This window comes from Embleya sp. NPDC055664 (genome assembly GCF_053618075.1).
The window spans coordinates 223,298-337,513 of the sequence record NZ_JBSHGZ010000005.1; the positions used below are offsets into that span (position 1 = coordinate 223,298).

General features: G+C 70.4%; 106 protein-coding genes and 1 pseudogene (2 of these 107 only partly in view). 70 read left to right on the forward strand and 37 right to left on the reverse strand.

From position 1 onward, the window contains the following. Positions 1-473, reverse strand: partial view of a DNA repair protein RadA gene (gene radA / locus ACWGR4_RS11190; RefSeq protein ID WP_452133241.1) — the beginning only. 919 nt of this gene lie to the left of the window's left edge; 473 of the gene's 1,392 nt are visible here — the first part of the coding sequence; the start codon lies at positions 471-473; the stop codon falls past the left edge of the window. 133 nt (positions 474-606) lie between these two features. On the opposite strand from radA, the gene ACWGR4_RS11195 reads away from it, so the two are divergent. Next, positions 607-2,121, forward strand: a complete 1,515-nt coding sequence (locus tag ACWGR4_RS11195) for a BACON domain-containing protein (protein ID WP_452133242.1) — start codon at positions 607-609, stop codon at positions 2,119-2,121. A 97-nt stretch (positions 2,122-2,218) separates the two neighbouring features. Continuing rightward, positions 2,219-3,844, forward strand: coding sequence for a BACON domain-containing protein (locus ACWGR4_RS11200; RefSeq protein WP_452133243.1), 1,626 nt, complete (start codon positions 2,219-2,221; stop codon positions 3,842-3,844). A gap of 27 nt (positions 3,845-3,871) precedes the next feature. Here the strand turns inward: ACWGR4_RS11200 and ACWGR4_RS11205 are convergent, their stop codons facing one another. Beyond that, complete coding sequence (locus tag ACWGR4_RS11205) at positions 3,872-4,615, reverse strand: hypothetical protein (RefSeq protein WP_379999106.1); 744 nt, start codon at positions 4,613-4,615, stop codon at positions 3,872-3,874. 106 nt (positions 4,616-4,721) lie between these two features. Between ACWGR4_RS11205 and ACWGR4_RS11210 the strand changes: the two genes are divergently transcribed. From ACWGR4_RS11210 to ACWGR4_RS11280, 15 genes are all read left to right on the forward strand, one after another. Further along, positions 4,722-5,648, forward strand: a complete 927-nt coding sequence (locus ACWGR4_RS11210) for a Ppx/GppA phosphatase family protein (protein WP_379999108.1) — start codon at positions 4,722-4,724, stop codon at positions 5,646-5,648. A gap of 230 nt (positions 5,649-5,878) precedes the next feature. After that, positions 5,879-6,694 (forward strand): sugar phosphate isomerase/epimerase family protein, encoded by an 816-nt coding sequence (locus ACWGR4_RS11215; RefSeq protein ID WP_452133249.1) that lies wholly within the window; start codon positions 5,879-5,881, stop codon positions 6,692-6,694. Then, positions 6,687-7,319 carry a TetR/AcrR family transcriptional regulator gene (locus ACWGR4_RS11220; RefSeq protein ID WP_452133244.1) on the forward strand — a complete coding sequence of 211 codons (633 nt, stop codon included), beginning with the start codon at positions 6,687-6,689 and terminating at the stop codon, positions 7,317-7,319. The genes ACWGR4_RS11215 and ACWGR4_RS11220 overlap by 8 nt, the downstream gene beginning before the upstream one ends. 171 nt (positions 7,320-7,490) lie before the next feature. Continuing rightward, entirely contained in the window at positions 7,491-9,344 is a 1,854-nt protein-coding gene (gene ilvD, locus ACWGR4_RS11225; protein WP_379999112.1) for a dihydroxy-acid dehydratase, read from the forward strand. 163 nt (positions 9,345-9,507) lie between these two features. Further along, a complete protein-coding gene (locus tag ACWGR4_RS11230) occupies positions 9,508-10,287 on the forward strand; it encodes an ABC transporter ATP-binding protein (RefSeq protein WP_452133245.1) in 780 nt (259 codons plus the stop codon). After that, positions 10,284-11,021: an ABC transporter permease gene (locus tag ACWGR4_RS11235; RefSeq protein WP_379999116.1), complete on the forward strand. Its 738-nt coding sequence runs from the start codon at positions 10,284-10,286 to the stop codon at positions 11,019-11,021. The genes ACWGR4_RS11230 and ACWGR4_RS11235 overlap by 4 nt, the downstream gene beginning before the upstream one ends. Before the next feature lie 116 nt (positions 11,022-11,137). Further along, a complete protein-coding gene (gene proC, locus ACWGR4_RS11240; protein ID WP_379999118.1) occupies positions 11,138-11,947 on the forward strand; it encodes a pyrroline-5-carboxylate reductase in 810 nt (269 codons plus the stop codon). Next, a complete protein-coding gene (locus tag ACWGR4_RS11245) occupies positions 11,944-12,591 on the forward strand; it encodes an HAD family hydrolase (RefSeq protein ID WP_452133246.1) in 648 nt (215 codons plus the stop codon). The genes proC and ACWGR4_RS11245 overlap by 4 nt, the downstream gene beginning before the upstream one ends. A gap of 102 nt (positions 12,592-12,693) precedes the next feature. Then, entirely contained in the window at positions 12,694-13,899 is a 1,206-nt protein-coding gene (locus tag ACWGR4_RS11250; protein ID WP_452133247.1) for an MFS transporter, read from the forward strand. Positions 13,900-13,931: 32 nt separating this feature from the next. Continuing rightward, a complete protein-coding gene (locus tag ACWGR4_RS11255; protein ID WP_452133248.1) occupies positions 13,932-15,134 on the forward strand; it encodes an acetoin utilization protein AcuC in 1,203 nt (400 codons plus the stop codon). A gap of 54 nt (positions 15,135-15,188) precedes the next feature. Further along, entirely contained in the window at positions 15,189-16,007 is an 819-nt protein-coding gene (locus ACWGR4_RS11260) for a phosphatase (protein WP_379999127.1), read from the forward strand. Between the two features lie 146 nt (positions 16,008-16,153). Beyond that, positions 16,154-16,357 (forward strand): helix-turn-helix domain-containing protein, encoded by a 204-nt coding sequence (locus ACWGR4_RS11265; RefSeq protein WP_020549639.1) that lies wholly within the window; start codon positions 16,154-16,156, stop codon positions 16,355-16,357. Between the two features lie 119 nt (positions 16,358-16,476). Beyond that, on the forward strand, positions 16,477-16,575 hold the full coding sequence (locus tag ACWGR4_RS11270) for a 30S ribosomal protein bS22 (protein WP_012854759.1): 99 nt from the start codon (positions 16,477-16,479) through the stop codon (positions 16,573-16,575). Between the two features lie 1,176 nt (positions 16,576-17,751). Next, positions 17,752-18,786: an NAD-dependent epimerase/dehydratase family protein gene (locus ACWGR4_RS11275; RefSeq protein WP_379999129.1), complete on the forward strand. Its 1,035-nt coding sequence runs from the start codon at positions 17,752-17,754 to the stop codon at positions 18,784-18,786. Then, positions 18,779-19,969, forward strand: coding sequence for a 1-acyl-sn-glycerol-3-phosphate acyltransferase (locus ACWGR4_RS11280; protein ID WP_452132022.1), 1,191 nt, complete (start codon positions 18,779-18,781; stop codon positions 19,967-19,969). The genes ACWGR4_RS11275 and ACWGR4_RS11280 overlap by 8 nt, the downstream gene beginning before the upstream one ends. A 93-nt stretch (positions 19,970-20,062) precedes the next feature. On the opposite strand, the gene ACWGR4_RS11285 is transcribed toward ACWGR4_RS11280, so the two are convergent. The 3 genes from ACWGR4_RS11285 to ACWGR4_RS11295 all read right to left on the reverse strand — a co-directional run bounded on the left by ACWGR4_RS11285 (position 20,063) and on the right by ACWGR4_RS11295 (position 23,442). Beyond that, complete coding sequence (locus tag ACWGR4_RS11285) at positions 20,063-21,295, reverse strand: DUF5667 domain-containing protein (RefSeq protein WP_379999133.1); 1,233 nt, start codon at positions 21,293-21,295, stop codon at positions 20,063-20,065. Between the two features lie 145 nt (positions 21,296-21,440). Further along, the gene (locus ACWGR4_RS11290) at positions 21,441-22,226 is read right to left on the reverse strand and encodes an ECF subfamily RNA polymerase sigma factor, BldN family (protein ID WP_380035185.1); all 786 of its coding nucleotides are present in this window, start codon (positions 22,224-22,226) and stop codon (positions 21,441-21,443) included. Between the two features lie 310 nt (positions 22,227-22,536). Continuing rightward, positions 22,537-23,442: an HAD family hydrolase gene (locus ACWGR4_RS11295; RefSeq protein WP_379999137.1), complete on the reverse strand. Its 906-nt coding sequence runs from the start codon at positions 23,440-23,442 to the stop codon at positions 22,537-22,539. Positions 23,443-23,583: 141 nt separating this feature from the next. Between ACWGR4_RS11295 and ACWGR4_RS11300 the strand changes: the two genes are divergently transcribed. The 7 genes from ACWGR4_RS11300 (at position 23,584) to ACWGR4_RS11330 (ending at position 30,632) form a co-directional block, all read left to right on the forward strand. Beyond that, positions 23,584-23,853 carry a glutaredoxin family protein gene (locus tag ACWGR4_RS11300; protein WP_379999139.1) on the forward strand — a complete coding sequence of 90 codons (270 nt, stop codon included), beginning with the start codon at positions 23,584-23,586 and terminating at the stop codon, positions 23,851-23,853. A gap of 301 nt (positions 23,854-24,154) precedes the next feature. Then, positions 24,155-24,898, forward strand: coding sequence for a redox-sensing transcriptional repressor Rex (locus tag ACWGR4_RS11305; protein ID WP_078976624.1), 744 nt, complete (start codon positions 24,155-24,157; stop codon positions 24,896-24,898). 58 nt (positions 24,899-24,956) lie between these two features. Continuing rightward, positions 24,957-26,285 carry a glutamyl-tRNA reductase gene (locus ACWGR4_RS11310; RefSeq protein ID WP_452132023.1) on the forward strand — a complete coding sequence of 443 codons (1,329 nt, stop codon included), beginning with the start codon at positions 24,957-24,959 and terminating at the stop codon, positions 26,283-26,285. Beyond that, entirely contained in the window at positions 26,282-27,214 is a 933-nt protein-coding gene (hemC, locus tag ACWGR4_RS11315; protein WP_379999143.1) for a hydroxymethylbilane synthase, read from the forward strand. The genes ACWGR4_RS11310 and hemC overlap by 4 nt, the downstream gene beginning before the upstream one ends. Next, on the forward strand, positions 27,211-28,818 hold the full coding sequence (locus ACWGR4_RS11320) for a bifunctional uroporphyrinogen-III C-methyltransferase/uroporphyrinogen-III synthase (RefSeq protein ID WP_379999145.1): 1,608 nt from the start codon (positions 27,211-27,213) through the stop codon (positions 28,816-28,818). The genes hemC and ACWGR4_RS11320 overlap by 4 nt, the downstream gene beginning before the upstream one ends. A 70-nt stretch (positions 28,819-28,888) precedes the next feature. After that, positions 28,889-29,887, forward strand: a complete 999-nt coding sequence (gene hemB, locus ACWGR4_RS11325) for a porphobilinogen synthase (protein WP_452132024.1) — start codon at positions 28,889-28,891, stop codon at positions 29,885-29,887. 94 nt (positions 29,888-29,981) lie between these two features. Further along, positions 29,982-30,632, forward strand: a complete 651-nt coding sequence (locus ACWGR4_RS11330; RefSeq protein WP_452132025.1) for a Uma2 family endonuclease — start codon at positions 29,982-29,984, stop codon at positions 30,630-30,632. Positions 30,633-30,639: 7 nt separating this feature from the next. On the opposite strand, the gene ACWGR4_RS11335 is transcribed toward ACWGR4_RS11330, so the two are convergent. Then, positions 30,640-31,098 (reverse strand): MarR family transcriptional regulator, encoded by a 459-nt coding sequence (locus ACWGR4_RS11335; protein WP_452132026.1) that lies wholly within the window; start codon positions 31,096-31,098, stop codon positions 30,640-30,642. A 179-nt stretch (positions 31,099-31,277) separates the two neighbouring features. Between ACWGR4_RS11335 and ACWGR4_RS11340 the strand changes: the two genes are divergently transcribed. From ACWGR4_RS11340 to ACWGR4_RS11350, 3 genes are all read left to right on the forward strand, one after another. Further along, entirely contained in the window at positions 31,278-32,087 is an 810-nt protein-coding gene (locus tag ACWGR4_RS11340; RefSeq protein ID WP_452132027.1) for an alpha/beta fold hydrolase, read from the forward strand. Positions 32,088-33,032: 945 nt separating this feature from the next. Further along, the gene (locus ACWGR4_RS11345; protein ID WP_452132028.1) at positions 33,033-33,464 is read left to right on the forward strand and encodes a DUF4260 family protein; all 432 of its coding nucleotides are present in this window, start codon (positions 33,033-33,035) and stop codon (positions 33,462-33,464) included. Continuing rightward, positions 33,457-34,026 (forward strand): TetR/AcrR family transcriptional regulator, encoded by a 570-nt coding sequence (locus tag ACWGR4_RS11350; protein WP_452132029.1) that lies wholly within the window; start codon positions 33,457-33,459, stop codon positions 34,024-34,026. The genes ACWGR4_RS11345 and ACWGR4_RS11350 overlap by 8 nt, the downstream gene beginning before the upstream one ends. A gap of 292 nt (positions 34,027-34,318) precedes the next feature. On the opposite strand, the gene ACWGR4_RS11355 is transcribed toward ACWGR4_RS11350, so the two are convergent. After that, positions 34,319-34,693 (reverse strand): Rieske (2Fe-2S) protein, encoded by a 375-nt coding sequence (locus tag ACWGR4_RS11355; protein ID WP_379999155.1) that lies wholly within the window; start codon positions 34,691-34,693, stop codon positions 34,319-34,321. Positions 34,694-34,914: 221 nt separating this feature from the next. Here ACWGR4_RS11355 and ACWGR4_RS11360 point away from each other — a divergent pair, with 221 nt between their 5' ends. Beyond that, positions 34,915-36,477, forward strand: a complete 1,563-nt coding sequence (locus ACWGR4_RS11360; protein ID WP_452132030.1) for a class I adenylate-forming enzyme family protein — start codon at positions 34,915-34,917, stop codon at positions 36,475-36,477. A 77-nt stretch (positions 36,478-36,554) separates the two neighbouring features. On the opposite strand, the gene ACWGR4_RS11365 is transcribed toward ACWGR4_RS11360, so the two are convergent. Beyond that, positions 36,555-37,169, reverse strand: coding sequence for an isochorismatase family protein (locus tag ACWGR4_RS11365; protein WP_452132031.1), 615 nt, complete (start codon positions 37,167-37,169; stop codon positions 36,555-36,557). Between the two features lie 98 nt (positions 37,170-37,267). Between ACWGR4_RS11365 and ACWGR4_RS11370 the strand changes: the two genes are divergently transcribed. The 4 genes from ACWGR4_RS11370 (at position 37,268) to ACWGR4_RS11385 (ending at position 42,090) form a co-directional block, all read left to right on the forward strand. Continuing rightward, positions 37,268-38,539 carry an amidohydrolase family protein gene (locus tag ACWGR4_RS11370; protein WP_379999161.1) on the forward strand — a complete coding sequence of 424 codons (1,272 nt, stop codon included), beginning with the start codon at positions 37,268-37,270 and terminating at the stop codon, positions 38,537-38,539. Between the two features lie 282 nt (positions 38,540-38,821). Further along, entirely contained in the window at positions 38,822-39,730 is a 909-nt protein-coding gene (locus ACWGR4_RS11375; RefSeq protein WP_379999163.1) for an SDR family oxidoreductase, read from the forward strand. Positions 39,731-39,866: 136 nt separating this feature from the next. After that, positions 39,867-41,054 (forward strand): acyl-CoA dehydrogenase, encoded by a 1,188-nt coding sequence (locus ACWGR4_RS11380; RefSeq protein ID WP_452132032.1) that lies wholly within the window; start codon positions 39,867-39,869, stop codon positions 41,052-41,054. Positions 41,055-41,103: 49 nt separating this feature from the next. Next, complete coding sequence (locus ACWGR4_RS11385) at positions 41,104-42,090, forward strand: acyl-CoA dehydrogenase family protein (RefSeq protein WP_452132033.1); 987 nt, start codon at positions 41,104-41,106, stop codon at positions 42,088-42,090. 447 nt (positions 42,091-42,537) lie between these two features. On the opposite strand, the gene ACWGR4_RS11390 is transcribed toward ACWGR4_RS11385, so the two are convergent. The 3 genes from ACWGR4_RS11390 to ACWGR4_RS11400 all read right to left on the reverse strand — a co-directional run bounded on the left by ACWGR4_RS11390 (position 42,538) and on the right by ACWGR4_RS11400 (position 45,184). Beyond that, on the reverse strand, positions 42,538-43,359 hold the full coding sequence (locus ACWGR4_RS11390; protein WP_452132034.1) for a class I SAM-dependent methyltransferase: 822 nt from the start codon (positions 43,357-43,359) through the stop codon (positions 42,538-42,540). Positions 43,360-43,431: 72 nt separating this feature from the next. Continuing rightward, complete coding sequence (locus ACWGR4_RS11395) at positions 43,432-44,352, reverse strand: MMPL family transporter (RefSeq protein ID WP_452132035.1); 921 nt, start codon at positions 44,350-44,352, stop codon at positions 43,432-43,434. 61 nt (positions 44,353-44,413) lie between these two features. After that, complete coding sequence (locus ACWGR4_RS11400) at positions 44,414-45,184, reverse strand: hypothetical protein (RefSeq protein ID WP_452132036.1); 771 nt, start codon at positions 45,182-45,184, stop codon at positions 44,414-44,416. A 157-nt stretch (positions 45,185-45,341) separates the two neighbouring features. On the opposite strand from ACWGR4_RS11400, the gene ACWGR4_RS11405 reads away from it, so the two are divergent. After that, positions 45,342-46,121 carry an SDR family NAD(P)-dependent oxidoreductase gene (locus ACWGR4_RS11405; protein ID WP_452132037.1) on the forward strand — a complete coding sequence of 260 codons (780 nt, stop codon included), beginning with the start codon at positions 45,342-45,344 and terminating at the stop codon, positions 46,119-46,121. A 43-nt stretch (positions 46,122-46,164) separates the two neighbouring features. Here ACWGR4_RS11405 and ACWGR4_RS11410 read toward each other — a convergent pair whose 3' ends face one another. Then, positions 46,165-46,950, reverse strand: a complete 786-nt coding sequence (locus tag ACWGR4_RS11410; RefSeq protein ID WP_452132038.1) for a TetR/AcrR family transcriptional regulator — start codon at positions 46,948-46,950, stop codon at positions 46,165-46,167. A gap of 140 nt (positions 46,951-47,090) precedes the next feature. On the opposite strand from ACWGR4_RS11410, the gene ACWGR4_RS11415 reads away from it, so the two are divergent. Further along, the gene (locus tag ACWGR4_RS11415; RefSeq protein WP_452132039.1) at positions 47,091-47,792 is read left to right on the forward strand and encodes an NAD(P)-dependent oxidoreductase; all 702 of its coding nucleotides are present in this window, start codon (positions 47,091-47,093) and stop codon (positions 47,790-47,792) included. Between the two features lie 203 nt (positions 47,793-47,995). On the opposite strand, the gene ACWGR4_RS11420 is transcribed toward ACWGR4_RS11415, so the two are convergent. Further along, a complete protein-coding gene (locus ACWGR4_RS11420) occupies positions 47,996-48,898 on the reverse strand; it encodes an AraC family transcriptional regulator (protein ID WP_452130993.1) in 903 nt (300 codons plus the stop codon). A gap of 220 nt (positions 48,899-49,118) precedes the next feature. Here ACWGR4_RS11420 and ACWGR4_RS11425 point away from each other — a divergent pair, with 220 nt between their 5' ends. The 3 genes from ACWGR4_RS11425 to ACWGR4_RS11435 all read left to right on the forward strand — a co-directional run bounded on the left by ACWGR4_RS11425 (position 49,119) and on the right by ACWGR4_RS11435 (position 51,085). After that, positions 49,119-49,679, forward strand: a complete 561-nt coding sequence (locus ACWGR4_RS11425) for a dihydrofolate reductase family protein (RefSeq protein WP_452130992.1) — start codon at positions 49,119-49,121, stop codon at positions 49,677-49,679. Between the two features lie 171 nt (positions 49,680-49,850). After that, the gene (locus ACWGR4_RS11430; protein ID WP_452130991.1) at positions 49,851-50,420 is read left to right on the forward strand and encodes a GNAT family N-acetyltransferase; all 570 of its coding nucleotides are present in this window, start codon (positions 49,851-49,853) and stop codon (positions 50,418-50,420) included. 119 nt (positions 50,421-50,539) lie between these two features. Further along, positions 50,540-51,085, forward strand: a complete 546-nt coding sequence (locus ACWGR4_RS11435) for an AAA family ATPase (protein WP_379999189.1) — start codon at positions 50,540-50,542, stop codon at positions 51,083-51,085. Between the two features lie 76 nt (positions 51,086-51,161). On the opposite strand, the gene ACWGR4_RS11440 is transcribed toward ACWGR4_RS11435, so the two are convergent. From ACWGR4_RS11440 to ACWGR4_RS11450, 3 genes are all read right to left on the reverse strand, one after another. Continuing rightward, positions 51,162-51,881, reverse strand: a complete 720-nt coding sequence (locus ACWGR4_RS11440) for a radical SAM protein (RefSeq protein ID WP_452130990.1) — start codon at positions 51,879-51,881, stop codon at positions 51,162-51,164. Next, positions 51,878-52,351 (reverse strand): hypothetical protein, encoded by a 474-nt coding sequence (locus ACWGR4_RS11445; RefSeq protein ID WP_452130989.1) that lies wholly within the window; start codon positions 52,349-52,351, stop codon positions 51,878-51,880. Before ACWGR4_RS11445 ends, ACWGR4_RS11440 begins: the two co-directional genes overlap by 4 nt. A 174-nt stretch (positions 52,352-52,525) precedes the next feature. Continuing rightward, on the reverse strand, positions 52,526-52,921 hold the full coding sequence (locus tag ACWGR4_RS11450) for an ATP-binding protein (RefSeq protein WP_452130988.1): 396 nt from the start codon (positions 52,919-52,921) through the stop codon (positions 52,526-52,528). A 320-nt stretch (positions 52,922-53,241) separates the two neighbouring features. Here ACWGR4_RS11450 and ACWGR4_RS11455 point away from each other — a divergent pair, with 320 nt between their 5' ends. The 3 genes from ACWGR4_RS11455 (at position 53,242) to ACWGR4_RS11465 (ending at position 57,341) form a co-directional block, all read left to right on the forward strand. Then, positions 53,242-54,132, forward strand: a complete 891-nt coding sequence (locus ACWGR4_RS11455; RefSeq protein ID WP_452130987.1) for a helix-turn-helix domain-containing protein — start codon at positions 53,242-53,244, stop codon at positions 54,130-54,132. A gap of 192 nt (positions 54,133-54,324) precedes the next feature. After that, positions 54,325-54,510, forward strand: a complete 186-nt coding sequence (locus tag ACWGR4_RS11460; RefSeq protein ID WP_452130986.1) for a DUF397 domain-containing protein — start codon at positions 54,325-54,327, stop codon at positions 54,508-54,510. A 2,141-nt stretch (positions 54,511-56,651) separates the two neighbouring features. After that, on the forward strand, positions 56,652-57,341 hold the full coding sequence (locus tag ACWGR4_RS11465) for a hypothetical protein (protein ID WP_452130985.1): 690 nt from the start codon (positions 56,652-56,654) through the stop codon (positions 57,339-57,341). A 149-nt stretch (positions 57,342-57,490) separates the two neighbouring features. On the opposite strand, the gene ACWGR4_RS11470 is transcribed toward ACWGR4_RS11465, so the two are convergent. Genes ACWGR4_RS11470 through ACWGR4_RS11490 form a run of 5 tightly spaced genes read right to left on the reverse strand, consistent with a single transcriptional unit; the run spans position 57,491 to position 61,997 of the window. After that, complete coding sequence (locus tag ACWGR4_RS11470) at positions 57,491-58,630, reverse strand: acyl-CoA dehydrogenase family protein (RefSeq protein WP_452130984.1); 1,140 nt, start codon at positions 58,628-58,630, stop codon at positions 57,491-57,493. A gap of 12 nt (positions 58,631-58,642) precedes the next feature. Next, on the reverse strand, positions 58,643-59,116 hold the full coding sequence (locus ACWGR4_RS11475) for a hotdog family protein (protein WP_379999205.1): 474 nt from the start codon (positions 59,114-59,116) through the stop codon (positions 58,643-58,645). Then, entirely contained in the window at positions 59,113-59,640 is a 528-nt protein-coding gene (locus ACWGR4_RS11480; RefSeq protein WP_126639322.1) for an FAS1-like dehydratase domain-containing protein, read from the reverse strand. Before ACWGR4_RS11480 ends, ACWGR4_RS11475 begins: the two co-directional genes overlap by 4 nt. Next, positions 59,637-60,803 carry a CaiB/BaiF CoA transferase family protein gene (locus ACWGR4_RS11485; protein WP_379999207.1) on the reverse strand — a complete coding sequence of 389 codons (1,167 nt, stop codon included), beginning with the start codon at positions 60,801-60,803 and terminating at the stop codon, positions 59,637-59,639. The genes ACWGR4_RS11480 and ACWGR4_RS11485 overlap by 4 nt, the downstream gene beginning before the upstream one ends. Positions 60,804-60,815: 12 nt before the next feature. Continuing rightward, the gene (locus ACWGR4_RS11490) at positions 60,816-61,997 is read right to left on the reverse strand and encodes an acyl-CoA dehydrogenase family protein (RefSeq protein WP_379999209.1); all 1,182 of its coding nucleotides are present in this window, start codon (positions 61,995-61,997) and stop codon (positions 60,816-60,818) included. Between the two features lie 394 nt (positions 61,998-62,391). On the opposite strand from ACWGR4_RS11490, the gene ACWGR4_RS11495 reads away from it, so the two are divergent. After that, positions 62,392-62,655, forward strand: a complete 264-nt coding sequence (locus ACWGR4_RS11495; RefSeq protein WP_452130983.1) for a hypothetical protein — start codon at positions 62,392-62,394, stop codon at positions 62,653-62,655. 106 nt (positions 62,656-62,761) lie between these two features. Here the strand turns inward: ACWGR4_RS11495 and ACWGR4_RS11500 are convergent, their stop codons facing one another. The 3 genes from ACWGR4_RS11500 to ACWGR4_RS11510 all read right to left on the reverse strand — a co-directional run bounded on the left by ACWGR4_RS11500 (position 62,762) and on the right by ACWGR4_RS11510 (position 65,764). Continuing rightward, the gene (locus ACWGR4_RS11500; RefSeq protein WP_452130982.1) at positions 62,762-63,547 is read right to left on the reverse strand and encodes an SDR family oxidoreductase; all 786 of its coding nucleotides are present in this window, start codon (positions 63,545-63,547) and stop codon (positions 62,762-62,764) included. Beyond that, a complete protein-coding gene (locus ACWGR4_RS11505; protein WP_452130981.1) occupies positions 63,544-64,728 on the reverse strand; it encodes an acyl-CoA dehydrogenase family protein in 1,185 nt (394 codons plus the stop codon). Before ACWGR4_RS11505 ends, ACWGR4_RS11500 begins: the two co-directional genes overlap by 4 nt. 115 nt (positions 64,729-64,843) lie before the next feature. After that, positions 64,844-65,764 (reverse strand): SDR family oxidoreductase, encoded by a 921-nt coding sequence (locus ACWGR4_RS11510; protein WP_452130980.1) that lies wholly within the window; start codon positions 65,762-65,764, stop codon positions 64,844-64,846. 336 nt (positions 65,765-66,100) lie between these two features. On the opposite strand from ACWGR4_RS11510, the gene ACWGR4_RS11515 reads away from it, so the two are divergent. From ACWGR4_RS11515 to ACWGR4_RS11560, 10 genes and pseudogenes are all read left to right on the forward strand, one after another. Beyond that, positions 66,101-67,027, forward strand: a complete 927-nt coding sequence (locus ACWGR4_RS11515; RefSeq protein WP_379999219.1) for a cyclase family protein — start codon at positions 66,101-66,103, stop codon at positions 67,025-67,027. Positions 67,028-67,983: 956 nt separating this feature from the next. Further along, positions 67,984-69,051, forward strand: coding sequence for a Zn-dependent alcohol dehydrogenase (locus tag ACWGR4_RS11520; RefSeq protein ID WP_452130979.1), 1,068 nt, complete (start codon positions 67,984-67,986; stop codon positions 69,049-69,051). A gap of 184 nt (positions 69,052-69,235) precedes the next feature. Beyond that, entirely contained in the window at positions 69,236-69,619 is a 384-nt protein-coding gene (locus tag ACWGR4_RS11525; protein WP_452130978.1) for a hypothetical protein, read from the forward strand. Beyond that, complete coding sequence (locus ACWGR4_RS11530) at positions 69,616-70,860, forward strand: hypothetical protein (protein WP_452130977.1); 1,245 nt, start codon at positions 69,616-69,618, stop codon at positions 70,858-70,860. Before ACWGR4_RS11525 ends, ACWGR4_RS11530 begins: the two co-directional genes overlap by 4 nt. Positions 70,861-70,871: 11 nt before the next feature. Next, the gene (locus ACWGR4_RS11535) at positions 70,872-71,384 is read left to right on the forward strand and encodes a hypothetical protein (RefSeq protein WP_452130976.1); all 513 of its coding nucleotides are present in this window, start codon (positions 70,872-70,874) and stop codon (positions 71,382-71,384) included. A 148-nt stretch (positions 71,385-71,532) separates the two neighbouring features. Then, positions 71,533-71,994 (forward strand): hypothetical protein, encoded by a 462-nt coding sequence (locus tag ACWGR4_RS11540; protein ID WP_452130975.1) that lies wholly within the window; start codon positions 71,533-71,535, stop codon positions 71,992-71,994. Continuing rightward, entirely contained in the window at positions 71,991-73,244 is a 1,254-nt protein-coding gene (locus tag ACWGR4_RS11545) for a DUF349 domain-containing protein (protein WP_452130974.1), read from the forward strand. The genes ACWGR4_RS11540 and ACWGR4_RS11545 overlap by 4 nt, the downstream gene beginning before the upstream one ends. Positions 73,245-73,266: 22 nt before the next feature. Beyond that, positions 73,267-73,776, forward strand: coding sequence for a hypothetical protein (locus tag ACWGR4_RS11550; protein WP_452130973.1), 510 nt, complete (start codon positions 73,267-73,269; stop codon positions 73,774-73,776). A gap of 420 nt (positions 73,777-74,196) precedes the next feature. After that, on the forward strand, positions 74,197-74,664 hold the full coding sequence (locus tag ACWGR4_RS11555) for a MarR family transcriptional regulator (protein ID WP_452130972.1): 468 nt from the start codon (positions 74,197-74,199) through the stop codon (positions 74,662-74,664). 310 nt (positions 74,665-74,974) lie between these two features. Next, positions 74,975-75,175: pseudogene (locus tag ACWGR4_RS11560) on the forward strand (IS5/IS1182 family transposase); the annotation flags it as partial. Positions 75,176-75,248: 73 nt separating this feature from the next. On the opposite strand, the gene ACWGR4_RS11565 reads toward ACWGR4_RS11560, so the two are convergent. Beyond that, positions 75,249-75,440, reverse strand: coding sequence for a hypothetical protein (locus ACWGR4_RS11565; RefSeq protein WP_452130971.1), 192 nt, complete (start codon positions 75,438-75,440; stop codon positions 75,249-75,251). 8 nt (positions 75,441-75,448) lie between these two features. Continuing rightward, on the reverse strand, positions 75,449-76,300 hold the full coding sequence (locus tag ACWGR4_RS11570) for a helix-turn-helix domain-containing protein (protein WP_452130970.1): 852 nt from the start codon (positions 76,298-76,300) through the stop codon (positions 75,449-75,451). Between the two features lie 270 nt (positions 76,301-76,570). Between ACWGR4_RS11570 and ACWGR4_RS11575 the strand changes: the two genes are divergently transcribed. The 3 genes from ACWGR4_RS11575 (at position 76,571) to ACWGR4_RS11585 (ending at position 79,502) form a co-directional block, all read left to right on the forward strand. After that, positions 76,571-76,996, forward strand: coding sequence for an ATP-binding protein (locus ACWGR4_RS11575; protein WP_452134200.1), 426 nt, complete (start codon positions 76,571-76,573; stop codon positions 76,994-76,996). A gap of 365 nt (positions 76,997-77,361) precedes the next feature. After that, entirely contained in the window at positions 77,362-77,787 is a 426-nt protein-coding gene (locus ACWGR4_RS11580) for a DUF485 domain-containing protein (RefSeq protein WP_452130968.1), read from the forward strand. Positions 77,788-77,840: 53 nt separating this feature from the next. Next, a complete protein-coding gene (locus tag ACWGR4_RS11585; RefSeq protein ID WP_380000000.1) occupies positions 77,841-79,502 on the forward strand; it encodes a solute symporter family protein in 1,662 nt (553 codons plus the stop codon). Positions 79,503-79,565: 63 nt separating this feature from the next. Here ACWGR4_RS11585 and ACWGR4_RS11590 read toward each other — a convergent pair whose 3' ends face one another. From ACWGR4_RS11590 to ACWGR4_RS11605, 4 genes are all read right to left on the reverse strand, one after another. Then, positions 79,566-80,120: a flavin reductase family protein gene (locus tag ACWGR4_RS11590; RefSeq protein ID WP_379999252.1), complete on the reverse strand. Its 555-nt coding sequence runs from the start codon at positions 80,118-80,120 to the stop codon at positions 79,566-79,568. 189 nt (positions 80,121-80,309) lie between these two features. Next, positions 80,310-81,221, reverse strand: a complete 912-nt coding sequence (locus tag ACWGR4_RS11595) for an enoyl-CoA hydratase/isomerase family protein (protein ID WP_379999254.1) — start codon at positions 81,219-81,221, stop codon at positions 80,310-80,312. 418 nt (positions 81,222-81,639) lie between these two features. After that, a complete protein-coding gene (locus ACWGR4_RS11600; protein ID WP_380000002.1) occupies positions 81,640-83,835 on the reverse strand; it encodes an acetate--CoA ligase family protein in 2,196 nt (731 codons plus the stop codon). 221 nt (positions 83,836-84,056) lie between these two features. Next, the gene (locus ACWGR4_RS11605; RefSeq protein WP_452130967.1) at positions 84,057-85,574 is read right to left on the reverse strand and encodes a class I adenylate-forming enzyme family protein; all 1,518 of its coding nucleotides are present in this window, start codon (positions 85,572-85,574) and stop codon (positions 84,057-84,059) included. Positions 85,575-85,792: 218 nt separating this feature from the next. On the opposite strand from ACWGR4_RS11605, the gene ACWGR4_RS11610 reads away from it, so the two are divergent. After that, positions 85,793-87,004, forward strand: coding sequence for an acyl-CoA dehydrogenase family protein (locus ACWGR4_RS11610; RefSeq protein ID WP_452130966.1), 1,212 nt, complete (start codon positions 85,793-85,795; stop codon positions 87,002-87,004). Positions 87,005-87,524: 520 nt separating this feature from the next. Here the strand turns inward: ACWGR4_RS11610 and ACWGR4_RS11615 are convergent. Together ACWGR4_RS11615 and ACWGR4_RS11620 are read right to left on the reverse strand one after the other, a co-directional pair. Beyond that, on the reverse strand, positions 87,525-88,175 hold the full coding sequence (locus ACWGR4_RS11615) for a TetR/AcrR family transcriptional regulator (protein WP_078976670.1): 651 nt from the start codon (positions 88,173-88,175) through the stop codon (positions 87,525-87,527). Between the two features lie 4 nt (positions 88,176-88,179). Continuing rightward, a complete protein-coding gene (locus ACWGR4_RS11620; RefSeq protein ID WP_380035033.1) occupies positions 88,180-88,983 on the reverse strand; it encodes an SDR family oxidoreductase in 804 nt (267 codons plus the stop codon). 214 nt (positions 88,984-89,197) lie between these two features. Here ACWGR4_RS11620 and ACWGR4_RS11625 point away from each other — a divergent pair, with 214 nt between their 5' ends. The 5 genes from ACWGR4_RS11625 (at position 89,198) to ACWGR4_RS11645 (ending at position 95,175) form a co-directional block, all read left to right on the forward strand. Next, the gene (locus ACWGR4_RS11625) at positions 89,198-89,956 is read left to right on the forward strand and encodes an enoyl-CoA hydratase family protein (RefSeq protein WP_379999262.1); all 759 of its coding nucleotides are present in this window, start codon (positions 89,198-89,200) and stop codon (positions 89,954-89,956) included. A gap of 35 nt (positions 89,957-89,991) precedes the next feature. Continuing rightward, the gene (locus tag ACWGR4_RS11630; protein ID WP_395794001.1) at positions 89,992-90,861 is read left to right on the forward strand and encodes a CoA-transferase; all 870 of its coding nucleotides are present in this window, start codon (positions 89,992-89,994) and stop codon (positions 90,859-90,861) included. Then, positions 90,858-91,631, forward strand: a complete 774-nt coding sequence (locus tag ACWGR4_RS11635) for a CoA-transferase subunit beta (protein ID WP_452130965.1) — start codon at positions 90,858-90,860, stop codon at positions 91,629-91,631. The genes ACWGR4_RS11630 and ACWGR4_RS11635 overlap by 4 nt, the downstream gene beginning before the upstream one ends. Beyond that, positions 91,628-92,740, forward strand: a complete 1,113-nt coding sequence (locus tag ACWGR4_RS11640) for an NAD(P)H-dependent flavin oxidoreductase (RefSeq protein WP_379999268.1) — start codon at positions 91,628-91,630, stop codon at positions 92,738-92,740. The genes ACWGR4_RS11635 and ACWGR4_RS11640 overlap by 4 nt, the downstream gene beginning before the upstream one ends. A gap of 239 nt (positions 92,741-92,979) precedes the next feature. Continuing rightward, positions 92,980-95,175, forward strand: coding sequence for an MMPL family transporter (locus ACWGR4_RS11645; protein WP_452131276.1), 2,196 nt, complete (start codon positions 92,980-92,982; stop codon positions 95,173-95,175). 85 nt (positions 95,176-95,260) lie between these two features. Here the strand turns inward: ACWGR4_RS11645 and ACWGR4_RS11650 are convergent, their stop codons facing one another. Then, on the reverse strand, positions 95,261-96,427 hold the full coding sequence (locus ACWGR4_RS11650; protein WP_452131277.1) for an acetyl-CoA C-acetyltransferase: 1,167 nt from the start codon (positions 96,425-96,427) through the stop codon (positions 95,261-95,263). A 191-nt stretch (positions 96,428-96,618) separates the two neighbouring features. On the opposite strand from ACWGR4_RS11650, the gene ACWGR4_RS11655 reads away from it, so the two are divergent. Both ACWGR4_RS11655 and ACWGR4_RS11660 read left to right on the forward strand, forming a co-directional pair. After that, positions 96,619-97,761, forward strand: a complete 1,143-nt coding sequence (locus ACWGR4_RS11655; RefSeq protein ID WP_452131278.1) for an acyl-CoA dehydrogenase family protein — start codon at positions 96,619-96,621, stop codon at positions 97,759-97,761. Between the two features lie 13 nt (positions 97,762-97,774). Beyond that, entirely contained in the window at positions 97,775-98,803 is a 1,029-nt protein-coding gene (locus tag ACWGR4_RS11660; RefSeq protein WP_452131279.1) for an acyl-CoA dehydrogenase family protein, read from the forward strand. 140 nt (positions 98,804-98,943) lie between these two features. Here the strand turns inward: ACWGR4_RS11660 and ACWGR4_RS11665 are convergent, their stop codons facing one another. Next, the gene (locus tag ACWGR4_RS11665) at positions 98,944-99,720 is read right to left on the reverse strand and encodes an enoyl-CoA hydratase/isomerase family protein (protein ID WP_452131280.1); all 777 of its coding nucleotides are present in this window, start codon (positions 99,718-99,720) and stop codon (positions 98,944-98,946) included. Between the two features lie 135 nt (positions 99,721-99,855). Between ACWGR4_RS11665 and ACWGR4_RS11670 the strand changes: the two genes are divergently transcribed. Next, positions 99,856-101,487, forward strand: coding sequence for a FadD3 family acyl-CoA ligase (locus tag ACWGR4_RS11670; RefSeq protein ID WP_452131281.1), 1,632 nt, complete (start codon positions 99,856-99,858; stop codon positions 101,485-101,487). A gap of 339 nt (positions 101,488-101,826) precedes the next feature. Here ACWGR4_RS11670 and ACWGR4_RS11675 read toward each other — a convergent pair whose 3' ends face one another. Further along, positions 101,827-102,666, reverse strand: coding sequence for an enoyl-CoA hydratase/isomerase family protein (locus ACWGR4_RS11675; RefSeq protein WP_379999282.1), 840 nt, complete (start codon positions 102,664-102,666; stop codon positions 101,827-101,829). Between the two features lie 171 nt (positions 102,667-102,837). On the opposite strand from ACWGR4_RS11675, the gene ACWGR4_RS11680 reads away from it, so the two are divergent. The 6 genes from ACWGR4_RS11680 (at position 102,838) to ACWGR4_RS11705 (ending at position 111,490) form a co-directional block, all read left to right on the forward strand. After that, a complete protein-coding gene (locus ACWGR4_RS11680) occupies positions 102,838-103,785 on the forward strand; it encodes a TIGR03619 family F420-dependent LLM class oxidoreductase (RefSeq protein ID WP_379999284.1) in 948 nt (315 codons plus the stop codon). A gap of 32 nt (positions 103,786-103,817) precedes the next feature. After that, positions 103,818-104,606, forward strand: coding sequence for a glucose 1-dehydrogenase (locus tag ACWGR4_RS11685; protein WP_452131282.1), 789 nt, complete (start codon positions 103,818-103,820; stop codon positions 104,604-104,606). A gap of 154 nt (positions 104,607-104,760) precedes the next feature. Beyond that, positions 104,761-106,536: an N-acyl-D-amino-acid deacylase family protein gene (locus ACWGR4_RS11690; protein ID WP_452131283.1), complete on the forward strand. Its 1,776-nt coding sequence runs from the start codon at positions 104,761-104,763 to the stop codon at positions 106,534-106,536. A gap of 260 nt (positions 106,537-106,796) precedes the next feature. Further along, positions 106,797-107,351 (forward strand): Uma2 family endonuclease, encoded by a 555-nt coding sequence (locus ACWGR4_RS11695; protein ID WP_452131284.1) that lies wholly within the window; start codon positions 106,797-106,799, stop codon positions 107,349-107,351. 285 nt (positions 107,352-107,636) lie between these two features. Continuing rightward, positions 107,637-110,234, forward strand: coding sequence for a bifunctional FO biosynthesis protein CofGH (locus tag ACWGR4_RS11700; RefSeq protein ID WP_379999292.1), 2,598 nt, complete (start codon positions 107,637-107,639; stop codon positions 110,232-110,234). Between the two features lie 152 nt (positions 110,235-110,386). Beyond that, entirely contained in the window at positions 110,387-111,490 is a 1,104-nt protein-coding gene (locus ACWGR4_RS11705) for an ADP-ribosylglycohydrolase family protein (RefSeq protein ID WP_379999294.1), read from the forward strand. Positions 111,491-111,536: 46 nt separating this feature from the next. Here ACWGR4_RS11705 and nagA read toward each other — a convergent pair whose 3' ends face one another. Both nagA and ACWGR4_RS11715 read right to left on the reverse strand, forming a co-directional pair. After that, entirely contained in the window at positions 111,537-112,679 is a 1,143-nt protein-coding gene (nagA, locus tag ACWGR4_RS11710) for an N-acetylglucosamine-6-phosphate deacetylase (protein WP_452131285.1), read from the reverse strand. Further along, positions 112,676-113,632 carry an ROK family protein gene (locus tag ACWGR4_RS11715; RefSeq protein WP_452131286.1) on the reverse strand — a complete coding sequence of 319 codons (957 nt, stop codon included), beginning with the start codon at positions 113,630-113,632 and terminating at the stop codon, positions 112,676-112,678. The genes nagA and ACWGR4_RS11715 overlap by 4 nt, the downstream gene beginning before the upstream one ends. 244 nt (positions 113,633-113,876) lie before the next feature. On the opposite strand from ACWGR4_RS11715, the gene ACWGR4_RS11720 reads away from it, so the two are divergent. Further along, positions 113,877-114,216: the 5' end (the start) of a DeoR/GlpR family DNA-binding transcription regulator gene (locus tag ACWGR4_RS11720; protein ID WP_379999300.1), read on the forward strand. Its footprint extends 452 nt past the window's final position; 340 of the gene's 792 nt are visible here — the first part of the coding sequence; the start codon lies at positions 113,877-113,879; its stop codon lies beyond the right edge, outside the window.

Sequence of the window (114,216 nt, forward strand, 5' to 3'; positions counted from 1 at the left end):
ATCAGCGCGGCGAGGTCGGTCTCGGCGGCGAGGTAGAGCTCCTCGTTGAGCGCGCCGATCCGGCCCGCGCGCAGGCGGACCTGGGCGGCCGACTCCTCGCCGGTGATGTAGAGGGTGCGGGCGGCCGGCGACGCGGACTTGCTGGCCACGTCGAGCAGCAGGGTGGACTTGCCGACGCCGGGCTCGCCAGCGAGCAGTACGACCGCCCCCGGGACCAGGCCGCCGCCGAGCACGCGGTCCAACTCGTCGACGCCGGTCGGGCGAAACCGGGCCTGCTGTACGTCGATCCGGCCGATCGGCAGCGCCGCGGTGGTGACCGGCCCGGCGGCGATCGAGCGGGCCTTGGGGGCGCCGAACTCCTCGACCGTGCCCCACGCGTGGCACTCGTTGCAGCGGCCCAGCCATTTCGGCCCGGTCCAGCCGCACTCGGTGCAGCGATACGACGGGCGATCCTTCGTGGTGATCCTGGCCATGCCAGGAACCGTAACGGCCCGCGCCGACAATGGAGACGGGGCCGGGATCGATCACGGGCGGAATGTCTTGATCCTGTCACCGGGTGGGCAAAGCGATGGTGGCGGTCGGGCGTTGTGCCTACCGTGTGGCGGCATGGTGGGGGACGGTGCGGTGCGGGAATCCGGAACGGCGGACGAAACGGGCGCGGTGCCCGACGCGGTGGCGTTGTACGACACCCACGGTGATGCGTTGTTCGGCTTCTGCGTGGCGCTCGGGTACCGGCCCCGGGTCGCCGAGCGGGTGGTGCGCGAGGCGCTGACGCTCGCGCCGGAGCGGATCCGCGCGTTGCGCGACCCGCGCCGGAGCCGGGCGCTGTTGTACGCGCTGGTGCGGGTCGTGGCCGAGCGGGCGGCGGTGGAGCGGCCCGGTCCCGGGGTGGTCGAGCAGGTCTTGGCCGCGGGTGGCGCGGGGTGGTCGGTGCCCGATCGACGCCGACTGGCGCCGCTGGTGCCGTACGCGCTGTGGGCGGTCGACGAGGACGAGCGGATCGCCCTGGACCTGTCGGCGCGGCACCGCCTGAGTGACGCCGAAGTGGCGGATGTGCTGGGCGTGTCCGAGCGGCGGACGGCGCGGCTGCTCGCGCATGGACCGGTGCAGTTCGAGCAGGCGCTCGCGGTGTACGCGGTGGCCACGCACGCGCGGCGGGACTGCCCCGAACTCGCGCTGCTGCTGCCGGAGGCGGGGGCCGCGGTCGAGGCGGGGCTGCGGCAACCGCTGCACCTGCACGTCGACTCCTGCCCGGACTGCGTGGCGCTGCGCCCGGGACCGGTGGAGGCGCGGGCGCTGCTCGCGGGCGGCGCGGCGGCCAACGCGCCGTACGCGATCCGGATGGCGCTGCGCGCGGACGGCGCGGCCGAACCGGTGGATCCGGTCGAGCGGGGCGGCTTTCCGAAGGGCACGGGTCGGCCGAGGTCGCGGGTGCCGGTGGTGGCCGCGTGTGCGACGGCCGTCGCGCTGGTGCTCGGCACGGCGGTGCTGTTGCGGCCCGGGGCCGAGCACGACACGCCGATCGCGCTGAGTTCGGCGCCGCTCCCGGAGCAGCCGCCGGCGCTGCATCCGGCCGAGCCGCCGGCCGCGTCGGCGAGTGTGGTCCCGACTACCGCGTCCGCGCCGTCGACGACGCGGGCGGTGCCGACCTCGGCGCCGAGCACCCGGGCCGCCGCCGCGAAGCCGACCGCGCGGACGAGCCGAAGCGCCAAACCCTCGACGAACGCCGCCGCCCCGCTCGCCGGCGGGCCGGCGACCCTTCCCCGGTCGGGCGGCACCGACGCGGGCAATCCGGCGGCGCCGGGCACGCTGTCCTGGTCCCGCTCGACGGTGGACCTCGGCGCGGGCGGCGCCGCGCAGACCGTCCGGCTCACCGCGACCGGCGGGCCGGTCACCTGGTCGCTGGCGGTGTCGGAAAACGACTGGCTCACGGTGGGTTCGCATGCCGGCACACTGGCCAACGGCCAGTCGATATCGATCACGATCTCGGCGAATCCGGACAGGGCACCGGCCACCACGTGGGCAGTTACCGTTTCGGCGAATCCGACCGGTGTTTCGCTGACGGTCACCGGAGGACCGGCGTCGCGCGGAGGTCCGACGAACGAATTCCGGCAAAGGTGACGGATATTCACTCGAAAGTATGATTGTCGATCTCGAAAGGCGTATGAAAGTGCAAATCGCCTGAGTCGACGGCTCTCCGACACCTACGTTCACGAACGTGACGGATTCGGTAACCGGCCGGGCATCGGCCCCCGGCGCGGTGCTTTCGTGGGGACGCGCCGCCTACGACGCCTACGCCGAAGGGCTCTACACCTACTGCCTGTCGGTGCTGCGCGACCATCGGGCGGCCGCGGAATCCCTCCGCAGCACGTTCGTGCTCGCCGACCGTCACATCGGCCGACTGCCGGACCTGGATCTGCTCAAACCGTGGTTGTACGCGCTCGCCCGCTACGAGTGCCTGGTCCGCCTCGACGCCCACGTGCGAGTCGGCACCGGGCCCGCCCGGCCCGAGGACGTACGGGTGGTGTGGGCGCACGAGCGCAGCCTGCCGCCGCTGGCGGGCGACGCCGACGAGCCGACCGACCTGTTCCCCGGCACCGAGGCCGGGCGCGTGCCCGCTCGGTGCGGCGACCTGGACGAACTTGCCTGGCCCGACGCGGTGGGACTGGCGCCGGAGCGGCGCGAGGTGCTGGAGTTGTCGGTCCGGCACGGGCTCGATCCGCGTGGCCTGGCCGCCGTGCTCGGCTGTGACGAGCAGCACGCCCGCAGCCTGCTCCTGTGCGCCGGGCGCGAGGTGGACCGGACCCGGGCGGCGGTCGCGGGCGCCGAGGCCTCGCACGGCTGCCCCGAGGGCCAGGAGTTGGCCACCGGGCGGCTCACCTCGGCGCTGCGCGAACGATTGATCGCGCACGTCGAGACGTGTCGGCGGTGCGGGCCGCACGTGCGCCGCGCGGCGACCCTGCTCGCGCCGACCACGGGCGCCGCGGCGGCGCCGGTCGCCCTCGCGCTGGTCGCCCCGCCCGCGGCGCTGCGGATCGAGGTGCTGGGCGAGGTGGGCAAGGGCCGCTCCGCCCAGCGGCCGCCGGAGCTCGCCCGCCGGGTCGCCGAGTTCGACCGGGCCGGCTTCCCGGTCTTTCGGGCCCGGGTGGTCGAGCGCGGCAATCGCCGCCGGGCCACGGTGATCGCGGCGGTCGTGGTGGCCGCCGTGGTGGCCGCGCCCGCGCTGGCCCTGTGGCAGGCCTCCGGCGGGTCGGCCGCCGGGCCGACCGCCAGGGTGGTCACCATCGCGTCGGCGCACGTGGACACCGCCGACGGGACCGTGCCGAACGTGCCCGCGGCGCCGCCGGCCTCCCCGGCCGCGACCGCCGTGCGGCCCGGTGTCGGCGGCCCGTCGCACGGACGCGGCTCGGCGCCGGCCGCCGTCGCGCCGCCCGTGACGCCGCCGGACCCGATCGCGCCGGGCGTCGTGTTCGTGCCGCCGCCCGCCGACCCCACCCCCGTGCCGCCGCTGGTCACGGCCACACACACCGGCGATCGCACCATGATCACGCTGCGCAACGTCGGCGCGGTCCCGGTCGACTGGCAGGCTCGGACCGGGGCGGCCTGGCTGCGCCTGAGCCGAGCGCACGGCACGCTCGCGCCGGGGCAGGAGGACACCGTCACGATCTCGGTCGTCACCGCGAAGGCGCCCCGGGGGTCGTGGTCGGCCAAGGTGGTGATCGAGCCGGGTGGCACGGTGGTCACCATCGAGGGCCGCACCGGCGACCCGGCCACGTCGGGCCCGCCGCCGACCGGCGCGCCCGCGAGCACGCCGCCGCCGAGCCGCCCGGCCGCCGGCCGCTGAGCCGGCCCGGTCCGGGCCGGGCCCCGGTCAGTCGACCGGATCCGCCGGGTGCGGCGCGATCGGCCGACCGCCGGCCAGCCGGGCCCGGCACGCCTCGACCAGGACCGCGTAGGCCGCCTCGCCCATCAGCTCGCGCAGCTCCGGCCCGTAGGACTCGTACACCGGCTCGCCCGCGCCGTGCGCCTCGGTGCTCCCGGTGCACCACCAGTGCAGGTCGTGGCCGCCCGGGCCCCAGCCCCGGCGGTCGTACTCGCCGATCGTCACCATCAGCACGCGCGTCTCGTCCGGGCGGTCGATCCAGTCGTAGGTCCGCCGCACCGGCAGTTGCCAGCACACGTCCGGCTTGGTCTCCAACGGATGCACACCCTCACGCAGCGCGAGCGCGTGCAGCGAGCACCCGGCGCCGCCGGCGAAGCCGGGCCGGTTCAGGAACACACACGCGCCGTCGACCAGCCGGGTGCGCTTGTCGCCGTCCTCGAACTCGCTGACCCCCTTCCGGGCGGCCAGGTCGTGGAACTGCCAGGTCTGCGGGGTCAGCCGTTCGGCCCAGGCCAGCACCCGTTTCTCGTCGTCCTCGTCCGACCAGTGCGCGCCCAGCGAACAACACCCGTCGGGCGCCCGCCCGGCCACCACGCCATGGCAGCCGGCACCGAAGATGCACTGCCAACGCGAGGTCAACCAGGTCAGATCGCAGCGGAACAGCTGATCGGCGTCGTCGGGGTCGGGAAACTCGAACCAAGCACGCGGAAAATCCAGGTCTACCTCAGGCACACCACCAGCGTAGAGCGCCGGGCGGGATGTCCGGTTCGGCAAAGGCGTGGCAAGCGAGGGAACGCCCCCGCTCGCCCGCCCGGGTCGACGGATTACCTTCGTCACCATGCGACTCGGTGTTCTCGACGTGGGCTCGAATACGGTCCACCTGCTCGTGGTCGACGCCCATCAGGGTGCTCGGCCCCTTCCCGCGTACTCGCACAAGCGCGAGCTGCGCCTGGCCGAGCTGCTGGAGCCGGACGGGAGCATCGCCCCGCACGGGATAGATCTGCTGGTCCGCACGATGGCGGCGGCGCTCGAGGTGGCCGAGGACAAGGGCGTCGAGGACCTGCTGCCGTTCGCCACCTCGGCGGTGCGCGAGGCGGCCAACTCCGAGGCGGTGCTCGACCGGGTGCGGAGCGAGACCGGGGTGGACCTGCAGGTGCTCACCGGCGCGGACGAGGCCCGGCTGACCTTCCTGGCGGTGCGCCGCTGGTTCGGCTGGTCCTCCGGTCGGCTGCTCGTCCTGGACATCGGCGGCGGCTCGCTGGAGATCGCGGCGGGCGTGGACGAGGAGCCGGACGCGGCCGCCTCGCTGCCGCTGGGCGCGGGCCGGCTGACCCGGAACTGGCTGCACACCGACCCGCCCACGGCGGACGAGGTACGGGTGCTGCGCAAGCACGTGCGGGCCGAGATCGCCCGCACGGTCGCCGAGTTCAGCCGACTCGGCCGGCCCGACCACGTGGTGGCCACGTCCAAGACGTTCAAGCAGCTCGCCCGGATCGCTGGCGCGCCGTCCTCGGGGGAGGGCCCCTACGTCAAACGTTCGCTGAGCCGGACCGGGCTGGCCGACTGGCTGCCCCGGCTGGCGACGATGACCGCGACCGAGCGGGCCGCGCTGCCGGGGGTGTCGGTGGGACGCGCGCCGCAGCTGGTGGCCGGCGCCATAGTGGCCGACGCCGCGTTGGACCTGTTCGACGTGAACACGTTGGAGATCTGTCCGTGGGCGCTGCGGGAGGGGATCATCCTGCGCCGGCTGGACTGGATGGACTGAGGCCCGCCGGCGGCGACGCGTCGGGTCGGGACGAATCCGGCCGATCGGGGCCGATGAGGTCGAGCCGGACGGGGCGTCGGGTGGCGATTCGGTTCGGATCGGACGCGCCGATGCGGCGGGACGAGGTCGATCCGGCGGTCGATGGTTCTACTCTGGGCGACGTGGCCGACCACGACATACTCACGGGTACGGGGTCCGACCCCGCCGCGGCACGCGTGCCGGACGCGGTGTTGCGGGTGCCCGACGCAAAGATCGCCCTGTCCACCGCCTCCGTGTACCCCGAGTCCACCGCGGACGGTTTCGAGATCGCGGCCCGGCTCGGCTACGACGGTGTCGAGGTGATGGTCTCGACCGATCCGGTCAGCCAGGACATCGAGGCGCTGCGCCGGTTGTCCGACCACCACGCGATGCCGATCCTGTCCGTGCACGCGCCCTGTCTGCTGATCACCCAGCGGGTGTGGGGCACCGACCCGTGGGCCAAGCTGGTGCGCGCGCGGGACGCGGCGATGCGGCTGGGCGCGCGCACGGTCGTGGTGCATCCGCCGTTTCGCTGGCAGCGCAGCTACGCCCGCGACTTCGTGCGCGGGATCGAGCGCATGGCCGGCGAGACCGACGTGCTGTTCGCGGTGGAGAACATGTTCCCGCTGCGCTACCGGGACAAGGAGGTCGCGGCGTACGCGCCGGACTGGGACCCCGCCGACGAGGACTACCGGCACTTCACCCTCGACCTGTCGCACACCGCGACCTCGCGCTCGGACGCGCTGGACATGCTGGCCCGCATGGGCGACCGGCTCGGGCACGTACACCTGGCCGACGGCAGCGGCTCGCTCAAGGACGAGCACCTGGTGCCCGGACGCGGCACCCAGCCGTGCGCGGAAGTCCTGGAGCACCTGGCCCGCACCTCGTTCACCGGCGCGGTCGTGCTCGAGGTGAACACCCGCCGGTGCGGCAGTCGCGCCGAGCGCGAGGCCGACCTCGCCGAGGCGCTGGCGTACACCCGGCTGCACCTGGCGGCCGAGGCCGGGGCGGAGCGCCGGCATGGCTGACCCGAAGACCGCCGCCGACGCGCCCGACGTCCGGCGGCGCGGTCCGGGCAGGCCGCCCGGTCGGCGCGGGGATGCCTCCCGGACCCGGACCGGGATCCTGGAGGCGGCCCGCACCGAGTTCGCCGCGCGCGGCTACGCGGGCGCGTCGGTCCGGGCGATCGCCCGCGGCGCCGGGGTGGATCCCGCCCTCGTGCACCACTACTTCGGCTCCAAGGACCGGGTGTTCATCGCGGCCATGGACCTGCCGCTGGACCCCGCGACACTGGTCGGCACGGTGTTCGCGCACGGTGTCGAGCACGCGGGCGAGCGGCTGGCCGAGTCGTTCGTGGCGCTGTGGGAACACCCGGACACCGGCACCCGGCTGTTGGCCATCCTGCGCACCGTGGTGCTGGACGGGGGCGGCAACCCGGCCTTTCGCGAGTTCGTCGGCGCGGAGTTGACCACGCGCCTGGCCGAGGGCATCGGCGGCCCGGACGCGGCACTGCGCGCGAATTTGTGCGTGAGCCAGCTGCTCGGGGTCGCGCTGACCCGCTACGTGGTGTGCCTGGAGCCGATCGCCTCGACGCCGCCGGCCGAACTCGTTCGCCGGCTCGCACCGATCCTCCAGCGTCACCTGAACGGCTGACCGACCGCCGCGCGCCCACCCGCACGACGCCCCGGCCGGCCCGGCGCCGGCGCATGTCCTCCAACCCCCGCCGACGGTCGCATCGTGGACGGCCGCGCCGTCGTTCCCGGCCGCGGACGTAAGCTCGAAAGCACCCGGATCCACCGGTGAATTGCTGAGAGGGTGTGTGCAGTGCCGCAACTCAGGTCTCGGACGGTCACCCACGGTCGCGAAATGGCGGGCGCTCGCGCGCTCCTCATGGCCGCAGGCGTCAAGCGTGCGGACTTCGGCAAGCCGATCATCGCGGTCGCCAACAGCTTCACCGAGTTCGTACCGGGGCACACCCACCTCCAGCCCGTCGGCCGCATCGTCTCCGAGGCGATCTCCGCCGCCGGCGGCATCCCGCGCGAGTTCAACACGATCGCCGTCGACGACGGCATCGCGATGGGCCACTCGGGCATGCTCTATTCGCTGCCCTCGCGCGAGCTGATCGCCGACGCGGTCGAATACATGGTCAACGCGCACCAGGCCGACGCGATCGTGTGCGTGTCCAACTGCGACAAGATCACCCCCGGCATGCTGATGGCCGCGCTGCGGCTGAACATCCCCGCCGTGTTCGTCTCCGGCGGTCCGATGGAGGCCGGCACCGCGGTGATGGTGGACGGTCGGGTGCGTCCGCACCTGGACCTGATCACCGCGATCGCCGACTCCGCGTCGGACAAGGTCTCCGACGAGGACCTGGAGCGGATCGAGGACGCCGCGTGTCCGACCTGCGGGTCGTGCGCGGGCATGTTCACCGCCAACTCGATGAACTTCCTGGTCGAGGCGATGGGCCTGGCGCTGCCGGGCAACGGCTCGGTGCTGGCCACGCACACCGCGCGCAAGGCGCTGTACGAGGGCGCGGGCCGCACGATCGTGGAGATCACCAAGCGCTACTACGAGCAGGACGACGAGAGCGTGCTCCCGCGCAACGTGGCCACCCGCCAGGCGTTCGAGAACGCGATGGCGATGGACATCGCGATGGGCGGCTCGACCAACACGATCCTGCACCTGCTCGCCGCCGCGCAGGAGGCCGAGCTGGACTTCACCATGGCCGACATCGACGCGCTCTCGCGTCGGGTGCCGTGCCTGGCGAAGGTCGCGCCGAACAACGCGCCGTACCACGTGGAGGACGTGCACCGGGCGGGCGGCGTGCCGGCGCTGCTCGGCGAGCTGTACCGGGCCGGGCTGCTGCACGAGGACGTCACCTCGGTGCACGCCGACTCGCTCGCCGAATGGCTCAAGACCTGGGACGTGCGCGGCGGTTCGCCCTCGGCCGAGGCGGTCGAGCTGTTCCACGCGGCGCCGGGCTGTGTGCGCTCGGCCACCGCGTTCAGCCAGTCGGAGCGCTGGGACTCGCTCGACCTGGACGTGGCCTCGGGCTGCATCCGCGACGTGGCGCACGCGTACAGCCGCGACGGTGGCCTGGGCATCCTGTACGGCAACCTCGCCGAGGCGGGTTGCGTGGTCAAGACCGCCGGCGTGGACGAGTCGATCTGGACCTTCTCCGGCCCGGCCGTGGTGGTCGAGTCGCAGGAGGAGGCGGTCGACGCCATCCTGACCAAGCGGGTCAAGGAGGGCGACGTGGTGGTGGTCCGCTACGAGGGCCCCAAGGGCGGTCCGGGCATGCAGGAGATGTTGTACCCGACGTCGTTCCTCAAGGGTCGCGGGCTCGGCGCGAAGTGCGCGTTGATCACCGACGGGCGTTTTTCCGGCGGCACCTCGGGGCTGTCCATCGGGCACGTCTCGCCCGAGGCGGCGGCCGGCGGCGCGATCGCGCTGGTGCGCGACGGCGACATCATCACCATCGACATCCCCAATCGCCGGATCGAGCTGGAGGTCTCCTTCGAGGAGCTGGCCGAGCGGCGCGAGCACCTGCTGCACGACCTGGGCAAGTACCGCCCGGCGAAGCGCGAGCGGGTGGTCAGCACGGCGCTGAAGGCGTACGCGGCGATGGCCACCAGCGCGGACAAGGGCGCGGTGCGGGACGTGTCGTTGTTCGACTGACGCGTCGCGCGTAGCACGTTTTCGAAGGGGCGTCCCGGCTGCGGCCGGGGCGCCCTTTTTCGGCTCACGGGGTCGACCGGCCCCCATGGTCGCCCCTTTGTCGACTGGGGGAAATCGTAGGGAATCGCTTGACGGCGTCAGGGGGGAAGCGCATATTCAACACATGATGAATTATGGCGAGGACGCGATCCGCGCCGAAGGGCTGCGGGTCGTGCGCGGCGGGCGCGTGGTGCTCGACGACGTCTCGTTCGCCGTGCCGCGCGGGAGTGTCACCGGGCTGCTCGGGCCGAGCGGGTGCGGCAAGAGCACGCTGATGCGGGCGATCGTCGGCGTGCAGGCGCGGGTGAGCGGGCGGCTGGACGTGCTCGGGCTGCCCGCCGGGCATCGGCGGCTGCGCAGCGCGATCGGCTATGTGACGCAGGCGCCGTCGGTGTACGCGGATCTGACCGTGCGGGAGAACCTGCGCTACTTCGGCCGGCTCCTCGGCGCCGCGGCCGACGACCTCGACCGGGTGCTGCGCGAGGTGGACCTGACCGATCGGCAGGACGCCGCGGTGGCCCGGCTGTCCGGCGGGCAGCGGGCCCGGGTGTCGCTGGCCGCCGCGCTGCTCGGGACACCGGAGCTGTTGGTCCTGGACGAGCCGACGGTCGGCCTGGATCCGGTGTTGCGTCGCGACCTGTGGGGCCTGTTCCACCGGCTCGCGGCCGGCGGCGTCACGCTGCTCGTGTCCAGCCACGTGATGGACGAGGCCGAGCGCTGCGAGCGGCTGTTGCTGCTGCGCGACGGCGCGCTGCTGGCCGACGACACGCCCGGGGCGCTGCTCACCCGTACCGGGACCCGGGACGCGGAGGCGGCCTTCCTGGCGCTGGTCGACGCCGCCGCCGAGCCGGGACCGGCCGCATCGACCGCCGCGACCGCATCCGCCCCGAGGAGCACGTCATGACCGGCACCGCCACCACCGCCACCGCCCGCCGGGTGCTCGGCCAGTTGCGGCACGACCCGCGCACCGTCGCGCTGATGCTCCTGGTGCCGTGTGTGCTGCTCACGCTGCTGTACTGGCTCTACGACGACCGGCCGGAGCAGTTCGACCACATCGGCGGGCCCTTGCTGGGGATCTTCCCGTTCGTGGTGATGTTCCTGGTCGCCTCGGTGGCCACGCTGCGCGAGCGCTCGACCGGGACGCTGGAGCGGCTGCTCACCATGCCGATCGGCAAGATGCAGCTGATCGGCGGCTACGCGCTCGCGTTCGGGATCGTCGCGGTGCTCCAGGCGACGGTGGCCACCGGGCTCGCGATCGGGCTGCTCGATCTGGACGTGGTCGGGCCGACCTGGCTGATCCTGTGCGTCGCGGTCCTGAACGCGCTGCTCGGGATGGCCCTGGGCCTGCTGGTGAGCGCGTTCGCCGACACCGAGTTCCAGGCGGTGCAGTTCCTGCCCGCGGTGATCCTGCCGCAGTTCCTGCTGTGCGGGCTGTTCGTGCCGCGCGATCGTATGCAGCCGGTGCTCGAAGCGGTCTCCGACGTGCTTCCGCTGTCCTACGCGGTGGACGCGATGACCCGGCTCTCCACCGAGCACGAGGTCTCCGGCCTGCTGCTGCGCGATGTCGCGGTGATCGCCGGCTGTGTGCTCGCCGCGCTCGGGCTCGGGGCGCTGACCCTGCGCCGGCGCACCCCCTGAGCGGCCCGGGACCCGCGTCGGGGCCCACCCTCGGACACGTGTACGTACCGTACGGTGGCCATCGTGGGCACCGGGCGTGCCCCTGACGGACCAGGAACGCGAGAAAGTGTGGGGCCATGGCTCAGCGGGTCGCCGTCGTCGGCACCGGGAAAATCGGTGAAGCGCTGTTGTCCGGGATGATCCGGGCGGGCAAGAGCCCCGACGACCTCCTCGTCACCACCCGTCGCGCCGAACGGGCCGAGGACCTGCGCCGCCGCTACGGCGTCGAGGCGGTGAGCAACGCCGAGGCCGCCAAGGCCGCCGACATCCTGATCCTGACCGTCAAGCCGCAGGACATGGGCGCGCTGATGGACGAACTGGCCCCGCACGTTCCCGCCGACCGGCTCGTGGTCAGCGGTGCGGCGGGCATCACCACCAAGTTCCTGGAGGCCCGTCTGGCCGCGGGCACCCCCGTGGTGCGCGTCATGTCCAACACCCCCGTGCTCGTGGACGAGGGGATGAGCGCGATCTCCGGCGGCGCGCACGCCACGGAGTCGCACCTGGAGCGGGTCGAGGAGATCTTCGGATCGGTCGGCAAGACCATCCGGGTCCCGGAGAAGCAGCAGGACGCGGTCACCGCGCTGTCCGGCTCGGGGCCGGCCTACTTCTACTTCCTGGTCGAGGCGATGACCGACGCCGGCATTTTGCTCGGCCTGCCGCGCGCCGCCGCGCACGACCTGATCGTGCAGGCCGCGATCGGCGCGTCGGTGATGCTGCGCGACTCGGGCGAGCACCCCACGCTGCTGCGCGAGGCGGTGACCTCGCCGGCCGGCACCACGATCGCGGCGATCCGCGAGTTGGAGAACCACGGCGTGCGTGCCGCGCTGCTCGCCGCCCTGGAAGCCGCGAGCAACCGTTCGCAGGAGATCGCCGAGGGCCTTTCGTGAGGCCGGAGCTGGTCCTGTTCGACAACGACGGCGTGCTGGTGGACAGCGAGCCGATCGCCAACCGGGTGCTCGCCGCGTTGCTCACCGAACTCGGCGTGCCCACCGCCTACGAGGACTCGCTGCGCGACTACCTCGGCGGCACCATGGCCCGGGTGCACACGATCGTTCGCGAGCGGGACGGCGTCACGCTGCCCGAGGACTTCGATCACGTCTACCACGAGCGGGTGTTCGCCGGATTCCGGGCCGAGCTCGAAGCGGTGCCGGGGGTCGTCGACGTGCTGGCCGCGCTGGACGCCGCGGGCGTGCCGTACTGCCTGGCCTCCTCCGGCACGCATGAGCGGATCCGGCTCGCGCTGACCCGTACCGGGCTGATCGGGCGTTTCCCCGAATCGGTCATCTTCAGCAGCCAGGACGTCGCCCGGGGCAAACCCGCGCCGGACCTGTTCCTGCACGCGGCGGCGACCATGGGCGTCGATCCCGCGCGCTGCGTGGTGGTCGAGGACAGCCCGCTGGGGGTCGAGGCCGCGCGGGCGGCCGGGATGACCGTGTACGGTCACGCCGCGATGACGCCGGCGGAACGGCTCGCGGACGCCGACGCGCTGTTCAAGGACATGGTCGAGCTGCCGGGACTATTGGGCATTTGACGGATTTCGCCGGGTTTTGTCCGGTCGGCGAATCTGACGGTTCATCAAAAGATCTCCTCGGCCCCTGTCCGTGGAAGTGACCCGTCGGTAGCGTGCTCGCCCATGCGGGTGAGAGAACCGGCCGCCGGGTCGGCCAAGGACGAGACGCTGCGCCGTGCGCGGTTCAGCCTGCTCGCGTGCTTTTTGATCCAGGGCGTGTCCTTCGCGCTGCTCGTCACCCGGATCCCGGCGATCCAGCGCCGCTACGACATGGGCGACGGCACGCTCACCGCGGTGCTCTCCGTGGTGCCGATCGTCGCGGGCGTGGGCAGCGTGATCGCGGGCGCCCTGGCCCGGCGATTCGGCAGTCGTACCGTGCTGCGGATGTCCCAGCCGATCGTCTGCGCCACCCTGATCGGGGTCGGCGCCGGGGACGGGCTGTGGCAGTTGGCGATCGTGCTCTTCGTGTTCGGGCTGTCCCTGGGCGCGGTGGACGCCACGATGAACATGCAGGGCGTGGCGATCCAGGCCCGCGCGGGGCGCAGCATCATGCTCGGCTTCCACGCCTCGTACAGCCTCGGCGGCCTGGCCGGGGCGGGCACGGCCGGGCTGTGCGCGTGGGGCGGGGTGCCGCTGGTCGCGATGTACGCGGGCGCCGCCGCGCTGACCGTGCCGGCCCTGCTCGTGGTCGGCCCCGGCTACCTGCACGCGGACGACGCGCCGCAGGTCGTGGCCGCCGATCCGGAGCGGCCCCGCCGCACCCTGCCCTGGCGTCCGCTGATCCCGCTGTGCCTGGTCATGACGTTCGCCTACATCGGCGACTCGACGGTGGCCAACTGGAGCGCGGTCTACCTGGAGAAGGTGCTGGACAGCTCCGAGGCGTTCGCGGTGGTCCCCTACATCGCATACATGGTCACCACCCTCGTCGGCCGCAGCGTCGGCGACCTCGCGGTGCGGCGCTGGGGCATGGTCGAGGTGGTCCGCGGCGGTGCGGTGGTCGCGGCGGCCGGATTCGCGGTCGTACTCGCCGCCCCGCACGCCGCGGTGGGCCTGCTCGGCTTCGTGATCCTGGGCGTGGGGTTGTGCGTACTGGTCCCGCAGACCTTCGCCGCGGGCGGTCGGCAGTCGCCGGAGGACGCCGACGAGGCGGTCGCCCGACTCAACATCTTCAACTACGTCGGCTTCCTGATCGGCACCCCGCTCGTGGGCGGGATCGCCGACCTGGCCTCGTTCCGCCTGGCGATGCTCGTGCCGCTGTTCCTGGTGCTCGCCGTACTGCCGCTCGCCCGCGCCTTCGCCCCGCACGGTGAACCCGCTCACGACCGATGATCGGGAGCCGACCCGGGCGGTAGCGTGACCGCATGAGTCGAGCGGTGCACGTGCTGTGGGACGACGGGATGACCGGGTACGACTTCGGATCGTGGCACCCGATGAACCCGGTCCGGCTGCGCCTGACCATCGACCTGATCCGCGCGTTCGGGCTGCATACCCTCCCCGAACTGCGGGTGCGCAGCCCGAAGTCGGCAACCGACGCGGACCTGGCCATGGTGCACACCGACGAGTACACCGCCGCCGTGCGCGCCGCCTCGCTCGACCCCCGGATCGCCGACGGCACGTTCGGGTTCGGCACCGAGGACACCCCCGCCTTCGCCGGGATGCACGAGGCGTCAGCGTTGATCGCCGGCGCCTCGATCGCCGCGGCCGAGGCGGTGTGGCGCGGGCCGGAAGACCCCGACGGCGCGGACCACGCGATCAACTTCGCGGGCGGGCTGCACCACGCGATGCCCGACGCCGCGGGCGGGTTCTGCATCTACAACGACCCGGCGCTCGCGATCGCGCGCCTGCTCGAACTCGGCGCCGAGCGGGTCGCGTACGTGGACATCGACGTACACCACGGCGACGGTGTGCAGCGGGCGTTCTGGGACGACCCGCGGGTGCTCACGATCAGCCTGCACGAGAGCCCGCGCTTCCTGTTCCCGGGCACCGGTTTCGCGAGCGAGATCGGCGGGCCGGACGCCGAGGGCTTCGCGGTCAACGTTGCGCTGCCGCCCGGCATCGCCGACGCCGCGTGGTTGCGCGCGTTCGACGCCGTGGTGCCGCCGCTGCTTGCGGACTTCCGCCCCGACGTGCTGGTCACCCAGCACGGTACGGACACCCACGTGGACGATCCGCTGGCCCACCTCGCACTGAGCCTCGACGCGCAGCGCACGGCACACGCCGCGCTGCACGCGCTGGCCCACGAACACGCCGGCGGGCGCTGGATAGCCACCGGCGGCGGGGGCTACGCGACCGTCGACGTGGTGCCGCGCTCGTGGACGCACCTGGTGGCGGAGGCGGCCGGTCATGCCATCGAGCCCACCCGCGAGGTGCCGCTCGACTGGCGCGAGGAGGTCCGGATGCTCACCCGCCAGGCCGGTCCGCACCGGATGACCGACGGCGGGACCGGCGATTTTCGGCCGTTCTCCACCGGATACGACCCGGCGGACCGCACCGACCAATCGATTCTGGCCACCCGGCGGGCGGTCTTCCCGGTGCACGGCCTCGACCCGATGTTCGACCTGTGACCCGGTGGTCCCGACGCCTGCGGTGACCCCGACCCGTGACCCAAGGAGCTGTGCGTGACCGTTGCGGTTCCCACCCCCTCGGAGCTTCGCTCCCATCTCGTGCGCGGCCGGATCGCCGGCGACGTGGCGACCACGAGGGAGAACAACCTCCGGCACTACCGACTGATGAGCGAGCGGCATCCCGGCCATCTGTTCGGCCTGGAGCCGGACGGTCGGTGGACCGCGGACGACGTACTCGCGCTGATGGCGCGCCGTTGCGGAGTGGTGGCCGACCCGGCCCACCGCAGCGGGCAGGACACCATCGACCCGGACCTGACCGTGGCCGCGCTGGACGCGTACGCGGACCGGATCGCGCTCGCCGCCGAGCGTCGTGAGCGGGTGATCGTGGCCACGGGCCACCCGAACGGGCTAGGCGATTGGTACCGCACGCTGGCGCGCGTGTTGCGCGAGGCGGGGTGTACGCTCCTGCGCCCCGCCGCCGGGTGGAGCTATCGCACGCCCACGGCCGAGGGTGGGCACAGTCGCGCGATCCGGTATCGGGGCGACGTGGCGATGGTGGTGGACGACGCGGGAGATTTCCGACACACCCACTCCGCGCGCGGGATCCGGGCGATGCTGGCCGAGCTGGCGGCCGGGTCCGAGCCGCTGCCGGATCTGCTGATCGGCGACCACGGCTGGGCCGGAGGCGCAGGTCAGGCGGGGGTTGCGGCGATCGGCCTCGCGGATTGCAACGACCCCGCGCTGTTCGTGGCGGCCGAGGAGGGGCGGGTCGAGGTGGTCGTCCCGCTTGACGACAACGTGGCGCCACACCTGTACGAACCGGTCATGGCGTACGTGCTCGATCGGTCCGGACTGTCCGGAATCGATCGGTAAAGCAGCCTGATGGGCGATTCAGGTGGGATAACTACTCCTCTTCCCCACTGGTACCACACGCCACTACTCTGGAGGGACGCACGTGCGTGTGGCAGTCGCCGGAGGGGAAGCCGGCGCCCGACGCGTGCTGAATGGTTCGGTGCGTCATGGCTTCTGGAGAGAGGCCTCTCAACGAGGTCAACTTCTTGACTGTGGCCGAGGTGGCCGCGGTGATGCGGGTGTCCAAGATGACGGTGTATCGCCTGGTCCACAGTGGCGAGATGCCGGCCATCAGGGTTGGTCGGTCCTTCCGAGTTCCGGAGCAGGCCGTCCACGACTACCTGCGAGACTCCTACGTGGAAACAGCGTAGGGGGGCATTACGGACCGCCTCGTTTAGAGGTGGGCCGGGGCGGCGAGTAGGCTGACCCCCAGTTGTGCGGGCTGATCCGGCTCCGCGCGGTAGAAACGTCACGTGAGCGAGGGTTGTCGGTGGGCTCTGTCATCAAGAAGCGTCGCAAGCGCATGGCGAAGAAGAAGCACCGCAAGCTTCTCAAGAAGACGCGTGTGCAGCGTCGCAACAAGAAGTAGGCATCCCACCGGCTTGCGCCGCTGAAGCCTTGGGCGACCGCCCGCCGCGCTCCCGAAACGGGGGCGCGACGGGCGGTCGCCGTGCGTTCGGGCGCGGGTGCGCGCGGCGGGATGGACGCGCCAGGTTCGCGCCCCGGCCGCCGCGTCCCGGGGCCGGGCCCGGCGCCTTGGCCCTGGCGCCTCGGGTCCGGTGCTCCGGGACGCGAGGCTCGGCTCCGACGCTTCGCGCTCGGGCCCCGGGTTCGAAGGCTTGGGTTCGAAGGCTCGGGTTCCACTCTCCGAGTTCGCTCTGAGTCCGCCGCCCCGGGGCCCAGCGTCCCGAGTTCGTGCCCTCGGGTTCGGCGCCCTGGGTTCGCGCCCGAACCCGCGCTCCGAACCTGTGCCCTGGGTTCGCGTCCCGGGCCGGCGCTCCGGCCCCACGCTCCGAGCTCCGGCCCCGCGCCCTGGGCCTACCCTCCGAGCCCGTGCTCCGGCCGTCCCGCGCCCCGAGCCCGCGTCCCGGCCCCGCGCCCCCGGCCCGCACTCTGGGCCCGTGCTCCGGCCGTCCCGCGCTCCGGCCCCGAGCCCCGGGCTGGCGCCCCGAGCCCGCGCTCCGGCCCCGCGTCCGGCCCCGCGCCCCGGGCCGGCGCTTCGAGCCCCCTTCGGCCCCGCGCCCCGAGCCTGCGTCCCGGTCTCGAGCCTGCGTCCCGGCCCCGGCCCCGGCCCGCGCCTTGGGCTTGCGCTCCGAGCCCGCGCTCCGGCTCCGCGCCCCGGGCCGGCGCTTCGAGCCCGCTCCGGCCCCGAGCCCCGAGCCTGCGTCCCGGCCCCGCGCCCCGGGCCGGCGCTTCGAGCCTGCGCTCCGGCTCGCGCCCTGGGCCCGTGCTCCGGCCGTCCCGCGCTTCGGGCCGGTGCTTTGCGCTCGGGCTCGCGCTCTGAGCTCGGGTTTCGGGTCCGGGTTTCGGGTTTGGGGTTTGGGTTTGGGCTTTGGGGTGGGGGTTGGAGGTGCGGGGTTTGGGGTTTGGGGCCGGGTTGTGGGGGTGGGGTTTGTGAATGGCTTGTTAATGGGTGGCCCGGTGGGGGTTTGTGGGGCGTGCGTACGGTTACGTTGGGAGCTGGTGGCTCGGGGTGCGCCTACCGTAGGGGTCCGAGTGTGTCGTGGATTTGGTGCGGGCCGGGTTGGGTTGGGGAGGGCGCAGGATGGGGCGTGTCGTCCTGGTTACCGGGGTTGCCGGTGATCCTGGGGCCGGGTTTGTGCGGATGATCCGTGACGAACCCGATGTCGACCGGGTGATCGGGGTCGACATGGTGGCGCCCGTTTCGGAGCCGGCCGGTGTGGACTTCGTACTCGCCGATATTCGCAACCCGATGATCGCCAAGGTGGTCGCCTCGGCCGCCGTGGACACCGTGGTGCACCTGAGCCCCAGTGAGCTGCCGCCGATTCGGGGCGGAGCGGTCTCGATCAAGGAGACCAACGTCATCGGCACCATGCAGCTGCTCGCCGCGTGCCAGAAGGCGCCGTCGATCCGCCGTCTGGTGGTGCGCTCGACCACCGCCGTCTACGGCGGTTCGCCGCGCGACCCCGCGCTGTTCGCGGAGGACACCGAACCGCGCGTGCAGCCCTCGGCCGGCTGGGCCAAGGACGCCGTCGAGATAGAGGGCTACGTGCGCGGCTTCGCCCGGCGTCGGCCGGATGTCGCCGTCACCGTGTTGCGGTTCGCGCCGCTGCTGGGGCCGCGTACCGACTCGCCGATGGGCGCCTACTTCGCGCTGCCGGTGTTGCCCACGCTGCTCGGCTACGACCCGCGCCTGCAGTTCGTGCACGAGGACGACCTGCGCGAGGCGCTGCGGATCGCGATGCTCGCCGATCGGCCGGGCACGTACAACATCGCCGCCGAGGGTGTGCTGTTCCTGTCCCAGGCCGCGCGCCGATTGGGCCGACCGGTGGTGCCGTTCCCGGCGGCGGCGGTGGGTCTGGTCAACCAGGGTTTGCGGCGCGCGGGTTCGGTGCACCTGTCCGCCGAGCAGGTACGCCTGCTCACCCACGGGCGCGTGGTGGACCCCGCGCGGGCCCGGGAGAAATTGGGCTTCGTCGCGGCCAGGAGCACGGCCGAGACGTTCGCCGACTACGCCGAGGGTCGTCGTTCGACCGGCCTGCTCGACCCGAGGCGCCTGGCCCAGGTGCCCGATCGACTCGCCGACCTGCTGCTCACCAGGAGGAACCCCGATGGGTGAGGCCCGCATCATTCCCTTCGACGGCGCCACTTCCGGAGCGCGCCCGCCCGCGCCCCGGTCGGGGCGTCGGCCCACCCGGACCGCGCGTGCGGTCCGGGTACCCGAGCCGGTCGAGGGGGAGGTGCCGGTGCGATCGATCGAGGCGCGACCGGGTCGAAAGCGGGCGGAATCCGCGCAGCCGGCCGAGCCGGGGCCGGCGGAGACGGGATCGGCGGACCCGGACGCATCCGAGGTGGGGCCCCGGCGCGCGCCGGGATCCGGGCGCTCGTTGTTCGGGTCGCTCGCGGGCGCGATCGGCGGGGTGGTGGGTGGCGCCGCCGCCGGACTCCTCGACGGCGTGGCCGGACCTGGCTGGGAGGATCGCGCCGCCGACGGACTGGCCTTCCTGCGCCGCCGGATCACCGGTGAGTACGAGGTGGACGAGTTCGGCTTCGATCCCGAACTCAACGACAAGCTGATGGCCGCGCTGCGGGTGGTCTACGAGCAGTACTTCCGGATCGAGGTCAGCGGCCTGGAGCACATTCCGGCCGAGGGTGGTGCGCTGATCGTGGCCAACCACTCCGGCACGCTGCCGGTGGACGCGCTGATGACGCAGGTGGCGGTGCACGACCACCACCCCGCTCGGCGCAATCTGCGGCTGCTCGCCGCCGACCTGGTCTTCCAACTGCCGCTGGTGGGCTCGGTGGCGCGCAAGAGCGGACACACCCTCGCCTGCCACGCCGATGCCGAACGGCTGCTCGACAAGGGCGAGTTGGTCGGCGTGTGGCCCGAGGGCTACAAGGGCCTGGGTAAGCCGTTCGCGGAGCGGTACAAGCTTCAGCGCTTCGGGCGCGGCGGCTTCGTGTCGGCGGCGCTGCGCACCGGTGTGCCGATCGTGCCGTGCTCGATCGTGGGCGCCGAGGAGATCTACCCGATGGTCGGCAACGCGCGTACCCTCGCGCGCCTGCTCAACCTGCCCTACTTCCCGATCACCCCGACCTTCCCGCTGCTCGGCCCGCTCGGCCTGGTGCCGCTGCCGACGCGGTGGCGGATCGAGTTCGGCGCGCCGATCCACACCGACGCGTATCCGGAGGAGGCGGCGGACGACCCGATGGTCGTGTTCAACCTGACCGACGAGGTGCGCGAGACCATCCAGCACACGATCTACCGGCTGCTGATGCAGCGGCGGTCGGTCTTCTTCTAGATCGGGTCCGGCTCGGGTTCCGGAACCCGGAACACGAAGGCGGCGCGTGGACGGTGGTCCGCGCGCCGCCTTCGGTGTTGCCCACCGGCGCCGTCAGCTGTGTGGCTCCTCCTCGGCGGGGCCGAGCAGGTTGAGCCCGATGCCCGGCAGGCCGGGCAGCAGGGGCGGGAGGATCTGACCCTTGGGCGTCTTCGCCGGGGCCGGGGTGCCCCCGGAGCCGTCGGACCGGTCGGAGGGGTTTGCCGCCGGAGGGCCGCCGAGCAGCGGGATGTTCAGCCCCGGGAGCAGGCCGCCGTCCTGCTGCGGCTGCTGTCGCGGTGCGGCACCGCCCGTCGTGGTCGAGCCGCCCTGCGACGGTGCGCCATTGGTCGCGCCGCCACCCAGGCCCGGGAGCCTGGGGACGAGCGGCACGCCGCCGGTGCCCGGTGCGCCGCCCGGGGCGGTACCGGGCGCGGCCGGTGCGCCGTCGGTGTGCCCACCGGTGCCGGGCTTCGCCGAACTCCGGCCGGGAGTGCCCGCGATCGGGGCGACCTGCTCGTTGATCGCGGTGAGCAGCGTGCGGACCCGGTCCCGCTCGGAGTGCAGCTCCGGCGGGAGTCGGTCGCCGATCCGCTCCATGCGCTCGTTGCCGGAGCGGGCGAAGTCGGCCAGGTTGCGCATCGACCCGTCGCTGCCGCTCTTGCGGAAGTGGTCGGTGAGCAGCGCACGGCCCTTGTCGGCCTCGTCGCGCCAGTCGTCGAGCACCTGCCGCAGATGCCGCACGGTGTCCTTGTCGGGGCTTCGCCCGGCCCGCCTGAGCAGCCGTTCGGCCTCGCCCATCCGGGTGTCGGCCTGTTGCAGGTAACGCTCGCCGCGTTCGTGGTCGTTGTCGGCGAGCGAGATCTTGAAGTCTTCGACCGTGCGCTTGACGCCGTAGGTCAGGTCGCCGGGCAGCGCGTCGGAGCTGGCGTAGGCCACCCCGCCGAGACCGCCGCCGGTGACCACCACGAACGCGCCGGCGATCGCCGCCCGCCGCCGCCAGCGCACGGTGCGCGGCGGGGCCTGCGACTCCCGGCGGCGATGTGCGCCGCGCGGTGCCGGCACGGTGGCCGCACCCTCGGTCGCGGGCAGCGCCGCGGCCTCGTCCAGCAACCGTTGCCGGAGCGCGGTGCGAAAGTCCGCGCTCGGTACGGGTGCCGCCGAGGACCGCTCGCGCAGCATCTCGGCGGTCCGCAGCAGCGGTACCAGCGCGGGCAGAGGCTCCGCCGATCGGTTGTCGCGGTCGTTCTCGTCGAGGGCTCGCGCGAAGGCGCTCGCGGGTCGCCGATCCAGGGCCGCAATGCTCACAGGCCGCACCTCCTCTCCCCGGATGTCCGTCCAGGGAAGTCTCCGGGTCGGGGGCCACAGGGCGGCTCCCCGCCGCAACGATCCCCGAAGGGGGTCGCTATCGGGGAGAACGAGCCGCGGACCCCGAAGGTTACGGAAGTGTGATTCACCGCACGTCCTCGGGCAGGAGACGGGCGAGCGTCCGTACGGCGCGGTACTGCAACGTCTTGATCGCCCCCTCGTTCTTACCCATGATCTGTGCGGTCTCCGCGACCGATAGACCCTGCAGGAAGCGCAGGGTCACGCATTCCTGTTGCTGGGGGTTGAGCTTGTGCACGGCGTCGAGCAGGGCCGCGTTGGACAACGATTCCAGGACGCAGTCCTCGGGGCTGGACTCGACCTCGTTGGCGTCGAGCATCTCCCCGGTGGTGACCTCCAGGCGGAACCGGCTGGACTTGAAGTGGTCGGCGACCAGGTTGCGCGCGATGGTCACCAGCCAGGCGCCGAAGTCGCGACCCTGCCAGGTGAAGGTGCCGATCCGGCGCAGCGCGCGCAGGAAGGTCTCGCTGGTCAGGTCCTCGGCGACGGCGCGACCGCCGACCCGGTAGTAGATGTACCGGTAGACGGTGTCGAAGTAGTTGTCGTAGAGCTGGGCGAACGCGTCGCCGTCGCCGTCCTGGGCGAGTTCGACGAGGGCCATGATGCGGCGGGCCTCGCCGTCCGGACCCGGGCCCCGGGTGTAGCCGGAGCCTCGGGTGGGACGGGTCGGTTCGGTGGTGCCGGCGCGCGCCGCGAGGGCGAGGCCCACCGGCCCGGCCGAAGTCGCGCGACAGACACCGGCGCCGTAACCGGCTGTGGCGGCGAAACCGACGGACGGGGGGGCAAAGCTCGCGCACACCGCCGCACGCAGTGTCGCCAGCCCGGACACGTCAACCCGGACGATTCGGTGCACGGGACTCCCTGTTGCTTCAGCGGTAATTACGTTCGGTGCGGAATCGATCACCCATAGTAGGGAACTTGGATACCGCTGTGCGCCGATCGAGAATAACGCTTAGTAAAGGAAGGGATACCAAGTGTGCCCATCGGCGTTGTGAAGCTACCGGGATCGACCGCTGATGTGTGCTCTTTGCGTGTTTGTCGGGTTGTCGCGTGTCAGGTGTGCTATATGCGGACAACTCGCCGCTGGTCGGGCGGCGCCGGGCAGCCCGAACGGACCCCCTCGCCGCAGGTCGCGGGGGGTGTGTGGAGCCGGGGTCGGGTGCTCAGATCCGGGTCGGCACCCGCCGCCGAACGGCGGTTCCGGCGGCCACCGCGCCCGCGACGGCGCCGATCCCGGCGGCGGCCGGCAGGCCGATCCGGGCGGCCTTGCGACCGGTGCGGTAGTCCTTCACGCGCCACCCGTGCGCCCGGGCGTGGCGGCGCAGTCGGGCGTCCGGATTGACCGCGCAGGGATCGCCCACCAGGGTCAACATCGGTATGTCGTTGGCCGAGTCGCTGTAGGCCGAGCAGTCGCCCAGGTTCAGCCCCTCGCGGGCGGCGAGCGCGCGGACCGCCTCCGCCTTGGCCTCGCCGTGCAGCAGTTCGCCGACCAGGCGGCCCGTGTACACGCCGGCGCGGGTCTCGGGCACGGTGCCGAGCGCACCGGTCAGGCCCAGTCGGCCGGCGATGGTGTCGGCGATCTCGATCGGCGCGGCGGTGACCAGCCAGACCTGGCGGCCCGCGTCCAGGTGCATCTGGGCCAGCGCCCGGGTGCCCGGCCAGATCTTGTCCGCCATGCACTCGTCGAAGATCTCCTCGCCGATCGCCCGGATCTCCTCGACCGTGTGCCCCTTGGCGAACGACAGCGCGCTCTCCTGCGCGTCGCCCACGTGCCCCATGTGCTCCCCGCCGAGTCGGAACCTGGCCTGCTGCCAGCCGAACCGGGCGATGTCGCGGGTGGTCAGGAACCGGCGTGCGTACAGGCCCCGGGCCAGATGGAAGATCGACGCTCCCTGCATGACGGTGTTGTCCAGGTCGAAGAACGCGGCGCCGATCCGGGCGGGCGCATCGGCCTCGCCCGGGGCGCGTGCCGGGGCGCTCGCCTGTGCCGCGGCCGCCGCCGCCTCGCCCGCCCGCACGGCGTTGTCGTGGTTGTTCTCGGTCCTCGATCGCCGGCGCAAGAAAACCATGGTGTCGAGCCTAGTAGGCCCGTATTGCGCTCGTGTGGCGCCGGTCTTGCGGGTGCGCGCCCCATCGGTGAAGCGCCGCCCACACCCTGGGGTCGGGAGGTGGTCTCCCGGTCGGCCCGCGGTGGGGAGACAATCGAGGACGTGAATCCTTTCCGTCGCCGCCCCGACGCCGCGACCCGCTCCGTGACGCTGTTGAGCAAGCCCGGCTGTCACCTGTGTGACGACGCCCGGGTCGTGATCGAACGGGTGACCGCGGAGCTGGGGGTGACCTGGACCGAAGTCGACATCACGCAGGACGCGGACCTCCGGCACAAGTACTGGGAGCAGATCCCGGTGACCCTGGTGGATGGCGAACAGCACGATTTCTGGCGGGTCGACGAGCGGCGGCTGCGCAAGGCGCTCGGCGGCTGAGTCGGTCCGAGGCGGGTCCGCGTCGATCCGATGCGGTCACGGTCGGTCGTCCGCCGGTGGAGGGGGCCGACCGGGGGACGAATCGCCGACACGTACGGTGGGGAGGTGGATGCGATCGGTCACCACGACTACGCACGGGCCATGCTCGAGTCACCTCATGTGATCGAGTTCACGCCCGACTTCGGAACCAAGGCGTGACGAGCATCACGACAGGCGCGCAAATCGGACACCTACTTTGTGCGTACGTTCACAAAAGCCTAACCTGGCAATCGAAATCCCAGGTCCCACCCACAGGAGCAGCGTGGCTACAGGGCGTACCGAGCGACCGGCGCAGCGGGGACGTGGCATCCCCGAGGCGACGGTGGCGCGGCTTCCGCTGTACCTCCGGGCGCTCAGTGCGCTGTCGGAGCGGGGTGTTCCCACGGTCTCGTCCGAGGAACTCGCCGCTGCCGCCGGGGTGAATTCGGCGAAGTTGCGCAAGGACCTGTCGTATCTCGGCTCCTACGGCACCCGCGGGGTCGGTTACGACGTCGAGTATCTCGTGTACCAAATCTCGCGTGAACTCGGGCTCACCCAAGACTGGCCGGTCGCCATCATCGGCATAGGAAATCTGGGTCACGCCCTCGCCAACTACGGCGGGTTCGCCTCGCGCGGCTTCCGGGTCGCGGCCCTGCTGGACGCCGATCGGGCGGTCACCGGGCAGCGGATCGCGGGCATGGCGGTGCGGCACATGGACGACCTCGAGCAGATCGTGCGCGAGGACCACGTGTCGATCGGCGTGATCACCACGCCGGCACCGGCCGCGCAGGAGGTGGCCGATCGACTGGTCGCCGCCGGCATCACGAGCATTCTGAACTTCGCGCCCACCGTGCTCTCGGTGCCCGAAGGGGTGGACGTGCGCAAGGTGGATCTGTCCATCGAGTTGCAGATCCTGGCCTTCCACGAACAGCGCAAGTCCGGTCTCGACCCCGTCGCGGGGCCGGTCCCGGCGCGACCCTCGAAGCCCGGGGAACGCGGCGACCTCCCCGAGGTGATGCCCGCGTGACCGGCTGTCGCACGGGTATCGCGCCCGCGAACACGGCGATCAACGGTAGGAAGACACCATGAGTGTCCTGGCGGTCGGCCTCAGCCACCGAACGGCCGAGGTCGGTCTCCTGGAGCGGGTCTCGGTGACCGGGACGGCCCAGGAGGCGCTTCTGCACGACCTGGTGGCGGCCGAGCCGGTCGGCGAGGCGGTGCTGCTGTCGACCTGCAACCGGGTCGAGGTCTACGCGGACGTGGACCGCTTCCACGGTGGCGTCACCGAACTGGGCAACCTGCTGTCGCGGCACACCGGGGTGCCGGTGTCCGAGCTGACCCCGTGCCTGTACGTGCACTACGAGGACCGCGCGGTCCAGCACCTGTTCTCGGTCGCCTGCGGGCTCGACTCGATGGTGGTCGGCGAGGGGCAGATCCTCGGCCAGATAAAGGCCGCGCTCGCGCTCGCGCAGACCCACGGCACCGCCGGGCGGGTCCTGAACGAGTTGACCCAGCAGGCGCTGCGGGTCGGCAAGCGGGCCCACGCCGAGACCGGGATCGACCAGGCCGGTCGGTCGCTGATGACCGTCGGGCTGGCCCAGGCCGAGTTGTCGATGGGCCCGATCGGCGGAAGCCGGGCGCTGGTGGTGGGCGCGGGCTCGATGAGCGCGCTGGCCGCCAAGACGCTGCACCGCGAGGGCGTGGGCCACATCGTGGTCGCGAACCGCACCTACGCGCGTGCCGAACACCTGGCCGAGGCGGTCTCGGGCCGCGCGGTGCCGATGTCGGCGCTGCCCGAGGCGCTGGGCTCGGTGGACCTGGTGGTCTCCTGCACCGGCGCGGCCGGCCTGGTGATCGGTCGGGACGAGATCGAGGCCGTGCTCGCCGCGCGGCGCGAGCGTGGGGTCGAGCAGCCGTTGGTGCTGATCGACCTGGCGCTGCCGCGCGACATCGACCCCGGCGTGCGCGAGCTCGACGGTGTGGTGCTGATCGACCTGGAACTGCTCGCCGAGGTCTCCGCCGGTACGGCCGGCGAGGCCGACGTGGAACTGGTGCGCAAGATCGTCTGCGAGGAGGTCGCGGCGTTCGCGACCGCGCGGCAGGCGCAGCAGGTCGCGCCGACCGTGGTCGCGCTGCGCAGCATGGGCTCGGACGTGGTCCGGGCCGAACTGGAGCGGCTGGTCGGCCGGGTGCCGGAGATGGACGAGCGGGTGCGCGCCGAGGTCGAGCAGACCGTACGGCGCGTGGTGGACAAGCTGCTGCACGCGCCGACCGTGCGGGTCAAGCAGTTGGCCGGCGAGCCCGCCGGTTCGTCGTACGCCGACGCGCTGCGGATGTTGTTCGATCTCGACCCGGGCACCCCCGAGGTGGTCCGCCGGGCCGACACCCCCGACAGCGTGGAAGGTGTGGCGTGAGCGAGGCACCGTTGCGACTGGGCACCAGGCGAAGCGCCCTGGCGATGGCCCAGTCGGGTCATGTCGCCCAGGCCGTCACGCGCCTGACCGGCCGCGCCGTCGAACTGGTGGAGATCACCACCCAGGGCGACGTCTCGCGCGAGCACCTGACCCGGATCGGCGGCACGGGCGTGTTCGTCAACGCGCTGCGCGACGCGCTGCGCGCCGGCGAGGTCGACTTCGTCGTGCACTCGCTCAAGGACCTGCCCACCGGCGAGCCCGAGGGCATCACCCTCGCGGCCGTCCCGCAGCGGCACGATCCGCGCGATGTGCTGGTGGCCCGGGACGGGCTCGCGTTGGCCGAATTGCCGGCCGGATCCCGGATCGGGACCGGCTCGCCGCGCCGTGCCGCGCAGTTGCGACTGCTCGGCCTCGGCCACGAGATCCTGCCGATCCGCGGCAACGTCGACACCCGGGTCGGCTACGTACGCTCGGGCAAGCTCGACGGCGTCGTCCTGGCCAGGGCCGGTCTCGGCCGCCTGGGCCGTGCGGAGGAGGTCACCGAGACCTTCGATCCGCTCCACATGCTGCCTGCCCCCGGTCAAGGGGCATTGGCCGTCGAGTGCGCGGCACACGATGCCGCCCTCGTCGAACTGCTCGCCGGTTTGGACGACTCGGACACCCGAGCCGCCGTACTGGCCGAGCGCACGCTGCTCGCCGTCCTCGAAGCCGGATGTTCGGCTCCGGTCGGCGCCCTCTGCGAGGTCGCCGAAGGCGAGCAGGTCACCGAGCTGTACCTGCGGGCCGTAGTCGCGAATGTCGACGGCACCGACAGCGTACGGTTGTCCGCCACCGGAACCCTCGACGAGGCGGAGAAGATCGGGCGCGAACTCGCGGCCGAACTCCTCGCCCGAGGGGCCTCCGGTTTGATGGGGGAGCGCGTCCCTTGAGCCCCAGAGCGAAGAAGAAGCCCAGCGGCATCGTGACCTTCGTGGGTGCCGGTCCCGGCGACCCGCGACTGCTCACACTGCGGGCCATCGAGGTGCTGGCAGAGGCCGACGTGGTGGTCGCCGACGAGGCGACGCTGCGCCAGGTCCTGTTCCACTGCAAGAGCGGGGTCGAGGTCCTGGACCCGGTGACCGGCGACGACGGGGAACTCCTGTCCGCCGTGGCCCGGGCCAAGGTCGTGGTGGCCGCCGCGCGATCGGGCAGGCAGGTGGTCCGGGCCGTGGCCGGCGACCCGTGCGTGGACCAGTCGGTCATCGACGAGGTCACCGCGGTCGCGAAGGCGAAGATCGTCTTCGAGGTCGTGCCGGGTGTGCCGGTCAGCACGGCCGTGCCCACCTACGCGGGTATCCCGCTGCACCCGACCAAGGGCAGCGGCGGTGTGCGCGTGCTGGACATGGCCGAGGGCACGATCGACTGGGCCACGGTCGGCTCCGTCGAGGGAACCCTGGTGCTGCGCGGCGCGCTGGACTCGATCGCCGAGATCGCCCAGGAGCTGGTCGCGGGCGGGCGCAAGCCGGCCACGCCGGTCGCGGTCACGATCAACGGCACCACCACCGAGCAGCGCACCCTGGTGAGCACGCTCGCCCAGGTCGCCTCGGACGTGCGGGCCGCGAAGATCACGCTGCCGGCCGTCGTGGTCGTCGGCGAGGTGGTCGCACAACGCGACACTCTGTCGTGGTTCGAGACCAAACCGCTGTTCGGGTGGAGGGTGCTGGTCCCGCGGACCAAGGAGCAGGCGGTCACGCTCTCCGAGCAGCTGCGCTCGTACGGCGCGGTGCCGCACGAGGTGCCGACCATCGCGGTCGAGCCCCCGCGCACGCCGCAGCAGATGGAGCGGGCGATCAAGGGCCTGGTGACCGGCCGCTACGAGTGGATCGCGTTCACGTCGGTCAACGCCGTGCGCGCGGTGCGCGAGCGGTTCGAGGACTACGGCCTGGACGCGCGTGCCTTCGCGGGCATCAAGGTGGCGGCCGTGGGCGAGGCGACCGCGCGGGCGCTGGTCGAGTTCGGCGTCAAGCCGGACCTGGTGCCCTCGGGTGAGCAGTCGGCCGCGGGGTTGCTGGAGGACTGGCCGCCGTACGACCCCGTCTTCGACCCGATCGACCGGGTGTTCCTGCCGCGCGCCGACATCGCCACCGAGACCTTGGTGGCCGGTCTGGTCGAGCTGGGCTGGGAGGTCGACGACGTCACGGCGTACCGCACGGTGCGCGCGGCGCCGCCGCCGGCGGACACCCGCGAGGCGATCAAGGGCGGCGGCTTCGACGCGGTCCTGTTCACGTCGTCCTCGACAGTGCGCAACCTGGTCGGCATCGCGGGCAAGCCGCACGCGGTGACGGTGATCGCGTGTATCGGCTCGGCCACGGCGAAGACCGCCGAGGAGCACGGGCTGCGCGTGGACGTGCTGGCGCCCGAGCCGTCGGTGGCCGCCCTGGCCGAGGCGTTGGCGGAGTTCGGTACGGCGCGACGGGCCGCGATGATCGAGGCGGGCGACCCGGTCACCCGGCCGAGTGAGCGGCGGCCGGGGTCGCGGCGCAAGGCGAAGTAATCGCAGTACTCGTGGTGAATCCGCCGGCTGTGGTGGTTTCGGCGGATCGGTGAGAAAGGCCGATTGGCTCATGTCGTACCAGGCTGACGCATCGTCAGGGTTTCCCGCGCACCGTCCTCGGCGGTTGCGCACGTCCCCGGCGATGCGCCGGCTGGTCGCGGAGACCCGGCTGCATCCCGCCGACCTGATCCTGCCGCTGTTCGTGCGCGAGGGCGCGAGCGAGCCGGTGCCGATCTCGTCGATGCCGGGCGTGGTCCAGCACACCCGCGACTCGCTGCGCAAGGCCGCGCACGACGCGGTCGCGGCGGGCGTCGGCGGGCTGATGTTGTTCGGCATCCCGTCGGTCAAGGACGCGGTCGGCTCGGCCGGGTTCGACCCCGAGGGGGTGCTCCAGGTCGCGATCCGCGACGTGGTGGCCGAGGTGGGCGCGGACACCGTGGTGATGTCCGACCTGTGCCTGGACGAGTTCACCGACCACGGCCACTGCGGCGTGTTGGCTGCCGACGGCTCGGTGGACAACGACGCGACCCTTGAGGCGTACGCGCGGATGGCCGTGGTGCAGGCCGACGCGGGTGTGCACATGGTCGGACCGAGCGGGATGATGGACGGTCAGGTCGGGGCGATCCGGCGGGCGTTGGACGACGCCGGGTACCTGGACGTGGCGATCCTGGCCTACAGCGCGAAGTACGCGTCGGGGTTCTTCGGTCCGTTCCGCGAGGCGGTCGAGTCGACGCTGCAGGGCGACCGGATGACGTACCAGCAGGACGCGGCCAACTCCGACGAGTCGGTGCGCGAGGTGCTGCTGGATGTGGCCGAGGGCGCGGACCTGGTGATGGTCAAGCCGGCGATGTCGTACCTGGACGTGGTGCGGCGGATCGCGGACGAGGTGCACGTGCCGGTGGCGGCGTACCAGGTCAGCGGCGAGTACGCGATGGTCGAGGCGGCGGCGGCGAACGGCTGGATCGATCGGGACCGGGTGATCCTGGAGACGCTGACGTCGATCAAGCGCGCGGGGGCGGCGTCGATTTTGACGTATTGGGCTACCGAGGTGGCGCGGCGGGTGCGGTAGGGGATCACTCGTTCGGGTGGTGGGCGGCCGGGGAGCGTTAGCGCGACTCGGGTGACTCGTAGGGTTGGCGAGAACCTGTCCGCCACCGGCGACCGTGACCCACACTGGGGTGAGGAGGTGTTTCCCGATGGCGATTGCGACGCATGAGCCGATGGTGACTACTTCACCGTCCGGTGACCTCGATGAGCTTCTGTGGCGGGCCTGGAAGGCGTTGACTCTGCCCAAGGGACTCCGCGCCGAGATCATCGAAGGAGCCATCGAGGTGTCTCCCACGGGCTCCCGCCGGCACGCCATGATCGCCAACCGGCTACGGCGCGCCTTGGATCGGCACCTCGAAACCGATGTGCTGTCCGCCTTCCAGGACGGCAATGTCCTGGACGGCCGCAAGGTCTACATCCCGGATCTTTTCGTCGCGCCCGACGACTTGGACGAGGCGCCCGACGCCGACGGTCTGGGCGTGGATGTTTCCGGAGTGGTGATGGTCGCGGAGGTCGTGTCTCCGGGGAGCGAGGCCAGTGATCGCGATCGTCGGCGCAAACGCCGTGCATATGCGCGTGCCGGAATCGAGATCTACGTCATCATCGACGACTTCGACGGCTCCGGGACGGTGACCGTGCTCGCGGATCCCGACTTCCGGAAGGGCGACTACGGATCCACCCTTCACGTCGAACAGGGGACGCCGGTCGCCATTCCCAGCGGCGCGTTGAAGGGCTTCACGATCGGTCCGGAGATCACGGCGCGCTGAGTCGGGGTCAGGGGCGCAGGCGGGTCAGGGCCGCCGGGGGTAGGTGGCGGGCCAGGACGGCCAGGGCTGCGGTGACCTGGGCGAGGACCTGTTCGTCGGTGGTGGCGAGGGCACGGGTGAGGGCGTCCTCGATGCCGGCGGCGCGGACTTCGGCGACCCTGGCGGACGGGGTCGCGGCCGTGCGGACCAGGAGGCGGCGGCGGTCGGTGGGGTCCTGGGTCGTTTCGATCGAACCGGTTTCCTTGAGGCGGGCCACGGCGGTGGAGACCTGGCTTTGCGGGAGGCCGGTGCGGCGGGCGATCTCGCCGATGGCGCTGTCGGGGTGGGCGGCGATGTCGCTCAGGGCGATCAGGATCGGGCGCACGCTGCCGGCGTGAGGGGCGGTGCCGACCTTGGGGGCGGGGAGGGCGTCTTCGCCGATCTTCATGAGGGTGCGGCCGAGGAGGAAGAGGTCGACGGGGGTCATGGGAGATATTGAGGTGGGGGACGTCATGGGCAGATAGTACATCGGGAAAGATGTATCGATGTTGATGTATCTAATTTGATGGATTAGGTTGTGGTCATGGGTGGGTGGCGGATCGGTGCCGCCCGCGACGACTTTCCGGGGGAATTCTCGTGGCCGCGACTGCTGGTGCTGTTTTGTCCGTGCCGGGTACGGAGCTGTACTACGAAGTGCGGGGATCCGGGCCGCTGTTGCTGATCGGACAGAGCGGCGAGGGGGACGCCGGGCGCAGTGTGGACATGGTCGATCGGCTGGTGGCCGACCACACCGTGGTGACGTATGACCGGCGTGGGCTTTCCCGGAGTACGTTGGCCGATCCGGCGGCGCCGGTGAGCATCGGGGACCACGCCGACGACGTGGCGCGGTTGTTGGTCGAGGTCGCCGATGGGCCGGCGACGATGCTGGGGCTCAGCATGGGCGGGTTGATCGGGCTGCGGGTGGCGGCGACCCGGCCGGAGTTGCTGCACACGTTGATCGCCCACGAGCCGGTCGCGCCGTGGTTGCTCTCCGATGCGGAACGCGACGCGCATCGGGGTGAGTTGAGCGCGATCCGGGAGGTGCATGCGCGGGCCGGGATGGGCGGTGCGTTTCCTGCGATCACGGCTCACCTGGGCATCGAGCCGGGTGTGGAGGAGCGTGAACCGGATCTGACCGCGCAGCCGATGAGCGCGCGGCGGATGGCGAACTTCGATTTCTTCATCGGGCGGGAGTTTCCGGCGGTGGTGGAGGACGTGCTGTCGCCGGATCTGGTGCGCTCGTCGGCGACGCGCATCATCCCCGGGGTGGGGGCGACCACGCGGCCGCGGGTGTTCACGCGGCGGTGTGCGGTGGCGCTGGAGGGGGTCGTCGGGGTTGCGGCGGCGGTGTTTCCGGGTGGGCACAACGGCAATCTGACGCATCCGCGGGCGTTTGCGGCGGCGGTGCGGGGGGTGTTGGGGGGCGTGGCCGGCTGAGGTGGGTGGGTGAGGTGGCCGGCCGATGTGGGTGGGTCGGATCGGTGGGGCTGGGCTGGGGGAGGACCGCTGGGGCTGGTCTGGTGGGGCGGGCCGGTTGGGTTGGACTGGTGGGGCGGGCCGTTGGGTTGGGCCGGTGGGTCACTCGTATGTGGGATTTTCGGGGGTTCGTTCGGGGTGGGTCGGTGGGGCGGGTCAACCTTGCGCCATGGCCGACTCTCGGGTTGTGGCGCGATTCCTGGTGATGGCGTGTGTGTGCTTGCCGGTCGTCGGGGGCTGCGGTTCGGCGGGGGCCGAGGGGTGTGGGCGGCGGGCGGGCGTCGTGGTCGCGGCCGGTGGGGGTTCGGGCGGGGCGTGGTGTGGGGTGCGGGTCGGGTGGACGGGCGTCGGGTACGCGCCGGCGGGTGCGGGCGGTGGTCGGGGTCGGGATGACGGAGGGGTGGGGGTACGCGTCGAGGGCGTGGGTAAGCCGCCGACGAAACCGGCGCATCCGCGACCGCCGCGGCCGCCGGCGACCAAGCCCCCGAAGCCGCCTGCGCCGAAGCCGCCGGTGTTGGGGGTGGTGGGGGTGCGGCCGGTGATGACGACGCCGGCGGGGGCGAGGCCGTTGGAGTCGGGGCCGCTGGGGGCGGGGCCGCCGGGGGTGCGGCCGACTGCGTTGCAGGTGGGGTGGCGGGGGTGGGGGAGAGGTCGGTTGGCCGGTTGAGCGTGGGGGCTCGGTGGTGGGCGGGTTGCGGGTGGGTGGGGCGGTGGGGTGGTCGGTTTTCGGGGTTGTGGTCGGGTTCGTGTTCGCTTTGGGGATTGGGCTCGGGGTCCGAGGGCGGGATTTGGTGGGCCGGTGCTCTTGATGGATGTGGATGCCGTCCGGACTTGACGGCTAATGGTGTTAGCCGGATGATGGACGCAGGCGGCTAACATCGTTAGCCACAGGCGGGTGGAGGCGGCATGAGCACCATCGTGGGCACGGGAATCCGCGATTCGGCGGCGCTTCGGTGGACGCGGCGCGGCGCGTGGGGTGTACTGGCGCTGTTTTTGGCGGCGTTCGCGGTGTTCGAGAGCGTGAAGTATGGCTTCGCCACTTCTGCGGCGGCGTTGGTGTTCTTCGTACTGCCCGACCTGACCATGTTCGTCGGAGCCGGGGACGCGGTGCGGGACGGCACGCACGAGCGGGGTCGGCTGCAGGCGCGTGCGGTGCCGTTCTACAACGCGTTGCACCGGGCCTGGGTCCCGCTGATCGTGCTGGTCGGCTACTCCGTCGGGCCGATCGAGTGGCCGCCGCTGTTCACCGCCGGTCTCGGCTGGCTCACCCACATCGCGATGGACCGTGCCGCCGGGTACGGACTGCGCACTCCCGAAGGGTTCCGTAAGCATGTCTGACGTTTCGTACGTTTCCGCTCCTCCGGTCGGTGGTCGGGCGCGGGAGATCGTGGCCGCCGCGCGGGAACTCCTGGAGGGGGAGGGGCCGGAGGCGGTGTCGATGCGGCGGATCGCGGAGCGGATCGGGATCAAGGCGCCGTCGTTGTACAAGCACTTCGCGGACAAGTCCGCGGTGGAGAGCGCGTTGATCGCGCAGGCGATGGCGGAATTGGCGGAGACGCTGGAGGCCGCGGAGGCGGCGTCGGACGGGTCGGCGGCGGGGGGTTCGCGGCTGGAACGGATCACGGCGTTGACGGGGGCGTATCGGGCCTACGCGCTTGCGCATCCGGATTTGTATCGGTTGATGAGCGGGCAGCCGTTGGATCGCGCCGCGTTGCCGTCGGGGCTGGAGGAGCGGGCGGCGGCGCCGTTGATGCGGGCGGTGGGGGGCGATCACGACGCTGCGCGGGCCGTGTGGGGGTTTGCGCACGGGATGGTTTCGCTGGAGTTGGCGGGCCGGTTTCCGCCGGGGGCGGACCTCTCGGGGGCGTGGGCCAGAGGCTGCGGGGCCTTTGCGGGGTGAACCCGGGCCCGGCGGCTCCCACGCGCGAGGCGGGCGGGCCCTCCTTGGCCGCAAGCGCCGGCCGGGCTGACGGGGGTCTTGGCCGCTTGTGTGTTGCTTGGCTGGGGTGGCCTCAAACGCCGGCCGGGCTGAATGGGGTCGGCCGTTGTGGTGCATCGGCTTCAAGTGGCGGCCGGGCCGATGGGGCTCGTGGCCGGTTGTGCGTTGTTGGCTTGGGTGGCCTTGGGTTGGGGGCTTTCGACAGGGGGCTGGGTGGGGGGACCTTGGTGGATGTTGGGGGCCGGGGTTGTTGTCAGGGTTGGTTGGGGCAGGGGGAGGAGTTGGATTTTTTGGTGGGGCGGGGGGATGGGGAGTGGTAGACGAGGTTGTTTTCGGTCCAGGACTTGTATGTGCGTAGTGGGCGGCACTGGACCGGGCCCAGGGAGCGGCCCGTGGCTATTTCGAAGGTGGCCTTGTGGGCCGGGCAGGTGAGGTGTTCGTTGGTCAGGGTGCCTCTGGAGAGGATGGCGCCGGCGTGGGGGCAGCGGTCCTCGAAGACGTGGACCGTGTCGCCGTGGCGCAGGATCGCGACCGGGGGGCTGGTGCCGACTCGGGTCGGGACGCCTTCGGGGAGGCTCGCGAGCGGGCCCAGGCACACCGGTGGGCGCTCCCGGCGGAAGGGTGACATCGTGCCCCCGGGGTTGGCGGTATCGCCCCAGGTTAGGCAGTACGGCCTTGCTTCGCCAGTATGCGATCAAGGTCGCCGAGATCCGGTTGTGATCCGCGTGACCACGCGAAGTCTTTCTTCCCGCAAAGCTTCTGACGTACCGTCAGGTCAATGCCCCGGGGCTTCGGCTTCGCCATGCCCCGGCGACGTACCCCGGCCCCGGCTTCCCGCGCGGAGGACACGTGTCTGACCCGATCTACGACGCCACCACTCTCTGGGAGCTGGTGGAGCGCCGCGCGGCGGCGTCTCCCGATGTACCCATGCTGCTCGACCCGGAGGACCGCAGGGTCACCTTCGGTGGGTTCAAGGCGTGGGCCGAGCGCGTGGCCGCGGGCTTCCACGCGCTCGGCGTCACCGCCGGGACCCGTGTGACCTGGCAGTTGACCACGCGGATCGAGTCCATCGTGGTCTCGTTCGCGCTCGCCCGGCTCGGCGCGGTGCAGAACCCGATCATCCCGTTCTACCGGGAGAAGGAGGTCGGGTTCTGTCTGCGACAGACCGGGGCCGAGTTCTTCCTGTGTCCGCGCGAGTGGAAGGGCTTCGACTTCGTGGGCATGGGCGAGGCGCTGGCCAAGGAGCTGAGCCCGGCGCCGCGCGTCATGGTCGCCTACGACGAGCTGCCGGAGGGCGACCCGGCCGACCTGCCGCCCGCGCCGACCGACGGCGACGAGGTGCGCTGGCTCTACTACACCTCCGGGACCACGTCCGACCCGAAGGGCGTCCAGCACAGCGACTCGACCCTGCTCGCGGGCGGCAAGGGGCTGGCCGTCGCGCTGGACATGTCGCCGAGCGACATCGGCTCGATCGCGTTCCCGTACGCGCACATCGCGGGCCCGGACTACATCGTCACCGTGCTCGCCTCGGGCTTCCCGGCGGTGATCGTGGAGAACTTCGACCCGGCGGGCGTGGTGCCGGTGTACAAGCGGCTCGGCGTCACCATGGTCGGCGGCTCGACCGCGTTCTACGTCGCGTTCCTGAACGAGCAGCGCAAGCAGCCCGGCGAGAAGATCATCCCGACCCTGCGGATCGTCTCCGGCGGCGGTGCGCCCAAGCCGCCGGAGCTGGTCGGCGAGGTGCGCGACGAGATGCAGGCGATTCTGTGCCACGGGTACGGGATGACCGAGTCGCCGATGATCGCCCAGGGCGGACCGTACGACTCCGAGGACCAGCGCTCGTACACCGAGGGCAAGCCGGTCAGCGGCATCGAGGTGCGCATCGCGCGGGCGGACGGCTCCGTCGCGGACACCGGTGAGGAGGGTGAGGTCCGGCTGCGCGGGCCGATGGTGTTCAAGGGGTACACCGACCCCGCGCTGACCGCCGACGCGTTCGACGAGGACGGCTTTTTCCGCACCGGCGACCTGGGCCGACTGCGCGCCGACGGGCACCTCTCGCTCACCGGTCGACTCAAGGACGTGATCATCCGCAAGGGGGAGAACATCTCCGCGCGCGAGATCGAGGACCTGCTGTTCGCCCACCCGAAGGTCGCCGACGCGGCGGTGATCGGCCTGGTCGACCGCGAGCGCGGAGAGCGGGTCTGCGCCGTGGTGGAGCGCCAACCGGGTGAATCCGACCTGGAATTCGCCGAGATGGTCGGCTACCTGCGCGAGGCCGGGCTGATGACGCAGAAGATCCCGGAGCAATTGGAACTGGTCGACGCGCTGCCGCGGAACGAGACGCTGCGCAAGGTGTTGAAGTTCAAGTTGCGCGAGGAGTACGACAAGAAGCCGTGGACGCCCCGGCGCTGACCGCCGATTCGACCTTTCGGGCCACCCCGAACCGCTGCTGATGCCCCGTCACCGGATTGGTGACGGGGCATCAGGGGTCAGACCCAGGCGGCCAGTACGGCGTCGACCGTGGTGATCGTCGCGATCGCGTTGAAGGTGTTGGCGAGTACGGCCTCGGCGTATTCGGGGGGGAATCCGGCCACCGCCTCGCGCGGTACGACGAATTGGAATCCCGCGTTCACCGCGTCCATCGCGAAGTTGAGCATGCCGACGTTGAGCGAGACGCCGACGCCCACGACGGTACGCACGCCCAGGTTCCGCAGCACGGCGGCCAGTCCGGTGTCGGCCATCGGGCCGAGCCCGTGGTAGCGGGAAAGCACCAGGTCGGAGGGGTGGACGGTGATCCCGTCGGCCACCGCGGCGGCGTCCGAGCCGGGGGCCAGGAGTACCGGCGCCTTGGCCGCGGCGCCGAACATCCGGGCGTTGGTGTTGGCGCCCCGGCCGTCCGGGCGGCGCACCGCCAGGCAGTGCACGACCGGGACTCGGGCCCGGCGGGCGGCCTTGGCGAGCCGATCGACGGCCGGAATCAGCCCCCCGGTGTGCGCGGTCAGCGCGGGGAACACCGCCTGCGTGCCGATCACTCCGTTCTGGCATTCCTGGGTGATCAACGCGGTGTGTCCGGGGTCGATCAGTTCTTCGAGACGCAGGGCCATCCGTGATTCTCCTGACGTTGAGTCAGCTTGTGGTTCCCTCCGCCCAGAGATTACGCTAAATCTGACGGTCCATCAGATTTAGTGAGCGGGAGGGGCCGATGAGCACCAACCAGCCCGGGCAGGCTGCCACGCAGTCCGGAAACTCCTTCGGTGAACTGCCGAAGATCATCAGCGTCGATGACCATGTCATCGAGCCGGCACACCTGTTCGAGCGCTGGTTGCCGAAGAAGTACCACGAGCGCGGCCCGAAGCCGGTCACCACGGGCATCGGTCAGCTGGAGTACACCGGGGCGAGTTACAAGATCACCACCGATCCCAACGGCCCACCGGCCGACTGGTGGTTCTACGAGGATCTGCGCTTCCCGTACAAGCGCAACATCGCCGCCGTCGGCTTCAGCCGGGACGAGATGACCCTCGAAGGCATCACGCGCGGCGAGATGCGCCCCGGACTGTACGACCCGGCCGAGCGGCTGAAGGACATGGACGTCAACCATGTCGAGGCCTCGCTGTGCTTCCCGACCTTCCCGCGCTTCTGCGGCCAGACCTTCTCGGAGGCCGCGGACAAGGAGGTCGCGCTCGCGTGCGTACGCGCCTACAACGACTGGATGGTCGAGGAGTGGTGCGGCGACTCCGGCGGGCGGCTCATCCCGCTGATCATCATCCCGCTGTGGGACGTGCAGCTCGCCGTCGAGGAGATCAAGCGCAATCGGGCGCGCGGGGTCACCGCCGTGTGCTTCTCGGAGATCCCGGCCTTCCTCGGCCTGCCGAGCATCCACACCGGCTACTGGGACCCGTTCTTCGAGACCTGCGCCGACCTGGGCGTGACGATCAACATGCACATCGGCTCGTCCTCGACGATGCCGGCCGCCTCGCCGGACGCGCCCGCGGCGGTCCAGGCGTCGCTGAGCTTCAACAACGCGATGGCCTCGATGGCCGACTTCATCTTCGCCGGCATCCCGGCCCGGTTCCCGAAGATCAAGCTGGCCTACTCCGAGGGGCAGATGGGCTGGATCCCGTACGCCCTGGAGCGCATGGACGACGTGTGGCTGGAGCACCGGGCCTGGGCGGTCACCGGTGAGGTGCTGCCCGAGGCGCCGTCGTACTACTTCCGGCGGAACATGTTCGCCTGCTTCTTCCGGGACCGGCACGGGGTCAACTCGCTCGATGTGATCGGCGAGGACAACGTCACGTTCGAGACCGACTACCCGCACGTCGACTCCACGTGGCCGCACACGAAGAAGATCGCCGAGGAGCATCTGGCGGGGCTGGGGGCGGAGACCGTTTACAAGATCATCCGAGGTAATGCGATTCGGATGCTCGATCTCGATTTCGATCGGGATCGGGGTCGGGTGGGTGCGGCGGGGGCTTGAGGCACCTGATTGCCGCGGGGTGCTGCGGGTCGCTGCGGGCTGTTGCGCGCTGCTGCGGGTCGCTGCGGTCGCTTCGGGTCGGTGTGGTTCGACTCGACTCGATTCGGGTCGGGTCGGGTCGGGTCGGTTCTTCGGTACGGACGTGCCGCGTGGTCATGGCAGTGGCTCGCGGTGCGGTGGCAGGGGGCGGCTCGTCGACTTTCTCGGCGGGCCGCTTCCGAGGTATTCGACGTGGGTCGGTCCTCGGTACGGCGTCGGTCTTCTACACCAGAGGGGCCTGGAATGAGTGGGATCTGCGAGGGGCGCGTCGTCATCGTCACCGGTGCCGGCGGCGGCATCGGGCGCGAGCACGCGCTGGCATTCGCCCGCGAGGGTGCGCACGTGGTGGTCAACGACATCGGTGCCTCGCGCCAGGGCGACGGGCGTTCGCTCGGCCCGGCCCAGCAGGTCGTGGCCGACATCGAGGCGTTGGGCGGCAAGGCGGTGGTCAACGCGGACGACGTCGCCGACTGGGCGGGCGCGGAGCGCCTGGTGCAGACCGCCATCGACACGTTCGGCCGGCTGGACGTGGTGGTCAACAACGCGGGCTTCCTGCGTGACCGCATGCTCGTCTCGCTGGGCGAGGACGAGTTCGACGCGGTGATCCGGGTACACCTCAAGGGGCACTTCGCGGTGATGCGGCACGCCGGCGCGTACTGGCGGGCCCAGGCGAAGGCGGGCGTCGAGGTCGACGCGCGGCTGATCAACACCACGTCGGGTGCGGGGCTGATGGGCTCGGTCGGACAGGGCAACTACGCGGCGGCCAAGGCCGGGATCACCTGCCTGACCCAGATCGCCGCGGTGGAGATGGGCCGCTACGGGGTGACCGCCAACGCGATCGCGCCGGCCGCGCGCACCCGGATGACCGAGGAGGCCATGCCGGACCTGGTGCGCAAGCCCGAGGACGGCGGCTTCGACTTCTACGACCCGGCGAACGTGTCGCCGCTGGTGGTCTGGCTCGGCTCGACCCAGTCGCGGGAGGTGACGGGGCGGGTCTTCGAGGTCGAGGGGGACAAGGTCTCCGTCGCGACCGGATGGCAGCACGGTCCCGAGGCCACGGCGGGCCGGCGCTGGGAGCCGGCCGAGCTGGGGCCGGTGGTGGCGAAGCTGCTCGACGAGGCGCCGACGCCGACTCCGGTGTACGGGGCCTGAGTTCGGCGGGGCCGCTGCGGCGGGTTGCTTCCGGCGGGTTGCTTCGGTCGGGTCGCTGCGGTCGGACGCCTCGGTTCGGCCGTCTTCGTTCGCTTTTTCGTTTGCCCGTTCCCAGTTCGACAGGGAGTCGACGACCATGGACCTGCGGTACACCGAGGCCGAGGAGGGCTTTCGCGCGGAACTGCGCGCGTGGCTCGATCAGGCCATTCCGTTGCTGCCACCCAAGCCCGATCGCAACGACTGGCCCGGGCGGCGCGCCTACGACACGGCGTGGCAGCGGTTGTTGTTCGACGCCGGATACGCGGGCCTGCACTGGTCGGTGGAGGCCGGCGGCAAGGGCGCCACGCCCACCGAGCATCTGATCTTCCTGGAGGAGACCGAGCGGGCCGGCGCGCCCTACGTGGGGGCGAACTTCGTCGGCCTGCTGCACGCGGGGCCGACGATCGACGCGGCCGGCACCGACGAGCAGCGGCGGCGGTATCTGCCGGGGATCCTGCGCGGCGACGACGTGTGGTGCCAGGGCTTCTCCGAGCCGGGAGCGGGCAGCGACCTCGCCTCGCTGCGCACCCGGGCGGTGCGGGACGGCGACGACTACGTGGTCAACGGTTCGAAGATCTGGACGTCGCACGCCGAAGTGGCGGACTACTGCGAGATGTTGGTGCGCACCGACCCGGACGCGCCCAAGCACAAGGGCATTACCTGGCTGATCGTGCCGATGGACACGCCGGGGATCACCATCCGGCCGCTGGAAACGGTGATGGGGACCTCGGAGTTCGCCGAGGTGTTCTTCGACGACGTACGGGTGCCGGTGGCCAACCGGGTGGGTGAGGAGAACGACGGCTGGCGGGTCACCATGGTCACCCTGTCGTTCGAGCGCGGCACCGCGTTCGTCAGCGAAGTGGTGGCGTGTCAGCGGCTGTTGCACGAACTGGCGGCGCTGGCGAAGAAGGTGACGCGGCGTCAGGCCACCGCCTGGGACGACGTCGCGTTGCGTCGCGAACTGGGCCATCTGACCGCCGAGTTCGAGGCACTGTGGGCGCTGACCAAGTGGAACGTGTCCGAGGCGCAGCGGTCCGGGGTGCCCGGGGTCGGCGGCTCGGTGTTCAAGCTGCGGTTCTCCGAGACGAAGCAGAAGGTGTACGAACTCGCGCACCGGTTGCTCGGGCGGGCCGCCCTGGCCGTGGACGACGTCGCGGGGCTGCCGGGCGCGACGCTGATGGACGAGCGGCTGTCGTCGCTGTCGTACACGATCGCGGCGGGTACGTCGCAGATCCAGCGCAACATCGTGGGCGAGCGCATCCTCGGTCTGCCGAAGGAACGGTGAGCGGGGTCGTGGGATTTCGGCCGAGGCTGAGCGAGGAGGTGGTCGGGACATGGATTTCCAGCTGAGCGAGGACCAGCGCGATCTGCGGTCCGGGGTACGGGAGTTCTGCGAGGGCCGGTTCGATCGGGAGCGGATGCGGGCGCTGGTGGACACCGCGCCGGTGCCCGGCATGGTGGATCGTGCGCTGTGGCGGGAACTGGCCGAGACCGGGTTCTTTTCGCTGCGGATCGCCGAGGAGGCGGGCGGGGTCGGACTCGGGGTGGCCGAGGCGGCGCTGGTGTACGAGGAGGCCGGGCGGGCGTTGTTGCCCGGGCCGCTGGTGGCCACGCATCTGGCCGCGTCACTGCCGGGGCGGTTGGGTGAGGAGGCCGCTGCGGGTGACGTGGTGGTCGGGCTGATCGAGGGCGACTCGTGGCCGCTGCTGGTGGAGCATCTGGACGCGCTGGATTGTTTGTTGGTGCTGACGGACGAGGGCATCCGGCGGGTGGATCCGGCGTCGGTGCGGGGGGCGCCGGTCGCGCATCCGGTGGATCCGTTCACGCCGGTGACGGCGGTGGACGAGCTGCCGGCCGGCGAGGTGGTGGCCGATGCGCGGGTCGCGCAGGAGTGGCGGCGGGTCGGAGCGGTGCTCACGGCTGCGCTGCAGTTGGGCATTGCGGGGCGGCTCACCGAGTTGGCTACGCAGTATGCCAAGGAGCGTGAGCAGTTCGGTCGGGTGATCGGGGGGTTCCAGGCGGTCAAGCACCTGTGTGCGGACATGCTGGTGCGGACCGAGATCGCTCGGGCGGCGGTGTACGCGGCGGCGGTGACGTTGGATGACCCGGCGGTGGGGGATGTCGAGGTCGCGGTGTTGACGGCGAAGGTGATGGGGGACGACGCGGCTACGCGGAATGGAAAGGACGCCACGCAGGTGTATGGGGGGATGGGGTTCACCTGGGAGGTGGACGTGCATCTGTATGTGAAGCGGTCGTGGGTGCATGCGACGCAGTTCGGGGCGGCGGAGGAGAACGAAGCGGCATTGGCTGCGACTCTTTAGCGGTGGGGCCGGCGTTGGGTTTGGGTTGGGTTGGGTGGCCTCAAACGCCGGCCGGGCTGTGGGGGTTGGTGGGTGCGGGTGGCCGCGGGCTGTTAGGGCGGTTGGGTTGGGGTGTTTGGCCGGCGTTGGGCTTTGGTTGGGTTGGGTGGCCTCAAACGCCGGCCGGGCTGAATAGGGCTCGAGTGCCGGTCGGGCCGGGCCGCGGGGGCGTGTGTTTTGGCTGGGCTGGTTGGGCTCGAACGCCGGGCCGGTCGGTTGGGGGTTGTGCGGCGACTGGACCCGGTGGGATTTGAGGGTGTCGGCGGTGTGGTGGCCTGGTGGGTTGGTTGGGTTGGGTGGCCTCTAACGCCGGCCGGGCTGAATAGGCTCAAGTTCTGGTCGGGCTGATGGGGTTCATGTGCCGGCTGGGCTGGTGGGGTTTTGTGCGCCGGTCGGGGGATTGGGGTGTCATGGGGTTTTGGGGCGTTTGATTCGGACGATGTCGTGGTCGTGGTGGATGGTGTAGCCGGTGCCGGTTGGGTCGGTGAAGTGGGTACGGACGTAGTTTTCGAGGTCTCCGTGGGTGGGGCGGGTGGGTCGTTCGGCCAGGTCCGGGACGTTGGCCATGAACTCGGCTACCGCGAGGGTGTCCGGCAGGTTGTCGGCGTGGAAGCGGACCGGGAGGGTTTCCAGGGTGCAGGACTCGACCAGGTCCTCGTGGCCGGTTCCGAGTGCCTTTGCCGTCGGTGACAAGTCGAAGCGGATGTCGTAGAAGTGCCGTACCAGGCGCATGCATTCGTTGTCGGGGTTCTGTAGGACGAGGACCAGTTCGCCGCCCGGGCGGACCCAGTCGAGCAGCCGGCGCACCGTGGGCAGGTACTGCGACTCCGGCAGGAAATAGAACATGTGCGAGCACAGCGCGAAGTCGGCGAGGGCGGGCGGCGCGGCCGTCTCGACGGGGTCGCTCAGCACCTCCGCCTCCGGGTAGGTGAGGCGGAGGGCGTCGCGCATGTACTTGCTGGGTTCGATGGCGATGGTGCGCTCGAAGTGGCTGCCCAGGTACCGCGTGGTCGCCCCGGAGCCCGCCCCGATGTCGAGGAACACCGAGCGTTGGGGCAGCTGTTCGACCAGGGCGAGCAGGTGGGCGTGGGTGACGGCCTTTTCGTCCGATCCGGCGAGGAAGAGTTCGAAGGCTCGGCGGTAGTCGTCGGTGGTCACGTCGAGGACGCGGATCGGGTCGTCGGGCGAGTGGGCTTCGGACGAATGGGCTTCGGACGGTGGCAACGCCATCGGTTTGGCCTCCCGGTGTGGAACACCCGCTGATCGCTGTGTCGTTGCCGGTCGCTGTGTGTCCGGCGCGGACTACGCTACGGGATCTTCGCGCGGGTCCGCGGTCTTCGGGCGGCGACGGGTCGGCCACCAAAAGGCGCGGCCGGTGTCCAGGGCCAGTGCCGGGACCAGGATCGAGCGGACCAGGAAGGTGTCGATCAGTACGCCGAGGGCGACCAGGGCGCCGATCTGGATGAAGGCGACCTGGGGCGCGCCGGTGAGTGCGGCGAAGGTGGCGGCCAGGACCGCGCCGGCGCCGGTGATCACGCCGCCGGTGGCGGTCAGGCCGCTCAACACGGCCGATTCGTGGGCGTGGGTTCGGGCCTCCTCGCGGATGCGATGGATCAGGAAGATGTTGTAGTCGGCGCCCAGTGCGACCAGGAACAGGAAGCCGACCAGCATGATCTGTACGTCCATCGCCGGGAAGTCCAGGACGTGGCGAAAGAGTTGCCAACTCAGGCCGAGGGCGGCGAGGTAGGACAGCAGTACGGTCGCCATCAGGAGCAGCGGCGCGACCAGGGCGCGCAGGAGCAGAACCAGGATCAGGAATACGACGCCGACCACCAACGGGATGACCGTGCGCCGGTCGTGCGCCTGGGCCGCCGCCTTGTCCACGCCGGTTGCGGTGGGGCCGCCGACGAGGGCGTGGGCGTTCGGGACGGCGTGTACGGCGGCCTTGATCGCGGACAGCCGGTCGACGGCGGCGTCGCTGTCCGGGGGTACGTCCAGGACGGCTCGGATCTCGACCAGCGTGCCGTCGGTGGAGCGGAGCGGTGCGCCGGGTGTGCCGATGCCGGGGACCGCACGCAGGGTGTGGGTGACGGCGTCCGCCGACGCGGCGTCGGCGACGATGCGGACCGGGCGGCTCCGGCCCGCCGGGAAGTGCGCGGCCAGCAGCTCCTGCCCGGCGACGGAGTCGGGTTCGCCGACCACGGTGTGCGCGTTGTTTTGCAAAGAAGTTTTGCATGCCTGTGTGCTGGATGCGGGGTCGGGCGGAGGCGGAGCGGCCCGGGGGTCAGCCGGCTTTGTTCGGACCGGCGACAACCTGCTCGACCTGCTTCCGGACCAGTGCTTCGTCCGGGTGTTGTGGCGTGGTGCCGGTGAGGTTGACGCGCGTGATGCGGATCAGGGTGGTGCCCACACGTACCAGGACGATCGAGTGCACCCAGGCCTGCCCCGTGTCGGTGCGTGAGGTGGCCTCGAAGGCCAGGGTCTCGTCACCGAGGTGGGGAAAGTCGAAGGCCCGGTAGGTGAGAAGGCCGGACAAGCCGTCCTTCGTCACGTGCCGGTTCACGCATCGTGGAAGCAGGTCGCGGGCGGAGGGGATGACCTTTTTCGCCTCGTCGGCCGACAGGGAGGTCAGGCCGGAGCCGAGAATCGCGTATGCCTTGCCGCCGGGGGCAGGATCGTGGGTGATGATCGATGCCTTCGCGAGGACCTGATAGATCCCGGACGTCGGATTGCTCTGTGCGGCCAGCCGATCGCAGTCGTCCGACATGGCCGGCGGTTTGTCGTCGTCGCGGTCGGAGTCGACGTCGAGCTGCCAACCCTCCGGCATGTCCGTCTTCTTCAGCAGCACCCGCTTGAGCTCCGCCTTCGACAAGGCGCCGCCGGTGCCGGCGTCGGCCTCGGCCTCGGGTGCGCTCGGGCTCGGAACGGTCACGGTGCGCGGCTTCACGGAGGAGGCGTCGGCCAGCTCCTCGGCGGGACTCGCGCACGCCGTCACGGCGGCCAGGAGGGTGATCACGAGCGGGCCGACCATCCGGTGCGGGCGAACACGTACCAATGCACGAACCTTTGCGGGAGGTGGTGGGTGGGGTGCGGCCGGCTCAGTATGGCAGTCGTCGTTTGTGCTGATCAGGGCGGCGGTCCGTTGACAGTTCGCGGGGCCGGGGATATTCCTGACTGGTCGTCAGATCAGCTCGGCAGCTAGGGAGCCAGTCATGGAGCGCGACTTCGGGAGCCGGGCGGGGGCGGTCGTGGTCGTCGGGGCCGGGGGTGGGATCGGGGCCGCGATCTGCCGCATGTTCGCCGAGCGGGGGGCGGATCTGGCGGTCACCTATCGCAACGGCGCGGCGGCGACCGAGGCCGTCGCCGAGCAGGCCCGGGTCGAATACAAGCGGCGGGCTCGTGCGTGGCGGGTGGACCTGACCGACGCGGACGCGGTGGCGATGTTCGTGGCGGAGGCGGCGGCGGAGTTCGGCGGGGTACACACGGTGGTGTACGCGGCCGGGCCGCACGTACCGATGTTGCACCTGAGTCGGGTCACCCCGGCGCAGTACCGCGAGCAACTGGACGGCGACGCCGCGGCGTTCTTCAACCTGGTACACCCGTCGCTGCCGCACCTGCGCGCGGCGGGCAACGGCAGCCTGGTCGCGGTCACCACGGCGGCCACCAGCCGATTCCCGGTGCGGGACGGCCTGTCGTCCTGTACGAAGAGCGCGGTCGAGGCCATCGTGCGCGGCATCGCGGCCGAGGAGGGCCGCTTCGGGGTGCGTGCCAACTGCGTCGGACCCGGCATGCTCACGGACGGCATGGCCGCGCGGCTGATCGACAGCGGCGACCTCGACGACCGCGCACTCGACGTGGCCAGCCGCAACATCCCACTGCGACGCTTCGGGAGCGCGACGGACATCGCCGAGGCGGTCTGCTTCCTGGCCTCCGACCGCGCGGGCTTCATCAGCGGCCAGAAGCTGGACGTGGACGGCGGCTACGGCGTTTGACGACCGCGACCGGGCCGATGCGTGCGCGGAAGGGGCACGGTGGTCATCCCCGGCGCCGAGGAGCGCCGACGTGCGCGGATGTCGAGGCGCTGTCGGGGGGCGAGGCGTTGTCGGAGGGCGCGGCGCCGAGATTCAACGATGCGATCAACTGGGTGAGTTCGGCGCGGAAGAGCTTGTCCGGCGAATGTGTCTGCGCGCGCAGGTGGCCGTAGACCTCCAGGGCGACCAAGCCGTGCAGGTGTCCCCAGATCCGCAGCGCCAGGGCCACCCCGGCCGGCGGTAGCGCGGGGAACGCCGGGCGGACCTTGTCGAGCAGGCCGGGGTCGAAGTCGTCCCAGCCGAAGTCGCTGTCGCCATAGGCTCGTTCGGCGCCGTCCCAGGCTGTGTCCGCCAGCGCGGCGATGCCGACGCAGACCCGCCGGGCCGCGTCCGGCGCGGCGCCGCCGTCGGGGGCCCGATAGCCGGGGACGGGGTCGCCGTAGATCAGCCGGAAGCCCTCGGGGTTGGCCAGCGCCCAGTCGCGGAAGGCGTGCGCCCAGGCGCGGATCCGCTCCGCGGGGGCGTCCTGCGCGGAGGCGGCCCACGCGGCGTCGACGGCGTCGGCGAGCGCGGTGTAGACGTCCGCGATGAGCGCCGTGACCAGGTCGTCGCGGGTGGCGAAGTAGCCGTAGATGGCGTTGGCGGTCATGCCCATCTCGCGGGCGATCGCCCGCAGGGTGATTGCGTCGGGACCGCCCGAGCCCATCAACTCCAGCGCCGTGCGCTTGATTTCGGCGGTCGTCTCGACGCGCAGTCGCTCGCGTCGTCCGGTGCTTCGGGTGCCTGCCACGTGTTCACTGTACAGCGTCACTGCGCTGATTGCCGTGCATAAACTACACGGCGTATAGTTCTTGCACGGCGTGAGACGCGAGTCCGTCCGGCTTTGCGTCGTGCACCCGGCATGAACACGTGTTGAAACCAGGGGGAACCATGCATATCGGCGTTATCGGAGCCACCGGCACGATCGGCAGTCGGGTCGTCACCGAGGCTCTTCAGCGCGGACACCGCGTCACGGCGTTCAGCCGGGATGCCTCCGCGATCACCGACCCGCGGGAAAACCTCGACTGGGCGAGCGTCGACGTACTGGACGCCACGAGCATCGCCGCCGTCCTGCCGGGCCTGGACGTCCTGGTCAGCGGCTTCCAGCCCGGAAACGCGGCAAAGGACTTCGCGGACACCGTCGAGCGCTCGATCGCGGACCCGACCGTCTATGCGACCGCCGCCCGGGCCCTGCTCAAGGCCCTGGAGAGTTACACCCGCGTTCGACTGATCGTGATCGGTGGCGCCGGCAGCCTGGAGATCGAGCCGGGCGTCGTCCGCGCCGACCATGATGAGCTGATCCACGCATCGCTCGACGAACTCGGCCTGCCTCGCGGGTACGCCGCCGCCGTACGCGGCCACCGGGAGGCGCTGAACGTCCTGCGCGCCTCGAACCGGCGCTGGACCTACTTCAGCCCCGCCGAGCAGATCGGCCCCGGCGAGCGCACCGGCCGCTTCCGCATCGGCGGTGACCAGCCGGTGCTGGACGCCGACGGCCGGAGCCGGATCTCGGCGGAGGACGCGGCGGTCGCGCTGGTGGACGAGGCGGAGATGCCTCGTTTTGTCCAGCGGCGGTTCACTGTCGGCTACTGAGGCGATTGCCGAGTCGGTTCCTGCCGCAGGGTTCGTCCATCGGCGCCCGAGGCCACGGACTCCGAATTCCGGAGGTCCCTCGGCACCGTGGCCCACCAACGACGCGCCCCGCCACGCCGACTGTGTGGTCGGCGTGGCGGGGCGGCGGGCCGTTCGGGACGTGGTCGGTCGTTGACTTGCCCTGCGGTACTGCCGAACTCGGGTCAGGGCGCGGTGGGTTCCACCGGGATCCACAAGGCCGCGTCGGCTCGGGTGCCGTCTGCGGTGGGGCGGACGCGGAGGATTTCCGGGCCCGGGCGGCTGCGGTACGGGTTGGACGGGAACCACTGGGTGAAGATGTCGCGCCACAGGTATTGGAGGGCCTGCGGGTACGGGCCGGAGTTCTCGAAGACGGCCCAGGTGCCGGCCGGGACGGTGAGGGTGTCGAGGGTGTCGAGGGCGTCGGGGCCGTTGGCGTCGCCGGCGCTGTCGGGAACCTGATTGCTCGTCACGACGCCGTGGTAGTAGTCGAGTTCGGTTCCCTCGGCGCGGCTGGGGTCGAGGTTGTCGGTGACCGCGACGATCCCGTCCGGGTCCTGGTCGGAGAGGGCCTTGATGCGGGTGGTCGTCTCCCGGTCGATTGCCCCGACGAACTCGGCGATCGCCTGGTTCACGCCCTCGTGGACGAGCGGGACCCTGGCCCTCTTGCCGACCACGCGGAACGCGTCCTTGTGCACGATCCGATATTGCATGGTGCTGCTCCCATCGATGACGAGTCGGAAGGACATCCGCGGCTGTGCGCTGAGCACCGCACCGGTACGCCGGGCCTCGGCCGGACCCACGCCGTGCATGGCGCGGAACGCGCGGGCGAAGGCCTCGCCCGAGGAGTAGCCGTAGCGGACCGCGACCTCCAGCAGGGTGGGCTCGCCGGCCAGGACCTCGGCGGCTGCCAGGGTGAGCCGTCGGCGTCGGATGTACTCCGACAGCGGCATCCCGGCCAGCGCGGAGAACAGGCGGCGGAGGTGGTACTCCGACGTCATGGCGATCCGCGCCAACTCGGCTACGTCGAGATCCTGGTCGAGGTGCGACTCGATGTGGTCCAGGGCCTGGTTCAGCTGCTCCAGCACTGCGGGTTCCTTCTTCCCTTCTGTTCTGCCTTCTTCCTTGCATCGACAACGCTAGGGAGGGGGCGATGGGGCGGACCCGACATCCTGTGCCCGCCTCGGTCGGGTGGATGAGTGGTCGGGTGGGTGGGTGGCCCGGTGATGTCGTCGGCGCCTGGGAGGGTGGCCGTGCCGCGTGCGGTGCGGTGTGGTTCGGTCCGCGACGAGTTCGATGAGGTGTGCGATGCGGAAGATCGTGTACTGGCAGTCGGTGACCCTCGACGGGTTCATGGAGGGGCCGAATCGGGAGATCGATTGGAGTGCGGTCGACGACGAGTTGCACGAACACTTCAACGAGCGACTGCGGAAGATGAGCGCCTTTCTGCAGGGGCGGGTCGTGCACGAGTTGATGGCCGACTTCTGGCCGACGGCGGACGCCGGTCCGGAGAGCGTTGGGCCGATGCTGGAGTTCGCCGGGATCTGGCGGGACATGCCGAAGATCGTCTTCTCCCGGACCCGCGAGTGGACCGACTGGAACACCACGACCAAACGGGACGTGGTTCCCGAAGAGATCATGGCGCTCAAGGCGGAGCCGGGCGGCGACATGGTGGTGGGTGGTGCGGACCTGGCGGCCACGTTCCAGCGGTTGGGCCTGATCGACGAGTACACGGTGTACGTACACCCGGTGCTGATCGGCCGCGGGAAGCCGATGTTCCGGCCCACGGACGAGAAGACCGACCTGCGGCTGGTGGAGAGCCGGGTCTTCGGGAGCGGGGTTGCGCTGCTGCGCCATCAGGTCCGGTGAGGTGACGGGCGGCTCCGCCGGGGTCGAGCGGGCTACGTCGCCTTCCGCGACCGCGGGTCGTCCGGACGTCGAACCGTGAGCGGCGGCCGTCCGCCGCTGCGGATGTACGTCCATGCGGTGGCCGGAGGACGCTCGTTGCGGAGCGGCGTTGGGCAAACGATCATGGCGTTCATGGCGCAACCGAGGCAGATCATCGAATGTGGAGACTTCGTCCTGCGACGTTGGCGGGCGCAGGAGGACTTCGCCGCGGCGTTCACGTTGATCGATGAATCCGTGGACCACCTTCGCCCCTGGGAGCCGTGGGTGGCTCAGCACAGCGAGGAGTACACCCGCAAGCTGCTCGAACGGTTCGAGAAGGGCTGGGCGAACGGTGACGTGTACAACTACGCGATCACCCGGGACGGCACTCCCGTGGGCATGTGCCAGACCTACCGTGCGCCCGAACCGCAGGGCCGACGTATGGGTTACTGGCTGCACCCCGCCGCCACCGGCAAGGGCCTTGCCACGAGGGCGACCGCTGCGCTGGTCGAAGAGACGTTCACCCTGCCGGAGTTGGAGTACGTGGAGATCACGCACGATGTGGCCAACGCCGCGAGTGAGGCGATACCGCGGCGGCTGGGCTTCACCGAGATCCGGCGGGAACCGGGGACGCCGCCGGTGGCTCCGTCGGGGACCGGGATCGACGTGGTTTGGCGGTTGAACCGCCCGGTGGCGGGCGGCGAGGGCGCTGCGGGCGGCTGAACCGGCGAACTCTCGGTGGGTCGGCGGGGGTTGCGGTGTCATTGTCGGTGTCGCTTGCGGTTCGGGTTCGGCCGGGCTTTCGGGAGGTTCGGACGAAGGCTCACTACGGGGGGTTTGCGGTGCGGGAGCTGGATTCGGCGATTGTGCTCGTCACGGGTGTCATGGCGGCCGGGAAGTCCACGGTTGCCCAGCTGTTGGCCGAGCGGCTGCCGCGTTCCGTACATCTGCGCGGCGACACCTTCCGGCGGATGATCGTGTCCGGCCGGGAGGAGGTGACGCCGCGGCCGACCGCCGAGGCGACGGAGCAACTGCGGCTGCGGCACGGGGCTTCCGCGGCGGTCGCGGACATGTACGCCCGGGCCGGGTGGACCGTGGTCGTCCAGGACGTGGTGCTCGGCGAACACCTCACCGCGTTCGTGGACGCCGTGGCCACGCGGCCCCTGTACGTCGTCGTCCTCGCCCCGAGCCCGGAAGCGGTGACGGGGCGGGAGGCCGGCCGTGACAAGACCGGCTACGGCGGGCCCTGGACGGTGGACGCCCTCGACAGGGCCCTGCGCCGGGATACCCCACGGCTGGGGTTGTGGTTGGACACCTCCGATCTGACCCCCGACAGGACGGTCGACGGCATCCTCGCGGACTTGGCGACTGCTCGCGTCGCGGGTTGATCGGTGGCGTGACGGCGCGATGGCGTGACGGTGGCTGTCGTGGGCGACGGTGTGTTTCCGTGCAGGTGATGGGTGGTCAGGTTTCCGGGACGGATGTCGCGGGTGCGGCGAGGATTTCGCCGAGTGGGTGGCGTAGGGCGTTGCCGGTGATCAGGCGGTGGGGGATCGGGCCGGTGGCGACATCGCCGTTGGCGAGGATCGTCGGGTAAGTCGCGGGCAGGCGCGGCGGGTTGGGTCGGCCGATGCCGGATCGCCGGCGGTCGACGGCGATGTGGTCCGGGCGGACGCCGAGGAGGAGGAGTTCGGCTCGGGCGGCGCCGATGCGCTGGTCGGGGACGGTCTCCACGATGTCGACGCGCAGGGGGATGTGCAGGCCGAGCGCGGTGACGATGTTGGTGCGGGTACGGATGTGGCTGCCGGGCCGGTGGGTGATGGCCTCGTGTTGGACGGGGTCGTCGGAGTACCAGCGGGTGGCGAGGCGGACTCGTTCGTGGGTGAACAGGGTCCAGCGGCAGCGGGTTACGTGGATGAGATCGGTGACGACCTCGATGTCCGGGCGGGCCCGGATCGTATGGCACAGGACCTCGGTGAACGCGGGGTGGGCGGTGGGCTCGCCGCCGGCGAATCGCACCGAGTCGGCGCCGAGTTCGACCGCCTCGGTGATGATCCGACACCAGGTCTCCGGCGGCGTGAGGGCGTGGTCGACGGGGCATGGCGGTCGGCATGGGTTGGTGAGTTCGAGGGTGATGTGCGTGACGGTTCGTGTGGGGTCTCGTCGGGCGGGGGTGATGATCACGACGGGGGCTCCGGAGGGGATGGGTTTGCCGGGTCGGCGCGGAATCCGAGGCTCTGGGCTGCGGTTCGGATCGCGCTGCGGACTTCGGGCAGCGTGCAGGGGGCCTGTTCTTGGTCGAGGGGTGGGACGAGCCAGACGAGGGCGTCGGTGGGTTGGGAGTTCGGGCGGGGGATGGTGATCCAGCAGCCTCGACCGTGATGGCGGGGGCCGCACCCGCGCTCGCGTGGCGGCAGGGCGTCGGGGAGCGCGGGTGGGATGAGGAAGCCGAGGCGGCGGTATCGCCGGTCGAGGATGATCGGGCCCGGGGCGATGTGGCGGGCACGCAGGACGTCGAGGGCAGCCCGGCCGAGGGTTTCGCTCACCTCGATGACGTCGAAGGTCACGCCGGCGGCGACGAGGTAGGGGGCGTAGGGATTGCGGGCACGGGCTTCGTCGGCTTCCACCCATGGGGGCTTCAGCAGGTATTGCATGGCGAACCGCCTTTGGTGGTCCGGGGGTTGGGGCGCATTGGCATGGCCGTGGCATGCCGGGACGTGCCGGGACTGCCCTTCTCCCGCCAGGGGGAGTGAGCCCGATCCCGTGGGCGCGTTGTGCGTGAGTGGCCGGCGCCGGCCGGCTTGGTGCGCGGTCGCCGGCGGTTGTTGTCAGAAGAGGTGAACCTGCGTCGGATCCGGGCGGCGGGTCGTTGTTTCGCCTACGTGGATCCAGGCGGAGACGAGCTTGCCGACGGGTGTGCGGGTCCAGGTGAACCCGGCGGCGTCCGCACACACCATGGCCAACCCCCGGCCGCACTGGGCCTCCGCCGGGACGTCCGCGAGGTTCGAGAGGGATGGGCACGGCGAGGGGTAGTAGTCCCACACCGCGATGTCGAGCTTCCCGCCGTCGAGGGTCACTATCAGCGTGAACTCGGCCCGGGAGGCCCGCCCTTGAGCATGCCGAACCGCATTGGTGGCCAACTCACTGGCAATGAGCCGAGCCGCGTCGATGGCGTGTGCCGGGCATCCGATGGCAGTGCAGAAGCTCCGCACACGATGGCGCACGGCTCCTACGGATGGTTCGACGAGGGGGAAATCCTGTTTCAGGGCGTTGCGTTGCACGGCGGCTCCCGAGATCACGCCGGAGTGCGCAGGCGGTGGGCGTCGGAAGCAGTGGAACAACGAATCCGGGTGGGATGTGTCCCTTGCCCTGCCTTGGCACAGATCTTGATCACCACTCGGTCGTCTGTTGAACGCCTAGAGTGACCATGAATACTGTCGTCCGTTTCGTGAAACGCATCAACTTATTCGCGAAACACGATCGGGTGAATCGGTCGTGGATCGCTGCACGACGTAGGAGACTGTCCCGAGATCGAAGGAGGACGATGGGCTACGCAACAGACGATCAACTTGATCTCGCGTCGCTCCTCAGGGAGTTGCGCGTCGACTCCGGCTTGTCGTTGCGGGTCGCCGCACCCCGCGCCGACCTCTCGGCGCCGGTGCTGAGCCGGATCGAGAATGGTCAGCGACCGCCCGGGTCGATCGAGGAGATCGAGAAGCTGCTTGATGGCTACGGCACATCGGGCGAGCAGCGAGCCCGAGCGCTACAGCTGACACAGAACGTGCTGGCCGAACAGGAGCGCACCGAGCACTGGTCGGATGCGTACGTCGACCTGCTCCCCGCTGGTTACGTGGAATACATCAAGCTCGAAGACGAAGCCGAATCCGTCACGGAAGTTCAGATCAGCGGTCTGCCGGGCCTGCTCCAGACCGAGCGCTATGCCCGCTCGATTACGCAGCGCACGTATGCCGGGACAGCTGACCAGGTGGAAGATCTGGTCGCCGTGCGCCTCAAGCGCCAAGCACGTCTACGGGGTCGATCGCCATTGCTGCTGAATGCGATCTTTACGGAGGCGGCCCTTCGAACGCAGGCCGGCAGCCCACAGTTGATGCACCAGCAGATGCAGCATCTTGCGGCGGCTGCTCAATGGCCGACGATCAACGTGATCGTGATTCCGTTCGCCACTGCTGTTGACGCGGCTTTGGCGAGCACATTTACCTTGTTCGAGGGCGTTGGTGAGTCTCGTCCTGACCGTCCGGTACGAGCCGCGCTGTCGGAGGTGGGCGCCGTGGTCACACGTACGATCACCACGGACGACCTTTTCGTCGAACGGGCGCGGCGGGTGGTTCGACGCTTGCGACACGCAGGGTTGGACCCGGATCAATCGCGCAAGATGATTGACGATTATGTCGAGTATTGGGGAACGCGTGATTGACGAAGAGCAGTTGCTCACGTGGCCCAAGTCCACATACAGCAAGAACAATGGGGCCCGTGTCCATCCAGGTCGCGTCGGCGGCATCGGATTTTGCAACCCGAGGCTCCAAAGTCGTTGAGGGCCCGTGGTTGACTTCGCTGGAAGTCAGTGGACTGCTTTTCTGACCCATCTCAAGTAGGCCTGGAGGACAGAATGCCGGATGTGCGGTCACCTGCCTTGTTCTGGCGGAAGTCGTTGCGGAGCCAGCAGGATCACGCGTGTGTCGAGGCAGCGGCGGATGGCTCGGCGGCCTTCGCACGGGACTCGAAGCTTGCCGAAGGTCCGGAGTTGAGCTTCGGGCACGCCTCCTGGAGGTCTTTCCTCGATGCTATGAATTAGCGAGCAGCGGCTGGCAACAGCCGGGACGGCGTGCGCTCGGGTCGAGTCCGTCGGGGAGCCTTCCCGAGTGGGACAGGTGCTTCCGGCATGCGTTACGCCTTGGGTTGCGGGTCGCTGGTGCGGGGCTGGTCTGAGTCGGTGGTGGGCCGCCGGCGTGCGGGGCTGCGAGACCTGGGGTTTTCGGCGAGGCGGGTGTGTTGGTCAGCGGAAAAGCACCCGGCGGCGGCGGACAGGGAGGGCGGTCGGGTTGGGTTCGCCGGGCGTGCGTTCCCGAGTGGGCCGGGTTCTTCCGGCGTGCGTTGCGCTTGTGGTCGCGGGTGGCTGGTGCGGGGCCTGGTCAGAGTCGATGGTGGGCCGCCGCCGGCGTGCGGGGCTCTGAGACTTGGAGCTCCCGACGAGACGGGCGCGTTGGTCGGCGGAACACCGGCTGGCAGCGGCGGGCAGGGAGGGTGCTCGAGTTGAATCCGCCGGCGAGCCTTCCCGAGCGTGCCGGGTGTTATCGGCGTGCGTTGCGCTTGTGGTTGCGGGTGGCTGGTCCGGGGCGGGTCAGGGTCGATGGTGAGCCGCCGCCGGCGTGCGGGGCTCCGAGACCCGGGCTCCCGAGAAGACGGGCGCGTTGGTCGGCGAAAACGGGCTGGCAGCAGTGGGGAGGTAGACGGGTCGGGTCGAGTCCGCCAGGCCGCCTTCCCGAGTGGGCCGGGTGTTCTCGGCGCGCGTTGCGTCTTTGGGTGCGTGGGCTGGTGCGGGGCTGGTCAGAGTCGGTGGTGGGCCGCTGCCGGCGTGCGGGGCTCCGAGACTTCGAGGTCGCGACGAGACAGGTGTGTTGGTCGGCGAAAAAGCACCCGACGGCGGCGGGCAGGGGGGTGCTCGGGTTGGGTTCGCCGGGCGTGCGTTCCTGGGTGGGCCGGGTTCTTCCGGCGCGCGTCACGCCTTGGGCCGCCGATGGCCGGTGCGGGGCCGGCCAGAGCCAGTGATGGGCCACCGCCGGCGTGCGGGGCTCTGAGACCCGGGCTCCCGGCGAAGCGGGTATGTTGCTCGGCGGAAAACCGGCCGGCAGCGGCGGGGAGGGAGGGCGCTCGGGTCGAGTCCTCCGGAGAGCCTTCCCGAGTGGGCCGGGCAGGGATATTTCGAGGTGCGGTGTTTGTGGGGGCGGGAGTTCACCAAACCGGACGGCGTGGGGTGCCGTGGCCTCGACGTGAGGGAAAACCGCAGGTCAGTGCGAAGGAGGGGCGTTTGAGGCGCTTCGGGATCCGGTTTGGGCGCCCACTGGGCACTTTCGGTCTCCTCAACGGCCTCTGCGTGGTCGCAGCGCTCGAAGTCGGCGGCGACTGGGCGCTTTTGGTCTCTACAGCGGCGTTGAGGGTGTCGGAGAGCACGAAACCGGCACTCGACGCCCGACTTTCCGCCCCGACTCCGCAAAACCGCAAGTCACCGAAGCTCGAAGCCCACAACCACCCATCGCGATCCGGTTTCGAATCCCAATTCCCCTCTAAACGCGCCCGGAGCACCCGACCCACCCGGGAACGCATGCCCGGCGAACCCGACCCGAGCGCCCTCCCTGCCCGCCGCAGCAGGCCGCTTTTCCGCCGAGCAACACGCCCGCCTCGTCGGGAACCCCACGTCTCGGAGCCCGCACGCCGGCGGCGGCCCACCATCGACCCGGACCAGCCCCGCACCAGCCACCCGCAACCCAAGGCGCAATGCGCGCCGGAAGCACCCGGCCCACTCGGGAACGCACGCCCGGCGAACCCAACCCGAGCACCCACGCCGCCCGCCGCCGCCGGGTGCTTTTACGCCGATCAACACACCCGCCTCGTCAAAAGCCCCCAGTCTCGGAGCCCGCACGCCGGCGGCGGCCCACCATCGACCCGGACCAACCCCGCACCAGCCGCCCGCAGCCAAAGGCGCAACGCCCGCCGGGAACGCCCGACCCCCTCGGGAAGGCTCGCCAGAGGGCTCGACTCGACTACCACCACCACCCTGCCCGCGCTGCCCACCGGGTTGAGCCCGTCTCGATGCGGGCGGGCGGACGGGCCCGGCGGGTGATGCGTGCTGGGGCGACCTCCGTGTGCCGGTGCCGCAAGCGGTAGAACGCGCAGGTCGTAGGCTCAACGCGCGCGTAGTCGACGCGCGTTGCCTTCGTGGAGGAATCGTTGCGCCTGTTCATGGTGCCCGTCGTGGGTGCCGTTGCGTTGGTCGTTGCCGGGTGTGCCGCCGAGAAGGCCCCGTCGGTTCGGGGCACGGCGGCTCCGAGTGTGGCCGCCGAGGTCGTCCCCGCCGCGGGGCAGACCGCGTCGTCCGTCGACGTGACTCGGATCGTGCGTACCGGGATCGAGCGGGTGCGCTCGGCCTCGTCGCTGCACATGGTCAAGTCCGCCGAGAGCGACCAGGGTTCGCCGACCGTGATGGACCTGCGGATGGTCACGGGCAAGGGCAATCGCACCAGCCTCCGGGAGGGCGACTTCGCGATCGAGGAGATCGTGATCGGTACGGACCTGTTCAGCCGTAGGGGCTACGGTCCGTGGGAGCGCTACGCCGTGGATCCCGAGCACCCGTCTATGTCGAGTGGGGAGGTCGCCGCGATACCGACCTTTGCCCAGTCGCTCTACGAACAGGCCGCCCACCCGGAGGTATTGACGATCGTGGAGCCCGTCAAGATCGATGGTGTGCGCTGCTTCGGCGTGCAAAGCGGCACGCTGATCGCCTATTTCACACCGGGTGACGGCGGATACCTCCGCCGCTGGACGCAGCGCACCCCGATCACCCACCTGACCACCGACATCACCGAGCTCGACAAGCCGATCGACCTGAAGCCCCCGACCGTCCGATAGGCGTATGCGGCATGGGCGTTCGCGCGGCGCGACGGACAAGCCCCGCGCGATGGTTCACGCGGGGCTGGAAAACCGAACGAGGGCGACCCCCGCACCTGCGGGAGTCGCCCTCGGCCCGGTCGTCCTCGGGCCGGTCGTCGTCGGTGTGCTCAGCCCTTGTCGAGCACGTCCGCCGCGATCAGGTTCTCCAGGTAGCGGTCGTCCCACCAGTTGAGTTGCAGGGACTTGGCGCGGCGGAAGTACAGCTGCACGTCGCATTCCAGGGTGAAGCCCATCCCGCCGTGGACGTGTACCGCCAGGTCCGTGACCTCGCGGTAGGTGCGGGCGGCGAAGAGCTTGGCCATCGGGGCCAGGCGGGCGGTGTCGCGGCCCTTGTCGCGGGACCAGGCGGCCTCCCAGACCAGGGTCTCGGCGCCGTCGACGGCGGTCGAGGCGTCGGCCAGGTTGTGCGCGATCGCCTGGAAGGCGCCGAGCGGCTTGTCGAACTGCTTGCGGTGCTTGGCGTATTCGACGGTGATCTCCAGCGCGCGCTTCGCGCCGCCGACCGCTTGGGCCGCGAGCAGGATCAGGCCGTCGTGCAGGACGTCCGACCAGACCGGCCAGCCGGCTCCGGCCGTGCCGACCAACTCGCCTCGCACGTCTGCGAGTTCGACCCGGTACTGGGTGTCCGAGGCGATTGTCTGCTGCTGGGTCGTGGTGACCCCGGCAGCCTTCGGGTCGACCAGGAACAGCGACACGCCCTGGTTCGGGTCGCCCGGGGTGCCCGCGGTGCCGGTGCGGGCGAGCACGAGCAGGACGTCGGCCGCCGCCGCGTAGGCGACGTGCCGCTTCGTGCCGGACAGCAGGTAGCCGTCGCCGTCCGCGCGGGCCGCCAGCGCGACGCCCTTGCCGCCGAAGCCGCGGTCCGGCTCCAGCCACGCCACGCTCGCGATGGTGGTGCCCGCCGCGATGCCCGGCAGGTACTTCTCGCGCTGCTCGTCGGACCCGGCCGCGGCCAGTACGCCGCCGACAAGGACCGAGCTGACGAAGTGCGGAGTCGGCGCAAGGGAGCGGCCGAACTCCTCGTAGACCACAGTCGCGTCGAGCGTGGTCATCTCCGACCCGCCCCACTTCTCGGGCAGCGTCAGACCGGTCAGGCCGGACTCGCCGAGCTTCTTCCAGAAGTCCTCGGGGTAGCCGACCGGGTCGTTCTCCAACTCGCGAACGACGGTGAGGTCGGCGTGCCGGGCCGTCAGGCCGCGCACGGTCTCCCGGAGGATGTCCTGTTCCTGGGTGAAATCGAGGTCCATCGCGCGTCTCCTCTAGGGCTTCCAGCGCTCGCCGCGCCGGTCCCACGGGTTGTCGTCGGGGGTGGTGGGCAACGCGATTCGCGCGGTGGCCGTGGTGCGGACCGCGCCGTCGACGGTCAGCGAGATCTCGGCCCGGACCCAGCCGCAGCCGGTCTCGTCCACGGAGACGTCGTCCACCGTGCCGGTGAGCAGCATGTGATCGCCCGGGAAGACCGGCTTGGTCATCCGGAACACCATCCGGCCGATCCGGCCCTTCGGGCCGGTCCAGTCGTTGAGGTAGCGCTCGAACCAGGCGGCCTGGTTCGGGGTGTTCAGGAAGATGTCCTGCACCCCTTGGCGCTCGACCGCGAACTTGTAGTCGTGATGCATCGGCCGCCAGTCGCGGCTGGCCAACGCGCCCAGGATGACCGTGGTCGCGGTGACGTCCACGCCGAAGGTCGGCAGCGCGTCGCCCTTGGCCAACCGGTCCAGGGTCAGGTCGCTCATGCGGTGGCCTCCCGCCGGTAGCCGTAGCCGGTGTAGGACTCGGTGCCGAGCAGGGCGCCGTCCTGGTTGTGGTACTCGACGTCGATCACCCAGAAACGGCCGATCCCGAGCTTGGTGCGCTTTTCCGGGCTGACCGACCGCAGCACCTGACGCGACGTCACGATGTCGCCCAAGCGCACCGGTTCGTAGAACACGTTGGTGTTGTCGGTCATGATCGCCTCGGGCAGTTCGAAGCGGATCTTGAGATCGAAGTGCACCTGGAGGGACAGTTGCTCACCCTCCGCGCCGGGTGCCCAGTAGTGCGGGCGGGCCCACGCGGACAGCAGGCTGAGCGGGGCGATATGACCGCCCGTCAGCTCCGCCGCGACCGCGTCGTCCCAGAACAGCGGATTGCCGTTCTGCACCGACGCGCACGAGGTCCAGATGTAGCCGCGCTCGGCGGGGAAGTCACCCCGCTTCTCGTACTGGACCTTGCCGATCAGCGCCGCCACGTCCTCGGGCAGCGTGGTGTCCTGTGCCGTCATGCGACCACTCCTGAAGCACGAAGCTCGGCCACCCGGTCGGGGGTGTACCCGGCGGAGGTGAGCAGCTCGTCGGTGTCGGTGATCCCGGATTCGCGGACCGGGTACGGTTCGGTCGGCGCCTGCTGACCGGCCAGTACCGGGCCCACCTGGCGGAACTCGCCCTGGTCGGGGTGGGTTGCGGTGGTGAATGCGCCGCGGGCCAGATACTGCGGGTCGGCCAGCAGTTCCGGTACGGACGACACCGCCGACACGCAGGTGTCGGCGGGGGCCAGCTCGGCCACCCAGTCGTCCCGGTCGCGGCCGGCGAACACCGTCGAAAGGTCCGCCCGGATCGCGTCCTGCGCGTCGTCGTCGAGCTGGCGCGACGCCCACTTGTCCAGCCCGGTCAACCGGCACAGGTTGGCCCAGAAGCGGCCCTCGATCGCGGCCACCGCCAGCCACTTGCCGTCCCGTGCGCGGTAGGTGTCGTAGCACGCGTAGCGGCCCGTCAAAATGCCGTGCCGGGGCTCCGGTTCGACGCCGGTGGCCAGGTACTCGTCCACGCCCAGCGCCATCAGCGCGAGCATCCCGTCGGCCACCGAGACGTCCAGGCGCGCGCCGTCGCCGGTGCGCTGCCGGCGGAACAGCGCGCCCATGATCGCGATCACCGCATGCATCCCGCCGCCCGCGCTGTCCGCGACGGTCGCGCCCGGAATGGGCGGGCCGCCGTCCGCGCCCGGCCCGGACACGTGCAGGAAGCCGCCCACGCCCAGGTAGTTGAGGTCGTGCCCGGCCTGCTGGGCGTACGGGCCGTCCTGACCGAAGCCGGACGTGGAGCAGTAGACGATCGAGGGGTTGCGCGCCGAGGCCGCGTCCGGGCCGATGCCCAGGCGGTCCACCACACCCGGGCGGAAGCTCTCGATCACCACGTCGGCGCCCTCGACCAGGGTGAGGAACGCCTCGCGGCCCTCGGGTGCCTTCATGTCGAGCAGCACGCGCCGCATCCGCCGGTGCGCGCTGTACGAGTAGTAGGGCGGCGCGATCTGCACACCGCTGCGGGCCGGGACCGGGCCGACCTTGATCACGTCGGCGCCGTAGTCCGCCAGCCAGCGCGAGGCGCGGGCGGCGGGGCCCACGCTCGCCAGGTCCAATACGGTGACGCCTTGCAGGAACTCTCCGGACATGACGCGGCCCCGTCAGAAGTTCTTGGGAAGGCCGAGACCGCGCCGGGCGATGATGTTCTTCTGCACCTCGGACGTGCCGCCGCCGATGGTGTCCAGCACGGTGTAGCGGTAGGTCGAGTCGGCGCGACCGGCCATCGGCGCGTCCTCGGTGCCCACCCGCAGCTGGGTGCCCGGCGAGGCGATGTCCATCGAGGCGTTCGCGAGCCGCTTGGACAGCTCGGTGGCGTAGAGCTTGTAGCCCGACGCCTCGACCGTGGGCGGTTTTCCGCCACCGGCCGCGGCGGCCACCACGCGCAGCCCGAGCAGGCGCGCCACGGCGGCCTCGGTGACCAGCGTGGCCAGCTGCTTGCGCACGATCGGGTCCTCGCGCAGCGGCTCGTCGTCGCGCGTGGCCTCCTTGACGTACTCGGTCAGTACGTTCAGCCGCTGCTGGATCGGGGCGAACGAGAACATCGTGAAGCGTTCGAGGTCGAGCGCCTGGGAGATGTACTGGAAGCCCTTGTTCAGCTCGCCGACCACGTACTCGTCGGAGACCCAGACGTCGTCGAAGAAGACGTCGTTGGTGCGCTCGTCGCCCATCGTCCAGATCGCCCGGACGGTGATGCCCGGGTGGTCCATCGGCACCAGGAACAGCGTGATGCCGTGGTGCTTGGGCGCGTCGGGGTCGGTGCGCGCGCCGACCCAGTACCACTCGGCGAAGTGCGCGGAAGTAGTCCAGGTCTTCTGGCCGTTGAGCCGCCAGCCCTCGCCGTCGCGGACCGCGCGAAGCTTCATCGAGGCGGCGTCGGAGCCGGCCTCGGGCTCGCTGTAGCCGACCGCGAACTCGACCTCGTTGTTCAGGATCTTGGGCAGGAACTCGGCCTTGAGCTTGTCGCTGCCGTGCGCGAGCAGGGTCTTGCCGATGATGCCGACGCCCTTGCCGATCTGCGGTCCACCGCGCCCGGCGAGGGCTTCGTTGAGCAGGTATTCGTAGACCCCGTCGCCGTCCTGGCCGCCCCACTCCTCGGGCCAGGTGATGCCGAGCCAGCCTTGGTCGGCCATCTTGCGCATGTAGGCGCGGCGTGCGGGGGTGTCGACGACCTGGGCCATGTTCTCCCGGGTGACATCGAACACTTCAGGGTCGGGATTGGCGTCGAGAAACCGCTCGACCGTCTCGCTGAACGCGGTCTGGTCGGGGGAGAAGTCGAAGTCCACGGGTCGCCTTTCGGGGCGCGCCCATGCCGGCAGCCTCACCTGTGTACGTGCAGGTGAGGCAGCCGGCACAGAACCTGACGGATAGTCAGATCAAGGTAACACCGGCCTGGGTTCATTTCGAGTGGCGGTCGGCAAATGATGTGTGGGCCCCGTCTCGTCGGGATCGGGGCGGGTCGTTTGCGTGACGACTTCGGTTCGGCTCCGGTTCGGCTCCGGCGCGTTTCCGTCGCAGTTCGTGTTTCGTCGGCGCGTGCTCGGTTCGGTGCCCGCGTGCGCGCCGGGGCGTGCGGGGGATCCGGGAAGGGCATGATCACGCCAGGGCCGACGAAACGGTTCTGGACAAGTCCGGAAAAGTTACGGCGCGTCCGCGATCGACCACCTATCGTGGGTGGACATGAGCGGAAATGCTTGCCCGCAATGCGGTCGGGAGCACCCGTGGTGCGAGGTCGAGTGGTCGGCGTTCGAGGCCGACGACGCGACCGGTCCCGATTCGGACGAGACCGACGCCGACGGCCCGCCCTACCGGGTCTGCGAACTCCTGCCGGACATCCTCGATTTCCTCGCCCGCGGCAGCCGCGGGCCCGACTGGGCGGGCGCGGGCCGACGCCCGGCCAGGTCGCTGCGCGGGCTGATACCCGGTCCCAGGACCGGGTGTTGACGGAGCGTCAGCGGCACCGTGCCGGATCTCGCGGCGGCGGGTGGTGGGGCTGACGCTGCGTCAAGAATGGGCGGCGCGCGGTGAGTCCGCGCGCCGTCGCGATGGCCTACGCGCGCTGTGAGCTGACCGAGACGACCTCGCCGGTCATGTACGACGAGTAGTCCGAGGCGAGGAAGACCATCACGTTCGCCACCTCCCACGGCTCGGCGGCGCGGCCGAACGCCTCGCGCGAGGACAGCTCGTCGAGCAGTTCCTCCGACGACGCCTTCGCCAGGAACGCGTGCATCGCGATGCTCGGCGCGACCGCGTTGACCCGTACCCCGAACTCCGCCGCCTCCACCGCCGAGCAGCGGGTCAGCGCCATCACGCCGGCCTTGGCCGCCGCGTAGTGCGCCTGGCCCTTCTGCGCCCGCCAACCCAGCACCGAGGCGTTGTTGACGATCACGCCCTTCCCGCGCGGCTGCATGTGCCGCAGCGCCGCCCGGGTGCAGCGGAACGTGCCGTTGAGGGTCACGTTCATCACCAGGTCCCACTGCGCGTCGGTCATGTCGACGAGGTTGGCCTCGCCGCCGAGCCCGGCGTTGTTGATCAGCACGTCGATGCCGCCGAGTTCGCGCGCGGCCGTGTCGATCAGGTTCTGCACGTCGTCCTCGACGGTGACGTCGCACGGCACGGCCAACGGCCGCGACCCGATCAGCTTGGCGAGTTCGTCGGCGGCCTCGCCCAGGCGGCGTTCGTGCTTGTCGCTGATCGCGATCACGGCGCCCTCCTCGGCGGCGCGCTTGGCGGCGGCGAAGCCGATCCCGGTGCCCGCCGCGGCGGTGATCAGGACCGTCTTGCCGGTCAGCAGGCTGTGGCCCTCGACGTAGGTGGGGGCGGCGGTGGGGCTCACTTGGCGTCTCCTCGCGGTTCACGGGGCATGCCGAGGACGCGCTCGGCGATGATGTTGCGCTGCACCTCGTTCGACCCGCCGTAGATGGTGTCGGACTTGGTGAACAGGAACAGGCGCTGCGCTTCGGACAGTTCGTACGGGGCCGCGGCGGCCAGGGTGGATTCGACGCCGGCCACGTCCATCGCGAGCGTGCCGAGGCGTTGGTGCCAGCCCGCCCACACCAGCTTGGCCACCGAGGCCGCGCCGGGGTCGGGCGAGCCGAGCGTGCGCAGCGCGTTGCAGCGCAGCACCTTCAGGTCGATCCAGCTCTGCAGCAGCCGGTCGCGCAGGACGGGATCCTCGATCGCGCCGTTGGCCTTCGCCTCGGTGACCACCTTGTCCAACTCGATTTCGAAGCCGATCTGCTGGGCCAGCGTGGATACCCCGCGCTCGAACGCGAGCAGGCCCATCGCCACGCCCCAGCCCGCGCCCACCTCGCCCACCACGTGCTCCGCGCGCGCGTGAGCCTTGTCGAAGAAGACCTCGTTGAACTCGCTGGTGCCGGTGAGCTGCACGATCGGGCGGATCTCGATGCCCGGCTGGTCCATCGGCGCGAGCAGGAACGAGATGCCCTTGTGCCGCTGCGAGCCGGGATCGGTGCGGGCGAGTACGAAGCACCAGTTCGCCTCGTGGGCGAGCGAGGTCCACACCTTCTGGCCGGTGATCAGCCAGTCGCCGGACTCGGGGTCGATCGCGGCGGAGGTGCGCAGGTTGGACAGGTCGGAGCCGGCGCCCGGCTCGGAGTAGCCCTGGCACCACAGCTCCTCGCCGCGCGCGATGGCGGGCAGGAAGCGGGCCTTCTGCTCGTCGGTGCCGAACGCGAGCACGGTCGGGCCGAGCAGGTTCTCGCCCATGTGGTTGACCCGGCCGGGTGCCTGGGCGCGGGCGTACTCCTCGCCGAAGATCACCTGCTGCATCAGCGACGCCTCGCGGCCCCCGTACTCCCGCGGCCAGGCCAGGCCGATCCAGCCGCCCTCGCCCAGGCGCAGTTCCCACGCCCGGCGGATCTCGAAGTGCTCGTGTTCGCTGCCGGGACCGCCGGTACCGACCGCCGCGGCGAACTCACCGGAAAGGTTCTCCCGGAGCCACGCGCGGACCTCGGCCCGGAACTCCTCGTCTTCGGCGCTGTACCGGAAATCCACAGCCAGTCCAATCTCGTCGCCTCGCCGTGCGGGCGGGACGACGGCCGCGCGCGCGGGGTCGGTGGACCGGGTCGGTGCACACCGACCCCGCGCGCGTCGCCTGTCGGGGGTCGCGTCAGTTGCCGGCGGCGGCCTCGGCGGCCTTCTTCTTCGCTGCGGCGGCCGCGTACTCCTTGAGCTGGGCGAGCACCGGCATCGGGTCCTGGCCGATCTGGGTCGGCAGCTTCTCGGCGATCTCCTCGGCCGTCCAGCGGTCGGCCGCGTACATCGTCTTGATCTCGTGCGGCTGGTCCCACAGCGCGATCTTGGGTCCGGCGGTCGTGTACACCTGGCCGGTGATGTTCTTGGCGTGGTCGGAGAGCAGGAAGACCACCAGCTCGGCGACGTCCTCGGGGTCGCCGATCTCCTTGAGCGTCTGCGGGACACCCTCGGACATCCGGGTGCGGGCCACCGGCGCGACGCAGTTCGCGTTGACGCCGTACTTGTTCAGGCCCAGCGCGGCGGAGCGCACGAAGGAGACGATGCCGCCCTTGGCCGCGGCGTAGTTCGCCTGGGCGACCGAGCCGAGCGCGTACACCCCGGAGGTGAAGCCGACGATCGAGCCGAAGCCCTGGGTCTTCATCACCTTGGAGGCGGCCTGTACGACGGTGAAGGTGCCCTTGAGGTGGGTGGCGATGACGCTGTCCCACTCGTCCTCGGTCATGTTGAAGAGCATGCGCTCGCGCAGGTTGCCCGCGACGGTGACAACACCGTCGATGCGGCCCCACTTCTCGACACCGGCCTCCACGATGCGGGCGCCGCCCTCCATCGTGGCCACGGAGTCGGCGACCGCGACGGCCTCGCCGCCCAGCGCCTCGATCTCCTTCACCACGGCGTCGGCGACCTCGCTGGTCGGCGCGCTGCCGTCCATGGCGACGCCGTAGTCGTTCACGACGACCTTGGCGCCGTGCGCGGCGGCGGCGAGCGCCACGGCCCGGCCGATGCCGCGGCCGGCGCCGGTGACCGCGATTACCTTGCCCGTGAGGAAGTCACCCATGTGTTGTCCGCTCCTTGTCGGTGGCCTCGCCAGTAGGCCCCGGGAATCGAGGGCCGAGGCCCAGGTCGGGTCGGTCGTGGTGCGTCCGGGTCGGTCGGTGCGGCCGGGGCCGCCGGTCCCGCCGGGCGCGGGCGTACGACAGCCTCGCGGCCTTGCGTACGCAAGGTGCGCGGCCTGTGAGAACGCCCTCTCGACATTATCTGACGATCCGTTAGTTTTCCTGGGTAGAGTGCCGCAGCACACAGCACGGCGCACGCTTCCCGGATCCGTTCGAGAATGTGCCCGTGGGTATTCGTGCCCGTCGGCACGTGTCACCACCGCCTGGAGGAGGCCCCCATGTCGCTGCCCCCCGAGTTCCACGAACTGGCCGCACGCGTGAACAACTGGGGCCGCTGGGGCCGGGAGGACGAGATCGGGACGATCAACCTGATCACGGACGACGTGGTCCGGGCGGCGGCCGGCTGTGTGCGCACCGGCAAGCGCTTCTCGCTGGCCGTCGAGCTGCGCGAGGACGGCATCCAGAACGGGATGATCCCGGGCCGGGACAACCCCAAGCGCACCACGTTCCTGGTCAACCACGAGGTCTTCGGCCCCGGGACCGTGGCCACCAGCGACGACGCGGTGACGATGGGCATCCAGGCGGGCACGCACTGGGACGGGCTGACCCACGCGACGTACGACGACCGGCTGTACAACGGCCACTCGGCGAAGGAGACGGTCACCGCCGAGGAGGGCGCGCGCAAGCTGGGCATCCACAACGTGAAGACGCTGGTCTCGCGCGGGGTGCTCCTCGACGTGGCGCGGGCCAAGGGCGTGGACATGCTGGCGCCGGAGTACGCGGTGACGCCGGCGGACCTGGAGGCGGCCGAGGAGTTCGGCGACGTGAAGGTGCGCGCGGGCGACATCGTGCTGGTGCGCACGGGGCAGATCCGGCAGTACTTCGCGGGCGAGAAGGACATGTACTTCTACGGCCCGGGTCTGTCGGTGCGCACGCCCGAGTGGTTCCACGCGCGCGATGTGGCGGCGGTGGCCAACGACACGGTGACGTTCGAGGTCTTCCCGCCGGAGATCGAGGACTGCTTCATGGCGGTGCACGCACTGCACCTGGTGGAGATGGGCATGCTCCAGGGGCAGAACTGGAACCTGGAGGAGCTGTCGGAGGACTGCGCGGCGGACGGCGTGTACGAGTTCTTCCTGGAGGCTTCGCCGGAGCCCTTCGTGGGGGGCGTGGGGACGCCGGTGAACCCGGTGGCGATCAAGTAGGGGCCCGGCGGCCCGTTGCGGGCCGGCCGCCTCCCGAACACGCGTAGAACGCACGGCGCGCGGGCCCCGGACAGGATCGACCTGTCCCGGGGCCCGCGTGCGTTCCGGGCACCGCGACGAGGCCCGGAACGGCGGCGGTCCCACTTCGTCGAGGAAACCCGGAGCACGACCCGGGCGCCTCGTCGTCCCCTCGCGAACGACCGCCACACTCAGGGTGATCAGTGTCGGACGGCCCGTCAACACCCTCGGGGCGCCGATTTCGCGCGACAGATCACGATTCGTCTGCGCCGCGATTCGGGCGACACAGCAGCAACTTCCGCAACTCCCGCACCACCGTGCCCTCGCGGCGCGGTGTCACGGGTGCGGTGCGGCACCACATGAAGTTTTCGGCAGTTGGCAAGTGCTGGGCAGGCGTTACCCGGTGACGCTCGCCGGCAAGCTTTTTGGTCTCCGCGAACGCCTCGGCCCAACGCCGCACCCGCAGAGGTCACTTCGCGGTTGTCCCGGGGTCGCGTACCGGTGGCAGCGAGTCGGCGATTTCGTATCGGCCGCCGGCGCGTGCCGATGCCGAGCGGACCATGCGGGGCGAAGCGCCGGCGCACGATCGGTATTACGCCGCCGGGAATCGGCATCTGCCGGCCGATCCGGTGCTTCCGGGCGGGGTGATGCGGCGGATTCTTGATGTCGCCGGGGTGGTGTGTGTGGGGTGAAGTCGCTGCTGTGGCACCGGTGGTGAACCGTGAGTGGAGGTGACACGTGTGTGATTACGGGCTGATCAGAGGTGGTCTCGGGGTGATACGAGAGGACTGTCACAACCGGCTGACTGCTCATCAGTTCCGGGCTAGAGTGCCGCGCGGGTACGCGTGCGCGCTCGGAATTCGGTTCCGGAGACGGTCGGGTCGGTCAGCCGTCGAGCGCCCCGGCTCGTCAGCCCATTTCCGATGGAGGAGGAACCGGTGAAGGGCGTTCTTTTCGACGGCAAGGAAGCCTCGATCGTCGACGACCTGGAGGTGCGCGCACCCGGGGCCAACGAAGTCTTGGTGAAGATCGGCGCGGCCGGTCTGTGCCACAGCGACATCTCGGTGATCAACGGCACCATCCCCTTCCCGCCCCCGGTCGTGCTCGGGCACGAGGGCGCGGGAGTCGTGGAGGCCGTGGGCGAGTTGGTGTCCCACGTCAAGGCCGGCGACCACGTCGCGCTGTCCACGCTGGCCTCGTGCGGCGCGTGCCGTGAGTGCGACCGGGGTCGGCCGACGATGTGCGCCAAGAGCTTCGGTCAGCTCAACCAGCCGTTCACGCGCGGCGGCAAGCCGGTCTACAACTTCGCCGGCCTGTCGGTGTTCGCCGAGCAGATCGTGGTCAAGGGCGTCCAGGCGGTGAAGATCCCCAAGGACATCCCCCTGGCCTCCGCGGCGCTGATCGGCTGCGGGGTACTGACGGGCGTCGGCGCGGTGCTCAACCGGGCGAAGGTCCGGCCCGGCGACACGGTCGCGGTGATCGGCACCGGCGGCATCGGGCTGAACGTGATCCAGGGCGCGAAGCTCGCGGGCGCGGTCCGGATCGTGGCCGTCGATGCGAACCCGGCGAAGGAGGCGGTGGCGCGTGAGTTCGGCGCGACCGACTTCGTCGACGCGCGCGCGGTGGAGGACTCGGTCAAGGCGGTACAGGCACTCGTCCCGGGCGGCGTGGACCACGCGTTCGAGTGCGTCGGGCACGTCGCGGTGATCCGCAACGCGATCGACATGCTCGGCCGGGCCGGCCAGGCGATCATCCTGGGCGTCGCGCCGTCGGACGCCGAGGCGTCGTTCCACGTGTCCTCGATGTTCCTGGACAAGTCGATCATGGGCTGCCGCTACGGCTCCTCGCGCCCGCAGTACGACATCGCCCGCTACGCCGACCTGTACCGGACCGGCGCCCTCAAGCTCGACGAACTGGTCACCCAGACCTATGCGTTGGACGACTTCCACCAGGCGGTGGAGGACGCCGAGGCGGGCAAGGTCGCCCGAGGCGTCTTCGTCTTCTGACATCGGCCTTCTCGACCGGCGTTCCGGTGGCTTCCATCGGCGAGCGCTGTGGTGTCGAAGCGCGTCCCTCGTGGTGGAGGGACGCGCTTCTTCTTTTTGATCATGAGTGATTCCCGAGTTTTTCATTGCCCTCTACAACAGACGGGATATAATTTCTGCCACGCTGCGAACCGGGGGGATTGCGATGGCGGAAAAGTTCTCTGTCGACTTTGCGTGGCTGGATGCACTGATATCCGGGTTCGACGGCTCGGCCCAGGCTGCGAAATGGGCGCTCGACGCACTCCACGAGACCGGCCCGATTCGTACCGGGCACAAGGATCTCGACACCGCCTGTGATCACTTCAAGGACAAGTGGTCGAAGCGGGTCAAGGATTTCCAGGACCGGATCGGGGAATTCCGCAAGGCCGTCGACGACTCCAAGCGGGCCTACGCCGTGACCGATGAGCACACGGCCACGTCCATGAGCACGCTGCGATCCGCGCTCGCTCCGAACGGTTCGTCCGCGCCGACCGGGGTTACCGCCACGGCTGCGGGTACGCCGAGCCGGATCGGGGAGGCGTTCGCGTGAGTTCGGCCGAGAAGGAGTTTCCGGGGCTGCGGTTCGATCCGGCGCCCGGGCTGTTGCCGGCGCTTGCGCTGCTGGCCGAGAAGGTGCGCCAGGCATCGGGGCAGGTCGGCAATGTACGCACCGAGATGGAGAAGACGCTGCGGGATCCCGGGGCCTGGAGCGGACTGGCCGGCGGCAGTTGCCACGACGCCGTGCAGCACATCTATCCCGAGGTGTGGATCATGCACGACGCCCTGTCCGGCGTCGAACGCACCATCGGCGAATGGTCGTTCCTGCTCGCCGAGTATCAGCGCTCGCGTACGGAGCTGGAGGCCCAGGCGGTGGCGGCCCGGGCCCGGGTGAAGCAGATGGAGGGGAATCCGGACGTCGATCTGCGGTTCTTCGAGGTGATGACCACGTCCGGCAAGGAGCAGGAGGCCCTGCTCACACGGCACGCGGAGGCGAAGAAGGCGCTGGAACAGGCCGAAGACGACCTGGACGCGATTCTCGATTCCGCCAAGGACCTGAAAAGGCAGCACGACGAATCGGCCCGGGGCATCGCCAAGCGCATCCGGGAAATCGCGGACCACCCGCCGGATCGCAACACGACGAGCTTCGGGGGCTCCAACCTCATCCCGCCCTACTTCACGAAGCCGCCGGTCGTCCCGGAGGACACCGGCCCCAAGCGCGAATTCAACGTCACCGATCCCACGGCCAGGGATCGCGCGACCGAACTGGCGGCAATGGCCATGGTCGCGGCGCAGGACGGGTATTTCGGCAACGATCGTGCGGCCTCCTACATGAAGTACTGGCTCGAAGGCGACGGGCGGGACGTCCAGTTCGACGCGCAGGAGTTCCTGAAGGCGGATCCCGGGTTTCAGAAGATCCTCAACGACACCATGCGGGCGAATGCGCCGAGTGGTAATTTCGACACCGGGTGGAAGGGCGGCAGCGTGGCCCGGGACATGGAGAACGGACCGGTCACGCCCGAGTTGCAGGATTTCTATTACACGATGAACGGCTATCAGTATCGGATCGTCGGCACCGACTTCAAGATGGTCGACGGCCATCCGGAGGGCACGATCCGGGTCGACATCTACAAGCGCTACAACTGGGGCAATCCCGAGGGCGGCGCACACCGAAACGACATCGAGGGTGTCCCGCAGAACGACCTGGCCAGACTCAACGAGACGGGTTTGGCCCACGACTTCGACATCGTGGGCAGCACGACGTGGTACATGGCTCCGGGGCTGGTCGGGTGACGTCGGCGGGCGTGGCGAGGAGGGGTGCCCGGCGCGCCCTGCTCCTGGCCGGTGCCTTCTGCGTGGGCTTGCTGGTGCTCGGGCTGCTGGGCTATGGGGCGCTGCGTTTGTTCCTGTGGCATCCCTGGTCGGACGACGGTCGCGACTCGCGTGCCGACCCGGGGAGCGGCGACGTATCGCTGAGCAAGTCGCTGCGGCTGACCGGACTTACGCTGCCGCCGGAGGCCACGAATGTGCGCTATTACGTGCGAGCGAATATGCGCGGGACGCTCGTACAGCTCACGTACCGGATTCCGTGCGGCACGGTCCCGGGGGTGTTGGCGGACGCCAAACTGACCACCCCGGTCGCGATGGACACCATCGGCACGCAGAACGTCCGCCGCTTCGCCGAACGCCATGGCTGGCGGCCCGAGGTGGGCACGACCTCGGCGCTCACCGACACGAGGACGTGGCCCACGACGGCCCTGGTGAACACGCCGCCGGCGGCGGGGGATTGCTCGGTGTACCTGGACGCCTTCAACTGACCTGACGTCGGCAGCTGCTCGCCACGACCGATCACGGCGCGTCTCTCCCACGGGGAGGGGCGCGCGCTTTGTCGTTGTTCGGCTCCGTCGTGGCGGTCGGCAACCGAATGGATACAATCGGCTCTTCACACTTACTGGGGGGTGTGTGATGCCGGACCGATTCTCGGTCGACTTCGCGTGGCTGGACACCTTGATGGCCGCGTTCGACGGTTCGACCGTCGCGACGGACGCGGCGCTCGAAGCTCTGCACGAGACCGGGCCGATCCGGACCGGGCACAAGGATCTCGACACGGCGTGCGACCACTTCAAGGGGAAGTGGGAGGACCGGGCGGAGGAGTTCCGGAAGGACATCGGCAAGTTTCGGGCGTCGGTGGACCGGTCCAAGGCCGCGTATGGCGCGACCGAGGAGCAGGTGTCCGCGTCGATGACCCGGCTCACGACCGGTGTGCCGGCGGCGACTCGCCCCGTGCCGCCCGCGGTCGTCGCCGTGCCGTCGTCCGCTGCGGAGAGTCCGCTTCGGTCCATCCTGGATCCCGATGGTTCGTCCGCGTCCCCGAGCGCACCGCTCCCGACATCGGAGCCGAGTCGGATCGGGGAGGTCTTTCGGTGAGTTCGGCGGCCAAGGAGTTCCCCGGATTACGCTTCGACCCGGCGCCCGGGGTGGTGCCGGCGCTGGGCCTGTTGGCCGAGAAGGTGCGTCAGGCGTCCGGGCAACTGGGCAGGGTGCGGGACGAGATGGAGACCGCGCTACGTGATCCCGGGGCCTGGACCGGGATGGCGGGCGGCGCGAGCCACGACGCGGTCCAGGGCATCTATCCGAAGATCTGGACCATGCACGATGCGCTGTCCGGCGTCGAGCACACGCTGGGCGAGTGGTCGTATCTGCTGACGGATTATCAGCGCTCTCGGGCCGCGCTGGAGGCCCAGGCGGTGGCGGCGCGGGCGCGAGTGAAGCAGGCGGAGGCCGATCCCGACGTGGATGTCGGATTCGCCGACATCGTGGGCCGATCGGGAGCGGATCGGGACGCCTTCTTCAAGCGCCACGCCGCCGCCAAGCAGGCCCTGGACCAGGCGGAGAACGAACTCGACCGCATCATCGAGGCCGCGAAGTCCCTGAAGCGGCAACACGACGACTCCGCGAAGACGTTCGCCAAACAAATCCGCAACCTCGCCGACCACCTGCCGGACGCCGACACGATGACCCCGGCGGGGTCGGGCATCATCCCGCCGTACTACACGAAGCCGCCGGTAGAGGCCGAAGACATGGGCCTCAAACGTGAGTTCAACGTGACCGAGCCCACGGCAAAGGATCACGCGACCCGCGCGGCGGCGATGGCGATGGTGGCCGGTCAGGACGCGTATTTGGGGAATGAGCGCGCGGCGTCGTACATGAAGCACTGGCTGGAAGGAGATGGGAGCGAGGTTCAATTCAAAGCCGGCGAATTCGTCGATGCGAATCCCGCGTTCCGGAAGCTTCTGACGGATACCATCCTCGCCGGCGGACCGAATGGGAACTTCGACACCGGATGGCAGTCGGGGGCCGTGCACGAGGATATGAAGGCCCCCGAGTCGGCTGGGAAATCGAAGCAGTTACTCGACTGGTATTATACAATGAACGGCTATCGATATAGAATCGTGGGCACCGATTTCAAAATGGTCAACGGGGAGCCGGTGGGGCAGGTGCGAGTCGATATTTATAAACGATACAATTGGGGGAACCCTGAAGGTGGCAAGCATCGCGGAAATATCGAAGGGGTCCCGCAGAACGACTTGGCTCGACTGAACGAGACCGGACTGGCGCACGACTTCGATATCACCGGAAGTATGACTTTCTACGTCACCCCGCCCCCGCGCTCGTGAGCACCGAAGGCCGGTACGTCGGGTGAAAGCTGTGGTCGGACGTGCCCTGTTTCTGGGTGCCGCCTTTCTCGTCGGGATGCTGGTGCTGAGCCTCGTGACGTTCGGTGCGTTCGAGATCTATCACCGACATCCGTGGGCACCCAATGTGCACGACTCGCGCGCCGATGCCGGGAGCGATCCCGAATTTTCGCTGAAGAAATCTTTGCGATTGACGGGCACCACCCTGCCTGCCGGAGCCTTCGATGTACACTTCCGGGCCGGTGGAAACATGATGGGGACGAGCTTGGATCTTATGTATCGGATCCCGTGTGGCGCGGTTCCCGGAATTCTTGCAGAGGCAGAATTCACGACTCCGGGCACCGTGAACGATATTGGGAACACTTATGTTCGCGATTTTGCGAAGAGGCACGGTTGGCGCGCTGATTCGGGGTTCACTCGGGCCTATTCCGGCAAGGGCAAGTGGCCGACGGCGGTGCTGGTGCAGACGCCGGAGACGGGGGACTGCTCGGTTTATCTGACTGCCTTCAACTGAGTTGAAGGGCGCCCCCTACCAGCTTTGAGGTCTTGGCCGAGGGTGCGCGTGGCGTTCATGGCGTTGCCGAGGTGGGTACCGGAGGGCTGGTTGGTGGGAGGGGCGATCCGGGGCGACGGGCCGGTGGGTAAACGGAGTTGGGACGTCGGGCGGACACGTGGCCCTGATTTTTCGGATGTGGGGGCCGTGTGGGTGGTTGGGTGCGAGACTCCGTGGGGACGTGACGACCCGGGCGACAAGGTTGCCGAGCGTACGGCCGAGTTTCGCCGGGTCGGGGCGTGCGGATGCGGGTTCGCCTGTGGGTTGGTCATCCCGTGGGATTGATCGACCGCTTGACTTCAAGTGGACTTGAAGTCCTACGGTCGCCGCATGACCTGCACGAAGTGCAGGATTCGCGCCGCAGTGCCAGGAGGACGTCCCATGACCACCCAGCAGATCTCCGATGCCGAACTCGCCGGACAGCCCGCCGCGTACTGGACTGGTGTTGCCTACGAGGCGCTCATTGCCTACACCCGGGCCCGGCAGGCCGAGAAGGGCTACACCCAGCCGCAGTTCTGGCTGCTGCGCAATCTTTCGGTGAACGACATCTCGCCCGACGGCGCGGGGATGACCGTGCCGGAACTGCGGGTGGCGATGGCCTCCTACCTCCGCCCCGAGGACGACTTGGCGGCGGAGTCCGAGGCGCTCGTGGAGCGCGGCTGGTTGACCCGCGATGACGAGGGCCGCCTGTTCCTCACCGAGGCGGGCGAACAGGCCCGCGTCGACCTCGCCCGCAACGCCCCGGCGATCCGCGCGACCCTCCACGAGGGCATCGCCGACGCGGACTACGTCACGACGCTCAAGGTCCTCCAACGCCTGATCCACAACGCGGGCGGCCCGGCCACGTGACGGACGGTGCCTGGGCCGGATACCCGGGCCCGGTGACTCGGTCCTGGTGTCGGCCCGTCGGTACACAATGGCCGTGGGCAAGTCGGTGGCCGAGTGCCTGCGGGTGGTGCTGAACGAGGACTGGGCACACCACGGGTTCTGCGTCCGTGACCTCGACATGCAGGAACGCTGAGCCGGCTCCTTGGGCCGTGTCGCGCTTGAACTGGACTTCTCCTCGGGCGGTGTCCGCTGCGAGAGCCGGGGTGGTGACCTCCGGATCCGAGCTGTGGACAGCCCCGCAGGCCCCTTGGCGCCGATGCCGTGATCTGCCGTGGCCGGTGTGATCACGGCGTCGGAGCCTTCCTGGACAGCCCCGTTCACCGGGCTGAGCCGGCGCGACTTCGGCAAGCCGATCACGATGCCTCGTTGCGACGGTAGACCGGGTCCTGTTGGTCGCCGCGTACCGGCGCGCCAACCCGACGCGATGGCAGCCGGCGCCGCCCTCCGGGTGTCGAAGTCGGCATCCTCCAGGCCGCATAGCCGGGCAGCCGAGCACGCACAGGCGCCTGTCCTGATCCGCTCAAAGATCAATTACGGGACGGCCATCAGAGCAGGTGGTCGGCCTTGCCCGCCTTGATGTCGCGGATGAGGGTGCGGAGGGCGTCGACGGTGTCGGTGAGGTAGGCGTCCTCGTGCCCGGCGACGGCGATGTAGGCGTTCCCGTCGGCGTCGGTGCCGAGGCGGAAGCAGTTCCCGGAGTCCTGGCAGAAGGGCTCATCCCAGGTGATGTCAGACATGCATTCTCCTACAGCTGGTGAGCGATCGAGCGGATCAGGTCGTGCGTTGCGGATTCCGATAGCGCGATCCGTTCCATCTGGTCGAGTTGGAGACTGAACTTGCGGAGTTGGGCACCGACATGCAGGAATTCGGCGACGTTTGTGCGGTCCAACTGCACCGTGTCCAGGCTCGGTGCCTCGGCGTGGGCGTAGAGGAAGGCTTGTCCGGAGCCGGGGAATGCTCCAGCCGAGAACGGGATGGCTCGTACGGCGATGTTGTCGTGACCTGCCAACTTGAGTATGTGGTCGAGCTGTTCGCGGAGCACACGGCGACCGCCGACCTCGATGCGAAGTGCGGCCTCGTGGATTATGGCCGTGTACGTGGGCGCGCCCGGGCGGTCAAGCGCCTTTCGACGTTGCGTGCGGTGGGAGACCCGGGCCTCGAACTCGTCGTCGGGGAGCGATGGAATCGCTGCTTGGAAGAGGGCGCGGGCGTATGGCTCGGTTTGGAAGGGCCCGGGGATGTGCGCCATCGTGCTCATCCGCAGGTCCCGGGCGAACCACTCCAATTCGGCGATGTCCAGGAACGTCGGCGGTAGGACGTCTCGGAAGTCTTCCCACCAGCCCTTGGTCCGGTCGGCACCCATCCCGGCCAGGGCATCGACCAACTCTTGGTCCGTGCAGTCGTAGTTGTAGGCCATGCGCCTCACCCGCTCGGGACTGATCCCATGGCGGCCCGCTTCCGTGCTGGTGATGACGGTTCGGTTCGTCGCCAGGAGCGAGGCCGCCTGCTCCGTGGACAGGCCGGCGGCCTCACGCAGCTTGCGAAGTTCGGCGCCCAGGCGTTGCTGGCGAGCGGTTGGGTTACTCCTCGGCGCCACACGCGCTCCCTGCGTACATGCTGCTCAGTCTGCCCCGCTTCCAAGCCTCGGGCCAACGCCCTTTGGCAAGCAGGTGGCACATGTGCTCCCAAAGCCCTACGGTGAGTACCGCGTCAGGTACGCACAGCGATGCCGGAAGTGCGCCGCGTTGGCATGCTCGCCTGTTCCGGGGTGGGTGTGTCGCGCTCGGGAGGTAGGCCACCGGGGTCGTCAGGGGCGCGTGTTCGGCGTGTGCCGTTTCCATCACGGCTGTTTGTCGAGGAGTTGGCCATGTCCGAGACCCTCTGTTCCGACGATCGATGTTCGCCTCCGATTCCTGTTGTTCCGTCGCACTGGAGTCTTCCCGCCGAGCCTGCCTCGGTGCGTTGTGCTCGGCGGGCTGTCGTGGGGGCTTTTCCGCGTGATTGTTCTGCCGAGATGGCGGATGAACTGGTGTTGCTGGTCTCCGAGTTGGTGACGAACGCGGTGCGCTATGGGGCGCGGCGGCCGGTCCGGATGGTGCTCTGGTTCGTGGACGGCTACGTCTGGCTCGCCGTCTCCGACCACGGGTCCGGGCGGCCCCGGGTCGGCTCGCCGGGGCGGCGGGACTGCGGTGGGCGCTGGTTGTTGCTCGTGGATCGGGTTGCCGATGTGTGGGCGGTGGTGGCGCGGCCCGGGTGCGGCAAGTCGGTCGTGGTGGGGATGCGTCGGCGGTGACCGGCGGTGCGCCGGCTCGACGGGTTGGGTGGGGAAGATCCGGATCGGAGGATGGTGATCGAGGGCTTTCGGGTGTGACTCCAATTGGCAAAGACGGTCCGGGGTGGGCGACTTGGGTGGTGGTTCGGTCGAAGTTCGGGGAATCGGTGTCAAGTTCGGTCGATTCTGTTGGCCTTGGGAATTTATGGGTTATCCGCGTAACCCGTCAGTCCCGCTTTCAGTTGATCGGATAGGTTCCGCGCGTCCCGGCGGCGCCTCTAAACTCGCTCCGCTGCGGCCCCAGGTCCCACGGACCGCGGTTTGGTACCCGATCGGCGCCTCGGGCCACGCGCGGGGTGTCCGCTGGAGAGGAGCCCTACCGCCCCATGCCGACTCCGCACGAAGATCCGCACGATCGTCCCCCCGAGCCCGCTTCCGAACTGGTCGCCGAGCTTGAGCCGGACCCGGACTCCGCCTCCGTCCCGGCTCCGCGCGTGCCGTACGTCGACGATCGCACCGGGTATCTGGAGATGGAACAGGATCCGAGATTCGGGGCGCTGAAACGGCGTCAGCGTTCCTTCATTTTCCCGGTTACCGTCGCATTCCTCTCGTGGTTCCTGCTGTACGTGGTGATGTCCGCCTACGCGCGCGACTTCATGGCCAAGGAACTGATGAACCACATCAACGTCGCCCTGGTGTTCGGCCTGCTCCAGTTCGTGTCGACGTTCCTGATCGCCTGGGCCTATTCGCGATTCGCGCGTACCCGACTCGACCCCGTCGCCACCGAACTGCGAGAGGAACTCGAAGCGTGAATCTTTCTCTCGAACTCGCCGCGAAGTCCAGCAACCGAGGCTGGACGTTCGCGATGTTCGCCATACTGGTCGTGGTGACTCTCGGCATCACCTTCTGGGCGAGCCGCAACAACCGTACGGCGGCGGACTTCTACGCCGGCGGCCGCTCGTTCACCTCGCTGCAGAACGGCTTGGCGATCGGCGGCGACTACATGTCGGCCGCGTCCTTCCTCGGCATCGCGGGCATCCTGGCGTTGTCCGGCTACGACGGGTTCCTGTACTCCATCGGCTTCCTGGTCGCCTGGCTGGTGGCACTGCTCCTGGTCGCCGAACCGATGCGCAACTCCGGCCGGTTCACCATGGCCGACGTGCTGGCGAACCGGATGCGCGAACGTCCCGTGCGGATGGCCGCGAGCGTGTCCACGATCGTGGTGTCGATCTTCTACCTGATCGCACAGATGGTCGGCGCGGCCTCGGTCGTCTCGCTCCTGCTCGACGTCAAGAGCGACGCCGCGCAGATCTCGGTCATCGCGGCGGTCGGCGCGCTGATGATCGTGTACGTCACCGTCGGTGGCATGAAGGGCACGTCCTGGGTGCAGATCGTCAAGGCCGGCCTGCTGATGGTGGGCGCGTTCGTGATGTGCGTGTGGGTGCTGGCCAAGTTCGACTTCAACGTGGCGGACCTGCTCGGCACGGCGGCGAGCAAGTCCGGTTCGGGTGAGTCGTTCCTGCAGCCGGGGCTCAAGTACGGCGCCACCGACGGCTGGTCGAAGATCGACCTGATCTCGCTCGGTCTGGCCCTTGTGCTCGGTACGGCGGGCCTGCCGCACATCCTGGTCCGCTTCTACACCGTGCCCAATGCCCGCGTCGCGCGCCGCTCGGTGACCTGGGCGATCGCCATCATCGGCGTGTTCTACCTGATGACCCTGATCCTGGGCTTCGGCGCCGCCGCGCTGATCGGCAGCAAGGAGATCAAGAAGGCCGACCCGAGCGGCAACACCGCCGCGACCCGGCTCGCCGAACACCTCGGCGGCGGCGCGGGTACCACCGGCGGCGCGCTGATGCTGGCCTTCATCGCCGCGGTGGCCTTCGCGACCATCCTGGCCGTGGTGGCGGGGCTCACCCTCGCGTCGTCCTCGTCGTTCGCGCACGACCTGTACGCGAACGTCTTCCGCAAGGGCCGCACCACCGACAAGGACGAGGTCAAGGTCGCGCGGATCTCGGCGCTGGTGATCGGTACGGCCGCGATCGTACTGTCGGTGTTCGCCCGCGAGTTGAACGTGGCGTTCCTGGTCGCGCTGGCGTTCGCGATCGCCGCCTCGGCGAACCTGCCGGCCATCCTGTTCTCGCTGTTCTGGAAGAACTTCAACACGCGCGGCGCGGTGTTCGGCATCTACGGCGGCCTGGTCACCTCGGTGCTCGTGGTGTTGTTGTCCCCGATCTGCTGGGGCGGGGCCACCGACACGAAGCCCGCGATCAAGCAGTTGACGGCCAAGCAGGCGTCGGACTGCGACGTCTCGAAGGACCGCAAGGATGTGGGCAACGCCACGGCGCTGTTCAGCTGTACGACGCCGGCGCCGATCCCGCTGGAGAACCCGGGCATCATCTCGATCCCGGTCGGCTTCGCGTGTGCCGCGATCGGCGCGCTGTCGGCCCGCCGCCGGCGTACCGACGACGACGACCGCAAGTTCGCCGAACTAGAGGTCAGGGCCCTGACCGGAGCCGGCGCGCACTGATCGCGCAACGCCACGGTCTCGGACTCCGGTCCCGGCGGCTCGCGCCCGGGTCCGGGATCGTGGCTACCCGTTGCGGCTGGGGTGGCCGAAGCGACCCTTGTAGAACAGCAGCGGCGCGCACTCCACGCGGGGCGCGTCGAGGGCCTGGACCCGGCCGATCACGATCTCGTGGTCGCCGCCGTCCACCACGCTCTCCAGCGTGCAGTCGATCCAGGCCAGTACGTCGTCCAGCCTCGGCGATCCGGTCGGCGTCGGGGCGTGGGAGACGCCGGCGAACTTGTCGGCGCCGCTGACCGCGAAGGCGCGGCACAGGGCTTCCTGGTCCTCGGCGAGCACGTTGACGCAGAAGCGGCCGCCCGGGCGGATCCGCGGCCAGGTGGTGGAGGTCTTGGCGACGAAGAAGGTGACCAGCGGCGGGTCGAGCGAGAGCGAGGCGAAGGACTGACACGCGAAGCCCACCGGGGTGTCGCCGTCGAGCGCGGTGATCACCGTCACGCCGCTGGCGAAGTGGCCGAGGACGTGTCGGAACGTGGCGGCCTCGACGATGCCGTCGCCCTCGGGCAGGGCGATCGCGGCGGGATCCGCCGGCTTCGTGCTCGCTGCGTCGATCTTGCCCATGATGGACTTCCTCGCAGGTGTCTAGGGGCGTCGGGTCTGTGACGCTACGTCACCCGATTTCCTTGCGTCAATCAAACGAGAGCGGGTCCTTCGTCACATCTGACGACTCGTCAGTTGCCTTGTGGCGTAAGGCACATCCGCCCGTCGGCGGGCCGTGGTGGGGGTCCTCGGCCGGCCGCCGGCGTTCGATTACCAGCCGTAGTACTCCGGCTTGCGGCGCTCCATCAGCGACGCGACTCCCTCGTTGGCGTCGCGCGAGGTCATGTTCGCCTCGACGATGCGGGCCTCCTCGTCGAAGGCCGTCGTGCGGTCGCTTTCGAGGGAGCGGTTCACCAGATGCTTGGTGAACGCGTACGCCCGGGTGGGGCCCGTGGCCAGGCGTTCGGCCCATTCGCGGGCGGTGGCGTCGAGTTCGTCGGCGGGGACGACTTTGTTCACGACGCCGATCCGGAGTGCCTCGGCGGCGGGGAGGTCGTCGCCGAAGAACATCAGCTCCTTGGCCTTCTGCGGGCCGACCAGGCGGGGGAGGAGGTAGGCGCTGCCGCCGTCCGGGACCAGGCCGCGGCGGGTGAAGATCTGGATGAAGCGGGCCGAGTCGGCGGCGATCACGAGGTCGCAGGCGAGGGCGAGGCTCATGCCGTAGCCGGCGGTGGTGCCGTTGATTGCTGCGAGCACGGGCTTTTCGCAGTCCAGGATTGCGTTGGTGAGGCGTTGGACGCCGGTCTTCATCATGCGGGTGGCGTAGCCGGTGGGGCGGGCGGGGGGTTGGGGGGTGTTGGTGGCCGCGTCCGGGGCTGGGTCCGGGTTCTGGTCCGTGTTCGGGTCCGTGTTCGCGCCTTCGGCTTGGGCTGCGGCTTCGGCGAGGAGGGACTTGGTGCCGGGGCTGCTGCGGAGGTCCATGCCGGTACAGAAGTGTTTTTGGCCTGCGGCAGTGAGGATTACGGCTCGGATCTGCTCCGTTGCGGAGGCCTCTGCCAGGAGGTCGATCAGGAGTTCGCGTTGGGACCAGGTGAGGGAGTTGCTGGCTGCGGGGCGGTTGAGGGTGAGGGTTAGGACGCCGGCGCGCACGCTGTGCAGCAGCTCTTGGTCGGGGGTGGTCATGGTGGCTCCTGTGTGTGGTGGGCCGTCCTCAAGGGTGGGACGGGCTGGTCCGTGCGTTGGCCTCAGATGCCGGCCGGGCTGGACCGGTTTGTGTCCGGCGTTGGGCGTTGGTTTGGTTTGGGTTGGCCTCAAGCGCCGGCCGGGCTGAGTGGCCTCAAGCGCCGGCCGGGCTGGAAGGTTTGCTTCTGGCGTCGAGAGTCGGTCTGGTTGGGTTGGCCTTAAACGCCGGCCCGGCTGAGTGGCCTCAAGCGCCGGCCCGGCGTTTGAGGGTGCCGTGGTTGCGGGTGGGTGGCCGTTCGGGACCGCCGGAGCCGGTGGAGCCGCGAAGCCGGTTGGCTTCGTTCGGCCTGCTCGGTCCCGTTCAGGCCCGCCTGGCTTGCTCGGGTTCCCTCGGCTCCGGTGTTGGGGGCGGCCGGTGCTATCTCGCCACTGCGAGGGCGTCCAAGGCGACTGTGCCGCCGCCTCTTGGCATGACCATCAGTGGGTTGATGTCCAACTCGGCTATTTCGTCGCCCAGTTCCAACGCCATGCGTTGTACCCGCATGACCACGTCGACCAGGGCGTCCAGGTCGGCCGGGGGTTGGCCGCGGAGGCCCTGGAGGCATTTGAGGCCGCGGAGTTCGCCGAGCATGCGCTTCACCTCGTAGGCGCCGAACGGCGGGACGCCGATGGCGATGTCGTCGAAGACCTCGACGAAGATGCCGCCGAGGCCGACCGAGACCGTCGGGCCGAACAGGTCGTCGTGTGAGATGCCGACCACCATTTCCACGCCGCGGTCGACCTGTTGGCACACCAACACGCCTTCCAGGCGACCCGCGCCCGCCTCCTTGGCCGCGTCGGTGATCTCGCGGTACGCGTCCCGCACCTGGCTCGCCGAGCGCAGGCTCAGTTTGACCAGGCCCAGGTCGCTCTTGTGCGGCAGTTGCGGGCCGCAAGCCTTCATCACCACCGGGTAGCCGATCAGCCCCGCCGCCCGCACCGCCGCCGCGGCCGAGGTGACCAGCTGCTCGCGCGGCACCCGGATCCCGTACGTGCGCAGCAGCTGCTTCGCCGAGTGCTCCGACAGCGGCTTGCCCGAGGACAGCAGCCGCTTCGCCTTCGCCGCCGCGGGCGAGGCGGTGCGCGGTACGTCCTCGAACGGGGACGAGTACTGGGTGCGGAAGCGGTGGTAGTCGAAGTAGGCCCGCAGGGCCCGGACGCAGTTGCCGAAGGTGCGGAAGACCACCACCTTGTTCGACTTGAGGAGTATCTGCCGGTAGGCGTCCTCGTCGCCCACCGGAGAGCCCCACACCACGCAGACCACCTTGTCGGTCGCCTCCGCCGCGTCCACCAGGTCCTGTGCGAGCCGGTCGCTCATCGGCGGGAAGGCGCCGGTGATCGGACAGACGAGCACGCCGATCGCCGGGTCGGCCAGGATCGTGTCGATGATCTTCCGGCCGCGCTCGTCGCCCGCCGGGTGCCCGCCGTTGTCCACGGGGTTGGACACGGTCAGGTACGGCGGGATCCACCCGTGCAGCTTCTCCTGCGTGGCCCGCTCCAGCTGCGGGACGGCCAGGCCCTCGGCGGCGGCGAGGTCGGCCATGTGCGCGCCGGTGCCGCCGGAGATCGAGTACACGCACACACCCTGCGCGAGCGGGGTGCGGGTACGCGCGAACAACTGCGACGTGTCGATGAGTTCGTCGAGGCCGTCGACCCGGGTGACCCCGTACTGGCGGAACACCGCCGAAGCGGTGCGGTCGCCGCCGGTCAGCTTGCCGGTGTGCGATTGGGCCATGCGCGCGCCGGTCTCGGTCCGCCCGACCTTGACCACCACCACCGGTACGCCCTGCCGCGCCGCGTGGTCGGCCGCCAGCGCGAAGGTGCGCCCGTCCTTGAACCCCTCGACGTAGGCGGCGATCACCCCGACCTCCTCCTGGTCGGCGAAGTGCCGCACGAAGTCCGCGATCTCCAGGTCGGCCTCGTTGCCCACCGGCGCCCAGTGGGATACCCGGATCCCGATCTCCTGCGCCGCGAACACCGGTCGGCCCTGATGCCCGCTCTGGGTGATCAGCGCGATCGCGGGACCGTCGAGGTCGGTGCGGAACTCCTCGAACGCGTTCAGGTTCGTGTTCGGCCCGAGCAGCCGCAACGAACCGCCCGAGGTGAGTTGCGCCAACCGTGCCTGGGCCTCGGCCCCGGCGTTGCCCGCCTCGGCGAAGCCGGCCGCGAACACGACCGCGAAACCCACGCCGGCGCCCGCCAGTTGCTCCAGCACCTCGGCCGGATCGCCGACCAGGACGACCGCGAGGTCGACCGGTTCGGGCACCGCCGAGATGTCCGCGTGGCACGGCCGGCCGGCGATGCGTTCGTGCTTGGGGTTGACCGGGAACAACCGCGCGCCGACCCGCTCGGCCCAGGCGATCAGCTGTGCGGTGATCCGCGCACCGGGTCGGCCCTCGGTGTCCGAGGCGCCGATCACCGCCACCGTGCGGGGTCGGAAGAAGCGGTCCAGGTCGGCGGGGCGGAGCGCGAGTGGTCGGCCGGTCACGTCGAGTTCGGCCGACGGATCCGCGTTCGCGGTGACGCTGGTTCGAGTGTGCCCCGGGAAGTGGTGTCCTCTGCTGTCGTGAAGCATCATCGCGCCCGTCCCTTTTTCGATCTTTCGTCGCCGCCAGATCCGATCGAAGCCCGATCGAGGCCGGAATCGAGCTGACGGTTAGTCAGTTAGCTTGCTGATGGGACGTCAGGGCTGTCCACTGTCTCACCGGCCCGGTCCCGACGCATCTGTCCGATCACCTGGACATTTGCTGACTTGGTCAAACATGTTGCGGATATCTGCTGGTCATCGCGCGGTTACTAAACGTCCCCGAAGGACTTTTCCTGCTGGGTCAGGGATCTGCGGTCCACTTTGTCCATGCCGGTCAACGGCAGCGCCGGCACGATGCGGATCGCCTCGGGGAGCTTGTGGGCGGACAGTCGGGTGGCCGCGAATTCGCGCAATGCGGCCAGTGACGGCTCGGATGCGGCACGTGACACCACGACCGCGACCCCGATCTCGCCCATCACCCGGCTGGGTCGCGGGATCACCGCGACCGAGGCCACATCGGGATGGTCGAGCAGGACCGCCTCCACCTCCTGCGGATACACGTTGTATCCGCCGCGGATGTACATCTCCGTCATCCGCCCGGTGATCCGCAGGCAGCCGGCCTCGTCGATCCGGCCGAGGTCGCCGGTACGCAGCCTGCCCTCCGCATCGAGAGCTGCGGCGCTCGCCGCGGGGTCGCGCCAGTAGCCCGCCATCACGGCGGGCGATCGCAGGCAGATCTGCCCCTCCTCGCCCGCCGGTCGGATCGCGCCGGTCTTCGGGTCGCGGATCTCCACCTCGGTGCCCGGTCGGGGGCGGCCGACCGTGTACAGCGCCTCGGAGTCGGGGGCGTCGAACGCGGTCAGCGTGCCCAGCCCCCCGGATTCGGTGGAGGAGTAGCGAATCGAGTAGCCCGCCCCGAATCGGGTCCGGGCCTCGTGCACGAGCGGGGCGGGGGACGGCCCGCCGCCGACGATCAGACCGCGCACGTGGGCGAGGTCGTAGCGCTCGAACTCCGGGCGGCCGAGCAGGAGGGAGACCTGCGCGGCCACGCCGCCGAGGTAGGGGATGCGCTCGCGCGCCACCACGCGCAACGCGTCCTGGGCCCGCCAGCGGCCGAGGATGTGCAGGGTCGCGCCGGACTTGAGGTAGCCGGCCAGCTTGGTCATGAAGCCGACGTGCGGCAGGCCGGTGGCGATCAGTTGCGGGCCGCCGTCGCCCCAGCGGTCGCCGGTGTCCATCGCGGTGATCGCGGCGATCTGCCGGGAGGTGAACAGGGCGCCCTTCGGAGTGCCCGTGGTGCCCGAGGTGAACACGACCGTCTCGGGCAGGTCCGGGTCCTGATCCCCCGTCACCGGCGGCGCGGGCGGGATCGCGTCGAGCCGCAACTCGGCCCAGACGTTCGCCGCGTCGGCGGCCGGTACGCAGCGCACGACCTCGGGGCCGGCCGGGATGCCGTCGAGCAGGTCCTCCCCGGCCAGCACCAGGTCCGGCGCGGCGCGCTCCAGGATCGCGGCGCGCTCGGTGGGGGTGTAGCGCGGTCCCACCCCGGTGGTGATCGCGCCGAGCCGGGCCAGGGCGGTGTAGGCGATCACGTACTCGAGCCCGGACGGGAGCACGAGGGCGACCAGATGCCCGGCCCGCACACCGCGTGCGGCCAGGCCCGATGCGACCTGATCGGTCACCGCGTCCAGGCCGCCGTAGGTGAACCCGCTTCCGCCGTGCACGAGGGCCCGCCGCTCGGGAAAGCGTCGGGCGGCCTCACGAAGCACCTGGGCGAGAACGGTCACAACGGGTCCCTTCGGCCTGCGCGCGAAGTATCGGCGTGGGGGGTGGTGTATGCCACACAACACGACACGCCCGGGGTAAGGCGACGTTTCAGAGGTGTGACGAAAGCAATGTTCTAAAGGTATGACGGTGTGTCAGATACTGGTGCTCGCGGGCTGCCGGATCGTCAATGGGGCCGACCGGAACTCGGGCCGGGCGACCGACCCGGACCCCGCGCGACATGAGTGTCAAGGAGTTGCGCCACGTGGACGTCGAGTTCAGCGACGAGCAGCAGGAGATTCGCAAAGCGCTACGGGACGTGTTCGATCGGCACAGCGATTCGCCCGCCGTCCGGGCGGTGATGGCCACCGAGACCGGCTACGACGCCGAGGTGTGGCGACGCGTGTGCGAGCAGACCGGGTTGGCCGGTCTCGCGATTCCGGAGCAGTACGGCGGGGTCGGTTTCGGCTTCACCGAGTTGGTGGTGGCGCTGGAGGAGATGGGCCGTGCGCTCTTCCCCTCGCCGTTCCTGGCGTCGTCGGTGCTGACCGCGTACGCGCTCGTGCACGCGGGCGACGAGGCTGCGCGGGCCGAGTACCTGCCGGGCCTGGCCGCCGGCGAGACGCTCGGGGCGCTGGCTCTGGCCGAGCCGGGGCGGCGGGATGTGCGCGCGGTGGAGATGGCGGCGCGGGCCGACGGTGACGGTGACGGGTGGCGCCTGGACGGCGTCAAGACGCACGTGATCGACGGGCTGATCGCGGATCTGATCGTGGTGGGCGCACGGGTCGAGGGCGGGAGCGCAGCGACTCCGTACAAGGGCGGGGGCGGGCGACGGGTGGGCGGCGACTTGGCGCTGTTCGCGGTGGAGCGGGACGCGGCCGGGCTGACGCGCGCGGCGCTGCCGACGCTGGACCAGACGCGCAAGCAGGCGCGGTTGACCTTCGCGGACACGCCCGCCCGGCTGTTGGGCGCCGTCGGCGCGGACGCGGCCCTGGAGCGGGTGCTGGCGCTGGCCGAGATCGCGGTGGCCGCGGAGGCGGTCGGCGGGGCGGGGCGGTGCCTGGAGGCGACCGTGGAGTACACGAAGGGGCGTGTGCAGTTCGGGCGGCCGATCGGGTCGTTCCAGGCGATCAAGCATCGCTGCGCGGATCTGTACGTGGAGGTGGAGACGGCGCGCTCGGCGCTGTACTACGCGGCGTGGGCGGCTACGGAGGCGGAGGCCGCGGGGCTTGGCTCGCCGGGCGAGTTGGCGGTGATGGCGCCGTTGGCGATGACGACGGCCACCGCGGCGTATCGGCATGTCGCCGAGGAGATGATCCAGTTGCACGGGGGCGTCGGGTTCACGTGGGAGTACGACTGCCACCTGTATCTGAAGCGGGCGATCACCTCGGCGCACTTGCTCGGGGAGCGCGGGGTGCAGCGCGAGCGGATCGCGGCGCTTGCGGGGATCTAGCCGGGTCCGGCTCGCCTTTGTCCTCAAGCGCCGGACGGGCTGGGTTTTTGCTGGGCTCGGGTCCCTGGGCTGTGGTTGAACCCGTTGTCCTCAGGCGCCGGACGGGCTGGGTTTTTGCTCGGCTCGGATCCGTGGGCTGTGGTTGAACTCGGTTGTCCTCAAGCGCCGGACGGGCTGGGGTTGCTTGGCTCTGATCCGTGGGTTGCGGCTTGAGCCGTTGTCCTCAAGCGCCGGACGGGCTGGGTTTTTGCTCGGCTCGGATCCCTGGGCTGTGGTTGAACCCGTTGTCCTCAGGCGCCGGACGGGCTGGGTTTTTGCTCGGTTCGGGTCCGAGGGTTGTGGTTGAACCCGGTGTCCTCAAGCGCTGGACGGGCTGGGTTTGGCCGGCTTGGGGTCGTGGGTTGCGGTTGGGGCTGTCGTCCTCAGGCGCCGGGGACTGGCTGGGGTTGCTTGGTCTCGGTTGTTCTCGAGCGCCGGGCGGGCCGGTGTCAGCCCGTCCGGCGGTTGAGGGTACGTGGGGTTACCGCGTGGGGGGCTTCTTTCCTGTGACGCCCATGTAGACCAGCGTGGAGAGTGCCGGGCGGACGTCCTTCATCTTGATGTTCCAGGATTCGAAGCCCTTCTGGTGGCCGGCCACCGCCGCCAGCATGGCGACCAGCGTGCCCGCCATGGCGTTGGCGTGCACCTCCTCGCCGACCTTGCCCTTGGCCTGCATGTTCTCGATCGCCTCGGTGAGCGAGCCGGTGACCGCCGTGAGGATCTTCTGGCGCACCTTGTAGAACCGCTTGTCGCCCTCGGCCGACGCGAGGTCGACGACGCGCAGGATCGGCTCGTAGTCCCGCCAGAACTCCAGGAATCCGTCGGCCAGGGCCTCGGCGGCGGCGTAGCCGCCCTTGCCCGCCCAGCTCTGGTCCTCGGCGAGGGTCTTCAGCCGCTGGCCGTCCTTGGCCATGTCGTTGGCGATCTCCAGGATCGCGCTCTCGACATCCTGGAAGTACTGGTAGAAGGTGGCGGGAGAGGTGCCTGCCATACGGGCGACGTCGATGACCTTGACGTCCCGGTACGGAGACGTGTCGAGCATCTCGCGGAGGCAGTCGAGCAGCTTTTGCCGCGTCGCCTGTCCGCGTCGCCCGGCGACGCGGCCGTCGACGGTGCGAACTTGTCCTGTCATGCCGTCAGTTTACGGGCGCATGATCCGTACCGCTGTCCGCCGCACGGAGGAAAGCGGGCATTTCCCCGCCGCCGTGCATGAGCAGTTCCGCTCCGCTGACGTACCGTGACATCGGCGACGCGAGGAACAGACATACGTCCGCCACATCGCTCGGATCGGCCATCCGTCCGAGCGGGATGGTGTCCGCGACGCGCTGTACGCCGGCCTCGTCCCCGTAGTGCAGGTGGGCCTGTTCGGTCCGGACCAGGCCCACGATCACCGAGTTGAGGCGGATCTTGGGCGCCCACTCGACCGCGAGCGAGCGGGTGAGCGAATTCATCCCGGCCTTGGCCGCGCCATAGGCCGCGGTGCCCGGCGAGGGGCGTACGCCGCTCACGCTGGAGATGTTCACGATCACCCCGCCGGTTTCCTGACGGTGCATCAAGCGGTGGGCGGCCTGGGCGAAATACAGCGGGCCGAGCAGGTTCAGCTCGATGATCGCGCGGGAGAAGCGCGGCGACGCGGTGGCCGCGTCGGTCTGCGGCGCGCCGCCCGCGTTGTTCACCAGTACGTCGAGCCGGCCGAACCGCTCCTCGGCGAACGCCACCGCCGCGAACGCGGTGTCGGGGTCGCGCACGTCGGCCGGGGTGAACACCGCGCTGCGCCCGCCGACGCTCGGCAGCGTGTCCGGTGCCTGGCGCGAACACACCACGACGTCGGCGCCGGCGGCCAGGAAACGTTCGCTGATGCCCCGTCCGATGCCCTTGCCGCCACCGGTGACGAGGACGACGCGTCCGCCCATGTCGAGCGGGTCGGTGGCGGAGGTCATGGCGGCTCCCGGAGGTCTGCGGTGTCGTGGGCGCCACGCTCGGTTCGTCTGGCGTGGGTCGCTCGGGGTCAACTATGGTGGCAGAAATCTGACGATCAGTCAGATCGGGTGGTGATGTGCCTCTCACGACCGGACGGCCGCGTCGGCCGCACCCGCCGGTACCGGGCGCATGACCGGCCGATCCGACGCACGCGGCCGAATGGATCTGGTTGCCATGGCTATCCGTTACGAGGTGCGTGAGGGCATCGCCGAGGTGGTGCTCGACGCACCCCCCGTCAACGCGCTCACCGTCGCCGGCTGGTTCGAACTCGCGGACCGGCTCCGCGAGGCGAGCCGCGACCGGCAGGTCCGGGTCGTGGTGCTCCGGGCCGAGGGACGCGGCTTCAACGCCGGCGTCGACATCAAGGAGATGTCCAACACCGAGGGCTTCGACGCGCTCGTGGGGGCCAACAAGGGCTGCTACGACGCGTTCGCGGCGGTGTACGACTGCGAGGTGCCGGTGATCGCCGCCGTGCACGGATTCTGCGTCGGCGGCGGCATCGGCCTGGTCGGCAACGCGGACATCGTGATCGCCTCGCACGACGCGTTCTTCGGCCTGCCCGAGGTGGACCGCGGCGCGCTCGGCGCGGCCACCCACCTGGCCCGGCTCGTCCCGCAGCACCGCATGCGGCAGATGGTCTACACGTCGGAGAACGCCCCGGCGGCCGAGCTGCACGCGTACGGCTCCATCTACAAGCTGGTCGACCGGGACAAGCTGGTCGAGACCGCGTTCGAGGTGGCCCGCACGATCGCGGCCAAGAGCCCGACCGTGATCCGCGCCGCGAAGGCGTCGCTGAACGGCATCGACCCGGTCGACGTCAAGCGCTCGTACCGCTACGAGCAGGGCTTCACGTTCGAGCTGAACCTGACCGGCGTGTCGGACGAACTGCGCGACGCCTTCACCGAGGGCCGCGAAGCGGACACCTCGAAGTGACGCGGACCTCGCATCAGAGACGGGAGCAACCATCCATGGCCGACAAGCGCATGACGCCCGATCAGGTCGTCGCACAACTCTCCGACGGAATGACCGTCGGGATCGGCGGGTGGGGGTCGCGGCGCAAGCCGATGGCCCTGGTCCGGGCGATCCTGCGATCCGACCTCAAGGACCTGACCGTCGTCTCCTACGGCGGTCCCGACGTCGGACTGCTCGCCCGCGCCGGCAAGGCGCGCAAACTCGTCTACGCGTTCGTCTCGCTCGACTCGATCCCGCTGGAGCCCAACTTCCGGCACGTCCGGGAGAACGGCCTGGTCGAGGCGGTCGAGTACGACGAGGGCATGTTCCTCACCGGGTTGCGCGCCGCCGCGCAGCGACTGCCGTTCCTGCCCACCCGCGCGGGCCTGGGCTCGGACATCCTCACCGTCTCGCCGCACCTGAAGACGATCGAATCGCCGTACGGCGACGAGACGTTGGTCGCGATGCCGGCGCTGAACCTGGACGTCGCGCTGATCCACGCCAACGTCGCCGACGAGCGCGGCAACGCCGCGCTGACCGGCCCGGACCAGTTCATGGACGACCTGTTCTGCCTGGCGGCGGAAAAGGCGTACGTCTCGGCGGAGCGCGTGGTGCCGAGCGAGGAACTGCTCAAGGCGGCGGGCTGCGTTCACACCCTGACCGTGCACCGCTACATGACGCACGGCGTGGTCGAGGCGCCGAACGGGGCGCACTTCACCGAGTGTCCGCCGGAGTACGGCCGCGACGAGGCGTTCCAGAAGGCGTACGCGACGGCCGCCGCCGACCCCGAGGCGTGGGCCGCGTTCGAGCAGCGCTTCCTGAAGGTCGAGAGCGAAGCGGCGTATCAGGCCGCCGTCGCGGAGTTCGCGAAGGAGAACGCCAAGTGAGCACCGACACCCTGACCGAGGCGACGCGCGCCGACGTGTGCGTGGCCGCCGTTGCGGACTGCTTCCGCGGCGACGGCGAGATCATCGGCAGCCCGATGGGCACCATCCCCACCATCGGCGCCCGCCTTGCCCGCGCCACTTTCGAGCCGGACCTGATGTTGTCCAACGGCGAGTCGTACTTCTTCGAGGGCGACGCCCGACTGGGCGCCAAGCCCGACGAGTTCGCCGTGGTCGGCTGGATCCCGTACCGCCAGGTGCTCGACGTGCTTGCCTCCGGGCGCCGGCACGTGATGATGGGTCCGGTGCAGATCGACGCGCACGGCAACGCCAACATCTCCGCGATCGGCGACTGGGCCAAGCCCAAGCGTCAGGTGCTCGGTTCGCGCGGCGGACCGGGCAACACGATCAACCACACCACCAGTTACTGGATCCCCAAACACTCGGCGCGGGTGCTCACGTCGAAGGTGGACATGGTCTCCTGCGTCGGCTACGACCGGGCCGCGGCGACGGGTTCGGCGGGTCGTTTCCACGAGATCCGACGGGTCGTCACCAACCTGTGCGTGCTCGACTTCGAGACCGACGCCAAGGTCATGCGGCTGCGGTCGGTGCACCCCGGGGTGAGCGTCGACGAGGTGGTCGCGGCGACCGGCTTCGAACTGGTGGTCCCGGCCGAGGTGCCCACCTCGCGGGTGCCCTCGGACGAGGAACTGCGGGTCGTGCGCGAGGTGTTGGACCCGCGCGGGATGCGCTTGCGCGAGGTGCCGGCGTGAGCGGGGCGGACGGGGTGAGCGGGACGGACGCCGGCCTGCACCCGGCGCTGCGCAACGGCTTCACCGCGAAGTTCGGCGTCGAGTATCCGATCGTGCAGACCGGCATGGGCTACGTGTCCTACCCGAGCCTGGTGGCGGCCACCGCCGAGGCGGGCGGTCTGGGCATCCTGGCCTCGGCCACGATGACCTACGAGGAGTTGGTCGCGGCGATCGCCGCGGTGAAGAAGCGCACCGCCAAGCCGTTCGCGGTCAACCTGCGCGCGGACGCGCCGGACGCGGCCGAGCGGATCGACCTGATGGGCCGCGAGGGCATCAAGGTCGCGTCGTTCGCGCAGGCGCCGAAGAAGGACCTGATCGCACGGGCGCACGACCTCGGCATGCTGGTGGTGCCCTCGATCGGGGCCAAACGGCACGCGCAGAAGGTCGCCGAGTGGGGCGTCGACGGGGTGATCGTGCAGGGCGGCGAGGGCGGCGGCCACACCGGCTCGATCCCGACCACGCTGCTCCTGCCGCAGGTCACCGACGTGCTCCGGGGCAGCGACGTCACGGTGATCGCGGCCGGCGGCTTCTTCGACGGGCGCGGCCTGGTCGCGGCGCTCGCGTACGGCGCCGACGCGATCGCGATGGGCACCCGCTTCCTGCTCACCTCGGACAGCCCCGTGGGCAACGCGGTCAAGGACGTCTACCTCGCCACGGACGTCAACGGCACGGTGGTGTCCAAAGAGGTGGACGGCGTCCCGCACCGGGTGCTGGCCACCGACTTCGTCAAGCGGCTCGAACAGCGCTCGGTGCTCGCCCGCTATCCGCGCTCGATTGCCAACGCGCTGCGGTTCCGCAAGCTCAGCGGCGCCAAACTCACCGACATGGCCCGCGAGGGCCTGGCGATGAAGAAGTCACAGGGGTTGAGCTGGCCGCAGGTGCTGATGGCGGCCAACACGCCGATGTTGCTCAAGGCCGCGATGGTGGACGGCCGACCGGACCTGGGCGTGATGGCCTCCGGCCAGGTGGTCGGGGTCATTGAAGACCTGCCCTCGTGCGCGGAGTTGATCGACCGGATCACCGCGCAGGCGAGCGGGATCCTGTACGACCTGGAGGCCGCCCGGGTCTGACCCGACGTCGCGCAAACCCCCGCCGGCACCGCCCCACGTGGGCGGTGCCGGCGGCATGTCCGGTCGTATTGGGCCGAGTTCGCCGGAAACGACCCCGCCCCGCCGACGCCCCTCACCGGTTTGGGGGTGGGTCTGGACCCACCCCTGCTCGGGGTCCCGGCGCAGTGTTCCGCGACCTGTCCGCCGACAGACTCGAACTGTCAGCGGGAAGCAGAGCGCATTCAAGAGGGGACCTGACAATGGCCAAGCAGCCGGCGACCGTTCGCGTCGCACGATGGAGCGCCACCCACCCGTGGCGGGCGATCACCATGTGGATCGCGTTCGTCGCCATCTGCCTGGTCGTCGGCGGTGCGGCGGGTACCGAGAAGACCACCAAGGCCGACATGCGCACCGGCCAGTCCGGCCGGGCCGACGCGATCGCCAAGCAGTACGGCCTGGACGGCGCGGCGAGCGAGAACGTGCTGATCACCGCGAAGAGCGGCGCGCTGGACCGGACCGCGGCGAACAAGATCGCGGCCGAGGTCACCACCAAGCTGAAGGCACTGCCCGAGGTCGCCGAGGTCTCCGAGCCGATCCCGGCCACGAACGGCAAGGCGCTCCTTGTGCCGCTCACCATGAAGGGTGACGCCGAGAAGGCCAAGGACCACATCGACCCGTTGCTGAAGGCGACGGCGAGCGTCCAGAAGGAACACCCCGACCTGCGGGTCGAGGAGATCGGTGACGCCTCGCTCGGCAAGGGCATCCAGGACCAGATCGCCGAGGACCTCGGCAAGGCCGAACTGTTCAGCCTGCCGATCACGTTGGTCATCCTGATGGTCGCGTTCGGCGCGATGATCGCCGCCGCGGTGCCGGTGCTGCTGGCCATCTCCGCGGTGGGTGCCTCGATCGGTCTGTACGGCCTCGCCTCCACGCTCGTGCCCGACGCGGGCACCGTGTCCAGCATCATCCTGATGATGGGCATGGCGGTCGGCGTCGACTACTCGCTCTTCTACGTCAAGCGCGAGCGTGAGGAGCGGGCCAAGGGCCGCGGCCGGATCGATGCGATCGAGATCGCCGCCGCCACCTCCGGACACGCCGTGGTGGTCTCCGCGATCGCGGTGATCGTCTCGATGGCCGGCATGTACATCGCCGACGACGCGATCTTCTCCAGCCTGGCCACCGGCGGCATCATCGTGGTCGCAGTCGCCATGGTCGGCTCGCTCACCGTGCTGCCCGCGCTGCTCGCCAAGCTGGGCAACAAGATCGACCGGCCCCGGGTGCCGATCCTGTGGCGGCTGACCGCCCGCGCGGACCGCGAGCCGCGCGTGTGGAAGGCCATGCTGCGCCCGGCGCTGAACCACCCCAAGACCACTCTGCTCGTGTCGGTGATCGCCCTCGGCGCGCTGGCCCTGCCGACCTTCGACATGAAGCTGCAGAACACCTCCGACGACGACTTCCCCCGCTCGATGGCCACGATGCAGACCTACGACCGGATGACCGACGCCTACCCGAGCAAGCACAGCCCGTACAACCTGATCGCCCTCGCCCCGGCCGGCAAGGAGAAGGAGACCCGCGCCGCGCTGGACAAGGCGATCGCGCAGACCCGCACCAACCCGCTGTTCGCCAAGGACCCGGTCGAGGTGCTGGTCTCCCAGGACGGCCGCGCGTTCAAGGCCGACGTGATCGTGCCGCACATCTCCAGCTCGAAGGAAGCCAAGACGGCGCTGAGGCAACTGCGGGACACCGTGCTGCCGAACACCGTCGGCACCGTGGCGGGAGCGGAGTTCGCGGTCTCCGGCGAGACGGCGCTGAACAAGGACTTCGCCGACCACGTGCAGGACAAGCTGCCGCTGGTGATCGGCTTCGTGCTGCTGCTGACCTTCGTGATGATGTCGGTGACGTTCCGCTCGGTGGTGGTCGCGCTCACCGCGATCGCGATCAACCTGCTCTCCGCGCTGGCGTCCTTCGGCTTCCTGGTCGTGGTCTTCCAGCACACCTGGGCCGAGAAGTACCTGGACTTCCACTCCAGCGGCGCGATCATCTCCTGGCTGCCGCTGTTCCTGTTCGTGGTCCTGTTCGGCCTGTCGATGGACTACCACGTCTTCGTGGTCAGCCGGATCCGCGAGGCGGCCATGCAGGGGATGTCCACCAAGGCGGCGGTCGAGCGCGGCATCACCAGCTCGGCCGGCGTGATCACCAGCGCGGCGATCGTGATGGTCTCGGTCTTCGGGGTCTTCGGCACGCTGAGCATGCTCGACATGAAGCAGATGGGCGTCGGCTTGGCCGCCGCGGTCCTGATCGACGCGATCGTGGTCCGGATCGTGATCCTGCCCTCGCTGATGACCATCCTGGGCCGCGCCAACTGGTGGCCCAGCCGCGTCCCGCGGGTCCACGCCCCGCAGCAGGCGACCCGGTACCCGGCGTACGAACGCCAGGGATACCAGCGCCAATTCTGAGCCGGCACCTCTCCCCAGCGAGCGCGGCCACCGTTCCCCCCGGTGGCCGCGCTCCTTTGCGTGTGCGTCGAAGCGCGCGGGTGGGTCAGCCCAGGCGTTCGATGATGGTGACGTTGGCCTGGCCGCCGCCCTCGCACATGGTCTGCAGGCCGTAGCGGCCTCCGGTGCGCTCCAGGTGGTGCAGCAGAGTGGTCATCAGGCGGGCGCCTGTGGCGCCGAGCGGGTGGCCGAGGGCGATCGCGCCGCCGTTGGGGTTGACCTTCTCGTGCGGGACCTTGATGTCCTTCATCCAGGACAGCACCACCGGCGCGAACGCCTCGTTGATCTCGACCGCGTCGATGTCGTCGATGCCCAGGCCGCATTTGGCGAAGGCGTACTCCGTGGCCGGGATCGGTGCGGACAACATCTCGATCGGGGACGCGCCGCGCACGCTCATGTGGTGGATCCGGGCACGCGGGGTGAGGCCGTAGCGCTTCAGCGCCCGCTCCGAGACGATCAGCAGCGCCGCCGCCCCGTCGGAGATCTGCGACGCGACGGCGGCGGTCATCCGGCCACCCTCCACCAGCACCTTCAGCTCCGCCATCTTCTCCAAGGTGGTGCCCCGGCGCGGCGGCTCGTCGACCGCGACCACGGTGCCGTCCACGTCGATCGGCGCGATCTCCTTCTCGAACCACCCGTTGTCGATCGCGTGGATCGCCCGCTCGTGCGACGCGAGCGCGAAGTGCTCCATCTCCTCGCGGGAGATGTCCCACCGCTTCGCGATCAGCTCGGCGCCGTGGAACTGGTCGACGGGCTCGTCCCCGTAGCGCGCCGCCCAGCCCTTGGAGCCGGAGAACGGGTCGGTGAATCCGAGCGGCTTCGCCGAGGTCATCGCCGCGCCGATGGGGATCTGGTTCATGTTCTGCACACCGCCGGCGATCACCACGTCCTGGGAGCCGGACAGCACACCCTGCGCGGCGAAGTGGATCGCCTGCTGCGAGGAGCCGCACTGCCGGTCGATGGTGACCCCGGGCACCGCCTCGCTGTAGCCGGCGGCGAGCCACGCGGTACGGGCGATGTCGCCCGCCTGCGGGCCGATGGTGTCCACACAGCCGAAGACCACGTCCTCGACCACGTCCGGGTCGATGCCGCTGCGCTCGACCAGCGCGGTGAGCGCGTGCGCGCCCAGGTCGGCCGGATGCACCCCGGACAGGCCGCCCTTCTTGCGACCGACCGGCGTACGGACCGCGTCGACGATGTATGCCTCGGCCACTGGGGCCTCCTTTGATCCTCGTTGTTTCCGCCGCCGACCGCCTCGGTCCGCGTGTCCGATCACACGCCGCGCACGCTGTCGCCACACCGCGTACAGCAGCTAACCTGACGACCCGTCAGTTATGCTACCCGTGTCCGACCGGGTTTCGACCTGTGTGTCCTCGGTCTCACACCCGTCGAGGGAGTCGCCCAGTGGATCTCGAATTCACCGAGCAGGAGCAGGAGTTCCGCCGGGAGGCGCGCGCGTGGCTGACCGCCAACGTGCCCGCCGAGCCACTGCCGTCGATGGACACCCGCGAGGGTTTCATGGCCCACCGCGCGTGGGAGCGCAAGCTCTTCGACGCGCGCTGGGCGGTGGTGTCCTGGCCCCGGGAGTACGGCGGCCGTGAGGCGGGTCTGACCGAGTGGCTGATCTTCGAGGAGGAGTACTACCGCGCCGGCGCCCCCGGCCGGGTCAGCCAGAACGGCATCTTCCTGTTCGCCCCGACCCTCTTCGAGTTCGGCACCCGGGAGCAGCAGGACCGCTACCTGCCCGCGATGGCCGCCGGCGAGGAGATCTGGGTCCAGGGCTGGTCCGAGCCCGAGGCCGGCTCCGACCTGGCCAACGTGCGCTCGCGCGCGGAGCGGGACGAGCAGCGCGGCGGCTGGCGGCTCAGCGGCCAGAAGATCTGGAGCTCGCGCGGCACCTACGGACACCGCCTGTTCGGCCTGTTCCGCACCGATCCCCAGGCGCAGCGCCACCGCGGCCTGACCTACTTCATGGTCGACCTCGCCGCCGAGGGCGTGACGGTGCGGCCGATCCCGCAGCTGGACGGCGAGCCGGGCTTCGCCGAGGTCTTCCTGGACGACGTCTTCGTCCCCGACGCCGACGTGCTCGGTGGGGTGGACGAGGGCTGGAAGATCATGATCGCCACCACCGGCAGCGAGCGCGGCCTCAACCTGCGCAGCCCGGGCCGCTTCGTGGCCCCCGCGAACCGGCTGATCGAGCTGTACAGGCGCGACCCGCGCCCGGCCGAGCGGGACGCGGTGGTGCGGGCCTGGATGGACGCGGACGCGTACCGGCTGTTCACCTTCGGCACGGTCACCAAGCTCCAGGCGGGCGGTGCGATCGGCGCCGACTCCTCGATCAACAAGGTCTTCTGGTCCGAGATGGACGTCGAGCTGCACGCGACCGCGCTGCGCCTGCTCGGCGAGGCGGGCGAGCTGGACGACGGCGACGGCGGCTGGCTGGACGGCTTCCTGTTCGCGCTCGGCGGGCCGATCTACGCCGGCACCAACGAGATCCAGCGCAACACGATCGCCGAGCGCATCCTCGGCCTGCCCCGAGCGAAGTAGAAGGGTCCCGACGATGCGCCTCGCATACACCGAAGACCAGGAACTGTTCCGCGACACGGTCCGCGACTTCCTCGCCGACCGGTGCACCACGGCGGACGTGCGCGCCGCGTGGGCCGCCGACACCGCGATCTCCGCGCGCTGGGTCGAACTCGCCAAGGTCGGCGTGACCGGCATCGTGGTCCCGGAGGAGCACGACGGCCTGGGCATGGGCGACGAGGAACTGGCCGCCGTGCTGGTCGAGGCCGGCCGGGCCGCACTGCCCGAACCGCTGCTGGAATCCGCGGTCGCGGCCGGCCTGCTGGCCGAGTTCGCGCCCGACGCCGGGTGGTTGGCCGAGATCGCGGCCGGTCGGGCGGCGGCCTCCGTGCTGCTGCCGGGACAGCGCTTCGCGGTCGAGGCGGCGGCTGCCGACGTCCTGGTGATCGGCCTGGCCGACGGCGACCTGCACGTGGTGACGCCGGCCGACTGCGTGCTGACCGCGCAGCGCTCGGTCGACCGCAGCCGCAAGCTGTTCACGGTCGACTTCGCGCCCACCGCGCGCACCCTGGTGGCCTCGGGCACACAGCGCGCGCTGGCCCGGGCGGCGGACCGGGGCGCGCTCGGCGCCGCGGCGCAACTGCTCGGCCTGACCGGGCGGATGCTGGACACCACCGTCGAGTACGCCAAGCAGCGGGTCCAGCGCGGTGTGCCGATCGGCTCGCACCAGTCGGTCCAGCACCACCTGGCCAACGTGCTGATCAAGCTGGAGTTCGCCCGCCCGGTGGTGCTGCGCGCCGCCTACTCGCTGGCCCGCGACCTGCCCTCGGCGGGCCGCGACGTGTCGATGGCGAAGATCTACGCGGGCGAGGCGGCCGACCTCGCGGCCCGCAACTGTCTCCAGGTGCACGGCGCGATCGGCTACACCGAGGAACACGACCTGCAACTGTTCATGAAGCGCGCCTGGGCACTGGGCACCGCGTGGGGCGATGCGGGCGTACATCGCGACCGGATCGCGGCGGACCTGCTCGGCGACGCGCCGGCCCCGCCCACACCCGCGTTCTGACCCACCCCGTTGGACTGACGACGCATCAGGCGGCCGTCGTCACGCGCGAACGCCCCCGGTTCCCTGGCGAATCGGGGGCATTCGTGTGCTCGGGGGCGCCGGCACCCCCGAGCGCCGCCTGAGCGCACCCGGGGACCGCCTCAGCGCACCCGGAACTCCTTGCTGCGGCCCTGGAACAGGCCCGCCTGCTCGGACCAGTCCAGGTTGCCCAGTTCGATCAGGTGCGGGGCCATGGTCAGGGCCTGGGCGCGGGTGAGGTCGCGGGCCGCCCAGATCGCGCGGATCGAGCCCTGGACGCCGTGTGGGGGATAGGACGCGATGGTCTCGGCGGCCCAGCGGGCGGTGTCGAGCAGGTCCGCGGCGGGGACCACCTGCGAGACCAGGCCCGTCTCGTACGCCCGCTGGGCGCTCATCCGCTCGGCGTTGCCCAGAAGGGTCAGCCGCATGACCTCGCCGAGCGGCATGCGCTGCGCCAGGTGCATCGACTCGAACCCGGAGACCATGCCGTAGGTGGTGTGCGGGTCGAAGAACGTCGCCTCCTCCGCCGCGATCGCGAACTCGCACTCGCCCAGCAGGTAGAACGCGCCGCCGCAGGCCATCCCGTTGACCGCGACGATCACCGGCTTCCACAGGTCGGAGAACTTCGGGCCGACCCGGAGCATCGGGTCGTCCATCATGTACGGCGACGACGGCTGCGGGATGTCTACGCCGCGGTCGATGCCCGTACAGAACGCCTTCTCGCCCGCGCCGGTGAGCACCACGCAGCGCACGTCGTCGTCGTGCCGCAGGTCCCGCCACAACGTGTGCAACTCGTCGATCATGGTGATGTCGAACGCGTTGTGCCGGTCGGGGCGGTTCAACGTCACCCACGCGACGCCGTTCTCCTGCCCGTAGCCCAGCGTCTCGAACTTGCGCATAGCTCAGCCCTCAATCATCGGTCGCCACCGCTTCGCGGTGGTGTGCGTCTCGATCGCCGCGATGCCGCTTCCCTCGCCGCCATGATCTGACGTACCGTCAGGTTCAATCAACCTCTGGCCTCTCCGGGAGCGATCATGCAAGGGGACCTCGAGTGGGGCAGCATTCCTGCTCTCGTCGACAGCGCGGCGGACCGCTTCGGTGACCGTGAGGCCGTGGTGGACGGCAATGTACGGGTCACCTACACCGAACTGCGGGACCGCGTCCGGCGCGCCGCGGCCGCCGCCATCGCGGCCGGCGTCGGCAAGGGCGACCGGGTCGGCGTGTGGGCGCCGAACTCGCTGGACTGGATGGTGGCCGCGCTCGGCGCGCTCACCGCCGGCGGCGTCGTGGTGCCGATGAACACCCGGTACAAGGGCGCCGAGGCCAAGTACGTGCTGGCCAAGACGCACGCCAGGCTGCTGTTCGTCTCGGGCACCTTCCTCGGCGCGTCCTATGTCGGGATGTTGCGCCAGGCGGCGGGCGGCGCCGCCGAGGGCCGACCGTTCGCGGAACTGCCGGACCTGGGCCGGGTGGTCGTACTCGCGGACACCGCGCCGGACGACTGCATCTCCTGGGCCGACTTCCTGGCCGGCGGCGACCGAATCACCGCAGCCGAGGTGGACGCCCGCAAGGCGAGCGTGGCCCCGGACGACACCGGCGACATCATCTTCACCTCCGGCACCACCGGTGCGCCCAAGGGTGTGATGACCACGCAGGCCCAGACGTTGCGGGTGTTCGATACCTGGGCGTCGGTGGTCGGGGTCACCGAGGGCGACCGGTATCTCGTGGTCAGCCCCTTCTTCCATACCTTCGGGTACAAGGCCGGGATCATCGCGAGCCTGATCAAGGGCGCCACGCTGATCCCGCAGGCGGTCTTCGACGCGGATGCCACGATGGCGCTGATCCAGCAGGAGAAGGTCACCGTGTTGCCGGGCGCGCCGACCATCTACACCTCGCTGCTGGACGCGGTGGCGCGGGAGGGGGCGACCGGCTACGACCTGTCCTCGCTGCGGCTCGCGGTCACCGGGGCGGCGGCGGTGCCGTTGTCTCTGGTCACCCGGATGGCCGAGGAGCTGGGCTTCGACTCGGTGCTCACCGCGTACGGACTGACCGAGTCGTGCGGCACCGCCACGATGTGCCGCCAGGGCGACTCCGCCGAGACCATCTCGTCCACCTCGGGCCGGGCCATCCCGGGCGTCGAGGTGATCACCGTGGACGCGGACGGCAAGCCCACGGCGGTCGGCGAGTCGGGTGAGGTGTGGGTGCGCGGATACAACGTGATGACGGGCTACTTCGAGGACGTCGAGGAGACCGCGAAGGCGGTGGACGCGGACGGCTGGCTGCACACCGGCGACGTGGGTGTCCTGGACGAGCAGGGCAACCTGCGGATCACCGACCGGATCAAGGACATGTTCATCGTCGGCGGGTTCAACGCCTACCCGGCGGAGATCGAGTCGGTCCTGGCGGGGCACCCGGCGATCTCGGAGGCCGCGGTGGTCGGCGTCCCGGACGCGCGCATGGGCGAGGTCGGCAAGGCGTACCTGCTGCTGCGCCCCGGCGCCGAGGTCACCGCCGACGAGATCATCACGTTCTGCCGCCGGGAGATGGCCAACTACAAGGTGCCGCGCACGGTCGAATTCGTCACCGAGCTTCCCCGCAACCCGGGCGGCAAGGTCCTGAAGTTCGAACTGCGGGCCAGGGCGGCCGAAGAGGCGACCCGCCGCTGAACCCCCCGCGCCGCCAGGCCGCCGAGCCGCCGGTCCTTCGGGCCGCGCGGCCGGCGGCGCAACGACAAGACGCCCGTGTCGACCGAGGTCGAGCACGAGCGTCACGCAGATGAAACCTACGAGGTGGGCTCCCTGCGTCGGCATTGTCCGAACAGGTGCTAGGGGTCGCCTTCCGGTCCATTCGACTTTCGGGCCTCTCAGCCTGACCATCCGTCCTCGGCCAACCGCTCCGAAGGCGCTGTTCGGTCAAGCTCCCTCGCTCGCCCCGTAGGCTTCTTTCAGGATACTTCGGTTCAAAGCGGACAACAAGGGGTTTCCCGAACGGATCGTCGCCGGCTCCTATTTCCCCTCGAACTGCGCCGGCCTGCGGGCGGCCTTGGCCGCGTAGCCCGCCACCGAGTCGTCCGATACCAGGGTCAGTGCCGCCGACATCGCGGTCAGGCCCAGGGCCGCGTCCAGGTTGGCGTCGGCGAAGGTGTCGATGCTGCGTTTGATGCCCTGTACCGCCAGGGGTGCGTTGGCCGCGATCTCCTCCGCCACGGCCCGTGCGGCCCGGTCCAGGTCTGCCGTCGGTACCACCTCCTGGACCAGGTTCAACCGCGCGGCCAGCGCCGCGTCGATCCGTCGCCCGGTCAGCGACAGCAGCTTGGCCCACCCGGCGCCGGCCTCGCGGGCGATGCGGATGTCGCCGCCGGCGTCCACTGCGACCCCGATCTGCGCCTCGGGCAGCGCGAACCGTGCGTCGTCCGCCGCGATCCGAATGTCCGCCATCAGCGCCAACTCGAACCCGAAGCCCAGGCAGTAGCCCTGGACGGCGGCCACCACCGGCTGCGGCAGGCGCGCGAAGGCGCGAAACCGCTCGTGTACCCAGCGCAGACCCTCGTAGTAGTTGCGCGTGCGCTCCGCCCCCGAGCGCCCGGTGATCGCACCGCCGGGCGCGGTCACGTCGATGCCCGCGCAGAACGCCCGCCCCTCGGCCCGCAGCAGCACCACCCGGATCCGCTCGTCGAAGCGGATCCGGTCGGCCATGATGCCCAACTGCCGGGTCGCCTCCCAGCTCCACGCGTTCAACTTCTCCGGCCGGCACAGGGTCAACGACGCGATGCCCGTGCCCTCGTCGACCTCCAGGCGCATGCGCTCCTCGGCCGCGTCGATGCTCGGGTCGGTGGTGTTGATCACGGTCCGGTTCCTCCTGGAGCGGTCTTTCGGCCTTGTCTGACGACCCGTTAGATCGGAGTATGTGACACGCGTTCGGCACAGTCCATCGATGTCCGTCGATCTCGCCCGACCTCTTTCCCCGAGCCCCCACTCGACCCACTCGACTCCTCTCGCACCTTCGGAGGCACTCCCATGGCCGCGATCCTGCCCCCGGGCACCCTGCACGTCGGCATGCAGCTGCCCATCCAGTCGCAGAGCCGGCTGTACGCGGAAGCCTGGGAGGACGGCGCCGGCCCCGACGAACTCGCCGCGCTCGCCCGGGCCTGCGACCGGGCCGGCTTCGCCTACATCGCGGTCTGCGACCACACCGCGATCCCGCGCAGCCACGCCGGCGCGATGGGCACCGAGTGGTGGGACACGATGACCACGCTCGGCTGGCTGGCCGGCGTCACCGAGCGGATCCGGCTGATCTCTCACGTGTCGGTGCTCGCCTACCGGCACCCGATGATGTCCGCCAAGGCGTTTGCCACGCTGGACCGGATCTCGAAGGGCCGCGCCATCGTCGGCGCCGGCGCGGGCCACGTCGAGGCCGAGTTCGAGATGCTCGGGGTCGACTTCAAGACCCGGGGCAAGGCGCTGAACGAGGCACTGGAACTGCTCGACCTGGCGCTGCGCGAGGAATACGTGACCTTCGCGGGGCAGCACTGGCGGGTGGACGACATGGGCGCCCGGCCGCGTCCGGTGCAGACCCCCCGTCCGCCGATCTGGATCGGCGGCTCGGCGGGCGCCGCGCTCAAGCGGGTGGCCAAGTACGGCGACGGCTGGCTGCCGCAGGGCAGCCCGCGCGGGACCTACCCGGCGCAGCTGGCCGAACTGCGGCGCTACCGCGAGGAGTTCGGCCGCGCGGACGAGCGCCTGGACATCGGCGCGATCACCGAGATGATCTACGTCGGCGAGGCCGGGTGGGACGTCGGCGCACACACCCTCACCGGTGGCGCGGACAAGATCGCCGAGTCGCTGCGCTGGTACGGCGAGCAGGGCGCGAACCAGATCCAGGTCCGCTTCCGCAGCCGGGACCTGGCCGAACTGCTGGACCAGATCGCCCGGTTCGCCGCCGAGGTGGCTCCGCACCTGTCCTGACGCACCATCCCCCTTCTCCGAAAGGTCTTCGCATGGGCAAGCTGGACGGCAGGGTGGTCCTGATCACCGGCGCGGCACGCGGACAGGGCGTTGCGGAGGCCCGCCTGTTCGCGGCCGAGGGCGCGCGGGTGGTCCTCGGCGACATCCTGGACGAGGCGGGCGAGGCGGCGGCGAAGGAGATCGGCGACGCGGCGCGCTACGTGCACCTGGACGTGTCGAACGAGGACGACTGGCGGCGGGCGGTGGAGGGCGCCGTCACCGCGTTCGGCCGGCTCGACGGACTGGTCAACAACGCCGGGATCCTGGCCTTCGAGCCGATCGAGGAGATGTCCCGGAAGGCATATCTGCGGATTGTCGAGGTGAACCAACTCGGCACGTTCCTGGGCATGAAGGCGGCGCTGCCCGCGATGCGCGCGGCCGGCGGCCCGGGCACGATCGTGAACATCGCCTCCTACGCGGGCCTGGCCGGCATGGAGGGCCTGGTCGCGTACGCCTCGACCAAGGGCGCGGTCCTGGCGATGACCCGGGTGGCTGCCCTGGAGGCCGCCCCGCACATCCGGGTCAACGCGATCTGCCCGGGCGGCGTCCGGACCCCGATGACCAATCCGGGAGACATCGAGGGCCTGCCCACCCACCCGCCCGCGCCGGGCGAGCCGGACCCGGTGAGCGAGGTCTTCGGCGGCATACCTCTGGCCCGCATCGGCGAACCCGACGAGATCGCCGCCGCGGCGCTGTACCTCACCGGGCCCGACAGTTCCTATACGACCGGCACCCACATCGTCGTCGACGGCGGCTGGATGGCCGGCGTCAAGCTCTTCTGACGTCGATTTCGGAGCATCGGGATATGCCGCTGCGGCATATCTCGGGTGAGCCCCGTCTCATCCCGTGCGGACCCCTGGCGACCCCGAATATCTGACGTACCATCAGCTTCGTGGGGCGGCCGGACCACGCGTGCGGACGGCGTGCGCCGGCCGCGTGCGCAGGCATCACCGAGGGCAGCAACACCGAGGGCAGAGGAGCTTCGCCATGCTGGACCACGTCATCACCGGAGCCACCGTCGTCGACGGGACGGGCGCGCCGTCCTTCCTGGGTGACGTGGGCATCAGGGACGGCCGAATCGTCGCGGTCACCCCCGCCGGCGGCATCACCGAGGAAGCCGCGAGCACCGAGAACGCCGAGGGCCTGGTCCTGGCCCCCGGCTTCGTCGACCCGCACACCCACTACGACGCCCAGCTGCACTGGGACCCGTACGCCACCCCCTCGGTCAACCACGGCGTGACCACGATCATCGGCGGCAACTGCGGCTTCACCCTCGCGCCGCTCAAGGCCGAGGACGCCGACTACACGCGCCGGATGATGGCCAAGGTCGAGGGCATGGCGCTGCCCGCGCTGGAGAACGGCGTGGACTGGAGCTGGGAGACCTTCGCCCAGTACCTGGACAAGCTGGAGGGCCGGATCGCGGTGAACGCGGGCTTCATGGCCGGCCACTGTGCGATCCGCCGCTACGTGATGGGCGCCGACTCGGTCGGCAAGGAGGCCACGCCCGAGCAGGTCGCGGCGATGGTGGCAGAGCTGGGCAAGGCGATGGAGGCCGGCGCGCTCGGCTTCTCCACCGGCCAGTCCAACCACACCGACGGCGACGGCAACCCGGTGCCCTCGCGGCACGCCACGCCCGCCGAGATCCTGGCGCTGTGCGAGGAGGTCGGCAAGCACGAGGGCACCCAGCTCGAAGTCATCGTGGCCGGCTGTCTGGACAAGTTCTCCGACGACGAGATCGACCTGCTGGTCAAGATGACCACCACGGCCGGCCGCCCGATGAACTGGAACGTGCTCACCGTCGACTCGGCCGCGCCCGACCGCGCGCCGCGCCAGATCTACGCGTCGGAGAAGGCCAAGGAGGCGGGCGGGCGGATCGTGATCCTGACGATGCCGGTCCTGGTCCCGATGAACATGTCGTTCCTGACCTACTGTGCGCTCAACCTGATCCCGGGCTGGGGCCCGATCCTGTCCCTGCCGGTGCCCGAGCGGATCGCCAAGCTGCGCGACGCCGACGTGCGTGCGGAGATGTTGCGTAACGCGGACAGCCCCGAGGCGGGCGTCTTTCGCCGACTGGCCGACTTCGGCCGCTACGTGATCGGCGACACCTACTCCGAGGCGAACGAGGGCCTGTCCGGCCGGGTGGTCGCCGACATCGCCAAGGAGCGCGGCCAGGACGACTTCTGGACGCTGATCGAGATCTGCATCAACGACGACCTGCGCACGGTGTTGTGGCCGATGCCCACCGACAACGACCAGGCGTCGTGGGATCTGCGGCAGCAGGTGTGGGACAACGAGCACGTGATCCTGGGCGGCTCGGACGCCGGCGCGCACCTGGACCGCATGTGCGGCGCGACCTACACCACCCGCTTCCTCGGCGACATGCTGCGCGGGCGCAAGCTGGTCTCGCTGGAGCGCGCGGTGCAGATGCTCACCACCGAGCCCGCCGAACTCTTCGGCCTCAAGGACCGCGGCCGGATCGCCGAGGGCTTCCACGCCGACCTGGTCCTGTTCGACCCGGCCACGGTCGGCTCCGGCCCGGCCCGCCTGATGCACGACCTGCCCGGCGACAGCCCGCGCCTGACGAGCGAGTCCACCGGCGTGGTCAGCGTCCGCGTCAACGGCGTCGAAACCATCCGCGACGGCCAAACCACCGGCGCCGCCAACGGCACCCTGCTCCGCAGCGGCAAGGACACGCGCACGGTCTCGGTCTGACCGCCCCGAGACCCGGCGGCGTACGGGGGTCCTCCCGTACGCCGCCGCTCCATTCGTCGGCCGCGGCTATGCCGATGATCCGTCCGGCGTTGTGCCATCCGGGTGACCTTCGGGCGACTCGCTCGTTGGAGTGTTCGGACCAGACAAGGACCGTGCCGGTGGTCGTGGAGAGTGTCACAATCGGGGCAGGTCGGGGCGACACGAAGGCGGTGCTACGAATGGCGGCTCTCCCCGCGCAGTCGCACGTCCAGCCCTGGACTGTGGACGAATGGATCGCTCTCAACGAGGACGCGCCGGACGGCAGCCGGTACGAACTCGTCGACGGGAGCGTGCTCATGAGCCCCGCACCATCCATGGGCCATCAGCTCGCCGGGGACCGCCTGGCCCGGATCCTGACGGACGGTGCGCCGAGAGAGCTTCTGCCGGTGACCGCCACCGGTATCGCCATGGGCGACCGCACGGCTTTGATCCCCGATATTCTCGTCGCCGATCTCGCGGCCTTCGCCGACGGTGCCAAGGTGCCTGATCCTTCGCAGGTGCACTTGGTCGTCGAGATCGTTTCGCCCTCCACCACGACCACGGACCGCACTCTCAAGCCTGCCAAGTACGCCGCCGCGGGCATCCCGCATTTCTGGCGTCTGGAGATGGTGCGGTTCCGTGGGCTCGGGATCGATCGGCTCCCCGTGCTGTTCACCTATGCGCTCGACGCCGAGCGGGAGTATCAACTGACCCGACGGCTCGCCGCCGGCACCGCCGCCAAGATCGAGGAGCCCTTCCCGATTACGCTCGATCCGGCGGACCTCGTCGTCTCGTAGGCCCTCGCCCGTCCGAACGACGCACTCGCCGGGTGCGCCCTGGTGTGGGTGGCCGGACCCCGAGCCGATCCCTCGGGCGATGCCCGGTGCCCGGGTGAGCCGATCGATCGCTCCTCAGCGAGCCACGTGACGTGCGACACGAGTCGGGATGGGCATGGATCGGGGCCGCCTACGCTTGGTTCTTTCGGGGGCGGCGTACGGGTCGGCCCCTGTTCGGCGGTGGGGTGGGGTACACCTCGGGCCGCCGGTATCACCCGAGCAGCAGCGACGACAGCGAGGTGTCGCATGACCCCGACTCCCAACGAGGGACGTCCCACCGAGAGTTCGATGCGGCGCGCGCTGCGACGCGCCCGCGACGGGGTCATGCTCGACGTCTCCGAGGCGGCCGTGCTCCTGCACGCCCGCGACGCCGATCTGGCCGACCTGTGCGCCTCGGCCGCACGTGTGCGCGACGCCGGCCTGGAGGCGGTCGGCCGCACCGGGGTGATCACCTACAGCCGCAAGGTGTTCATCCCGCTCACCCGGCTGTGTCGGGACCGCTGCAACTACTGCACCTTCGTCACCGTCCCGGGCAAGCTCCGGCGCGAGGGCCACGGGATGTTCCTCAGCCCCGACGAGGTGCTCGAGATCGCCCGCGACGGCGCCGCGCTCGGCTGCAAGGAAGCCCTGTTCACCCTAGGCGACCGGCCCGAGGACCGCTGGCCCGAGGCCCGCGAGTGGCTGGACGCGCACGGATACGACGACACGCTCGCGTATGTGCGGGCGATGTCGATCCGGGTCCTGGAGGAGACCGGACTGCTGCCGCACCTGAACCCCGGGGTGCTCTCCTGGACCGACTTCCAACGGCTCAAGCCGGTCAGCGCGTCGATGGGGATGATGCTGGAGACCACCGCGACCCGGCTGTGGTCCGAGCCCTCCGGCCCGCACTACGGCTCGCCCGACAAGGAACCGGCCGTGCGGCTGCGGGTGTTGGAGGACGCCGGGCGTTCCAACGTGCCGTTCACCACCGGCCTGCTGATCGGCATCGGCGAGACGATGACCGAGCGGGCCGAGTCGATCTTCGCGATGCGCAGGATCGCCCGGCAGTACGGCTCGATCCAGGAAGTCATCCTGCAGAACTTCCGCGCCAAGCCGGACACCGCGATGCGCGGCACCCCCGACGCCGACCTGGTCGAGTTGGCCGCCGCGATCGCCGTCTCGCGGATCGTGCTCGGGCCGAAGATGCGCATCCAGGCGCCGCCGAACCTGATCGGCGACGAGTACGCGCTGATGATCGCGGCCGGCATCGACGACTGGGGCGGGGTCTCGCCGCTCACGCCCGACCACGTCAATCCCGAACTCGCCTGGCCGCAGATCGAGCTCCTGGCGGCGCGCACCGCCGAGGCGGGCTTCACGCTGCACGAGCGGCTGAACGTGTACCCCGAGGTGATCCTGCGCGGCGAACCGTGGGTGGACCCCCGGGTGTTGCCGCACGTGCGCGCGCTGTCCGACCCGGAGACCGGCCTCGCGATCGAGGGCCGCAACCCCGAGGGCCTGCCCTGGCAGGAACCCGAGGACATCTTCGCCGCCGCGTCCGGCCGCACCGACCTGCACGTGACGATCGACACCACCGGCCGCAGCACCGACCGGCGCGACGACTTCGACAACGTCTACGGCGACTGGGACGCGCTGCGCGAGCAGGTCGCCGCCGGCCCCGCCGGGTCGGTGGTCCGACTCGACTCGGAGGTGCGCGAGGCATTGGCCCAGGCCGCCGCCGACCCGACCCGGCTGACCGACGACCAAGCCCTCGCGCTGTTCCACTGCGACGGCCCCGCGATGGACGAACTCGCCCGGATCGCCGACGACTTGCGTCGCGAGGTGAACGGCGACGAGATCACCTACATCGTCAACCGCAACATCAACTTCACCAACGTCTGCTACACCGGCTGCCGGTTCTGCGCGTTCGCCCAGCGACGCACCGACGCCGACGCGTACACCCTCTCCCTGGACCAGGTGGGCGAGCGGGCCGAACAGGCGTGGGCGGTCGGCGCGACCGAGGTCTGCATGCAGGGCGGCATCCACCCCGACCTGCCCGGCACCGCCTACTTCGACATCGCCCGCGAGGTCAAGAAGCGGGTCCCGGGCATGCACGTGCACGCGTTCTCGCCGATGGAGGTGGTCAACGGCGCGACCCGCACCGGGATGTCCATCCGCGACTGGCTGACCGCCGCCAAGGAGGCGGGCCTGGACACCATCCCCGGCACCGCCGCCGAGATCCTGGACGACGACGTGCGCTGGATCCTGACCAAGGGCAAGCTGCCCGCGGCGACCTGGGTCGAGGTGGTCAAGACGGCGCACGAACTGGGCATCCGCAGCTCCTCGACGATGATGTACGGCCACGTGGACACCCCCGCGCACTGGCTCGGCCACCTGCGCCTGCTCGGCCGGATCCAGGACGAGACCGGCGGCTTCACCGAGTTCGTCACGCTGCCCTTCGTGCACACCAACGCGCCGGTGTACCTGGCCGGCATCGCCCGCCCCGGCCCGACCCTGCGGGACAACCGGGCCGTGCACGCGATGGCCCGCATCCTGCTGCACGGCAAGATCGACAACATCCAGACCAGCTGGGTCAAGCTCGGCGTCGAGGGCACCAACCTGATGCTCGAAGGCGGCGCCAACGACATGGGCGGCACGCTCATGGAGGAGACCATCTCCCGGATGGCCGGCGCCGACAACGGCTCGAAGAAGTCGATCGCCGAACTGGAGGCGATGGCCGCCTCGCTCGGCCGCCGCGCCCGGCAGCGCACCACCACCTACGGCGAGGTGGACGCCGAGCGGCAGGCCATCGCCCGGCGCCACGACGAGGACGTCGACCGGATCATGCTGCCGATCCTGAGCAACTGACGACGGCGGCACCCGTGCCCGCGCGGGCCGGAGGGCGACACGTCCCCCTCCGGCCCGTCGCTCCTTCCGCGGTGCTCTCGGATGCGTGTGCGACCCCCCGGCGGGCCCGCGCCGGTACGCTGCGGTGGGGCTTCGGGGGAGGGAGAACACACATGGCCGCACTGTGGTCCAGAGACCGTTTGCAGGACTTTCGGGCACGGGTACGGGGCTGTCTCGTCGGTGGCGCGATCGGGGACGCGCTCGGCGCGGGGATCGAGTTCCTGAGTCTCGCGGAAATCCGTGAACAGCACGGATCCGACGGGGTCGCCGGCTACGTGACGGCGTACCACCGACGCGGCGCGATCACCGACGACACGCAGATGACCCTGTTCACGGTGGAGGGGCTGATCCGCGCGCACGTGCGCCGGGACACCGGGGCCTGGCATCCGCCGACCGACCTGCACGGCGCCTACCTGCGTTGGAAGGCCACCCAGAGCGAATGGGGCCCCGACGAGCGCAAGGACGAGGGCTGGCTGGTCCGCGAGGAGTGGCTGTACAGCTCGCGCGCGCCCGGATCCGCGTGCCTGCGCGGGCTGGAGGACGAGAGCGTGATGGGCACGCTGGAGCGGCCCAAGAACCCCGACTCCAAGGGCTGCGGCGCGGTCATGCGCTCCGCGCCGTTCGGCCTGCTGGTCGGCTGGCGGCCCGAGCTGGTCTTCCAACTCGCGGTGGAATGCGCGGTGTTGACCCACGGACACCCCACCGGCTACCTCTCGGCGGGCGCGTTCGCGGTGATCGTGCACGCGGTCATGCAGGGCGCGCCGTTGGAGGAGGGCGTACGGATCGCCCTGGAGCTGGTGAAGTCGCGCCCGGAGCACGCCGAGACGGCGCGGGCGATCGAGGCGGCGCTCGCCGCGGTCCGCGCCGGGGTGCCCTCGCCCGAGCGGGTCGAGGCGCTGGGCCAGGGCTGGACCGCCGAGGAGGCGCTGTCGATCGGGCTGTACTGCGCCCTGGTGGCCCCCGACATGCGCACCGGACTGCTGCTCGCGGTCAACCACGGCGGGGACAGCGACTCGACCGGGTCGATCTGCGGCAACCTGCTCGGCGCCATGCACGGCGACACCGTGCTACCCGCCGACCTGGTCGCCGAACTCGAGGGCCGCGGCGCGATCCTGCAGTTGGCCGACGACTTCGCGATGGAGATGACCCAGGGCACCACGCTGCACGGCCCCGAGGCGGGGGACACGAGCTGGACCCGGCGCTACCCGCCGAACTGAGCGCCGGCCACCCCGGGCACTGCCCGAGGCGGCCGGATCGCCCCGATCAGGGTCGGCGCTCGTCCACCCACGCGCCCGCGACCATCACCGCGCGCACCTGAAGCGCGTCGTCCAGGACCACCAGGTCTGCCTGCTTGCCCGGCTCCAGGGTGCCGATCCGGTCGGCCAGGCCGAGTGCCCGCGCGGGTGTGGCCGAGAGCGAGCGCACCACGTCGGCGATCGGCAGGCCGCTCGCGACACCGTTGCGCAGCGCCTCGTCCAGCGTCAGCGTGCTGCCCGCGATCGAGTCGCCGCCGGCGAGCCGGGCCACCCCGTCCACCACGTCCACGGTCATCACGCCCAGCGGGTAGACGCCGTCCGGCATGCCCGCCGCGCCCATCGCGTCGGTGATGAAGGCGACCCGGTCCGGGCCCGCGCTCGCGTACGCCAGGTTGACCACACTGGGGTGCAGGTGCACGCCGTCGTTGATCAACTCGACCACCGCGTCGCTGTCCTGGAGCAGCGCGGTGACCGGCCCCGGCTCGCGGTGGTGCACGCTGCGCATCGCGTTGAACAGGTGGGTGGCCACACTCGCGCCGGCGGCCAGCGCTGCGTGGGTCTGCCGGTGCGTGCCGTCGGTGTGCCCGACCGCCGCGATCACCCCCTCGTCGGCGAGTCGGCGCACCAGGTCGACCCCGCCCGGCAGCTCCGGGGCCAGGGTGACCATGCGGATCGCGCCGTTCGCCACCTTGAGCAGCGTGCCGACCTCGTCCCGATCCGGCGCGCGCAACTGGGTCGGGTCGTGCGCGCCGCAGCGGGCCGCACTCAGATACGGGCCCTCCAGGTGCAGCCCCGCCAGCAGGCCGTCGTGCACGAGCGGGGAGAGCGTGCTCACGATCCGCAGCAGGTCCGCCGGGGACGCGGTGACCAGGCTGGCGACCGTGGTCGTGGTCCCGTGCGAGCGATGGAATTCGGCCACCCGCAGCGCCTCGTCGGGATCGCCGGAGGTGTACGAACCACCCCCGCCGCCGTGCACGTGCATGTCCACGAAGCCGGGCACGATCCAGCCGCCCGCGAGGTCGACCACCGGTTCCGAGCCGTTCGGCCGACCGGGGCCGGCGAAGGCGATCCGTTCACCCACCACGTGCACCGAAGCGCCGTCGACCACCCCGGAGGGCAGCACCACGCGCGCATTGCCGAGCACAGTCACCCGCGCACCTCCAAGGTGTCCCACGCGATCAGTCCGGCGCCTCGGCAACCGGCCTCGTCTCCGAGTGCCGCGGTGACCAGCGGCGGCACGTGTTGGACCACGGCGCGCTCGGCGAGCAGCGTCCGCAAGGGGCTGAACAACTGCTCCCCGGCGAGCGAGAGTCCGCCGCCGATGACCAGCAACTTCGGGTCGTACAGGGCGAGTCCGGTGAGCAGGCCGTCCGCGAACGCGGACAACCCCTGACCCCACACCGCGGCCGCGACCCGGTCGCCCGCGGCGACCCGGGCGACCACCTGGGCCGCGCTCAGCGGCGGGTCGTCGCCCGGCGCGGCCTCGGCGAACGCGTGTGCGATCGCGGGTCCGGAGAAGTGCGCCTCCAGACAACCGACCGCCCCACACGTACATTTACCCCCGCCGGGGCGCACCGTGATGTGCCCGATCTCGCCGGCCTGCCCGTGCGCGCCCGGGTAGGGGCGTCCGTTCAGCACCAGCACCGAGGCGAGCCCGGTGCCGATCGCCACGAACAGGAAATTGTCGCAGTCGCGCCCCGCGCCCAGCCGGCCCTCGGCGAGCGCACCGGTACGCACGTCGTGGCTCAAAGCAGCCGGTAGCCCCAGTCGGTCGGCGACCAGCGAGCGCAGCGGCACCTCGCGCCACTGGATGCTGGCCGACCACACCGCGACGCCCGCCGCGTCGTCCACGATGCCCGGCACCACCACACCCGCCGCACGAGGCACCCCGCCGAGTTCGACCGCCCGATCGCGCAGTGCCTCGGCGAAGTCGACGATCCCCGCGACCACCGCGTTGGGGCCGTCGGTGCGTCCGGTCGGGCGCCGCTCGGAGTAGACCAGGCCGCCGTTCGCGTCCACGACGCCGCCCTTGATGTCGGTGCCGCCGACGTCGAGTGCGACGACGTAGTCCGCGCCGGACAGGTCGGACGGCGTGATGTTCACGTGCGGCATCGGCGTCTCAAGTCTGGTAGATGGGGCAGATTGTCGGCCCGAGGGCGGGTGGATCCGAGAATGCGCGTTTGTGCTCACTGGATAGCAGTTGAAAACATGAACATGCAACAGCATCGTTGAGTGAGCGCACCCTCACCGAAACCCCCGACGCGTGACGCGCGCGGGTGGCCGGGGAGGATGGTCGCAACGATCCGACACGAGTCGGGCGGGCTGTCGGACGGGCGGGAGGTCGCGGGTGAGTCGTTACGAGCGGTGGGGTGCACTCCTCGAATTGCTGGCCAAGCACGGCCGGCTGGAGGTCGAGGACGTGGCCTCGGAGCTGGACGTCTCGCCCGCCACGATCCGCCGCGACCTGGACCAGCTCGCGCAGCAGCAGATGTTGACCCGCACCCGGGGCGGCGCGGTCGCGCACGCGGTCTCCTACGACCTGCCGCTGCGCTACAAGACCGCCCGACACGCGTCCGAGAAGCAGCGCATCGCGCAGGCGGTGGCGGCCCTGGTCAAGCCGGGGGAGACGGTCGGGATCAACGGCGGCACCACGATGACCGAGGTGGCTCGCGCGCTGGTGGCCCGGG

Coding starts and splice junctions, on each gene's coding strand:
- ACWGR4_RS11495 (WP_452130983.1), top strand. CDS start 62,392: ATGAGCGGAAATGCTTGCCCGCAATGCGGTCGGGAGCACCCGTGGTGC.
- ACWGR4_RS11680 (WP_379999284.1), top strand. CDS start 102,838: ATGGCCGCGATCCTGCCCCCGGGCACCCTGCACGTCGGCATGCAGCTG.
- ACWGR4_RS11280 (WP_452132022.1), top strand. CDS start 18,779: ATGGGTGAGGCCCGCATCATTCCCTTCGACGGCGCCACTTCCGGAGCG.
- ACWGR4_RS11355 (WP_379999155.1), bottom strand. CDS start 34,693: ATGTCACCCTTCCGCCGGGAGCGCCCACCGGTGTGCCTGGGCCCGCTC.
- ACWGR4_RS11555 (WP_452130972.1), top strand. CDS start 74,197: ATGACCACCCAGCAGATCTCCGATGCCGAACTCGCCGGACAGCCCGCC.
- ACWGR4_RS11230 (WP_452133245.1), top strand. CDS start 9,508: ATGATGAATTATGGCGAGGACGCGATCCGCGCCGAAGGGCTGCGGGTC.
- hemB (WP_452132024.1), top strand. CDS start 28,889: ATGTCGTACCAGGCTGACGCATCGTCAGGGTTTCCCGCGCACCGTCCT.
- ACWGR4_RS11540 (WP_452130975.1), top strand. CDS start 71,533: ATGCCGGACCGATTCTCGGTCGACTTCGCGTGGCTGGACACCTTGATG.
- ACWGR4_RS11525 (WP_452130978.1), top strand. CDS start 69,236: ATGGCGGAAAAGTTCTCTGTCGACTTTGCGTGGCTGGATGCACTGATA.
- ACWGR4_RS11470 (WP_452130984.1), bottom strand. CDS start 58,630: ATGGACCTCGATTTCACCCAGGAACAGGACATCCTCCGGGAGACCGTG.
- ACWGR4_RS11475 (WP_379999205.1), bottom strand. CDS start 59,116: ATGAGCGACCTGACCCTGGACCGGTTGGCCAAGGGCGACGCGCTGCCG.
- ACWGR4_RS11485 (WP_379999207.1), bottom strand. CDS start 60,803: ATGTCCGGAGAGTTCCTGCAAGGCGTCACCGTATTGGACCTGGCGAGC.
- ACWGR4_RS11585 (WP_380000000.1), top strand. CDS start 77,841: ATGTTCGCCATACTGGTCGTGGTGACTCTCGGCATCACCTTCTGGGCG.
- ACWGR4_RS11660 (WP_452131279.1), top strand. CDS start 97,775: ATGCGCCTCGCATACACCGAAGACCAGGAACTGTTCCGCGACACGGTC.
- ACWGR4_RS11235 (WP_379999116.1), top strand. CDS start 10,284: ATGACCGGCACCGCCACCACCGCCACCGCCCGCCGGGTGCTCGGCCAG.
- ACWGR4_RS11600 (WP_380000002.1), bottom strand. CDS start 83,835: ATGCTTCACGACAGCAGAGGACACCACTTCCCGGGGCACACTCGAACC.
- ACWGR4_RS11580 (WP_452130968.1), top strand. CDS start 77,362: ATGCCGACTCCGCACGAAGATCCGCACGATCGTCCCCCCGAGCCCGCT.
- ACWGR4_RS11630 (WP_395794001.1), top strand. CDS start 89,992: ATGGCCGACAAGCGCATGACGCCCGATCAGGTCGTCGCACAACTCTCC.
- ACWGR4_RS11310 (WP_452132023.1), top strand. CDS start 24,957: ATGAGTGTCCTGGCGGTCGGCCTCAGCCACCGAACGGCCGAGGTCGGT.
- ACWGR4_RS11705 (WP_379999294.1), top strand. CDS start 110,387: ATGGCCGCACTGTGGTCCAGAGACCGTTTGCAGGACTTTCGGGCACGG.
- ACWGR4_RS11380 (WP_452132032.1), top strand. CDS start 39,867: ATGGACCTGCGGTACACCGAGGCCGAGGAGGGCTTTCGCGCGGAACTG.
- proC (WP_379999118.1), top strand. CDS start 11,138: ATGGCTCAGCGGGTCGCCGTCGTCGGCACCGGGAAAATCGGTGAAGCG.
- ACWGR4_RS11590 (WP_379999252.1), bottom strand. CDS start 80,120: ATGGGCAAGATCGACGCAGCGAGCACGAAGCCGGCGGATCCCGCCGCG.
- ACWGR4_RS11700 (WP_379999292.1), top strand. CDS start 107,637: ATGACCCCGACTCCCAACGAGGGACGTCCCACCGAGAGTTCGATGCGG.
- ACWGR4_RS11625 (WP_379999262.1), top strand. CDS start 89,198: ATGGCTATCCGTTACGAGGTGCGTGAGGGCATCGCCGAGGTGGTGCTC.
- ACWGR4_RS11445 (WP_452130989.1), bottom strand. CDS start 52,351: ATGCAATACCTGCTGAAGCCCCCATGGGTGGAAGCCGACGAAGCCCGT.
- ACWGR4_RS11515 (WP_379999219.1), top strand. CDS start 66,101: ATGTCGCTGCCCCCCGAGTTCCACGAACTGGCCGCACGCGTGAACAAC.
- ACWGR4_RS11685 (WP_452131282.1), top strand. CDS start 103,818: ATGGGCAAGCTGGACGGCAGGGTGGTCCTGATCACCGGCGCGGCACGC.
- ACWGR4_RS11565 (WP_452130971.1), bottom strand. CDS start 75,440: ATGTCTGACATCACCTGGGATGAGCCCTTCTGCCAGGACTCCGGGAAC.
- ACWGR4_RS11415 (WP_452132039.1), top strand. CDS start 47,091: ATGCATATCGGCGTTATCGGAGCCACCGGCACGATCGGCAGTCGGGTC.
- ACWGR4_RS11335 (WP_452132026.1), bottom strand. CDS start 31,098: ATGACCCCCGTCGACCTCTTCCTCCTCGGCCGCACCCTCATGAAGATC.
- ACWGR4_RS11645 (WP_452131276.1), top strand. CDS start 92,980: ATGGCCAAGCAGCCGGCGACCGTTCGCGTCGCACGATGGAGCGCCACC.
- ACWGR4_RS11460 (WP_452130986.1), top strand. CDS start 54,325: ATGCCGGATGTGCGGTCACCTGCCTTGTTCTGGCGGAAGTCGTTGCGG.
- ACWGR4_RS11425 (WP_452130992.1), top strand. CDS start 49,119: ATGCGGAAGATCGTGTACTGGCAGTCGGTGACCCTCGACGGGTTCATG.
- ACWGR4_RS11620 (WP_380035033.1), bottom strand. CDS start 88,983: ATGACCTCCGCCACCGACCCGCTCGACATGGGCGGACGCGTCGTCCTC.
- ACWGR4_RS11295 (WP_379999137.1), bottom strand. CDS start 23,442: ATGGTTTTCTTGCGCCGGCGATCGAGGACCGAGAACAACCACGACAAC.
- ACWGR4_RS11370 (WP_379999161.1), top strand. CDS start 37,268: ATGAGCACCAACCAGCCCGGGCAGGCTGCCACGCAGTCCGGAAACTCC.
- ACWGR4_RS11275 (WP_379999129.1), top strand. CDS start 17,752: ATGGGGCGTGTCGTCCTGGTTACCGGGGTTGCCGGTGATCCTGGGGCC.
- ACWGR4_RS11670 (WP_452131281.1), top strand. CDS start 99,856: ATGCAAGGGGACCTCGAGTGGGGCAGCATTCCTGCTCTCGTCGACAGC.
- ACWGR4_RS11405 (WP_452132037.1), top strand. CDS start 45,342: ATGGAGCGCGACTTCGGGAGCCGGGCGGGGGCGGTCGTGGTCGTCGGG.
- ACWGR4_RS11250 (WP_452133247.1), top strand. CDS start 12,694: ATGCGGGTGAGAGAACCGGCCGCCGGGTCGGCCAAGGACGAGACGCTG.
- ACWGR4_RS11455 (WP_452130987.1), top strand. CDS start 53,242: ATGGGCTACGCAACAGACGATCAACTTGATCTCGCGTCGCTCCTCAGG.
- ACWGR4_RS11345 (WP_452132028.1), top strand. CDS start 33,033: ATGAGCACCATCGTGGGCACGGGAATCCGCGATTCGGCGGCGCTTCGG.
- ACWGR4_RS11195 (WP_452133242.1), top strand. CDS start 607: ATGGTGGGGGACGGTGCGGTGCGGGAATCCGGAACGGCGGACGAAACG.
- ACWGR4_RS11480 (WP_126639322.1), bottom strand. CDS start 59,640: ATGACGGCACAGGACACCACGCTGCCCGAGGACGTGGCGGCGCTGATC.
- ACWGR4_RS11430 (WP_452130991.1), top strand. CDS start 49,851: ATGGCGCAACCGAGGCAGATCATCGAATGTGGAGACTTCGTCCTGCGA.
- ACWGR4_RS11365 (WP_452132031.1), bottom strand. CDS start 37,169: ATGGCCCTGCGTCTCGAAGAACTGATCGACCCCGGACACACCGCGTTG.
- ACWGR4_RS11595 (WP_379999254.1), bottom strand. CDS start 81,221: ATGACCACCCCCGACCAAGAGCTGCTGCACAGCGTGCGCGCCGGCGTC.
- ACWGR4_RS11220 (WP_452133244.1), top strand. CDS start 6,687: ATGGCTGACCCGAAGACCGCCGCCGACGCGCCCGACGTCCGGCGGCGC.
- ACWGR4_RS11390 (WP_452132034.1), bottom strand. CDS start 43,359: ATGGCGTTGCCACCGTCCGAAGCCCATTCGTCCGAAGCCCACTCGCCC.
- ACWGR4_RS11385 (WP_452132033.1), top strand. CDS start 41,104: ATGGATTTCCAGCTGAGCGAGGACCAGCGCGATCTGCGGTCCGGGGTA.
- ACWGR4_RS11210 (WP_379999108.1), top strand. CDS start 4,722: ATGCGACTCGGTGTTCTCGACGTGGGCTCGAATACGGTCCACCTGCTC.
- ACWGR4_RS11610 (WP_452130966.1), top strand. CDS start 85,793: ATGAGTGTCAAGGAGTTGCGCCACGTGGACGTCGAGTTCAGCGACGAG.
- ACWGR4_RS11665 (WP_452131280.1), bottom strand. CDS start 99,720: ATGCGCAAGTTCGAGACGCTGGGCTACGGGCAGGAGAACGGCGTCGCG.
- ACWGR4_RS11510 (WP_452130980.1), bottom strand. CDS start 65,764: ATGGGTGACTTCCTCACGGGCAAGGTAATCGCGGTCACCGGCGCCGGC.
- ACWGR4_RS11615 (WP_078976670.1), bottom strand. CDS start 88,175: ATGACAGGACAAGTTCGCACCGTCGACGGCCGCGTCGCCGGGCGACGC.
- ACWGR4_RS11350 (WP_452132029.1), top strand. CDS start 33,457: ATGTCTGACGTTTCGTACGTTTCCGCTCCTCCGGTCGGTGGTCGGGCG.
- ACWGR4_RS11255 (WP_452133248.1), top strand. CDS start 13,932: ATGAGTCGAGCGGTGCACGTGCTGTGGGACGACGGGATGACCGGGTAC.
- ACWGR4_RS11375 (WP_379999163.1), top strand. CDS start 38,822: ATGAGTGGGATCTGCGAGGGGCGCGTCGTCATCGTCACCGGTGCCGGC.
- ACWGR4_RS11575 (WP_452134200.1), top strand. CDS start 76,571: ATGTCCGAGACCCTCTGTTCCGACGATCGATGTTCGCCTCCGATTCCT.
- ACWGR4_RS11265 (WP_020549639.1), top strand. CDS start 16,154: ATGGCTTCTGGAGAGAGGCCTCTCAACGAGGTCAACTTCTTGACTGTG.